The organism is Nocardioides sp. F233 (assembly GCF_057813895.1).
Genome location: NZ_JBVASH010000001.1, coordinates 747,953 through 859,465 on the forward strand (window position 1 = coordinate 747,953; position 111,513 = coordinate 859,465).

Genomic DNA, 111,513 nt, shown 5'->3' on the forward strand with positions numbered 1-111,513 from the left:
CGAAGGCCGCGACCACGAGCCGCTCCTGCGGGGTGAGCGAGATGCTGACCGTCTTGCCGGCGACGCAGTCGGGGACCGGGCCGCCGAGGTAGGTACGCAGCGCCGCGTCGCCCTGGTGGTCGGCGAGCTGTCGCAGCGCGGCGAGGTCGGGTGCCGGCAGGTACATCAGGTGCGCCCGGGCGCCGTCGGGGCCGACCAGCGCGAGGACCCGGTCCAGCAGGGCCACCGCGGCGTCGCGGTGCTCGCAGCGCAGCGCGGCGGCAGCGCCGAGGGTGAGCAGCGCGGCGCGGGACCGGGTCGTGTGGCCCGGCCGGCTCTCGAGGCGGGGGAGCGCGGCGACGGCGTCGGCCGCCTCGCCCGCGAGCAACCGGGCGAGCAGCTCGGCGGGGGCCAGCTGGCCGGCGTACCGCGTACGGGTGCGGAGCAGCGGTCCGGCCTTGGTGCGGTTGCCGGCGGCCAGCCACAGCACGGCCAGCGCCGCGCGCACGGCGGCCCCGCCCAGGCTGTCCGCGGTCCCCGGCGGTGCGGGGGTGCGGGCGAGGGCGGCCTCGACGCGGTGTGCCTCGGTGGCGGCGTGGCCGAGCCCGAGCCGGGCATGCATGAGCGTCCACGTGACGAAGGGCCAGAACTCGGAGGCGACCGCGAACGGGCAGTCGTCGTACTCCGCGACCGATGCAGCCAGGTCGAAGTCGTCGAGCAGCAGGCTCGCCTGCCCGATCCGGCCGAGCGCGTTGACGTAGTTGTGCGTCTGGCCCGGGCGCCAGGCCGCGGGATCGACGTGCTGCTGGGCGGAGCGCGCCTCGGCGCAGCGTCCGTCGAGGGCGTCGAAGCCGACCGCGTAGACCGCCGTGTGGTTGAGCGACTCGGGACGGGTGCTCATCGTGATCGCCCGGTTCACCGCGCTGCGCGCCGCGTCGACCCGGCCGTCCTGGAACAGGGAGTAGGCGAGGTGGCGCAGGGTCGTGGCGCCGAGGTCGGCGACGTGGTGCTGCTCCCCGTCAGGGATGGTGTCGAAGTGGGCCAGGGCCTGCTGTGCCGCCCGGGCCGAGTCGTCGAACCGGCCCAGCACGCGCAGGCTGGCGACCTTCGCGGTGTGCACCATGAGCACCTCGCCCGGCGTCATGTCGGGCGGCGGGGGACCGACCCACGAGGCCGGGATCCGGAAGTACTCCGCTGCCGCGCCGTGCAGCGCCGGATTGCGGTGGCAGGCAAGGCCCCGGCCGAGCGCGAGCGCCGGGTACTGCGTCAGTGCCCGCCGCGGCACCGTCGCGAGCTGCCGGTCGAAGCGACTGGTCGTGATGGTCTCGGGGTTGCTGGCGACGAGGTCCGCGTAGACCCGCCCGACGACGTCGTACTGCCGGGCGGCGACGGCGACCTCGAAGGCTGCCTCGAACAGGCCGTGGCGGCGCAGCCAGGTGGCCGTGATCCGCGCGGCGCGGGCCTGCTGGGCGGGCGACTGGCGGGCGGCGTCGGCGAGCATCGCGGTCCGCAGCGACTCGACGTACTGGAAGACCTGGCGGCCCGGCGCGAACGGGATCCAGCGCCCGAAGCCGTTCCACTCGAGCTCGGCCAGCGTGCCCTTGACGTCGGGCGAGCCGGTCAGCTCCACCGCGAGGTCGGTGTCGAAGTACGGCGGCAGGCAGGTCACCAGCACCAGCGCGTACGCCGCCCCCTCGCCGAGCTGGACGCGCAGGTCCTCGGCGACCAGCGACTGCCAGTCCGGGGTGTCGGGGTCGGTGTCCGTGCGGGCGAGGGAGAGCATGCCGGCGCGCACGGCGAGCGGGAAGCCACCGGTCGCGGCGTGCAGCTCGCTGGCCCGCTCGGCGGCCCCCGGCTCCCCGAAGGCGGTCAGCAGCTCGCGCGTCTCGTCGGCCGTGAACGCGAGGTCGGTCGCGGTCAGCAGCTCCACGTCGCCGCGCAGGGTGCGGCCGGGGTTGGCCAGACCGGTTCCGGTGCGGGTGGTGACGACCACCCGGACCTCGGGGGCCAGCCGGACCAGGCGGAGCAGGTCGGCGTCGACCGGACCGGTGTCGTCGCGCAGCCGCTCGTGGGCGTCGACGACCAGGACGAGGGGCCCGCACCCGGACAGTGCGCCGGCGATCAGGTCGGGCAGGTCCTTGGCGCGCTCGACGTCACCGACCAGCCCGGCGACCTCGTCGGCGGGCAGGATGCCCAGCCGGCCGGCGTTGGTCAGCACCAGCTGCCAGAAGCTGGCGCGGCGCACGTGGTCGGTGTCGAGGGTCGCCCAGACGACGGTGGCGGGGTCGCGCGGAGCGACCCAGCACCGCACGAGGCTGGTCTTGCCGGATCCGCTGGGCGCCGAGAGGACGACGATCCGCGGGTCCTCCTGGTCCAGCCGCTCGTGCAGCCGGGGACGCGTGAGGAGGACCGGTCCCGTCATCGGCGTCTCCCCCTTTCGGAGGAACCCTAGTGTCGGGCCGCCGCGTCAGTGGCGGTTTTGGTGAGCCCGGTTCAGGCTCGGGCGTCGCCGCCCCAGTTGGCGAGCTTCACCGCGATGTCGTGCAGCCGGCCCTCGGGCACGTCCTCGGCCTCGAAGGCGAGCTGGACGTGGTCGCCCGACGTACGCGCCAGGCCGACCTTCCCGGCCTCGGGCAGGTGCTCGATGATCCGGATCAGGCGGTTGCCGATCCGGCCGAGCTGCGAGGCGTGCTCGTCGGAGAGCTGGCCGAAGGCCTCGGGCTCCCGGTGGTGCAGGGTCAGGCCGAGCCGGTCGCCGGCGTCGTGGCGGGCGAGGATCCAGACCTCGTCCTCCCAGATCACCTGGCCGGGGGCGAAGGACGAGCTGTCGATGAGCGGCTGCGCGGACTCCGTCATGGCGACACTCTGCCATCCGCTGTTCCGGGCCGGAGCAGGACCCCCAGGTTCGCGCCAATCAAAGTCGATTGACTTTGTGAAGTATTATGACGCCCATGACCCTGGCTGCCCTCGCCGTCCCGACGTACGACGACCCGCGGGTCGTCGTACCCGCCCCGGCCGCCGGTGCCGGCAACTGGGCGGGCGCGGCGAGCGCCGTGCTCGTCGACGGCACCTTCTGGCTGACCTACCGGGTGCGCCGCCCGCTCGACGAGGGCCGCGGCGTCACCGTGGTCGTCGCCCGCTCCGACGACGGTGAGTCCTTCGCCACCGTCGCCGAGGTGCACCGCGACGCGTTCGGCTGCGAGTCCTTCGAGCGCCCCGTCCTCGTGCCCGTCCCGGGCGTCGGCTGGCGGCTCTACCTGTCCTGCGCGACCCCCGGCTCCAAGCACTGGTGGGTCGACAGCCTCACCGCCGCGACACCCGCGGAGCTGCCCGCCGGCCGGCGCCGGGTCGTGCTCCCCGGCGACGACACCGTCGCCGTCAAGGACCCGGTCGTCACGCACGGTCCCGACGGCTGGGAGATGTGGCTGTGCTGCCACCCGCTGACCGAGCCCGGCCACGAGGACCGGATGACCACCCGCCTGCTGCGCAGCCCCGACGGTCTCGCCTGGACCGACCGCGGCGAGGTCCTCGGTGGACGCCCGGGGGAGTGGGACGCCCGCGGCGCCCGGGTCACGACCGTTCTCCCGCCGGTCCCCGGCCTGCCCCTGACGGTGCTGTACGACGGCCGCCCCGACGCCGCCGCCAACTGGTTCGAGACCACCGGCATCGCCACCTGGGACGGCACCCGCCTGGTCGCCGCCGACCGCCCGCCGATCTCCTCGCCGCACGGTGACGGCGCGTGGCGCTACGCGTCCGCAGTGCCGCTGCCCGACGGGCGGACCCGGTTCTACGTCGAGGCCGCCCGTCCTGATGGGGCGCACGACCTGGTCACCGTGGTGCGCTGAGGGCTGGTCGGGCGGCGGTTCGCCACGGGATGTAGGCGAGTCACCGCTTCCCGTGCGGAACTCCGCTGCAGGAGCGGCTGTTCGCCTACATCCCGTGATGAATCGTGGCGGTTCACCAAGGGATGTAGGCGAGTCACCGCTTCCCGTGCGGAACTCCGCTGCAGGAGCGGCTGCTCACCTACATCCCGTGATGAATCGACCCCCGAGCCCCGCCCGCGGCCCGCTGGGCGAACGACCCCCGGTCACGGGTGGAGAGCCAGTCGGAGAAGTCCTCGCCGGTGATCTCGCCGAGCAGCCGGATGTCGTCGGCGAACGCCGGCAGCAGCCGGGCGCGCTGCTCGGTGGTCAACGACGGGCGGTGGGCGTCGCGGGTCTGCAGCCGGGCGACGACCGGGACGCTGGCGCGGCGCCACACCCCGGGCGGCACGAACTGCCCGGCCCAGGCGCCGCCGCGGACCACCGGGCCGAGCACGCGCGGACGCCAGCCGGGGGCGACGTACGGGCGCGAGTTGTCGCGGGGGATCGCCTCGACCTGGCCCTCGCGGATGCCGAGGAAGCGGCAGGCCCGGTCGACCGTCTCGGCGGGGTGATCGACGATGTCGCGGTAGCGGACCACGAGGATCCGCGCGGGATCGACCAGCTTGACCAGGTCGCGCAGCTGCTCGCCGTACAGACCGAGCTCGCGGTAGCGCCAGAACGGCGCGTGCCCGGCGGCGATCCGTTCCTCCTCGCGCCCGAACGCGGTCTCGAAGTCGGCCTCGGGCTCGAGGCCGTCGGACCACAGGTGCATCCAGTTGCTGTAGGCGCGGTCGATCGGGTCGCGTACGACGGCGATCAGCCGCACCTCCGGCAGCGCGTCCGCGATCCGGCGCTGGGCGCCGCGGTGCCACAGGTAGAACGGGGTCGACTCGCCGCGCACGGTGCCGGGCGGTGCGGGCCGGAACAGGTCGGCGTACGCGTCGGCGCGCCAGACCCACTCCTGCTGCGAGTGCCGGTCCCCGGGGCCGCCCCAGTGCGGCGGGGGCGCGCCCTCGCACAGCCAGAACTTCGGCTCCTTCGGCGTCGTCACGAAGACGTCGGGGTGGGCGGCGAGCGCGAGGTGCAGGGCGCTGGTGCCGGCCTTGGGGGCGCCGACGAGCAGGAAGTCGGGGCGGGGTTCCCGGGTCATGTGCACCTCCGTCATCTTAAGTCTCGTAAGTGAGTCTAGTTAGACAACAAGGCGCAGCGCAACGATCGTCCTCCTGCCGGACAGGAGAGGAGCATGGGAGAGGACGACTTCCGCCGGTTGTACGCCGCGCACTTCGACGCCGTGCTCGGCTTCGCGCTGCGCCGCACCGACCGGCCCGAGGACGCTGCCGACGTCGCCGCTGACACCTTCCTCGTGGCCTGGCGCCGGCTGGCCCACGTGCCGGAGGGCGATGCCGCCCGCCCGTGGCTGTACGGCGTCGCCCGCCGGACCCTCGCCAACCACCGCCGCGGCGAGGGCCGCCGGGCCGCGCTCGGTGACCGGCTGCGCCGCCAGCTCGCCCATGCCGTCGCCGACCTCGCCGACGAGATCGTCCACCGGGCCGACGTCACCGCCGCGATGAAGCGGCTCAGCGCTCGCGACGAGGAGGTCCTCCAGCTCCACCTGTGGGAGGGCCTCGAACCGCGGGAGATCGCCGACGTGCTCGGCGTCCCGGCGGCTGTCGTACGGCCCCGGCTGTCGCGGGCCCGCTCCCGGCTGCGGGACCTGCTGGGCCCTGATGACGGCAACGATCCGCCCGCTCCCGGACATCTCCCAGCTGAACCCGTCACGACGACCCGGAAGGAAGGTCCCCGATGAAGCGCCCGATCACCGACGCCGGTGTCGCCGGCCTGGCCATCCACGAGGGTCGTGCCGAGCTGCTGGAGGAGATCATGACCCTCGCCACCGTCGAGACCACCGAGCCCACGCCCGTACGCCGCCACCGCCGCGTGCTGCCCGTCCTCGCGGCCGCCGCCGCGGTGCTCGTCATCGCCGCCGGACTGAGCCTCCCGCGGCTGATCGGCGGCGACGACCGCGCGATCGCCCCCGCGCCCTTCGCTGCTCCCGGCCGCGGCACCCTCGCGGTGCTCGACCAGCCCGGCTGGACCCTGACGGCCGCGACCGTGCAGCCGACCTACGGCTCGCTGTCCTACGAGAACGGCGACCGCGAGCTGGAGATCATGTGGAAGGAGGCCGACCTCCACGGCGAGTACGTCGCCGACCGGGAGCGGATCGAAGCGTCCGCCGTGGACCCGGGAGCTCCGGTCACCGTCCTCGGGAGCCCCGGTCGGCTGTGGGCCTACAGCGCCGACGACCACACCGTGATCCGCGAGCCCGACGGCGACGTCTTCCTGGAGTTCCGGGGCAGCGGCATGCGCGAGCCGGCGTACCTCCGGCTGCTCGACGCGCTGACCAGCGTCGCCGCCGCCGACCTCGATGCCCACCTGCCCGACGCGTTCGTGACCGCGCCGGAACGCGACGACGCCATCGCGAGTGCCCTGGCGGGGGTGCCGCTGCCCAACGGCTTCGACCCCGCCACCATCGAGACGACCGAGGTCGACCCGTACCAGCTGGGCGCCGCGGTGACCGGCGCAGTCACCTGCGCCTGGATCGCGGACTACGTGCAGGCCCGCGACAACGGCGACACCGCGGCGATGGGGCGCGCCCGCGAGGCGCTCGCCACGAGCCGGCAGTGGCCGGTGCTGCGTGCCATGGACGAGGAGGGCGACTACCCCGAGGTGGTGTGGGAGATCGCGGCCGACATCGGCCGGGGAACGGTGCCCGAGGAGTACCAGCAGGGACTCGGCTGCGACTGATCCGGTCGCAGGTCAATAGGCTGTGCTCCGTGACGCTCGCGAACATCCCGCCCGCCCCGGAGCTCCCCGGCACCCGCCACCTGCACTCCGGCAAGGTGCGCGACCTCTACGAGCTCACCGAGGGCCCGCACACCGGCAAGCTGCTGATGGTCGCCAGCGACCGGCTCTCGATCTTCGACTTCGTGCTGGAGACGACGATCCCCGACAAGGGCGAGATCCTCACCCGGATGTCGTCGTGGTGGTTCGACCAGCTCGCCTCGCTGGTCCCCAACCACGTGATCTCGACCGACGTCCCCGACGCCGTGCGCGGCCGCGCGGTGATCTGCGAGCGGCTCGACATGTTCCCCGTCGAGTGCGTGGCCCGCGGCTACCTCACCGGGTCCGGGCTGCTCGACTACCGCGCCACCGGCGAGGTCTGCGGCATCGCGCTGCCCGCCGGTCTCGAGGACGGCAGCCGCCTGCCCGAGCCGATCTTCACCCCCGCCACGAAGGCCGAGCTCGGCGACCACGACGAGAACGTGTCGTACGACGCCGTGGTCGCCACCATCGGCGCCGACGCGGCCGCGGCGCTGCGCGAGCTGACCCTCCAGGTCTACGGCCGGGCCGAGGAGATCGCCCGTGAGCAGGGCATCATCCTGGCCGACACCAAGTTCGAGTTCGGGGTCGCGCCGGGTGGCGACGGCCGGATCATCCTTGGTGACGAGGTGCTCACCCCCGACTCCTCCCGGTACTGGCCGGCCGACGACTGGCAGCCCGGTCGCGCGCAGCCGTCGTACGACAAGCAGATCGTGCGCAACTGGGCCCTCTCCCCGGAGAGCGGCTGGGACAAGGCGTCCGGCGAGGCTCCGCCGGCGCTGCCAGCCGAGGTCGTCGAGCGCACCCGCAGCCGCTACATCGAGGCCTTCGAGCGGCTCACCGGCGAGACGTTCTGACGGCTCCCGACAGGTTGGTCCCGGGCACAAGGCCGCTCCGGGCGGATTGGTCCCGCGACCAGTGACCGCGGTCACGACCGGCAAGTAGGTTGTGCCGCATGACGAACCTCGCCGAGTTCCTCGAGAACAGCGCCCAGTCCTACCCCGACCGCACGGCCGTCGTCTTCGGGGACACCCGGCTGTCGTACCCCCAGGTCAACGGCGCGGCCAACCAGGTGGCCAACCTCCTCGTGTCGCGCGGCATCAAGCCGGGTGACAAGGTGGCGCTGAGCTGCCCGAACCTGCCCTACTTCACGATCGTCTACTACGGCATCCTCAAGGCCGGCGCGACCGTCGTACCGCTCAACGTGCTGCTCAAGGGCCGCGAGGTCGCCTACCACCTGGGCGACTCCGACGCGAAGGCCTACTTCGCCTTCCAGGGCACGTCGGACCTGCCCATCGGCCAGGAGGCGTACGACGGCTTCCAGGCCGCCGACGGCTGCGAGCACTTCTTCGTCATCACCGCGGACCCGACCGCCCCGTCGCCGATCGAGGGCACCGAGACCCTCGGCCAGGGGCTCGCCGGCCAGGCCCCGACGTTCGACTCGGTCGACGTGTCCGACGACGACACCGCCGTCATCCTCTACACCTCCGGCACCACCGGTCAGCCCAAGGGCGCCGAGCTGCGGCACCGCAACATGCGCGACAACGCGCTCGCCGGCAAGGACCTGTTCGGCGCCGACGCGGCCAAGCCCGACACCTTCCTGTGCGTGCTGCCGCTGTTCCACTCGTTCGGCCAGACCGTGATCCAGAACGGCGCCTTCGCCTTCGGCGGAACCGTCGTGATGCTGCCCCGCTTCGAGGCGGCGGCCGCGATCGGGCTGATGCTCAAGGAGAAGGTCTCCTTCTTCGCCGGCGTCCCGACGATGTACTGGGGCCTGCTCAACGCGCTCGACGACACCGTCGACGTCAAGGCCCTCGCCGAGAACCTCCGGGTGGCGGTGGCCGGCGGCGCCGCGCTGCCGGTCGAGGTGCACCACCAGTTCGAGGAGCGCTTCGGCGTCGTCATCCTCGAGGGCTACGGCCTCTCCGAGACCTCGCCCGTCGCGAGCTTCTCGCGGCTCGGCTCGCCGGTGCGGGTCGGCTCCATCGGTACGCCGATCCCCGGCGTCGAGATGAAGCTCCTCGAGGGCGAGACCTGGGACGAGGTCAAGGACCCCGACGGCATCGGCGAGATCGCCATCAAGGGCCACAACATCATGAAGGGCTACTACAAGCGGCCCGACGCCACCGCCGCGTCGATCAGCCCGGACGGCTGGTTCCGCTCCGGCGACCTCGGCCGCAAGGACGCCGACGGCTGGTACTACATCGTCGACCGCTCCAAGGACATGATCATCCGCGGCGGCTTCAACGTGTACCCGCGCGAGATCGAGGAGGTCCTCCTCACCCACCCGGCCGTCTCCCTGGCCGCCGTGATCGGCGTACCGCACGAGAGCCACGGCGAGGAGATCAAGGCGTTCGTCATCCTCAAGCCAGGCGCCAGCGCCACCCCCGAGGAGATCGTCGCCTGGGGCAAGGAGCAGATGGCGGCGTACAAGTACCCGCGCATCGTCGAGGTCGTCGAGAGCCTGCCGATGACCGCCACCGGCAAGATCCTCAAGCGCGAGCTCTCCTGACCCGAGGTCAGGCGAACGGGTTCGGCAGCGCGCCCGGGAGCTTCGCGAGGAGCTCCCGGGCCTGCGCCGCCACCTTGTGCTCGACGAGCACCTCGTAGCGGGTCGCGACCACCGAGCTGACCGACGAGAAGTCCCGCTGGCCACGGGTCATCGCGAAGCCGGCCAGGGCGAAGATGACGCCGAACGCGATGCCCATCAGCGTGGTGGACAGGATGATCGGCAGCGTGTCGCCGGTGCCGAAGAAGCTGAACAGCACGCCGACGAACAGCCCGAACCACAGCCCGCTCATCGCTCCGCCGGCGGCGACCCGGCCGCTGGTGAGCCGGCCCGTGATCCGCTCGACCTGCTTGAGGTCGGTGCCGACGATCATGCAGTTCTGCACGGGGAAGCCCTCGTCGGAGAGGAAGTCGACCGTGCGCTGGGCGGTCGCGTAGTCGTCGTACACGGCCAGCGACTGGGGGAACTCGAGCGCCAGCAGGGAGCGCGCGAACGCGCCGGGGGTGGGGTTGCTCATGACCCCAGTCTGCCCGGCGCGGTGCTCAGCTGCCCTCGACGACCTCGAAGATGTGGTCGGCGACCAGGCCGTGGGCCTCACGGTGCACGCGCGCCGCGGTCTCCGCGTCGGGTGCCTCGACCAGGCAGAAGACCTTGCCGGCCGCCTCGTCGACCCAGTAGCTCTTGTAGTCGACGCCGTACTGCCCCTGCACCCGCAGGTCCTCGGCGTGGGCCCCCGCGACGTCGGCTGCCGTGGCGCCGTCCGGGAGGGTCTCGTGCACGTCCATGAAGAGAGCCATCACTCGTTCCTTCGTTCGGTGGTTGTCTGCCACACTCAGGTTCGTGGCTCGGTTGCCCGTGGACCATGACCGCGCCCCCGAGGTACCTGACCAGAACCCCACGGACGCACTCGGGACGGCCCTGGACGGTCTGCACGTCGGCGGCGCGATCTTCCTCCGCGCCCACTACACGGAGGCCTGGGCCTTCCGGTCGGTCCCCAACACCGACCTGGGTGCGCTCCTGGCCCCGCAGGCGCGCCGGATCGTGCCCTTCCACCTGGTCGACACGGGACGCTGCTGGATCGAGGTCGGTGACGAGCGGTACTGGGCCGAGGCCGGCGACGTCATCGTGCTGCCGTACGGCGACCGCCACCGGATGGGCGGCACCCAGGACGCCGTGGTGGTCGAGGTGGGCGGGCTGGTTCCGCAGCCACCGTGGACCCGGATGCCGTTCATCGAGCACGGCGAGGGCGGCGAGCTCACGCACATCGTGTGCGGCTACATCACCTGCGAGGACCCGCTGTTCGACCCCGCGCTGCGGGCGCTGCCGCCGGTGCTCGTCGTACGCCCGGAGGGGGCGGCGGCGCAGTGGGTGCGGGCGAGCGTGGACTTCGCCCTGCAGCGCACCGGTCTGGTCGACCCGGGCCACGCGGAGACGCCGCGCGAGCTGGTCCGGCTGCTGCTGCTCGAGGTGCTCCGGCTGCACCTCGCGAGCGTGCCGGCCGCCGACCAGGGCTTCGTGCGGGCGCTGCGCGACCCGGTGGTCGCGCCGGCGATGGCGGCGATCCACCGCGCCCCGGAGGAGCACTGGACCGTCCGCGAGCTCGCGACCGCCAGCAACGTCTCCCCGTCGCTGCTCGACGACCGCTTCCGCAGCGTGCTGGGGATGCCGCCGATCCGCTACCTGACGACCTGGCGGATGCACGTCGCCCAGGACCTGCTCGCCACCACCCACCTCGGCGTCGCCGTGATCGCGCGGCGGGTCGGCTACGAGTCGGAGGAGGCGTTCAGCCGCGCCTTCAAGCGCAAGCACGGCGTCGCACCCAGCGTGTGGCGGCGCCGCTGAGCGGCGCGCGGCCACCGGCGTCCGCGGTGGCGACCACGAATCGGTCCCGGGGCCGGACGGCACTAGACTGCGGGCCGTGGCCCGAGTCGTCGTAGCTGTCATGCCGAAGCCCGAGATCCTCGACCCCCAGGGGAAGGCCGTCCAGGGCGCACTGCCCCGGCTGGGCTTCACCGGCGTGACCGACGTCCGCCAGGGCAAGCGGTTCGAGATCGAGCTCGAGGGCGACGTCACCGACGCCGTGCTCGCCGAGGTCGAGAAGATGGCGGAGACGCTGCTCTCGAACCCGGTCATCGAGAACTACACCGTGAGCGTCGAGCAGTGAAGATCGGCGTCGTCACCTTCCCGGGCTCCCTCGACGACGTCGACGCGCAGCGCGCGGTCCGGATCGGCGGCAACGAGGCCGTTGCCCTCTGGCACGGTGACGCCGACCTCAAGGGCGTCGACGCGGTCATCCTCCCGGGTGGCTTCTCGTACGGCGACTACCTGCGCTGCGGCGCGATCTCCCGGTTCGCCCCGGCGATGGGCAAGGTCGTCGAGGCCGCCAACGCCGGCATGCCCGTGCTCGGCATCTGCAACGGCTTCCAGATCCTGTGCGAGTCCCACCTGCTGCCCGGTGCGCTGATCCGCAACGACCACCGCAAGTTCGTGTGCCGTGACCAGCTGCTGCGCATCGAGAACAACCGCACCGCCTGGACCTCCGCCTACGAGCAGGGCCAGGAGATCCGGATCGTCCTCAAGAACGGCGAGGGCGGCTTCGTCGCCGACGCCGAGACCCTCGCCCGGATCGAGGGCGAGGGCCAGGTCGTGGCGCGCTACCTCGAGGTCAACCCCAACGGCTCCCTCGACGACATCGCCGGCGTCTCCAACACCCGCGGCAACGTCGTGGGCCTGATGCCGCACCCCGAGCACGCGGTCGAGGAGCTCACGGGCAGCGGCCTCGACGGGCTCGGCTTCTTCACCTCGCTCGTCGAGACCGCCTTCGCCTGACGGCATGACCTGACCCCGGACCCGCCCCAGTTGGGGCCCGGGGTCAGGAACCGGCTCAGCTCCCTGTGGGGGTGAGCCGGCGGTTGAGCCCAGCGCGCCCGACGGCGTACGAGCCGCACGCGGCCAGCACGACGCCGATGACAGGTGGCACGCCGAACTCGGTCTCCTTGGCGATCCACGCGATGCCGCTGGCGAGCGCGTAGACCGCGAGGTTGGGGACGTTCAGGGCGGGAAGCCGCTCACCCTCGGGCATCCCACCGCGGCGCCAGCGGGCGAAGTAGTCGCCGATCACGACGCCGCCCAGAGGCGGGATGAAGACGCCGAGCAGGACCAGGTAGTCGACCAGGTGGTTCTGCACGCCGACCAGGGCGAGCACGGTGCCGATCACTGAGCCGTAGACGACGAAAGGCGTCTTCTTGGGCTTCTCGAAGAGCTCGGCGCCGGCGACCCCGAAGGCGTACGCCGTGTCGGCGTTCGACTTCCACAGGTTGCCGAACAGCAGCACCAGGCCCCAGGTGACCAGGCCGAGGTCGTAGAGGACGAGCACGAAGTCGCCCTGGCCGAAGGTCATCGCGCCGGTGGCGCCGAAGAAGATCATCAGGCCGTTGCCGATCAGGAAGCCGATCACGCAGGCGACCAGGGCCTGGCTGCCGGAGCGGGCGAACCGGGTCCAGTTGGGCGCCTGGGTGCCGGCCGAGACGAAGGTGCCGACCACGGTGGTGACCGCGACCGCCATCGTCATCGAGCCGTTCGGCTGGACGTCGGCCAGCCCGGACCAGCCGCCGACCTCGTCGAGGGAGCGGAGGAGCACCCAGAAGGCGAGGACCAGGATGAGCGGGGTCGAGATCGCGGAGACCCAGTACATGCCGCGGTAGCCGTAGCAGGCGGTCAGGCACATGAGCACGCTGGTGGCGATCATGACCGCTGCCTTCGCGAGGTCGGACTCCCACGAGAACGCCTGCGCGGTGAGGTCGCCGATGGTGCCGATGACGACGCCGTACCAGCCGATCTGGGTGCCGCCGAGCAGGATCGAGCCGAGCTTGCTGCCGCGGTACCCGAGCACGTAGCGGGCCATCACGACCGTCGTCAGGCCGGTGTTCGCGCCGATCCAGCCGAGCAGGGCGACGTACGTCCCGAGCACGAGCGAGCCGAGCAGGATCACCCGGATGAGCTCGCCGAGCGCGAACGCGGAGCCGAGCTGCGCGCCCGCCAGCATGGTCGGGGTGAAGACGGTGAACCCGAGCAGCACCACCGCGAGGGAGAGGAAGGACTTGCGGGCGTGGGCCGGGACCGGGGTGACCGGGTAGTCGGGGTCGACGACGGCATGCGCGGTCTCGGCGCCGGGCTGGACGGCGGTCACGCCTCCTCCCCGATGTCCTCGGCCCACAGGTCGGGCTTCTCCCGCATCATCGTGGCCATCAGGTCCAGGCAGGTCGGGTCGTCCAGGACGTCGACGACGACGCCGCGCGAGCGCAGCCACTCCTCGGAGGCCTGGAAGCTCTGGTTCTCGCCGACCACGATCCGCGGGATGTCGTAGAGCACCGAGGTGCCCGCGCACATGAAGCAGGGGGACAGGGTCGTGTAGAGCGTGCTCGCCCGGTAGATCTTGGCGGGGAGCCGGCCGGCGTTCTCGATGCAGTCGGTCTCGCCGTGGCGGATGGCCGAGCCGAGCTGGACCCGGCGGTTGCGGCCGACGGCGAGCACCTCGCCCTCGTGGACGAGCGCGGCGCCGATCGGGATGCCGCCCTCCTCCCAGCCGATCCGGGCCTGCTCGATCGCCAGGTCGAGGAACCTGCGGTCGTCGTCGGTGATCATGGGGTGCCTCCGCGTCGGGTGGTCGGTGTGTCGGGGCTCACATCACCAGAGGCGCCCTGGGGCGACAAGGGACATACTGTCAGGCATGAAGGCTCAATCTTCGGACGGAATGTCCTGATGGGGGCAACTCTCGCCGAGGTGCTGGCCCTCCCGTCGTTCCGGGCTGCCAGTGCCGAGGTGCTGCACGGCGACGTCGACCGGATCCAGGTGCGCTGGGTCCACTCCTCGGAGGTCTTCGAGATGGGCGCGCTGCTCGCGGGCGGCGAGGTGCTGCTGACCACCGGTCTCGGCCTGCACGGGCGCACCGCCGACCACCTGACGTCGTACGTCGACCAGCTGGCCGACGCGGGCGTCGCGGCCCTCGCGCTCGAGCTGGGTCGGACCTTCTTCACGGTGCCGGAGCCGATCCTGGCGGCCGCGCGCCGGCGCGACCTCGCGCTGCTGGCGTTCCCGACGATGGTGCCGTTCGAGCGGATGGTCGAGGACTTCCATGAGCTGCTCGTACGACGGCGGGTCGCCTCGGGAGGCGACGCCGGGGACGCGGGGTGGCGGGCACTGACCCAGGTCGTGATCGAGGGCCGTGGGCTGCGGGCCCTGCTCGACGAGGTGTCCCGGCTCGCGGGCTGCGGGGTCGAGCTGCGCGACCCGGACGGCCAGACCGTCGAGCGGAGCCGGATCGCCTCGGTGTCCGAGGAGGCCGGTGTCTCGACCCCCGTCCGCGGACCGTCCGGTCCGGTCGGCACCCTGCGCCTGCTCGGCGAGGAGAGCCCCGACCGGCTGCGGCTGGCGGAGGTCGCGGCGCACGCCGTCGCGCTCGAGGTCGGCCGGGGGAGTGGTGCGGGGCACCGGCCCGGGCCCGCGCAGTCGCTGGTCTCCGACCTGGTCGCGGGCGTGGTGGTCTCCCGGGCCGACGTGCTGCACCGGCTGGCCGCGCTCGGCTGGCCGCCCCAGGAAGGACGGCACCTGGTCGTCGCCGCGGTCGAGGTGGACGCCGCGGTACCGCTCACGGACGCGGTCGCCGCCACCGAGGCGGTGTTCCACGAGGACGAGCGCGGCGATCCGGCCGTGCTGGTCGGCATCAGCGGCGGGCACGTCGTGGTGGTGCACCGCGGGGGGCGCCGACCGGTGCCGGCCCAGGTCCGCGACGAGCTGGAGGCCGCGCGCGACCGGCTCGCAACCCGACTGCCGGGGCGGGTGCTGGTCGCCGCGACCACCCCGGTCGCCGACGCCGGCGACCTCGCCGCGGCCGTCGGCCGGGCCCGGCAGGTGCTCCGGACCGCCCGGCGCTACGGCCGGCGCGACGGCGTCGTGATGGAGCGCGACGTGGCCGCGCACCGGCTGGTCACCTCGGCCGTCGATCCGGCGGTGATGCAGGCGTTCGTGCGCGAGCAGATCGGGCCGCTCGTCGACCACGACCGGGAGCACCGCAGCGAGCTGCTGCGCACCCTCGACGCCTACCTCGCCTGCTCGCTGTCGAAGGCCCGCACGGCCGAGCTGCTGGGGATCCGCCGGCAGTCGCTCTACGACCGGCTGACCCGGATCGAGCGGCTGCTCGGCGTCTCCCTCGACGAGCCGGACCACCGCACCGGCCTCGGGATCGCGCTCCTCGGCTGGCGGATGCGGACCGGGCTCGACCCGCAGGTCGGCTTCGGCGGCTGAGTGCTTGTAACTACGTGTTACGCACCGAAATCCGCTGCCACAACGCCCGGGTAGCAGCCACAACGCCCGGGTGGTCGCGTACGTAACACGTAGTTACAAGCGGAGCCGGCTCAGCCCCCGAGCAGCGACGCCCAGTTCTTCTTCGTCCAGGCGTCCTTGACCTTCTGCCCGGTCTGGCCCTGCCAGGCGTGGATGCCGGCGCGCAGGTTCTTGTTGTACTTCCCCGACATCTGCCCGGGGTACACGCCCTTCTGCTGCAGCAGGCACTTCAGGGCGCGGACCTGGCGCGGCTTGGCCTTGCGCGGGGCGACCTTCTTGTAGCTCTTCAGGCTCACCTTGACGCCGCCGCACCCGTAGCCGACGACCTCGCCGAGCTCGAGCCAGTTGCGGTCGATGTTGATCGTCACGCCGCCCCAGGTCTCGTTGTGGCCGCCCTGGTACTGCTTCACCCGGCTGCTCGGGCGCCAGCCGTCCTCGGCGATGTAGCTGGTCGAGGTGTTGGCGACGTTGTCCCAGCGGGCGATCCAGATCCGGTCGGGCAGGACGACGTCCGCGCGGCCCTGTACCCGGGCGTTCTCGAGGATCTTGATGCCGGACCCGGCGCTGGAGTAGACGCCCGACACGTAGCCGAGCTGGCGCACCCGCGTGGTCCAGGCGCTGAGGAACGCCAGGGCCGGCTCGGTGCATCCCGCGTTGGCCTTGTTCAGGCTCCAGCCCTCGAGGTCGTACCAGAGCGTGCTGCCCGGGACGATGCCGAGCGCGGTCGCCGCGGCCACGGCGCTGTCGGCCTCCGCGGAGCCCTGCGCGCGGGCGGCGGCGTACGCGTTGGTCGTGTCGTTGCTGATCGTCGGGTCGACGGCGGGGCTGTAGCGCGGGAACCGGCCGACGCAGCTCGACTGCGGGCCGAGCGTGATCGCCAGGATCTGCCAGCCCTGTGCCAGCTGGGTCGACACCCACGTGGGGGTCAGGTTCTTCTGCGTCTTGCAGAACCGCGAGGCCCCGGAGATGTAGACGCCGACCGCCCGGAACGGCGAGTGCGCCAGCCAGGCGTCCATCTTGGCCTGCGACTGGGTCTCGCACTGGTCGAAGCCGTAGCCCGTGAAGGCGCCCGGCGTCGGCGGGTTGGTCGACTTCGCGGCCAGGTCCACCGGCGCGTCGGTGCGGGCCGTCGGCGTGCCGCCCAGGGGGGCGAGGACCAGCGCGAGCAGGACGAGCAGGACGCCGGTTCCGGTGCCCAGTAGGGGGACGTGGAAGCGGCGGTGGGACAGGCGGACAGGCCGGGAAGGCATCTCGGACTCCAGGGGAAGAGGGGTCTGGTGGGTAAAGGCCGAGTCACGATAACCACAACAATCACACGAGTAACAGGCCTCGGGATGAACTACAGATCTGTAATTCCCCTACGGTGGTGGAGTGCCGCTGCAACCGGGTGATTCCTTCGGCCGGTACGACGTGACCGGGTTCCTCGGGCGAGGTGGCATGGGCGTCGTGCTGGCCGCCGTCCACCGCGACCTGGACCGGCCGGTCGCGCTCAAGGTGCTCGCGCCGCACCTGGTCGACGACGCCGGCTACCGGACCCGGTTCCTGCGGGAGGCGAAGGCGCTCGCGCGGCTGGACTCGCCGTACGTCGTGCGGGTGTTCGACGCCGGCGAGGAGGAGGGCGCGCTGTTCATCGCGACCGAGCTGGTGCGCGACGGCGACCTCAACGAGCTGCTCCGCCACCGGGGCGCGCTTCCCGCTGCGGACGCCGTCTCGATCGTCCGGGACCTTGCGATCGGGCTCGGCGCTGCCCACGACGTCGGGATCCTGCACCGCGACATCAAGCCGTCCAACGTGCTCGTCGCGCACCGCCCCGACGGCGGGCTGCGGCCGGTCCTCTGCGACTTCGGCATCGCCGCGGTCGCGGACCTCGAGCAGCTCGCCACCACCGGCGCGATCGGCACGCCCGGCTACATGGCGCCCGAGCGGCACCACGGCGCGGCGGCCAGCATCGCCTCCGACATCTACGCCCTCGGCTGCCTGCTCTGGGCGGCGCTGACCGCGCGGGCGCCCTACGAGGGAGCGACGGGGCAGGTCCTGCTCGGCCACCTCCAGGGTCCGGTCCCGCAGCTGCCGGGGACGACGCGTGAGGCTCGGGCGCTCAACGAGGTGCTCGCGAGGACGATGGCGAAGGATCCCGCCGACCGGTTCGGTACGACGGCCGAGCTGGTCGCCGCGCTCGACGCCGTCCCGCTCGGGCCGACCGAGCACACCCTGCTCGCCCCGCCCCCGCCCCCGCTCCCGCCCGAGCGCCGGTCGCGCCGTACCCCGCTCGTCGCGGGACTCCTGGCCCTCGCCCTGGCCGCGGCCGGCGCTGCCTGGCTGCTGACCCGGCCGGACCCCGCACCCCGGGCCGACCCGCCGGCAGGTGGCCCGTCCTCGGCCGCGCCGACGCCCGACGCCCTCGTCCGGGCCTTCCCCCGTGCAGCCGACTGCGAGGTGGTGCCCGATCCCAAGTCGGCCCGGGTGCAGGCGCGGTGGTGCCTCGACGCCACGTCGTCGGTCTACTACGCCCAATGGCGCGGCTGGGACGCCATGGACGCCAACTACCGGGACCGGACCGAGCAGGCCTACTCCTACCGCTCGGACGTGAAGGCGGCCTGGGTGGAGCTGGCCCAGGTCGACCGGGAGCACTGTCAGCGCAAGCTCGCCGTCTGGTACGCCGACCGCACGGCGCCGTACTCGGTCACCGTCTGCGCGGACAGCGAGCAGGCGGTGCTCGACGCGCTCGATGCCCTCGACCTGCCGCCGGGCGACGAGGTCGCCGCTCAGGCCGATCCCGCGCCCGACGCCCTCGTCACCGCCTTCCCGTCGGCCGCCGAGTGCGAGCCGGACACCGACCCGAAGCCCACCCGGGTCCGGGCCCGCTGGTGCCACGACGCGACGTCGGCCGTGCACTACACGCAGTGGAGGAGCTGGCAGGCGATGGACGCCAACTACGGCGCCCAGGTCGTCACCCGGGTCGACGACCTCGGTGCCGACGTCCACGCCGCGTGGGTCGAGCTGACCAGGGCGGAGGGCGACACCTGGGAGGCGAAGCTCGCGGTCTGGTACGCCGACGAGGATGCGCCGTACTCCGTGACGATCTACGCGGAGACCGAGGCGGTCGCCCGCCAGGTGCTGCGCAGCCTCGACCTGCGCCCCGGCGCCCAGGTCGCCGCCATCCCACGCGACTGAGCCGAAGAGGGTGATCCGGCCTCCGGCCGATATCCTTGCGGCCGTGGCCGACACCGCTTCTGTACCCACCCGTTCCACCCTCGACACCGTGGCCGTCGCAGCCGGTGACCCCGACCGCGAGCAGCCCTGGTCCGAGCTCGGCCTGAAGGCCGACGAGTACGAGCGGATCCGCGAGATCCTCGGCCGTCGCCCCACGGGTGCGGAGCTGGCGATGTACTCGGTCATGTGGAGCGAGCACTGCTCCTACAAGTCCTCCAAGGTGCACCTCAAGCAGTTCGGAGAGATCCCGCAGGAGACCCCGATCGGCCCGATGCTCGCCGGCATCGGCGAGAACGCCGGCGTCATCGACATCGGCCAGGGCTACGCGGTCAGCTTCAAGGTCGAGAGCCACAACCACCCGTCGTACGTCGAGCCCTACCAGGGTGCCGCGACCGGCGTCGGCGGCATCGTCCGCGACATCATCGCGATGGGCGCCCGCCCGGTCGCGGTCGTCGACCCGCTGCGCTTCGGCCCGCTCGACGCCGACGACACCCACCGCGTGCTGCCCGGGATCGTCGCGGGCGTCGGCGGCTACGGCAACTGCCTGGGCCTGCCGAACGTCGGCGGCGAGGCCGTCTTCGACCCGACCTACCTCGGCAACCCGCTCGTCAACGCCGGCTGCATCGGCGTGCTGCGCCACGAGGACCTCCACCTCGCCAAGGCGTCCGGCGAGGGCAACCTCGTCGTCCTGTACGGCGCCCGCACGGGCGGCGACGGCATCGGCGGCGTCTCGGTGCTGGCGTCCGAGACGTTCGACGCGGACGGTCCGGCCAAGCGCCCGAGCGTCCAGGTCGGCGACCCGTTCATGGAGAAGCTGCTCATCGAGTGCACCCTCGAACTGTTCCGGGCCGGCGTCGTCGCCGGCATCCAGGACCTCGGTGGCGCGGGCCTGTCCTGTGCGACCTCCGAGCTCGCGTCCGCCGGCGACGGCGGCATGCACGTCCACCTCGACAAGGTACCGCTGCGCGACTCGACCCTCTCGCCCGAGGAGATCCTCATGAGCGAGAGCCAGGAGCGGATGATGGCGGTCGTCGAGCCCGCCGACATCGCCGCCTTCCTCGCGATCACCACGAAGTGGGACGTCGAGGCCTCGGTCATCGGCGAGGTCACCGAGACCGGCCGCCTGGTCATCGACTGGCACGGCGAGACCGTCGTCGACGTCCCGCCGCGGACCGTCGCGCACGACGGCCCGGTCTACGAGCGCCCGTTCGCCCGCCCGCAGTGGCAGGACGCGCTCCAGGCCGACGGTGCCGAGGCCCTCGCCCGCCCGGGTACCGGCGACGAGCTCCGCGCGACCCTGCTGCAGCTGGTCGCCAGCCCGAACCTGTGCGACAAGTCGTGGATCACCGACCAGTACGACCGCTACGTCCAGGGCAACACCGTCCTCGCCCAGCCGGCCGACTCCGGCATGGTCCGCGTCGACGAGGAGACCCACCTCGGTGTGTCGATCTCCACCGACTGCAACGGCCGCTTCGCCAAGCTCGACCCGTACGCCGGCGCGCAGCTCGCGCTCGCCGAGTCCTACCGCAACGTCGCCGCCGGCGGCGCGTTGCCGCTCGCGGTCAGCGACTGCCTCAACTTCGGCTCGCCCGAGGACCCCGACGTGATGTGGCAGTTCGCCGAGGCGTGCCGCGGCCTCAAGGACGGCTGCCTCGAGCTCGGCATCCCGGTCACCGGCGGCAACGTCAGCCTCTACAACCAGACCGGTGAGACCGCGATCCTGCCGACGCCCGTCGTCGCCGTGCTCGGCGTGATCGAGGACGTGCGCCGTCGTACCCCGTCGTCCTTCCAGGCGGCCGACGAGCGGATCGTGCTCCTCGGCACCACCCGCGAGGAGCTGTCCGGCTCCGAGTGGGCGCACGTCGTGCACGGCCACCTCGGCGGCCTCCCGCCGCAGGTCGACCTGCGCGCCGAGCGCAACCTCGCCCGCCTGCTCAAGGACCTGGTCGGCATCGCCACCAGCGCCCACGACCTCTCCGACGGCGGCCTCGCCCAGGCCCTCGCCGAGGCGGCGATGGTCAGCGGCATCGGCGCCCGGGTCAGCCTCGAGGGCGACGCCTTCGTCGGCCTGTACGCCGAGTCCGCCGCCCGCGCCGTCGTCACCGTCGACGCCGGTGACCTCGAGGAGCTGCGCGCGCTGTGCGCCCGCCACGACGTCCCGATGTCCGAGCTCGGTGCCACCGGTGGTGACGTGCTGGCCGTCGAGGGGCAGTTCGAGGTGGCGCTCGGTGAGCTGCGGGAGGCGTGGACCGCCACGCTGCCCTCGGCACTGGGCTGAGCTCGGGTGGGGTGGCCTGCGCGGGACTGATGCGTCTCGCGCAGGACTCGCGGTGCCCTTTGGCGCTCGCTGCGCTCGCGCATGTCGCGCCGCCTGCCAACGCCGTTTCTTCCTCCCCCGCTCGCTCGTTCCTCGCTCGCTCCTCCGTGCAGACACGGCGGGCGGCGCGACGAAACCCGCTCGGGCGGATGTTCGTGCGGGGCGGGCGGCTACTTCAGCTTGGCCGTGGCGGTGACCGTGAGGTCGAGGGAGTCCTGGGCCTCGCCGCCGCCGTAGACGGTGGCCAGGCGCAGGGGGAAGTGCTGCTCGATCGACAGTGCCTTGGAGGGCTTGCCCTCGACGTCGAAGACGACCTGGAACTCGGTCGTGCAGCTGCCGTTGTTGGTGACGTCCGGGCACGCCGTGTTGGCGGGGTTCCGGATGACGTGGGCCGCCTCGGTGTCCCCGAGCCGGTAGCTGCCCTGGACGCTGTCGGCGTAGTAGATCGCGCCCGACTTGAGGTCGTCGGAGACCTCGGTCCAGCGACCCAGCGTGGTGCGGACGGTCACCACCCGCCAGGTGTGGCCCTCGGCGGCCCAGGCGTCGCCGGCGTACGGCAGGTCGACGGGGCGGGTCACGGTGCAGCTGAAGTCGGGCGGGCGCAGCGTGGTGCGGTCGAACGCGACATCGGGCGAGCACGGGAAGCGCTTGGCGCGGGGCTTGGTGATGTCGTAGAGCGGTGCGGCCTGGCCCTGCTCGACCTCGCCGTTGGACAGGTCGACCTTCTGGGTGACGCCGTCGAAGTCGACGTCGAGCTGCGGGTCGGCGCCGGTGCCCGACACCAGCACGTAGAACGAGCTGGAGCCCTCGCCGGTCAGCTCCGGCGCCGGGATGCGGTACGACGCCCCGTCGGCCACGAGGTCGACCACCGGGCTCGCATCGGTCGAGAGATAGCCGGCGAGCGCACCGAAGGTGGCCGCGTCGTACTGCCAGGTGATCGGCACGAACGCGCCGCCCTCGGGAGCCGTGACCTTCGTGACGTCGCGAGTGTCGGCCGCCGAGATCTCCGTGACCGGCTTGCCGGCGGTGACCTCGAGGCGACCCACGGGCAGTGCGACCACGGACTCGACGCCCTGCCCGGAGAACTGGGCGTCGTTCGCAGCAGGGACCACGTCGCCGACCTCGATCCCATCGCTGTCGCTCCCGCAGGCGGCGAGGGTGGGCGCGAGCAGGAGCAGGCCGACAACGGCCGGGGAGCTGCGACGGGGGAGCATGGGCACCATTGTGGTGGGCGCGGTCACGTCGCGTGCGCCGGACTCCGATCTGGAGTGGTGAGGGGTGCCCATTCCGTGGGGCGCGGCACCGCGCGGACCGACCGCGCCAGCGTGGGGACCAGCGCGACCGCACCTGTCAGGGCGGCCAGCGCGAGCACGGCGTCCCGGCCGCCGAGGAAGGTGAGCAGGGCGCCGGCCAGCGCGGGCGCGATCGGGATGGTCGCCATCGACACCGTCTGCATCGTCGCCTGCATCCGGCCGACCAGCTCGGGCGGCGTGATCGCCAGGCGGTAGGAGCCCAGGGCCGCGTTGCCGGCCGGGTTGAGGAACATGCCGATCGACGAGGCCAGGGCCAGCGACCACGGGTGGTTCCACAGCGCGAGGGGTACGGCGAGCGGGACGAAGCTCCACGCCACGACCACCACGAGCGCGCCCGTCGCGAACCGGTCGATGAGGAAGGGGGCGGCGAGCGCGCCCAGGATGCCGAACGCGCCGATCGCCGTCTCCGCCAGCCCGATCTGCCAGGCGGGGAAGCCGGCCTCGACCAGGCGCAGCAGCGCGACGAAGAAGAGAGCGTTGACGGCCAGGTTGGCTGCCGGCGACCAACACAGCACGATCCGCAGGAACCGGTGCGCCCACAGGAACCGCAGCCCCTCGCCGAGGTCGCGCAGGGGGCGGCCCTGGGTGCTCGGCCGCGGCTCGGGGGAGAGGTCGGTGCGGACCCGGCCGAGCAGGACCCAGCCGAGCGCGTAGCTGACGGCGTCGGCGGCGAACGGCGCCCACCGCGCCACGCCGTACAGCGCACCGCCGAGGGGCCCGCCGAGCAGGCTCGCGACGTGCTGGCGGGCCTGCTGCTGGCTCAGCGCGGTCGGCAGCTCGTCCCGGTCGACCACTGCCCGGATCGCGGAATTCTCCGCCGGGACGAACAGCCCGGCGACCAGGCCGCTCGCGACGGCGACCGCCAGCAGGTGGGGGAGGGTGAGCCGGCCGGCGAGGCCTGCTGCGACCAGCGAGGCGTGCAGCAGGACCCCGGTGCCGAGGGAGAGGCGCATCAGCCGCAGCCGGTGGCGACGATCGGCGAGCACGCCCGCCGGCAGCAGCATCGCGACCATGCCGAGCAGGTACGCCGCCTCGGCCGCCGCCGCCCACAGCGCCGACCCGCTGAGCGCGTAGGCGACGAGCGGCAGCGCGAACGTCGTGATCCGGGTGCCGAGCTCGGAGACGGTCGCCCCGATCCACAGCGCGGAGAAGTCGCGGTTGCGAGCCAGCGAGCGGTAGGACGACATTCCCGCACCATATGTTGCGCAACATGTATTGCGCAATGAGTCCTGCGGATGTCGATAGGCTGGCGCCATGGTGATGTACGACGACCCGCGGATCCTCCGCGCGATCGCGCACCCCACCCGCAACCGGGTGCTCCACGAGCTCTCCGCCGCCGGCTCGTTGCGTGCGGCCGACATCGCCCGGCTGATCGACATCCCCGCCAACCAGGCCAGCTTCCACCTGCGGCAGCTGGCGAAGTACGGCCTCGTCGAGGAGGACCCCGACGCCGCGCGGGACCGCCGCGACCGGGTCTGGCGCCTGGTCGACCCCGACGGCATCCGGTTCCGCACCGCCGACATGCTCGCCCGACCGGGCGGGCGGGCGGCGTACGCCGTCTTCCAGCGCAACGCCGTCGCCCACGGACAGCACCTCGTCGAGCGAGCCCTGACCGTCGACGGCACCGAGAACTCCGGCCGCAGCGTCTCCGAGTGGTCGGTGCTGATGAGCGCCGACGAGGCGAAGGAGCTCATGGAGGAGCTCGCCGCGGTCGTCGAGCGGCACCGCGACGCCGGCCGCGCCCACGGCCCCGGCGACGGCCGCGAGACCTGGTCCGTCTTCCAGCTGATCCAGCCCTACCCCGAGGACTAGCCATGCCCGCCCGGCTCAAGCCCGCACCCGCTGCCGACGTCGCCGCCGCCCTCGCGCGCCTCGACGCCGGCGCGGCCGAGCGCGGCGACCTGCGCCTGCTGACCAAGCACTACCTCGCACTGCTCGAGGTGCTCGCCCCGGGCCGCTCGGTCGAGGTCCGGGTGCCGCCGTACGCTGCCGTCCAGGTGATCGAGGGCGTCCGGCACACGCGCGGCACCCCGCCCGCCGTCATCGAGACCGACGCCGCCACCTGGATCGCGCTCGCGACCGGCCGGCTCGCCTGGGCCGATGCCGTCGAGGGTGTGCGGGTGCAGGCGAGCGGGGAGCGGACCGACCTGACGCCGTACCTCCCGCTCGGCTAGTTCCCGGGCGCCTCGGCCCCGAGGGCCCGAGAAGGTGCCATGCCGCGATCCGGCCCCATATCTTGAGACGCATGACCGGACCTGTCTCCACCACCGACCTGCGTACGCGCCTCGCCGAGATCCTCCCGGGTGTCCGATCGGACCTCGAGGCCCTCGTCCGCATCCAGTCCGTCAGCGCCGACCCCGCCCGCCTCGACCAGGTCGAGGTGAGCGCCCAGGCGACTGCTGACCTGTTCGCCGCGGAGGGCGTCGACGTGCAGATCGTGCGCGCGTTCGACGGAGCCCCGCCCGCCATCATCGGTGAGAAGAAGGGGCCCGAGGGTGCGCCCACGGTGCTCCTCTACGCCCACCACGACGTGCAGCCCGAGAACGACCACGCCGAGTGGGACTCCCCGCCGTGGGAGCCCACCGAGCGCGACGGCCGCCTCTACGGCCGCGGTGCCGCCGACGACAAGGCCGGCATCCTCACCCACGTCGCCGCGCTGCGCATGCTCGGCGACGACCTGCCCGTGACCGTGCGGCTGTTCATCGAGGGCGAGGAGGAGGTCGCCAGCGCGACCCTTCCGCAGCTGCTGCAGAAGTACGTCGAGGAACTGCGCTCCGACGTCATCGTGATCGCCGACTCCGGCAACTGGGACATCGGCGTGCCCGCGCTGACCACGAGCCTGCGCGGCCTGGTCCGCGTCAACGTCGAGGTCCGCACCCTGAGCCACGCCGTCCACCAGGGCATGTGGGGCGGCCTCGTCCCCGACGCCCTCATCACCTTGTCCCGCCTGATCGCGAGCCTGCACGACGACGCCGGCAACATCGCCGTCGCCGGCCTGCACTCCGGGCCCGCCGCCGACGTCGACTACCCCGAGGAGCGGCTCCGCGCCGAGTCCGGGGTCGCCGAGGGCGTCGAGTGGATCGGCTCCGGCCCCGCCGTCGAGCGCCTGTGGACCCAGCCGGCGCTGTCGGTCATCGGCCTCGACGCCCCCAAGGTCGACGGCTCGTCCAACACCTTGATCCCGTCGGCCCGCGCCCGCCTCGCCCTGCGCACCGCACCCGGCGAGACCTCCGAGAACGCGCTGGCCTGCCTGCGCGCCCACCTCGAGCAGCACGTCCCGTGGGGCGCCCAGCTCTCGATCGAGGTCGTCGACACCGGCGAGCCGATCGCGCTCGAGGTGACCGGTCCGGCGTACGACGCCGCGCGGGCCGCGTTCACCGAGGCCTGGGACGGCACCGCGCCCGTCGACATGGGCGTCGGCGGCTCGATCCCGTTCATCGCGGAGTTCCTCGAGTCCTTCCCGCAGGCTTCCGTGCTGGTGACCGGCGTCGAGGACCCCGACACCCGCGCCCACGGCCCCAACGAGGGCCTGCACCTCGCCGAGTTCGAGAAGGTGCTGCTCGCCGAGGCGCTGCTGCTGCGCAACCTCGGCGCCTGACCTCCGGTCGCGCGCGACGCCCCGGGCCCGACGGTTCGGGGCGTCGCTTTTCCCATCAAAGTCAAGTGATTCGCTAGACTCACTCGCATGACGGCGACGAGCACGACGACGGCCCCCCGAACGCGGACCCGGGTGGCGGTGATCGGCGGCGGCGCGAGCGGCGTGCTGACCGCCATCAACCTGCTCGTCCGATCCGACGACCCGGGTCTCGAGGTCGTCGTCCACGAGGCCAGCGGCATCGTCGGTCGCGGCATCGCCTACGGCACCAACGACCAGCGGCACCTGCTCAACGTCCGCGCGCGGCACATGAGCGCGTTCCCCGACGCGCCGTCCGACCTGCTCGACTGGGCGCTGCGCACCGGCCGCAGCAGCGACCCGCAGGGCTTCCTGCCGCGTGCCGACTACGCCATCTACCTCCAGGACCGGCTCGCCGACGTCGCCGACGACCGGCTCCGGATCCGGGCCGGCCGGGTGCTCGACGTCGTACCCACCGGCGCCGGCTTCGAGGTCGTCACCGAGCGGTCCGCGTCGCACGCCGACGCGGTCGTGCTGTGCCACGGGAACCAGCCGCCCCGTCCGCTCGCCACCGCGGACGGGGCGGCTCTGCCCGACGCGCCGTGGCACGTCGCCAACCCGTGGGAGCTGGCCCGGCTGCGCGCCCTCCCGGCCGACGCCCGGGTGGTCGTGGTCGGCACCGGCCTGACCGGCATCGACACCACCATCACGCTGCTCGAGGACGGCCCCGAACGGCACGTCACGCTCGTCAGCCGCAACGGCCTGCTGCCCAAGCCGCACGTCGGCCAGGCCCACACCGCCTGGGTCACCAAGGTCCCCGACGACGCCACCACCGCCGACGACATCGCCGCCGCCATCGCCGACGAGTGCCGCGCCGCCGCCGAGCGTGGGGTCGGCTGGCGCGCGGTCGTCGACGGCCTGCGCCCGCTCACCCAGGAGCTGTGGCGCCGGCTCCCGGTCGCTGAGCGCCGCCGCTTCCTCGACGTCCACGCCCGCGACTGGGAGGTGCGCCGGCACCGGATGGCGCCCGAGGTCGCGCTGCGCCTCCAGTCCTACCGGTACGACGACCGGCTGACCGTCCACGCCGGCAGCCTGCACGCCGTGGAGGACCTCGGCGAGCGCTGTCGGGTGACCACCGCACCCGGCCACGCACCGGTCGAGGTCGACGCGGTCGTCAACTGCACCGGCCCCCTGGCCGACGTACGACGCAGCGCCGACCCGCTCCTGCGCGCCCTCGTCGCCCGCGGCACCGTCGCCCCCGACCCACTCGCGCTCGGCATCGACGCCACCGTCGACGGAGCCGTGCTCGGGGCCGACGGCCGGGTCGTCGACGGGCTGTTCGTGGTCGGTCCGCCGCGCAAGGGCACGCTGTGGGAGTCGACCGCGATCCCGGAGATCCGGGGGCAGGCCGCGCAGGTCGCTCGCGCCGTGGTCGAGAGCACGTCTCGCGCGATCGTCGCGAACTGAACGATCGGCGGCGCGGCCGGTACGCTGAAGTCCGTGTGCGGAGTCTTCGGAGTATGGGCCCCGGGTGAGGACGTCGCGAAGCTGACGTACTTCGGCCTCTACTCGCTGCAGCACCGCGGGCAGGAGTCCGCGGGCATCTCGGTCAGCAACGGGCGGCAGATCCTCGTCTACAAGGACATGGGCCTCGTGTCCCAGGTCTTCGACGAGAACACCCTCGAGTCGTTCGCGGGCCACCTCGCGGTCGGTCACTGCCGCTACTCGACCACGGGCGCGAGCACGTGGCAGAACGCGCAGCCGACCTTCCGGCCCACCGAGGACGGGTCGATCGCGCTCGGTCACAACGGCAACCTGATCAACACCGCGCAGCTCGCGCAGATGGTCCAGGACCTGCCGAGCGACGACGGCGAGCTCGACATCCACGCCCACAACCTCGAGGCCGCCACCAACGACACGAGCCTGGTGACGGCGCTCCTCGCGCACCACCCCGACCAGTCGCTGGAGACCCGCGCTCTCGAGCTGCTCCCGCAGGTCCAGGGCGCCTTCTCGTTCGTGTTCATGAACGAGAACACGCTGTACGCCGCCCGCGACCCCGAGGGCATCCGCCCGCTGGTGCTCGGCCGCCTCGAGCGGGGCTGGGTCGTCGCGAGCGAGGACGCCGCCCTGGCGACCACCGGCGCGAGCGTCGTGCGCGAGGTCGAGCCCGGCGAGCTCATCGTCATCGACGAGGACGGCCTGCGCTCCCACAAGTTCGCCGAGCCGCGCCGCAAGGGCTGCGTGTTCGAGTACGTCTACCTCGCCCGCCCCGATGCCACCATCGCCAACCGCAGCGTCCACGAGGCGCGGGTCGAGATGGGCCGTCAGCTCGCCCGCGAGTTCCCCGTCGACGCCGACCTGGTCATCCCGGTCCCCGAGTCCGGCACACCGGCCGCCTCCGGCTACGCGCTCGAGAGCGGCATCCCGTTCGGCCAGGGCTTCGTCAAGAACGCCTACGTCGGCCGCACCTTCATCCAGCCGTCGCAGACCCTGCGCCAGCTCGGCATCCGGCTCAAGCTCAACGCGCTCGAGCACATGATCCGCGGCAAGCGGATCGTCGTGGTCGACGACTCGATCGTGCGCGGCAACACGCAGCGCGCCCAGGTCCGGATGCTCCGTGAGGCCGGTGCGCTCGAGGTGCACGTCCGGATCTCCTCGCCGCCGGTGAAGTGGCCGTGCTTCTACGGCATCGACTTCGCGACCCGCGCCGAGCTGATCGCCAACGGCCTCGACGTCGACGAGATCGCCGCCAGCGTCGGCGCCGACAGCCTCGGCTACATCTCGCTGGAGGGCATGGTCCAGGCGACCGGCCAGCCGCAGACCAGCCTGTGCACCGCCTGCTTCACCGGCGAGTACCCGATCGAGCTCCCCGACGAGAGCCTGCTCGGCAAGCACCTCCTCGAGGCCACGCTCAAGCCGAGCACCCACGGCGAGGCCCTCCCAGTTTTCAACAACCCCTGATCGAGGAGAACGACCGATCGTGGCTGACAACGCCTACGCCCGTGCTGGTGTCGACATCGAGGCCGCGGACCGCGCCGTCGACCTGATGAAGGAGTGGGTCGAGAAGGCCCGCCGTCCCGAGATGCTGGGCGGCCTCGGCGGCTTCGCCGGCCTCTTCGACGCGACCGCGCTGACGTCGTACAAGCGTCCCCTGCTGGCGACCTCCACCGACGGCGTCGGCACCAAGGTCGCCGTTGCGCAGATGGTCGACAAGCACGACACCATCGGCTTCGACCTGGTCGGCATGGTCGTCGACGACCTCGTCGTCTGCGGCGCCGAGCCGCTGTTCATGACCGACTACATCGCCACCGGCAAGGTCGTGCCCGAGCGGATCGCCGCGATCGTCAAGGGCATCGCCGAGGCGTGCGTCGAGGCCGGCTGTGCCCTGGTCGGCGGCGAGACCGCCGAGCACCCGGGTCTGCTGGCCCCCGACGAGTACGACGTCGCCGGCGCCACCACCGGTGTCGTCGAGGCCGACGCCCTGCTCGGCGCCTCCCTGGTCCGCGAGGGCGACGTCGTGATCGCCATGGCCGCCAGCGGCCTGCACTCCAACGGCTACTCCCTGGCCCGCCACGTCTTCTTCACGCAGGCCGGCTGGAGCGTCGAGCGTCACGTCGACGAGTTCGGCCGCACCCTCGGCGAGGAGCTCCTCGAGCCGACCCGGATCTACACCAAGCCGGCCCTCGCCATCGCCCGCGAGACCGAGACCCACGCGATGGCCCACATCACCGGCGGCGGCCTCGCCAACAACCTCGCGCGCGTCATGCCGCCCGAGCTGAAGGCGACCCTCGACCGCGGCACCTGGACCCCCGCCCCGGTCTTCGACGTCGTCCGCAAGCTCGGCGAGGTCGCCCAGCCCGACCTCGAGGCCACCTTGAACTGCGGCGTCGGCATGGTCGCCCTCGTCGCCCCCGACGCCGTCGACGCCGCCCTGGCCCGCCTCGCGGACTTCGGGATCGACAGCTGGGTCGCCGGCGGGGTGTCGGTCGATCCGGCCCAGCAGGGCACCGTCGAGCTGGTCGGTCAGCACCCCGGTTGGTGACCTGTGCCTCATCCGCGCGCGCCACGCGCGCGGAAGAGGCCTCCCGGCGTGCGGGAACAGCCACTCGCCATGTACCGTTGGACCCACGAGACTACGTATTCAGCAGTCCGGGGCCCGGAGGGCTACCGGCCAAGTGTGCGAGGGGGCTGGACCCTATGGGCCGCGGCCGTGCGAAAGCCAAGCAGACCAAGGTCGCTCGCGACCTGAAGTACCGCACTCACGAGACTGACCTCTCGGCTCTGGCGGCGGAGCTCCATGGAGAGCCCGCCTCGTCCAGCGCCGACGAGGCGGAGCCCGAAGTGCTCGACAAGTGGTCGGACTACGCCGACCGTCGCGACTGAGCTGACCTCGCTCGTCGAGTAGCCCGAGCCCCCGGGCGAGGGCGTATCGAGACGTGTCACCACGTCCCAGACCGCCACTCGTACTCGCCCGTGGCCTCGGCTGCACGTCAATGAGCGGTCAGCCCTGCCGCATGACCACCACGTCTCCGTGGGTGCCGTAGCCGGCGAGCCGGCCACCTGACCGGCGCCCGTCGAACGTCACCAGCCGCCACTCGTCGCCCGGCACGTCCGGGTCGGGCGGAACGACGGTCGGCCACGGGATGTTGGTGGGGTACGGCGCGGTCAGGGTGCCGATCTCGGTCATCGACGTGTCGAAGACCGGGTACCGGCCGCGGACCGCCCGGCGGTTGTCCCTGCCGTCGCTGGCCAGGACCCTCCAGTCCTCGCCGACGCGGAGCAGGGTGGTGCCCTCGGTCGCCCGTCGGTCGGTCGCCGCGCCCCGCAGGGCGAGGTGGTCGAGCGACGGGCCGGCGGCGAGCAGCGGGTGGAAGTCGAAGAACTTCCGTGCGCTGACGTAGCCGACCAGCCAGCCCTCGGACGTCCGCACCAGGTGGGGGTCCCACATGCCGACGCTCGGGCCGTCGGTGGGCAGCTCCAGGCGCCGGGTGGGCAGCACGTGCTGCCCACGGGCGAGGTCCTCGCTCGACTCGGCCAGGGTGACGCCGAGCGCGCCCGGGACCCGGTCGGCCCTGCGCGCGGGGAAGTCCGACCAGGTGCTGGTCGCGACCAGCCACGTGTCGCCGTCGCGGACGAGGTGGGTGGCGTGGTCGCCGTACACGCCCGGTCGGTCGGGACGCTCGAAGAACAGGTCGCTGCGCCATGCGATCGCGCCCGTCGCGGACAGCGCCCAGACCGAGGTGTGCGCGGTGTCGAAGAACCCGGGGCCGGCACTGGTGGCGGTGAACAGCACCTCCGAGCCGATCCGGTACGGCGACCCGTCGGCGTGCGACACCAGCCGGATGTCGCGCAGTCCGAGCTGCCCGAAGCTCCCGGCGCGCACGCCGGCCACCGCCCCGGAGGCGTCCGGGGCCAGCCCAGCGAGCCACCCGGGGGCGCGGGTGTCGGGGCCGCCGATCTCGCGCAGGTCGATCCGCCCGCGCGCGATCCAGGCGTCGTCCTCGAGGGTCAGCACCGCGAGGTGGCTGCCGGTGAGGGTGAGTCCCAGCCGCGTGGGCGGCTTGCCGACCTGTCCGTGTCGCCGGCTGCGTAGTGCGTGCTCGGCTCCGCCGATGCGGACGAGCAGCGACGCTCGGCCGTCCTCGAGCCGGACCGCGAGCCGGGTGCCGTCCGCGGCCTCCAGCGCCAGCTCGGCGGCACCGCCCGCGACCAGCGTGCCCTCGACCGCGCCGAAGGGCGCGAGGAGCGGGAACCCCTCGGCCGCCACCAGGGTGATCGGTCGGTGGCGGGCGGCGATCTCGAAGGACGGCAGCACGGGCGCACCCTACGCGGCATGATGCGTCCGTGCCCGTCCCCACCCTCACCCCGTTGTCCGGCGGCAACGGCCTCGCACTGACCGCCGCCCGCCCCGGCCCCGACCTCGCGGCCGCCGGCTGGTCCGAGGAGGAGTACGCCGCCTCGGGTGTCGCCGCAGCCGCCGACCCCACCCACGGGGAGGCGCGGTTCACGACCCGGGTCGTCGTACGCCGGCCGATGCAGGCGCCCGCGAGCGGGACCCTCGTCGTGGAGTGGCTCAACGTGAGCAGCGGCGCCGACGCGGCGCCCGACTGGACGTACCTGGCCGACGAGCTGGTCCGGCAGGGCCACGCCTGGGCCGGGGTGTCCGCGCAGCTCAACGGCGTCGAGAGCGGCACGGCAACGGTCGCGGTCGAGGGCGCGGCGCTGCAGGGCCTCACGGCGGTCGACCCGGCGCGCTACGGCGGGCTCGACCACCCCGGCGACGCCTACGCGTACGGCATCTTCACCGAGGTCGCCCGGGCCGTCGCTGAGCTGACGGGTGCGGAGCGGGTGCTGGCGATCGGGCAGTCACAGTCGGCGTACACGCTGACGACCTACCTGAACCACGTCCACCCGACCGAGCGCTTCTTCGACGGCTTCCTGGTCCACAGTCGCGGCGACGTCGCCGCACCGCTCGGCGAGCCCGGCCGGGGCATCGACCTGCTCGCCGCCCGCGCCGCGGGCGAGCCGACACCGGTCCGCGACGACCTCGACGTGCCCGTGATCGTGCTGGAGGCCGAGGGCGACCTGCTCGGCCGGATCAACTACCTGCCCGCACGCCAGCCGGACGGCCCGATGCTGCGCGTCTGGGAGGTCGCCGGTGCCGCCCACGCCGACCTGTTCCAGATCGGCGAGTTCGAGGCCTTCCTCGGCTGCCCGGACCCGGTCAACCGCGGCCAGCACGTGTACGTCGCCCGCGCGGCCCTGCGCCACCTCGACACCTGGGCCCGCGGCGGCCCCGCCGCCCCGGCCGCCCCGCCGCTCGAGATCGTCGACGGCGGCTTCGTCCGCGACGACCTCGGCATCGTCCGTGGCGGCATCCGCACCCCCGTCGTCGACGCTCCCGCCGACGTGGTCTCCGGCGACGCCGGCCCCGGGGCCTCGGTCATCTGCGGCCTGTTCGGCCGCACCCTCCCGCTCCCGGCGGAGGTCCTGGCTGCGCGCTGGGCCACCCCCGACGCCTACCGAGCGGCGTACGTCGCCGCCACGGACGCCGCGATCGCCGCCGGCTTCGTGTTGGCCGACGACCGCGACGCCGTCCTGGGAGAGATCAGGCCAGCCCCAGGTAGTTGAGCCAGAGCCGCGTGAGGTCGTCGGTCGCCTGGTCGACGTCGTCGCGGTGGCCGAAGACGTACCAGAGGTAGGCCAGGCGCTCGGTCATCGCGCCGAGGAGGAAGGCAGCGGTGGCCGGGTCGACCTCGGGGGCGACCTGCCCCGCGGCCTGCCATCGCGCGATGGCGCGCTCGGTGCGGCTGCGGTAGTAGCGGTTGCGCTCGGCGAGCACGCCGGGCAGGTCGGGCTGCTCCAGCGCGGCCGCTTCGACACAGGTCCAGAAGGCAGCGTTGCGCTTGAACGCGGTGAGGTAGAGCCGGTTGGTCTCGCGGATCCGCTGTGCCGGGTCGACCGCTCCCGGCTCGGCAGGCACCAGCTCGCCGTAGACCTCGTCCTCGACGGTGATGAGCAGCTGGCGGAACAGGTCGTCCTTGTTCTCGAAGTGCAGGTAGAAGGTGCCGACGGAGACCTCGGCCTCCTTGGTGATGTCGGAGATCCGGGTCTTGTGCAGGCCCTTGCGCTCCAGCACCCGTCGTCCGGCGCGCAGCAGCGCGCCGCGGGTACGGCTGCCCTGGGTGGTCTGCGGGGTTCGCTCGCTCATCGCCCTGCACCTCTCGGCGGCATCCGCAGGATGGCCGTCCAGGCGTCGGCGATCGCGGCCGTGGCCCGTTCGGCGTCGAACGCGGTGCTCTCGTCGGAGCACCACTGCTGCACCGACTGCTCGGTGAGCGCGATCAGCGCCTCGACGACGACGGCACTGCCCGCGCCGGGGTCGATCCAGCCCTGCTCGGCCCAGAACCCGATCTCGTCGGTGAGGGCCCGGGTGAGCGGGTCGTCCTGGGCGCGCAGGGCGGTGGCCACCTGGACGTTGCCCAGTGCGGCGGCGTTGATCATCCGCCAGGTCGCGGCGCCCTCGGCGAACCGGGTGACCTGGAGCCGTACGACGTCCAGCAGCCACGCGCGGGCGCTCTCGGCGTCGGAGAACCGGGCCCGCGGCACCTCGGCGGCCAGCTCCTGGCGGGCGACCTCGACGACCTCCAGGAAGAGCGCCTCCTTGGTGTCGAAGTAGGTGTAGAAGCTCCCCGCCGCGACGCCGGCGCGCTTGGTCACGTCGGTCACCCGGGTGCCGTGCAGGCCCTTCTCAGTGAAGACGTCGACGGCAGCGTCGATCAACGCCTGCCGGGTCGGAGGGAGTGTCACCGAGCGCCTCTCGTGGGCTGTGGGTCGGGTTCGGACTGCCCGAAGGCTAGCCAGTGGCTCGGGCCCAGCGCCATTTATGAACAACAATTCAGGAGATATGAATTTTCCGTCACCCGTTGTGGCATTCGGTGCCGAATCGTCGTATTCCGCTTGAATACGCGCGAATCTCCGCGGAACCGGCGGCTCGCTGTGGCCCTTGACACATGTTCGTGGGCCACGGTAGGACTAGCCACATGAACGGAAATTCAACGCGTCACGACGGGCGTCGGGTGCTCGTCACCGGCGGCGCGCGCGGGCTCGGCGCGGCGGTCGCCGCGTCCTTCGTGGACGCCGGCGCCCGGGTCGCGGTCTGGGATGCGCCCGGTGTGATGGAGCTCGGCTACCCGCTGTCGGGACCCGCCGAGCTCGACCAGGCCCGGGCGGTCGTCGGCGTGCGTGGCCACGTGGCCGCGGTCGACGTCCGCGACGTCGAGCAGGTTCGCGCCGCGCTGCCGGAGACGGTGGCCGCGCTCGGTGGCCTCGACACGGTGGTGTGCGCGGCCGGCGTGCGCACGGCCGCGACCGCGGCGACGATGAGCGACGCCGCCTGGGACGCCGTCGTCGACACCAACCTGCACGGCACGTACCACGTGCTCCGCGAGGCTCTCGTCCACCTGGAGGCCGTCGGCAACGGCCGGATCGTCGTGGTCGCCGCCGAGGAGGGACGCCGCGGCGCCTTCGGGCTGAGCCACTACGCGGCCGCCGCATGGGCGCAGATCGGGCTGGCCAAGTCACTGGCCCACGAGGCCGCCGAGCACGGCGTCGCGGTCGGCGTGGTCTGCCCGGGCGTGATGGACACCGCGATGACTGCCGACCCGTCGTACTGGTCGGTGCTGCAGGCCGGCCGCGACGGCTCGGCCGCGGTGGCCGGTCCCGATCGTGGCGCCGCCGAGCACGCGCTGCGCGTGCGCCACCCCAGCAGCACGACGTACGTCGATGTCGCCGCCGTGGTCCGGGCCGTCGACCAGTTGGTCGCCGAGCCGGGCCTCGACCGCACCGGCGCCGTCATCGACGTCTCGGCCGGCCTGGCCGCCACCAACACGGCCTGATCCGGCCGAGCAGACGAGAGAGAGACCGATGAGGAACTTCGACGGCCGCGTCGCGCTGGTGACCGGCGCCGCCAAGGGGCAGGGCCGCTCCCACGCCATCGCGCTCGCGCAGCGCGGTGCCAACGTGGTGCTGGTCGACATCGCCGAGCAGATCCCGTGCGCCTCACGGATGGCCACGCCCGCCGAGCTCGACGAGACCGCTCGCATGGTCGAGTCCCTGGGCGCTGAGAGCCTGGCGTTCAAGGCGGACACCCGCAGCGCCGAGCAGATGCGCGACGTCGTCGCCGCGACCGTCGACCGGTTCGGTCGGGTCGACGTGCTGCTGGCCAACGCCGGCATCGCCGCCTTCGGCCCGGTCCGGGAGATGGCCGACGACGTCTGGCGCGACGTGGTGGACGTCAACCTCGGGGGAGTGGCCGCGAGCATCCGTGCCGTGGCGCCGGTGATGGCCGAGCAGCGGTCGGGGCGCATCGTCGCGACCGCGTCGGCGGTCGGCCGCGAAGGTGGACCCAACAACGCCAACTACGCGGCCTCGAAATGGGGTGTCATCGGTCTCGTGAAGTCGGTCGCGATCGAGCTGGCGCCGTACGGCGTGACGGTCAACGCGATCTCGCCGATGTCGGTGTCGACCGACATGTGCCACAACGACCTCACCTACGGCCTGTTCCGCCCCGACCTGGCCGCGCCGACGACGGACGACGTCCGCGACACCTTCGCCACCCTCAACCCGATGGCGGTGCCGTGGCTGGAGGTCGGCGACGCGACCGAGGCCGTCCTCTTCCTCGCCTCCGACGAGGCCCGCTACATCACCGGCACGGCGCTCGACGTCGCCGGTGGCTGGAACGCCTTCCACAGCGCCTGACGCACTCCGCCCCCCGACGCCTGACAACCAAGGAGCCCCACGTGACGTTCGACCCGACCGACAAGCTGTCCGACCTGGCCGCCGGTGGCCCGGCCCTGTTCTTCCCCGACCCGCCGGCCCAGGTCACCTTCAACTTCGACCAGGGCATCGCGGCCGAGGAGACCTTCCCGCTGGAGGACTTCGACCGGCTGATGAGCAAGGTCCTCGAGCGGGACGGCGGCCGCGCGCTGGAGTACATCTCCTTCGGCTACGAGGAGAAGACCGACCAGATCGTCTACCTGCCGTCGTACATCGAGCTGATGCTCGGCCACACCGGCCTGCGCGAGGAAGTCGCCGCGTGGCTGTCGAAGACCCAGAAGGTCGACGGCATCGGCGCCGACAACCTGATCCTCACCTCGGGCTCGGTGCAGGCCATCGCGCTCGCGGTCAACGCGCTGGTCAACCCCGGTGACGGCGTCCTCGTCGAGAAGGCGACCTTCCCGTACGCCATGCGCTTCATGCAGATGCGCGGCGCCGACATCCGCACCGTCGAGATCGACGAGCACGGACTGGTGATCGAGTCCCTGGTCGAGCGGCTCGAGGAGATGCGCCGCGACGGCGTCACACCCAAGCTGCTCTACGTCATCCCGACCTTCCAGCTGCCGACCTGTGTCGTGATGCCGGAGGACCGCCGGCGCCGGCTGCTGGAGGTCGCCGAGGAGTACGACTTCGTCATCCTCGAGGACTCCATCTACGCCGACCTCCGCTACAGCGGCGACCCCGTGCCGTCGCTGCTCAGCATGGACACCTTGGGCCGCGTCATGCAGAGCCACGGCTTCTCGAAGGTGCTCGCGCCCGCGCTGCGGATCGGCTGGATCACCGCGCCGGAGCGGCTGATCCACGCGCTGGCCTCCGTGCGCCAGGACCTCGGCGTCAGCCAGTGGTTCTGCCGGATGCTCGAGCAGTACCTCAAGGAGGGCCTGCTCGACCCGCACATCGAGCGCGCCAACGCGGTCTATCGCCGCAAGCGCGACCTCGCCGCGGCCGCGGTGCGCGAGCACTGCGGCGGGCTGGTCACCTTCGAGGTGCCCGACGGCGGCTACTACCTGTGGCTCAAGATCGCCGACAACGTCGACTGGGAGAAGGCCCAGCACGAGGCCGCGATGAACGGCGTCTTCTGCCGCCCTGGCGAGAAGTTCCTGGGCCAGGACGCCGGCCAGGGCTACCTGCGGCTCGCCTACAGCCACGCTCCCGACCACGAGCTGGAGCGCGGCATCAAGGCGCTCGGCGAGGCGATCGTCGCGCACGCGCACTGACCCGCCGCTGACCCACCACCACCTGCTGTCCCCGGCGCCCGCGTCGGGGACGGAGCTCGGGCGCCCGAAAACACCCGACCCAACCCAACGAGAGGAATGCCCGTGCCTTCCAACAACCTCCCTCGCGCACGTCGCCGCCGCGGCGCCGCGATCGCCGCCCTGGTGGTCGCCGCCACCGTGGCGCTGGCCGGCTGCAACAGCTCGGACACGACCACGAACGACGGCCCGGCCGCCAGCGGCCCCTGGCTGGACGAGGCCAAGGCCGCCGCGCAGACCGCGGTGCAGGTGCCGACCGAGATCGCCGTCAAGGGCCTCGGCGCGGTCGAGCCGCCGGCCTCGATGACCGTCTACTTCGTCGGCTGCGACCAGTCGATCCCCGGCTGCGTGGCCCAGGTCGAGGGCGTGCGCCAGGCGACCGAGGTGCTCGGCTTCGCGCTCGAGGTCTGCGACGCCAAGAGCGACGTCGCCTCCTTCCAGAACTGCATGAGCCAGGCGGTCAACGCCAAGCCCGACGTGATCGTCAACAACGCGCGGCCGTCGGCCGACGCCTCCGAGGCGTACGCCAAGGCGCACGAGCTGAAGATCCCGGTGATCGGCCAGTTCACCGCGCAGCTCCCGGACCCGGCGAAGGGCAACACGGTCGAGGTCGGGAACGTCTGCCAGATCGAGGGCGAGCTGCTCGGCAACTACATCGTGTCGCAGTCCGGCGGCAAGGCGAACGTCGCGATCTTCGCCGACACCGTCTACCAGTGCAACGGCCAGCGCGCCGACGGCGTCAAGGCCGCGCTCGACAAGTGCCCGAGCTGCAAGGTGAGCGTCGACCGGTTCAGCGTTGCGACCGCGCAGACCGACCTGCCGCCCGCGCTGCAGGCCAAGATCCAGTCCAACCCGAGCCTCAACTGGGTGGTCAGCACCCCGGGCTTCTCGGGCGTGATGGCGGCGGACGCCGTACGCCAGGCGGGCAAGCAGGACGGCATCTCGGTCGGCACCTTCGACGGTGACGAGCCGACGCTGGCGCTGGTCCGTCAGGGCGACATCATCAAGGCCGACGTCGCGTCGGGTGTCTACGAGAACGGCTGGACCGTCGTCGATGCTGCGCTGCGCCTCAAGGCCGGCCAGACCATCCCGGACAGCATCGAGAACCCGACTCAGCTGCTGATGACCCAGGACAGCGCGCCGAAGAGCGGCACCTACGAAGGCGCCGACGGGTTCCGCGACCAGTTCAAGGCGCTCTGGGGCGTCAGCTGAGCTGACCCGGACGAGAGCGGAGACACCATGACCACGGACGACGCGGCAGCGCTGGAGCTGCAGGGGATCGTCAAGACCTTCCCCGGACAGCGGGCCCTCGACGGCGTCGACTTCACGGTCGCGCGCGGCGAGATCCACGCCCTGCTGGGCCACAACGGGTCCGGGAAGTCGACCCTGATCAAGGTGCTCTCCGGGTTCCACCACCCTGACGGCGGACGCTGCTCTGTCGCCGGAACGCGGCTGCGGTTCGGCGACGGGGTGGCGGTCAGCCGGGCGGGTGTCCGGATCATCCACCAGGACATCGGCCTGGTCGACGAGCTCTCGGTGCTGGAGAACCTCCGGCTCGGAGTCGGCACCTACCGGGCCGGCACGCTGGGCGCCATCCGCTGGCGCGGAGAGCGGGCCGCGGCCCGGGCGCGGCTCGACGACCTCGGGCTGGGCCACATCGACCCGGCTGCCGAGGTGGCCGGACTGTCGGCCGTGGAGCGGACCGAGGTCGCGATCGCCCGGGCGATCGACGACCCCGACGCGATCCGGGTGCTCGTGCTCGACGAGGCCTCGGCGGCGCTGCCGGAGGAGCAGGTGCAGCATCTGTTCCGGCTGGTCCGCACCCTCGCCGCGCGCGGCGTCGGCGTCGTCTACGTGACGCACCGGCTGGAGGAGGTCATCGACCTCGCCGACCGGGTCACCGTGCTGCGCGACGGCGCGGTCGTGCTCCAGGAGAGCGTTTCCGCGCTCACCCGCGAGGATCTCGCCCGCGTCATCGCGGGCAGCGAGGTCCAGGCGGTGCGGGCCGCCGACCGTGCCGCCGGACGTACGACGGGCGCCCCGGTGCTCGAGCTCGACGACGTCGTCGCCGGGCGTGAGCTGGCCGGCGCCAGCCTGACCCTGCGCGCGGGCGAGGTGCTCGGCGTGGCCGGCCTCGCTGGCTCCGGCGTCCACGAGGTCGTCCGGCTGCTCCAGGGGCGCGCGCCGCTGCACGCCGGCACGGTCGCGGTCGGGGGAGTGCCCGTGGCCCGCCCCGGCGTCCGGGCGCTGCGGCGGCTCGGGGTCGCGGTGCTGCCCGGCGAGCGCGACCAGAAGCGGATCACCGGCATGTCGGTGGCCGAGAACATCACGATCGCCGACCTGTCGCCGTACTGGCGGGGTGGGCGCTTCCGGCACCGCGCCGAGCGGGCCGAGGCGGTCGCGCTCGTCGAGCGCTACCGGATCCGACCGCCCGACGTGCAGCGGCCGATCGAGCTGCTCAGCGGCGGCAACGCGCAGAAGGCCTACGTGGCACGACTGCTGCGCACCTCACCGCGGGTGCTGGTGCTGGAGGAGCCGACCCACGGCGTGGACGTCGGCGGCACCGCCGAGATCCTGCGCCTCCTCGTGGAGGCGGCGCGGAACGACGGCACCGCCGTCCTCCTGTGCTCCTCCGACACCGACGACCTCGCTGCCACCTGCGACCGCGTCCTGGTGCTGCGCGACGGAGTCGTCGCCGACGAACTGACCGACAAGGAGATCACCCGTGAGCGAATCGTTGAGCTCTGCTACGCAGCCGGCTGAGGAGGTCGCGGCCCACCCCGCCGAGAAGCGGCGCGGCCGGCTCGGGCTGGACCTGCTCGACCGCTGGGCCGGACCGCTGCTGCTCGTCGCGATGATCGTGGCGTTCACGATCGCCTCGCCCGGCGTCTTCCTCACCAGCAGCAACCTGCTCGCCGTCGTCAACAACCAGACGATCACCGCGGTGGTGGCGCTGGGCCTGCTGTTTCCGCTCGCTGCCGGCGTCTTCGACATCTCCATCGGCGGCGTGCTCACGCTGTCGGTGATCACCTCGGCCTGGACCTTCCAGCAGACGGCCGGCTCGATGCCGGTGCCGGCCGCCATCCTCGTCACGCTTCTCGTCGGCTCGACGGCGGGCCTGCTCAACGCGCTGCTCGTCGTCCGGCTCAGCATCGACCCGTTCATCGTCACGCTCGGCTCGGGTTCGATCTTCCTCGGGGTCTCGCAGCTGGTCGCCAACGGCCAGGTCGTCTCGCGTGACATACCGAAGGGCTTCACCGACCTGGGCCGGGGCGAGCTGTTCGGCATCCCGAACCCGATCGTGCTGGTCGTCGTGCTCGCGCTGGTCGTCTACTACGTGCTGGAGATGACCCCGCTGGGCCGGATGATCTACGCGACCGGATTCGGCCGCGAGCAGTCCCGCCTGGCCGGTGTGCCGACCAACCGGATCCTGGTGCTGGCATTCGTCGTGTCGGGCTTCTGCGCCTCGCTCGCCGGCCTCGTCTACACCTCACGCATCGGGACCGGGCAGCCGGACGTCGGCGCGCAGTATCTGTTGCCGTCGTACGCTGCGGCCTTCCTCGGCTCGACCATGATCAAGCCCGGCCGGTTCAACGTCCCGGGTCTGCTCGTCGGCCTGGCGATCCTCGCCATCGGCATCAACGGCCTGCAGCTGCAGGGGATCCCGTTCTGGGTGATCTCCACCTTCCAGGGCGGCGCGCTGATCCTTGCCGTCGTCCTCACCAAGCTCCGCAGGCTCTCCGTCCGCGCGGACGGCTGAACCTCCCACCCGCACCAGAGAAGGAGACGACATGGGCAAGCTCGACGGCCGGACCGCGCTGATCACCGGCGCCGCTCGCGGCCAGGGGCGCTCGCATGCGCTGACGCTCGCCGCGGAGGGCGCCAACGTGATCGCGGTCGACCTCTGCGAGGACCTGGCGACCATTCCCTATCCACTCGCGACGCCCGAGGACCTCGTCGAGACCAAGGCGCAGGTCGAGGCGTTCGGCGTCGCCTGCCACACCGTGCGCTGCGACGTCCGCGACACGGATGCCGTCGAGGCCGTGGTCGCCGACGGCGTGGAGCGGTTCGGCACGCTGGACATTGCGGTCGCGAACGCCGGCGTGTGCGGCTTCGGGGCGTTCTGGGAGCTCGACGACGCGGCCTGGGACGAGATGATCGGCGTCGACCTGACCGGCGTCTTCAAGACCATGCGCGCCGCCGTCCGGCCGATGCTGCGGCAGGGACACGGCCGGATCGTCGCCACCTCGTCGATGGGCGGGCGGATGGGCACCCCGAACCTCGCCCACTACGTCGCCGCGAAGTGGGGCGTCATCGGTCTGGTGAAGACCCTCGCTCTCGAGGCGGCGTCGTCCGGCATCACCGTCAACGCGGTCTGCCCGGCCACCGTCGACACCGCGATGGTCCACAACGACGCGCTCTACGGGCTGTTCTGCCCCGACCTCGACGCGCCGACGAAGGCCCAGGTGGAGCCGGCGTACGCCGCGATGAGCCCGATGCGCGTCCCCTGGGTCGCGCCCGAGGACATCTCCCAGGCAGTGCTCTACCTCGTGTCCGACGCCGCCCGCTACGTCAGCGGTACGACGCTCGACGTCAGCACCGCTGCGTCCGCGGGCATGCCATGAGGGGCTTCAACCCGCCGCACCTGCGCTTCGACGGCATGTCGCAGGCGGTGCGCAGCGGGCACTTCGTCGTCCTCTCCGGCCAGGTGGCGCTCGACGCCTCCGCGCAGATCGCCACGGATGACCCGTACGAGCAGGCGCGGCAGTGCTTCGAGAACGTCCGGCTGGCCCTCGACGAGGCGGGTGCGACGCTCGAGCAGGTGACCAAGCTGGTCTGCTATCTCACCGACGCGGCGCACTTCCCGGCGTACAGCAAGGCGAAGGGTGAGGTCTTCCCCTTGGCGGACGCCCCGGCGAGCACCACCGTCGTCGTCTCCGCGCTGCTCGATCCCCGCATGCTGCTCGAGGTCGAGGCGTGGGCGTACGTCGGTCCGGTGGCCGAGTGAGCGCCGCGGTGCAGGGCAGCACGAGGGTCAAGCGCGGGATGGCCGAGATGCTGAAGGGTGGCGTCATCATGGACGTGGTCACCCCCGACCAGGCGAAGATCGCCGAGGACGCCGGTGCGGTGGCCGTGATGGCGCTGGAGCGGGTCCCCGCGGACATCCGTGCCCAGGGTGGCGTGTCGCGGATGAGCGACCCCGACATGATCGACGGCATCATCGCCGCGGTCTCGATCCCGGTGATGGCCAAGGCCCGGATCGGGCACTTCGCCGAGGCGCAGGTGCTGCAGTCCCTCGGTGTCGACTACATCGACGAGTCCGAGGTGCTGACCCCGGCCGACTACGCGAACCACATCGACAAGTGGGCCTTCACGGTTCCGTTCGTGTGTGGTGCGACCAACCTGGGTGAGGCGCTGCGTCGGATCACCGAGGGTGCGGCGATGATCCGCTCGAAGGGTGAGGCCGGCACCGGTGACGTGTCGAACGCGGTCACCCACATGCGCACCATCCGTGCCGAGCTGTTGCGGCTGACCGTGTTGACCGCTGATGAGCTGTACGTGGCGGCGAAGGAGCTGCAGGCGCCGTACGACCTGGTGGTCGAGGTGGCGCGCACGGGCAAGCTGCCGGTGGTGCTGTTCACCGCGGGTGGCATCGCGACCCCGGCGGATGCGGCGATGATGATGCAGCTGGGTGCTGAGGGTGTGTTCGTCGGCTCGGGGATCTTCAAGTCGGGCAGCCCGGCCGAGCGGGCCGAGGCGATCGTGAAGGCAACGACGTTCTTCGACGACCCCGACGTGGTCGCGAAGGTCTCGCGTGGTCTGGGTGAGGCGATGGTCGGCATCAACGTCGACGACCTCCCGGTCGGTCACCGGCTCGCCGAACGCGGCTGGTAGGCGCGTCGTGCCGACGACGCGTGCGGTCATCACGCTCACCGAGGCAGAGGCCGTCGCCCACCGGGTGCTCGCCGCGGCGGCGACGGCCGGCCTCGCGGTGGCGGTCGTCGTCACCGACCCCTGGGGCGAGCCGGTCGTCGCCGTCCGCATGGACGACGTGTCCGGGCTCGTCGCCCGGGCCGCGCAGGGGAAGGCCGGCACGGCAGCCGCCTTCGGCGTCCCGACCTCCGTCTGGCAGGAGCGGGCCGCGGCCGAGCCGGCGTTCCCCGCCCTGGTCGGCACGGTCCCCGGCTTCACACCGCTGTCCGGGGGCTGCCCGATCCGGGTGGGGGCCGAGGTCGTCGGCGCGGTGGGTGTCAGCGGGGGCACGTCCGAGCAGGACGACCTGATCGCCCGCGCCGCCGCTGGCTCCTAGGCCAGGACGCCGTCCCTCGCGACGACGACGCCACCCTTCAGCACGAGCGCAGGAGTCGGGCGCAGGACGACCGCCTCGGCGGCGTTGGGGACGGGGAGAACCACCAGGTCGGCTGCCGAGCCGGCGGCCACCTCCACCTCGTCGCGGCCGAGCATCCGCCGCCCGCCGGTAGTGGCGGTGGCGAGGGCGCTGAGGATCTGGTCGTCGCGACGGAAGCCGCTGCGGAAGGACAGGTGGTAGACGCGCTCGATCATCGAACCGGTGCCGTACGGCCCCCAGAGGTCGCGGATCCCGTCATTGCCGGAGGCCAGGGTCACTCCGGCCTCGGCGAGCATCGCGACCGGCATCACGGGCGTGTTGTAGACCGTCGCCGTGGCCAGCGAGATCCGGGCCGCGGCGAGCCGGTCGGCCAGGCGGCGGGCGGGCTCGGGGTCGATGTCGGCGATCGCGGGGGCGTGGGACAGGGCGACCCGCCCCTGGAGGCCGAAGTACTCGGTGAGCTCGACGGTGAGCTCCATCGCGAAGGCGCCCAGCGTGCCGCGCTCGTGCAGGTGGATGTCGATCCCGGCGCCCTTCTCGGCAGCCAGCGTGAAGACGGTCTCGAGGTGCTTGACCGGGTTCCGCTCGAGCGCCGACGGATCGATGCCGCCGACGACCGTGGCCCCGGCGTCGATCGCATCGGCCAGCAGGGCCAGGGTCCCGGGACGGGTCAGCAGCCCGCCCTGCGGGAAGGCGACCTGCTCGACCTCGACCGCGTGGGCGAGCTCGGTGGCGACCTCGGTGACCGCCTCGATGCCCTCGAGGCGGCAGCTCAGGTCGACGTCGGTGTGGGTGCGGACCAGCGTCGTGCCGGCGGTGACCATCGTGGCCAGCAGGGCGCGGATGCTGTCACGGCTGGGCAGGCCGAGCTCGGCGCGTCGCACCTCGCCGTTCCGGATCCGGTCCTCGATCGCGGCACCGCCGGCCGAGTGCGGCTGCCAGGGCGTGCCCCACAGGGTCTTGTCGAGGTGGCAGTGGGCATCGACGAGGCCGGGGATGACGACTCCGCTCCGGCCGTCGACCGCGGTCGCGTCCGTCGGTACGGCGAGGCCGGGGCCCACGGCCGCGATCCGGCCGTCCTCGATGGCGATGTCCACCGGCCCGGTTCCGTCGGGGAGGTGCACGTCCTGCAGGATCTTCTTGTCGATCATCTGGTCAGTCTCCATTCGTCTGGACTATGGTAGACCAAGAGTGTCGTCCATCACATCCACGGGAAGGACCCAGCCATGACCTCTCCGGACACGCTCGGCTCTCAGTTCCGCTCGCTGCGCGACCATGTGGTCGACAACATCCGGGACCGGATCGTCGAGGGTCGACTCCCGGGAGGACACCGCCTGGTCGAGCGCGACTTGTCCGCCGAGATGGAGGTCTCCCGGATCACCATTCGCGAGGCGCTCCAGCAGCTGACGGGGGAGGGCCTCGTCATCCAGCTGCCCCGGCGCGGATCGGTGGTGACCGAGTTCGGCGGGCCGGAGGTCCTGAACCTGCTCGAGCTGCGACAGCCGTTGGAGGTGCTTGCCGCGCGACTTGCTGCCCAGCGCCACGACAGCGCTGGCGCTGAGCGGCTGGCGGCGATCCAGGTTGCCTGCCGTGCTGCGGTCCAGGCGGGCAATCTCGAGGAAGCGGCCACGGCAAGCGTGCAATTCCATGAGGAGATCGCCCGCTGTACGGGGAATGTGCTGCTCCAGGCCCACATGGCCAGCCTCCATGGTCATCTCCGGCGCCTCTTCTGGATGACGCGCGAGCACCAGGGGCACCACGTCGACGAGCACGCCCGGATCCTCGAGGCGATCCTTGCGCGCAATGCTGATCACGCGGCCGCGCTCGCCGGGGACCACGTCCGCGAGACGACGGAGAACACCCTCCGCATGCTCGAGCTCTCGCCCCGCTCCTGACGCCCGTCCGCCCTTCGGGTCGGTGACCCTCGCCGGCCCCCTGGCCGGCGAGGTCGTCGGCCGCGGCGTGGCCTGACGCCGGCGGGCCGGTGTGCCCGCCGGGCGTCGGGTCCTCGGTGTGCTGCCCCGGCTGCTGCCTGCGCGCGTCGGTGCCGCGGCCTGTGTCGGTGGAATCGCTGCCGAGATTTCCGGGTGTGACCCTTGCCACCTTCCGTTGGTAAATGGTAGACCATAGTCCATCGACCGAATGAAGCCGAGAAGCAGGAGAAGCAGTGACTGTTGAGAGCGCACGACGCGAGGGTCTGCAGGCGAGCATCGGTGCTCGCGGTGCCCTGCTGGACAAGGTCCGGGGCGAGCGGACCACGGTGCCCACCGCGGGTCCGGTCGTCCTGGCGCCCAGCTGGGTGCTCGCCTGGCAGGACGGCCGGATGACGCTGCTGCGCGACCACGAGGTCGTCGTCGAGGGTGACCGGATCCTCGAGGTCCGTCCCCAGCGCGGCTCGGTCGACGAGCGGGTCGACATGCACGGACAGGTGCTGGTCCCCGGCTTCATCTCGATGCACGGCCACGCCGCGGGTGGCGCCGCCACCCGCGGCTACGTCGAGGGCAACCTCACGCCGATGGCCAAGGGTGTCGAGCTGCGTCAGGGGCGCCAGTTCCTGCACGCGATGGTGATGCTCGACGACCTCAGCGACGAGGACCTCGACCTGATGACCGCGCTCAACCTGGTCGAGATGGTGCGAGGCGGTTGCACGACCCAGGTCGAGATGTCGAAGAGCCTGCGCCAGATGCAGAGCTACGTGCGTGTCGCCCGGGAGCTGGGCCTGCGGGGCTACCCGTCAGGCGCCGTACCGGGAATGAAGCGGATCCTGCCGATCTGGAAGCGCGGCGAGGACGACCAGCCGCTGTTCGACTCGGTGGCCGGCACGCTTGCCGAGATCGAGGAGAACCTCGTCTACGCCCGCAGCATCGACGGCGTCGACGACGGCCGGATCCGGCCGATGATGGCGCCGGCGACCAACGCGGTGCACACCCCCGAGACCTACCTCGCGATGAAGGCCGCTGCGCAGGAGCTGCACGGGCTGCACATCCACCTGCAGTCGGGCTACGGCCGCGCGCCCCAGCCGGACACCCAGGCACTGCAGCGGCTGTGGGGTCATGACGAGGTGCCGTGGCTGGAGAGCCTGGGGATCTTCGACGGCTCGGTCCGGGTGTTCGGTGCCCACCTGCTCGGCATCGACTTCGTCCGGGACCTGCCGATCCTGGCCAACGACCACTTCACCTTCGCCAACTGCCCGTCGGGCACCGGCGCGGGCGTCACGCCCGCGCAGTGGCCGTGGCCCGAGGCGCTCGGCGCCGGAGTCAACTCGGGCATCGGCCTGGACACCCACTCCAACGACTACCTCGAGAACCTCAAGATGGCCGTGATCTACGGCCGGATCCGCGCCGACTTCCTCGGTGACAGCACGCCCGTCCCGATGGTGCGCCCGTCGATCTGGACCGGGCTGGAGGCGGCGACCGTCGGCGGCGCCCGGGGCCTGGGCCGCGACGACCTCGGGCGGATCGAGGCGGGCGCGAAGGCCGACCTGACGAGCATCGACGTCACCGGCCTGCTCGTCGGGGTCGGCACCGTGCCGCGGGAACCGCTCAACCACCTCTTCTACGCCAACGGCCTGTCGGTGCGCAACGTGATGACCGACGGCAACTGGCAGGTCCGTGACGGACGCGTCCTCGGGATCGACGAGGACCGCATCCTCGCGGAGTCCGGCCGCATCGTGCAGGCGATGTGGGACGAGATGGAGCGGGCTGACGTCTTCGTCGACCAGCCCGACCACGACCTCGTGCCCGCCTGCTGCTGAAAAGACCTCTCGGAACAACCCACCCCACCCGCTGGCCCGCTTCCGGGCAGCATCTGATGAGGAGTCACCCACATGAACGTCCGTACCCCGAACCGCCGCACGATCGTCCGCAAGAGCCTCGCCGGCGCGGCGCTCGGCGCGGTCCTGCTGTCCGCTGCCGCCTGCGGCGGCGGCGCTGACGGCAGCTCCGAGAAGCCGCGTGCCAAGGCCGACTCTGCGCTCGCCAAGCTGGTCCCCGCCGACATCGCCAAGCAGGGCACCATCGTCGTCGGCACCCAGCCCGACTTCGAGCCCGCGAACTTCACGCCGATCGGCGAGTCCCAGATCAAGGGCTTCAACATCGACCTGATGGACGCGATGGCCGCCAAGCTCGGTCTCGAGGTCGACTGGCAGAAGGTCCCGTTCGACCAGCTGCTCATCGGCATGCAGAGCGGCAAGTTCGACGCCGCGATCGCCGGCATGACCGACCGCAAGGAGCGCCAGGCGCAGGTGGACTTCATCGACTACCAGGTCGCCGGCACCGTCTTCATGGTCCAGAAGGGCAACCCGAAGGGCATCACCAGCGAGGTCGACGGCGGCTGCGGGATCAAGATCGGTGACGTCAAGGGCAGCGACGCCAAGCGCCTGGTCGACATGATGGCCGCCGCCTGCGTCAAGGCCGGCAAGCCCCCGACGGAGCTGGTCTCGTTCCCGAGCAGCAGCGACAAGAACCTGGCCCTCGTCTCGGGTCGTGTGGACGCGATGTTCTGGCCGGACATGGCCGTCTCGGTGATCAACCGCGAGACCGACGACAAGCTCGAGTCGCTGCCGGTGGACTTCGAGCCCAAGGTCTACCTGGGCATGACGTTCAGCAAGGACGACACCCAGCTGCGCGATGCCTTCTTCGCCGCTCTCAAGGCGATCCACGATGACGGCACCTACGACGAGATCCTCAAGAAGTGGGACGTCGAGGTCATCGACCTGCCGACGCCCGGCATCAACCTGGCGACGTCCTGACGATGAGTGCCGTGGACATCGAACGGATCGCGCAGCCGGTCGACGCCGGTCGCCTCTCCCTGCGGGGAGAGGACGACCGGCGGTCGGTCGCCATCAAGGCCCGTCGTCGGCCCCGCTACGGCCAGTGGCTGACGGCCGTCGTGGCGCTGGTCGCCCTCGCCTCCCTGGTCCGCACCCAGGCCCGCAACCCCAACCTCGACTGGGCCGTCACGGGTGAGTACCTGTTCCACCCGATGATCCTCGACGGGATCAAGGTCACGCTGCTGCTCTCGGTGCTGAGCATGGTCATCTCGATCGCGGTCGCGTTCGTGGTCGCGATGCTGACGCAGAGCCAGAACAAGGTCGCCGCGCTGATCGGCCGCGCATACGTGTGGTTCTTCCGGGGCGTACCGATGCTGGTGCAGGTGCTGCTCTGGTTCAACATGGCCGTGCTGTTCCCGACCATCCTCGGCAAGGACACGAACTCGCTCATCTCGGGATTCACGGCCGGCCTGTGCGCCCTCTCGCTCGCCGAGTCGGGCTACATGGCCGAGATCATCCGCGGCGGCATCCTGTCGGTGCCGCCCGGGCAGACCGACGCCGCCGTGAGCATCGGGCTCACCCGGCCCCAGGCGCTGCGCCGCATCGTGCTCCCGCAGACGATCCGGGTGATCATCCCGCCGACCGGCAACCAGTTCATCGGACTGCTCAAGGCCAGCGCGCTGGTGTCGGTCATCGGCGGCAGCGACCTGCTGACCAAGACCCAGTTGATCTACGGCCAGAACTTCAAGATCCTGCCGCTGCTGGCTGTCGCGACCATCTGGTACCTGGCCCTGGTCAGCATCGCGTCGGTCGGTCAGCACTTCCTCGAGCGTCACTTCAGCGCGTCGGCCGGACACCGTCGGGTCAGCGCCAGGACCCGGCTGCGCGGTGGTGTGCGGCGTACCGGAAAGGCCGTCGCATGAGCACCTCGACCACGACCCCGACCATGCTCAAGGTCGAGGGTGTGCACAAGTGGATGGGCAACAACCACGTGCTCCGTGGTGTCGACCTGGAGGTACGCCAGGGCGAGATCGTCTGCATCCTCGGACCGTCGGGCTCCGGCAAGAGCACGCTGCTGCGCTGCATCAACCACCTCGACCCGGTCGACGGCGGCGTGGTCGAGGTCGGCTCGGAGCGGGTCGGCTACGAGACGAAGCGGGGCGTGCTCTACGAGCAGAGCGAGCACGCGGTCGCCCGTGCGCGGCGCCGGATCGGGATGGTGTTCCAGCACTTCAACCTGTTCCAGCACATGACGGCGCTGGAGAACGTCACCTACGGACCGGTCAAGGTCCTCAGGCAGCCGAAGGCCGAATCGGTCGCACGGGCGCGCGATCTCCTCGCAACGGTCGGCCTCGCGGAGAAGGAGGGCTCCTACCCCTCGCAGCTCTCCGGCGGTCAGCAGCAGCGCGTGGCGATCGCCCGTGCGCTGGCGATGCAGCCGCAGCTGATGATGTTCGACGAGCCCACCAGCGCGCTCGACCCCGAGCTGGTCGGCGAGGTCCTGGCGGTGATGAAGCGGGTCGCCGAAGATGGGATGACCATGATCGTCGTCACCCACGAGATCGGCTTCGCCCGCGAGGTCGCCGACCGGGTCGTCTTCATGGACCAGGGCGTCGTCGTCGAGGAGGGCACCGCCGCCGAAGTGCTCGACAACCCCCGCCACGAGCGCACGGCGAGCTTCCTGCGCCGCGTGCGCTGACGCACACCAGGCATGTCCGCGTGGGCATACCTGACTCGGAAAAGGGCATTGGACGGACATAGCAGACCGTTCCTACGCTCGGTTCCGGTGGACAAGAGACGAGTTTGGGAGAGTCATGGATTCCTACCCCGCACCGACTGAGCGGGACGCGCTGGCGCTCGACGCCTCGGACACCGACGGGTCCCTGCGCGACGAGTTCCTCCTGCCGCCGTACGGCGACGGGCAGATCGCCTACTTCGCCGGCAACTCGCTCGGCCTGCAGCCGGCGGCCCTGGCCGAGCGTCTGGGCGAGGAGCTGGCCGACTGGGCCGAGCTCGGCGTCGAGGGTCACGTCGAGGCGCGGCGCCCGTGGGTGTCGTACCACGAGCTGCTCCGCGAGCCGGCGGCACGGCTGGTCGGTGCCCGACCGCACGAGGTCGTGATGATGAACTCGCTGACGGTCAACCTGCACCTGCTGATGGCGTCGTTCTACCGTCCGGAGGGCGATCGCACCCGGATCGTCATCGAGGACACGACCTTCCCGAGCGACAGCTACGCCGTCCGCAGCCAGGCGGCGTGGCACGGCCTCGACCCCGACAAGACGGTCGTCCGGCTCCGGCCCCGGCCCGGGGAGGACTGCCTGCGCAGTGAGGACGTCGTCGACTTCCTCGCCGCCGAGGGAGAGACGGTCGCGCTGGTCCTGCTCGGGGCGGTCAACTACTACTCCGGCGAGCACCTCGACCTCGAGCTGATCACCAGGGCGGGTCACGCCGCTGGCGCGATCGTCGCCTTCGACCTGGCGCACGCGGCCGGCAACGTCGAGCTCGAGCTGCACGAGTGGGGCGTGGACTGGGCGGCGTGGTGCACCTACAAGTACGTCAACAGCGCGCCCGGTGCTGTTGCCGGCGCCTACGTCCACGAGCGCCACCTGGCGGACCGCTCGATCCCGCGGCTGGAGGGCTGGTGGAGCACCGACCCGTCGGTGCGCTTCCAGATGGCGCCGGAGGTGACCCCGCAGCCGACCGCCGACGCCTGGTCGATGTCCAACCCGCCGATCCTGGCCATGGCGCCGGTCCTGCTCAGCCTCGAGATCTTCGACCGGGTGGGCATCGCGACGCTGCGTCAGCGCAGCCAGCGGCTGACCGGCTACCTCGAGTCGCTCCTCGACACCCTGGGCACCAGCCACTTCGAGGTCATCACGCCACGTGACCCGGCCCGTCGGGGCTGCCAGCTCTCGGTCCGCTCGCACGGGATCGACGTCAGCGAGCTCGCCGAGACGCTGCGCAAGGACTACGGCGTGATCGCCGACGCCCGGCGCCCGGACGTGATCCGGCTGGCGCCGGTTCCCCTGTACTCGACCTACCACGACTGCTGGCGTGCGTACGACGCGCTGCGCCGGATCCAGGAGTCCTCGTGACCACGAACAAGGACGTCACCCTCGTCGGCGCCGGTCTGGCCGGCTGCCTGCTGGCGACGCTGCTCGGACGACGCGGCTACGACGTCACGGTGCTCGAGCGGCGAGCCGACCCCCGGCAGGCCGGGGCCGAGCGTGGCCGGTCGATCAACCTCGCCCTCTCCGCCCGCGGCCTCGATGCCCTCGAGCGGGTCGGCCTGCGCGAGGAGGCGCTGGCGGCGGCACTGCCGATGCGGGGCCGGATGGTCCACCCCGTCGCGGGAAGCCCGAACTTCCAGTCCTACAGTGCTGACGGCACGCGCGCGATCAACTCGATCAGCCGGTCGGGCCTGAACGAGGCGCTGCTCGACACGGCCGAGGCGACGCCGGGCGTGACGGTGGTGTTCGAGGCCCGTGTCGAACAGGTCGACCTGGACCGCGGCATCGTGACCGTGCTCCGCCCCGACGGCGTGCACGAGATGCCCGCCTCGGTCGTCCTGGCGTGCGACGGCGCCTACAGTGCGACGCGCCGGGCCGTGCAGTTCCGTGAGGGTTCGGACTACGCGCAGGAGTTCCTGGAGCACGGTTACAAGGAGCTCACCATCCCGGCGCGCGGCGGTGACTTCGCCATCGACCCGACGGCGCTGCACATCTGGGCACGCGGCGGCTCGATGATGATCGCGCTGCCCAACCTCGACAAGTCCTTCACCTGCACGCTGTTCTGGCCGAAGGACGGTGCGGGCGGGCTCTCCTCGCTGACCACCGCCGACGAGGTGCATGCCCACTTCGCCCGGGAGTACCCCGACGTCGTGGACCTGATGCCGACCCTCACCGAGGACTACCTCGCCAACCCGGTCGGATCACTGGTCACCGTGCACGCCTGGCCGTGGACGGCGCACGGGACGGCCGCCTCGGTGGCCCTGGTCGGGGACGCGGCTCACGCGATCGTCCCGTTCTACGGGCAGGGCGCCAACTGTGCCTTCGAGGACGCCATCGAGATCGACGCGCTGCTCGACAAGTACGACGGGGACTGGTCGCGGGTGCTGCCGGCGTACGAGAAGGCCCGCAAGCCGAACACCGACGCCATCGCGGCGATGGCGCTGCAGAACTTCGTGGAGATGCGGGACCTCGTGAACTCGCGGGTGCACCGCGCCAAGAACACCGCGATGCACGCTCTCGAGCGGTGGTTCCCCTCCCTCGTGGTCTCGCGGTACGAGCTGGTCTCCTTCTCGACGGTGCCGTATGCCGACGTGCTGCGCCGTACGCGCCTTCAGGGCCGCGTGCTGACGACGATCGGGGCCCTGGGGGCGACCGCGGTCGGTGGGATCGCCGCGCGGGGTCTGCGCCGACGCTGACCGTCCCTGCCCGTCGGGACAGCACAGCCCTCCGCGCCGCCTTGTCGGTGCGGGGGGCTGCTGCGCGTGCCGGCCCGGAGGGTCAGCGAGGTCGGGGGAGCGTGGCGGCCTGGACCCGGAGGTGCTCGAGCATGGCGTTGGCCGCGGGGGAGAGCGGCCGGTGCTTGGCGCGGGTCACGCCCACGGCTCGCCGGATCGAGGCGAGGGAGGCGTCGAGCACCGTGAGCGCGGGGTCGGCGACGGCGATCAGCTCGGGCAGCACGGCGAGGGCGTCCATCGAGACGACGAGCTCGCGCAGGGTCAGGATCGTGGTGCACTCCACCCGGTTGACCGGCAGCTCGACACCCTCGTGGACGAACGCCTCCTCGAGCTCGCGTCGCAGCGTGGTCTGGCTGATGGGGAACACCCACGGGTACTGGGCGAGCTCGGCCAGCGTCGGCTCGTGCAGCCGGGCCGCCGGGTGCCCCTCCCGGGCGACCACCCGGATCGGCTCGCGGTAGAGCATGTGCTGCACGACGGTCGTCGGAGCGCCACCGGTGAGGCGGCCGACGACGAGGTCGCAGTCGCCCGCGAGCAGCGCCGCATGAAGTGCGTCGGGTGGACCTTCGCGCACGACCACGGTGAGCTGGGGGTGCTCCTGCTTGAGGGAGGCGATCGACCGGGGGAGGAGCACGTTCGAGCCGGCGAGGTGGGTGCCGACGGTCACGGTGCCGAGGTCGGCTCGCGCGAGCTGCTCGATCTGGCGGTCCGCCTGCCGCAGCTGGGCGATCACGGCCCGCGCGTGCACGAGGAGCGTCTCGCCGAACTGGGTCGGGGTCACCCCGCGACGTCCCCGGTCGAACAGGTCGACACCGAGGAGGTCCTCGACCTCGCGCAGCCCGCGGGTGACGACGGGCTGGGTGATGTGGAGCGCCTCGGCCGCGCCGGCGAGACTGCCGGCGTCCTCGATCTGGACGATCAGAACCAGGTGGCGCAGCTTGAGCCTGCCGTCCAGGAGGCGATCCGTGACCATGAGGCCAAGGTATGCCCGAGCGAGCATGGCTGGCGAGCGAAAGGGCATTGGACGGACATAGCTGACGTTCCTACGCTCGGGGTGTGGTCAACGCAACAGCTCAGCGCCTGCAGAACTTCGTCGGTGGCGCGTACGTCGAGGGCGTCGCCTCCTTCGAGAAGCACAGCCCGGTCGACGGATCGCTCGTCGCGGTCGTGGAGGAGGCCGGCGCCGAGCAGGTCGGGGCCGCGGTCGCCGCAGCCCGGCGTACGGTCGACGGCGCCTGGGGGCGCAGCACGGTTGCCGAGCGCGCGGCCCTCCTGCGGCGGATCGCGGACCGGATCGAGGCCCGGTTCGAGGAGTTCGTGGCTGCCGAGGTCGCCGACACCGGCAAGCCGCTGCGCCAGGCCCGTGAGCTCGACGTGGCCCGCGCCGTGGTCAACTTCCGCTCCTTCGCCGACACCGTCAGCGCCACCGGTCTCGACTCCTTCCTCACCGAGCTGGCCGACGGGCGCCGGGCCCTCAACTACGCGGTCCCGCGTCCGCTCGGTGTCGTCGCGATCGTCGTCCCGTGGAACCTGCCGCTGCTGCTGCTGACCTGGAAGGTCGCGCCCGCGCTGGCCTGCGGCAACGCGGTCGTGGTCAAGCCGTCGGAGGAGACCCCCTCGACCGCGACGCTCCTCGCCGAGGTGATCGCCGAGGCCGGTGCGCCTGACGGCGTCTACAACGTCGTGCACGGCTTCGGTCCCGGCTCCGCCGGCGAGCTGCTGACGACCCACCCCGACATCGATGGCGTCACCTTCACCGGGGAGTCGGCCACCGGGTCGGCGATCATGCGGGGCGTCGCGCCGTTCGTCCGTCCGGTCTCCTTCGAGCTCGGCGGCAAGAACGCCGCGGTCGTCTTCGCCGATGCCGACCTCGACAAGGCGGTGGCCGGTCTCGGCCGCTCGATCTTCACCAACACCGGCCAGGTGTGCCTGTGCACCGAGCGGGTCTACATCGAACGTCCGGTGTACGACGAGGTCGTGGCCGGCCTCGTCGAGCACGCACGGGGCCTGCGCCTGGGACGCCCCGAGGACGAGGCCACGACCACCGGGCCGCTCATCTCCGTCGAGCACCGCGCCAAGGTCGAGCGCTACTTCGCGACGGCGGTCGAGGAGGGGGCCGAGGTGCTCGTCGGCGGCGGCGTCCCGGACCTCGGTGCGGATCTCGCCGGCGGCGCCTGGATCGAGCCGACGTTGTGGGCCGGCCTGCACCAGCAGGCGCGAGCGGTCCGCGAGGAGGTCTTCGGCCCGGTCGCGGCGCTGATGCCCTTCGACACCGAGGAGGAGGCCGTGGGGCTCGCCAACGACACCCGCTACGGCCTGGCCGCCGCCGTGTGGACCCGTGACCTCGAGCGCGGCCACCGGGTCGCCCAGCAGATGCGCGTCGGCATGTCCTGGGTCAACACCTGGTACCTGCGCGACCTGCGCTCGCCGTTCGGCGGGGTCGGCCTGTCCGGCATCGGTCGGGAGGGCGGAACGCACTCCCTGCACTTCTACACCGAGCCCACGAACGTCTGCGTGCAGCTGTGAACGACGACCACATCACCGACGCCGCCTGGCGGCTGGTCGACGCCGCACGCTGGGGAGAGCCGTGCGAGCCCGTGCGCGACCTGATCGACACCGACGACCTCGCTGCGGCCTACCAGGTCCAGGCTCTGGTCAGCCGGTACCGGCAGGAGAACGGGCACCGGGTGGTCGGGCACAAGGTCGGGCTGTCCCCGACCCCGGCGCTGCACCTGGTCGGGGACGGCAGGTCCGGCTTCGGCACTCTCTTCGACGACATGGCGTACGGCGACCGCGAGCCGATCTCGCTCGACAGCCTCCTGCAGCCGCGGGTGGAGGTCGGGGTGGCGTTCGTGCTCGGACGGGACCTCGACCTGGAGCGCCCGACCGTCGCCGACGTGATCAGGGCGACCGACTTCGTGCTGCCGGCGATCGAGGTCGTCGACTCGCGGATCTTCGGCTGGGACATCACCCTGGCCGAGGCCGTCGCCGACAACGCCTCGAGCGGGGCGTTCGTCCTCGGCAGTATCCCGCGTCCGCTGGCCGGGGTCGACCTGGCAGGCGCGACCACCGTGCTCACGCAGGTCGGCCGGGACAGCGACGTTGCCGGTGCGGTCGTCGGCAACCCGATCGTCGCTGTCACCGCGCTCGCGCGTGCCCTCGCTGCGAGGGGGGTCGCGCTGCGGGCTGGTGACGTGGTCCTCTCCGGAGCGGTCGGACGAGCGGTCCCTGTCACCGCCCCGGGCGCCTTCCACGCGCGAATCGCCGGCCTCGGCGAGCTGACCGCGACCTTCGTGGAGCGGGAGGCGGCATGACGCCGTGGAGCCCGCACCGCCACCACCGCACGCACCGCATCGAGGAGAACACGTGAGCGACGTCGCCGAGCTGGCCGAGCGGCTCGACCGGGCCCGGACGGGGTGTGCGCCCATCGTCCAGCTGACAGCCGGGACGGAGGTCGACCTGGACTCCGCGTACCTGGTCCAGCGCGAGGGCATCGCGCTGCGGGTCGGCCGCGGGGAGCGGGTCGTCGGCGTCAAGCTGGGCTTCACCAGCAAGGCCAAGGCCGAGCAGATGGGCGTCTCCGACGTCATCCTCGGAGTGATGACCGCGGAGACGCAGACCGAGGACGGCGGGGAGATCGACCGGAGCCGTCTCATCCACCCCCGGGTCGAGCCGGAGGTCGCGCTGCTCCTCGGCGCCGATCTCGATCCGGCGGCGCCGCCGGACGAACAGCTCGCGGCCGTCGCGCAGGTGGCACCGGCGCTCGAGATCATCGACAGCCGCTACCGCGACTTCAAGTTCGCGCTCGCCGACGTCGTCGCCGACAACACCTCTGCTGCCGGATTCGTGGTCGGCGAGTGGCGCGACCTCGCCACGGTCCTCGCCGACCTCGACCTCGCCGATCTCGCGGTGACCCTCGAGATCGACGGCGAGGTCGCCGAGACCGGCTCCACGGGCGACATCCTCGGAGACCCGCTGCGTGCTGTCGCCGCCGTCGCTCGGCTGGCGTCGCGCCACGGCGTCCCCGTTCCGGCCGGATCGATCATCCTGGCCGGAGCCGCCACCGCCGCCGCCCCCCTGCCCGACCGGGCGGGGTCGGTGGTCGTGGCCACCGTGGCCGGGCTCGGCAGGGTGTCCTGCACGATCGGGGGCGCACGATGACCGAGGCACACCTGGTGACCGGGAAGGCAATGCCTCGCGGGCGCTTCCCGCACGTGAAGGTCGCGGGCGGCTTCGCCTACGTGTCCGGGACGAGCAGCCGTCGCCCCGACAACACCTTCGACGGCGTCGAGGTCGACGACCTCGGCGTCACCAACCTCGACATCCGGGTGCAGACCCGGGCAGTCATCGAGAACATCCGCGACATCCTCGCCGCCGTCGGAGCCGGCCTCGAGGACCTGGTCCAGGTCACGACGTACCTGGTCAACATGAACGACTTCGGCGGCTACAACGAGACCTATGCCGAGTTCTTCGACCACGACGGTCCGACCCGGACCACGGTCGCGGTCCACCAGCTCCCGCACCCCCACCTGCTCATCGAGATCCAGGCGGTCGCCTGCTTGCCCGGCACCGCCGACCGGAAGGACGACGCATGACCATCCCGCCCGTCTTCAACTTCGAGAAGTGGGTCGCCGAGCACGAGCACCTGCTCAAGCCGCCGGTGAACAACCGGCAGATGTGGGAGCCCATGGGCGACTTCATCGTGCAGGTGGTCGGCGGCCCCAACCAGCGCACCGACTTCCACCTCGACCCCTACGAGGAGTGGTTCTACCAGGTCAGGGGCAACATGCACGTCAACCTGATGACCGACGAGGGCCCGGTCCGCGTCGACATCCGCGAGGGTGACATGTGGATGCTCCCGCGCAACGTCCACCACTCCCCGCAGCGCCCCGAGGAGGGCTCGATCGGCATCGTCATCGAGCGGATCCGCGAAGAGGGCACGCTCGAGAAGTTCGTGTGGTTCTGCGAGTCCTGCCACCAGCAGGTGCACGAGGTCGAGCTCCAGGTGCGCGACATCGTCGCCGACCTGCCTCCGGTCTTCGAGCAGTTCTACGCCTCCGAGGAGGCGCGCACCTGCTCGAGCTGCGGTGCGCTCCACCCCGGAAAGGGCTGAGTCGATGGACGGCACCGTCGACGTCCACACCCACTACGTCCCACGTGGGTGGCCGGACCTCGGTCCGGGACAGCCGTGGCTGCGGATCGACTCCGAGCGCGACGCGATGATCCTCGTCGGGGAGTCCGAGTTCCGGCGCGTCCAGGACGACTGCTGGGACGCCGGGGTCCGCCTGGCCGACATGGACGCCGACGGCGTCGCCCGACAGGTGGTCTCGCCGACGCCCGTCTTCTTCTCCTACGACCTGCCCGGGGCCGAGGCCGCAGCCGTCTGCCGGATCTTCAACGACCTGGCGCTGGAGATCTGCGCGCCCGGTGGCGAGCGCCTGGTGCCGTTCTGCCAGGTCCCGCTCCAGGACCCGGACCTGGCGTGCGTCGAGCTCGACCGCGCCATCGCCGCCGGACACCGAGGTGTCGAGATCGGCAACCACGTGGGTGACCGCGACCTGGACGACGCCGGCATCATCACGTTCCTCCAGCACGCAGCCGACTCGGGAGTCCCGGTCTTCGTGCACCCCTGGGACATGCCCAACTCGCCCCGGCTGGACCGGTGGATGGCGCGTTGGCTGGCCGGGATGCCGGCCGAGACCCACCTCTCGGTGCTCGCGATGATCCTGGGCGGTGTGTTCGACAAGGTGCCGGACTCGCTGCGGATCTGCTTCGCCCACGGCGGCGGCTCGTTCCCCTTCTGGCTCGGCCGCTTCGAGAACGCCTGGCACCGCCGCGGCGACGTCATCGCCACCTCGGCGGAGCCGCCCTCGGCGTACGTCGACCGGTTCAGCGTCGACAGCGTCGTCTTCGACCCGCGGGCCCTGCGCACCCTCGTCGACACCATGGGCGTGTCCCAGGTGATGGTCGGCAGCGACTACCCCTACCCGCTCGGGGAGCGGCCGGTCGGCAAGGTGGTCGACGACGCGGACTTCCTCAGCGAGTCCGACCGTGCCGCGCTGCGCTGGGGAAACGCCTCCCGGTTCCTGGGGTTCTGACCGACTGCGCGCAGGAGAGAGGGTGACCTGCACTCCTGGCAGGCAGGCCCGTCGCGGGCCGGTCAGGCGTCGGTCGGTGCCACCTCGCCGTCCGCAATCCGGTCCGCCAGCCGTCCGGCAGCGTCCGCGGCGCTGGCGAGCCAGCGCTCGACCACGGCGACCTCGGCGTCGTCGAGATCGGACAGCGACGCGCGCAGCGCCCCGGCCAGCGGGCCGAAGAAGCCGCCGGCCACCTGGCGGGCGGTGTCGGTCAGGGCGAGCAGGTGGCGGCGACCGTCGGCGGGGTCGGGTACGCGTTCGACATGGCCGCTCGACTCGAGGCGGCGCAGGAGCGCGGACGTCGCCGGCGGGCTCAGGTCGATCGAGTCCGCGAGGCGGCTCGGGGTCATGACCTGGCCGCGCAGCGCGGCTTGGTGCAGGTGCGCGAGGGCCTCGACGTCCGTGGGGTGGAGGGCGTGGCGGCGGGCGAACAGGTGCGAGAACCGGGTGAGCTCGTAGGACAGCTGCTGGACCAGCACCGGGACCCGGGCGCCGGGCGGATGGTCTCCGGTCGGGGGCATGTGCATATCCTTCCATCATGGAACCATCTCCGGCGGGCGCTCGCCTGCTGCCGATTCTCCGTCCCCGGGTCGCCTGGGTCCTTCCCGCCCTCTACCTGCTCGTCGGGAGCGCCCTGATCGGCGTCGTCGGCACGGCGCCGGTCGACCGCTCCGCGACCGACCAGCTGCCCGACGGGTACGACGCCACCGCCGTCGTCCGGCTGCTGGAGGACTTCCCGTCCGGCGACGACCGGGTGGCCGTGGTGCTGTTCTCCGCGGACCGCCCGCTGGCTCCGGCCGACCGGCAGGTGGTGGAGCAGGTCTTCGCCCAGGTCGCCGGTGACGCGGCGGTGGCACCGCTGCAGGCCGCGGAGGACGGGACCGCTCTGGTCGGCGTGCTGCCGATGCCCAGCAGTGACGCGGCCCAGCTCGCCGACGACGTCGAGGACCTGCGTGCTGACGTCCGGGCCGGGCTGCCGGACGGCGTCCGCGCCGAGGTCACCGGTCCGGCCGCCATCCAGGGCGACCTCGCCCGTGTCTTCGAGGGTGCCGATCTCACGCTGCTGCTGGTGACTGCCTCGGTCGTGGCCCTGCTGCTGGTCATCACCTACCGCTCGCCCGTGCTGTGGCTGGTCCCGCTGCTCGTCGTCGGCGTCGCCGACCGGCTGGCCGCCGTGGGTGCCACGCACGCACTCACGGCGCTGGGCGTCGCCTTCGACCAGTCCACGACCGGCATCCTCTCCGTCCTCGTGTTCGGAGCCGGCACGGACTATGCGCTGCTGCTCATCTCCCGGTACCGCGACGAGCTCCACCGCACCCGGAACCGGGGCGAGGCCATGGCGCGGGCCTGGCGGCGCACGAGCGAGGCGGTGCTCGCCAGTGCGGCCACGGTCGTCGTCGCACTGCTGACGCTGCTGCTCTCCGCGTTCCCGACGACCCGGGGACTCGGCCTGGCGTGCGCGATCGGCGTCGTCGTGGCCGCCCTCGCCGTCCTCGTGGTGCTGCCGCTGGCGCTGGTCGTCTTCCCGCGTGGCATCTTCTGGCCGCGGCGACCGGAGGTGGGGGAGCCGACCGCATCGGAGGGGCGGACCCTGTGGCGACGGGTCGGTGACGCCGTGGCCCGCCGACCGCTGCGCTCGGCGTCGGCGGGAGTCGTGCTCCTGGCCGTGCTGGCGAGCGGCATCCTGGGCATCCGCAGTGGCCTGTCCGAGGCCGACCAGTTCATCGACACCCCGGAGTCGATCGCGGCCGCCTCCCGCTTGGCCGAGTCGTTCCCGGCCGGCAGCGCCGACCCCGCGGTGGTACTGACCCGCGACGACGTCGGGGAGGTCCTTCGCGCGGTCGAGTCCGCCGACGGCGTCGCGTCGGCGCGTCCGGCGGGTGAGCATGGCGGCCTGACGCGCATCGACGTCGTCCTCGACCACGCCCCCGGGACGTCCCGGGCACGCCAGGACGTCGTCGCGCTGCGCTCGGCCGTGGCCGACCTACCGGGCACCGTGGTCGGCGGCACGGACGCGGAGGACGTCGACTCCGACACCGCGACCCGGGACGACCGGGCGCTGGTCCTGCCGTTGATCCTGGTGGTCGTGCTCCTCGCGCTCGGGCTGCTGCTGCGTTCGATCGTCGCGCCCGTGGTGCTGGTGCTCACCGTCGTCGCCACCTACCTGGCTGCGCTGGGGGCGGGGTGGGTGCTCAGCCACGGGGTGTTCGGCTTCGAGCGGCTCGACGTCGGCGTACCGCTGCAGGCCTTCCTCTTCCTCGTCGCACTCGGTGTCGACTACAACATCTTCCTGGTGGCGCGCGCCGCGGAGGAGGCGGAGCGGTACGGCGCCCACGAGGGCATGCTCCGCGCCCTGGCCTCCACCGGTGGCGTGATCACCAGTGCGGGGGTGCTGCTCGCGGCGGTGTTCGCGGTCCTCGGCGTGCTGCCCCTCGTCGTGCTCGCGCAGCTCGGCATCGTCATCTGCGTCGGCGTCCTGCTCGACACCCTGCTCGTCCGCACCGTCCTGGTGCCGGCGATCGCCCTGCGCCTCGGCAACCGGTTCTGGTGGCCGCGGCGTCAGGCGACCAGGTCGTCCCAGCCCGCGGCGAGGTAGTCCAGGAACGCCGGCCCGACGTGCTCGGCCGCGAGCTCAGCGCGCGGGACCGGGCGGGGCCGGGTGCGGAAGCCGGTGTCGGCGAGCGCCCGGGCCGCGAAGTCGTGGTGCAGGATCGCGCCGGTGCCGACGGTGACGACGTCGGCGCCCCGGTCGAGGCACCACTGAGCGTCGGCGGTCGTCAGCACGCCGCCCGCGACGCCGAGCAGTGCGCCGTGCCGGGGCAGGTCGGTGAAGTGCTCGATCAACAGGCCGTCGTGGCCTTCGGCGCGCGGCTGCATCCGGACGTCCCACAGGGACATGTCGAGGTAGTCGAGGCGACCGGTCGCCAGCAGCGCACGGGCGGTCTCGCGGCCCTCCGGCAGCGTGGTGCCGTAGCCCTCGGGCGTGAGCCGCAGGCCGAGCTGGAAGTCGGGGCCGGTCGCGGTGCGGATCCCGTCGACGACCTCGAGCAGGGGCAGCATGCGGTCCTCGAGCGCGCCGCCGTACCCGTCCTCGCGATGGTTGGACCGGGCGTCGAGGAACTGTGCGAGCAGGTAGCCGTGCGCACCGTGCAGCTCGACCCCGTCGAAGCCGGCCTGCTCGGCGCGGACCGCGGCGGCGACGAAGTCCGCCACCATCCGTCGTACGCCGTCGGTGGTCAGCGCCACCGTGTCCTTGGCCGGATCCGCCCACGGCCCGACGTTGGGCACCCCGTTGAGCGCGGCGTCCGCGCGCCGGCCGCCGTGGTGGAGCTGGACCGCGGAGCGGGTGCCGGTCGCGCGCAGGCTCTCGGCGAGCCGGCGCAGGCCCGGCAGGTGCTCGTCGCCCGCGATACCGAGCTGGCCACGCCAGGCACGTCCCTCCGGTGCGACGTACGCCGCACAGGTCATGGTCAGCCCGAACCCGCCGCGTCCGCGCGCGACGAGCCAGTCGTGCTCGTCGTCGCTGAGCGTGCCGTCGTCGTTGCTCTGCACGTTCGTCAGCGGGGCGAGCGCGAACCGGTTGGCCCAGGCAGGGCCGTGGACGAGGGCGACGGAGTCGGCGAGCGAGGTCACCGCCACATCCTGCCAACGCGGAGGCGGTGGAATGACGAGACCCCCGCCGGTGTCCCGGCGGGGGTCTCGTTGCTTGTGGGCAGGGGCGGGGTCGAACCGCCGACCTATCACTTTTCAGGCGATCGCTCGTACCAACTGAGCTACCTGCCCAAGCAGTCGCCAACCTTACCGGAGGGTGGGCCGAGGAACGAATCTGGGGCAATGCCGCGCCGATGCGCATCTGCCGGTGCCGGGCACTATGCTGGCCGGCGCTGCGGAGGCTAGTCCTCCACGGTGGGCCCCCATCGTCTAGCGGCCTAGGACACCGCCCTTTCACGGCGGGTACGCCGGTTCGAATCCGGTTGGGGGTGCGGCTCATCAGGCCGAGGTGGCTCCCGATTGGGACTGCTGGAGGTGGATGGGCTAGAGTTCCAACCGCTTCACCACGCGAAAGCGGAGTGAACGAATGGCCCTGTAGCGCAGTTGGTTAGCGCGCCGCCCTGTCACGGCGGAGGTCGCGAGTTCGAGTCTCGTCAGGGTCGCAGACAAGCAGGAAGCCCCGGTCATCACGACCGGGGCTTCCTGCATTTGCGGGTTCGGCACAATGAGTCCTGTGCCTGTCGAGATGAGCCCCGAGGACTTCGACGCCCTCGTCGACCGTGCCCTCGACGAGATCCCCGAGGAGCTGGCCCGGCTCGTGCACAACGTGGTGGTGCTCGTCGAGGACGAGCCGCCGGCGGGCGAGCCCGACGACCTCCTCGGCCTGTACGACGGGGTGGCGCTCACCGAGCGCGGCGGCGGGTTCGAGCCGCAGCTGCCCGACCGGATCTTCCTGTTCCGCGGCCCGCTGCTCGACATGTGCGACGACGAGGAGGACCTGGCCGACGAGGTCCGGATCACCGTCGTGCACGAGGTCGCCCACCACTTCGGCATCGACGACGCCCGGCTGCACGACCTCGGCTACGCCTAGGAGCCGCCGCCGGGACGGGAGTCAGGCCTGGAGGCTGGGGCGCGAGCCGGAGCCGGTGCCGCTGCCCTGCCAGGCGACCGGCGGGGCGCCGACCGACTGGCGGCGGAACTCGCCGAGGAACCAGATCTGGAACGACCGCTGCTCGGGGGTGCGCGGCGCGGTCAGCAGGCGCTGGGCGCGGGAGAACTCGTCAGCGGCGTCGAGCAGGTCGATCAGCCCGCCGATCTGCCGGGCGGTCTCGCGCGGCATCCGCAGCCGCAGGTCGATGGTCTCGCGACCGTCGGCGTACGCCGTGTCGACCTGCTCGCGGCCCATGTTGGCGCGCAGCGGCCGCTCGAGGGCGTCGAAGTGCTCGGAGAGGACCTTCGCCAACGGGTAGTCGTCCTCGTGGGCGAGGGCGAGCAGGCGGATCTCGCGGCGCAGGTCGCGGTAGTGGCGCTGGAACCGGCCGAAGGCGCCGATCGGCACGCCGTTGATCTGGACGCCGACCTCGCCGACCCGGGTGTGGTCGGCCGCGAGCGACGGCATGCTGTGGGTCTGTTGGTACGGCGCCCCGCCCGTCTCGGACAGCTCGGGGGCCGGCTCGAACCAGACCGCCTTGCCGTCCTCGTCGATCTCGGCGCCCCAGGCGGCGGAGGCCCGGGCGACGATGTCGAGGCCGCGGCCGACCGTGGTCAGCGAGGCGAGCTGCTCCTCGTCGAGGGCGTCGAAGGCGTCGAGGTCGAAGGCGTCGATGTCGAAGCCGCCCGCCTGGGTCACCGGCTGCGGCGGGATGACCGAGGCGTCGTGCACCTCGAACCGTGGGTGGTCGGCGGTGCCCCGGACCTGGAGCCGGATCGGCGCGGTGCCGTGGAGGACCGCGTTGGTGACCAGCTCGGAGACCGCGAGCTCGGCGCAGTCGGCGAGGTCCGTGCGCCCGAGCTGACCGCAGGTCTGGACGACCCAGCGTCGTGCGTCGTGCACGATGCGTGGCCCGGGGGCCAGGTCCAGGGTCTGCCGGTGCTGCACGGAGGAACCTTCCGGTGTCGCGGCCCGAGTGTTGTGGTCGATGTCCGGTGGATGGGGGTGGCGCTCCCGGGTGCGATACCCCACCCGGTTGACGACTAAACCAACCTCCGCGACGTCGTTTGGTGACGGTCCGGGAGTCATGTGACCGACCAGACCTTGACCTCGGGTTGGGGGTCGTGCAGGGGACGCGGAATGATGAGCCGCAACCGACGTCATCGCGTCGTCAACCAAAGGTGCTCCAGGAGGAAGCCATGGCAGCAGGCGACACCCAGCCCGACCTGCCCGATCGCATCATCGTCCCGCGTTCCGACCGTCACCAGGTCGTCGTCATCGGGTCCGGCTTCGGTGGCCTGTTCGGCACCAAGCAGCTCAAGGACGCCGACGTCGACGTGACGATGATCGCGAAGACGACCCACCACCTCTTCCAGCCGCTGCTCTACCAGGTGGCGACCGGCATCCTCTCCGAGGGCGAGATCGCCCCGCCGACCCGTGAGGTCCTGGCGAACCAGAAGAACGCCCAGGTCCTGCTCGGCGAGGTCACCGACATCGACCTGGAGAACCGCCTGGTCACCTCCCACGTGCTCGGTCGCGAGCTCGTGACGCCGTACGACTCCCTGATCGTCGCCGCCGGCGCCGGTCAGTCGTACTTCGGCAACGACCACTTCGCCGAGTTCGCCCCCGGCATGAAGAGCATCGACGACGCCCTCGAGCTGCGCGGCCGGATCTTCGGCGCCTTCGAGATGGCCGAGCTCGGCGCCGCCCGCGGCGAGAACGTCGACCACCTGCTGACCTTCGTGGTCGTCGGCGCCGGACCGACCGGTGTCGAGATGGCCGGCCAGATCGCCGAGCTCGCGCACCGCACCCTGACCCGCGACTTCCGCGCGATCTCGACCCGCCACGCGCGCGTCATCCTGGTCGACGCGGCGCCCCAGGTGCTGCCGCCGTTCGGCCACAAGCTCGGCAAGTGGACCCAGGAGAAGCTCGAGAAGCTCGGCGTCGAGGTCATGCTCGGTGCGCTGGTCTCCCAGGTCGACGAGCGCGGCCTGACGGTCAAGTACAAGGACGGCTCCGAGGAGCGCGTCGACGCGATCGCCAAGGTCTGGGCCGCCGGCGTGCAGGCCAACAAGCTCGGCAAGACGCTGTCGGAGCAGACCGGTGCGCCCCTGGACCGGGCCGGCCGGATCTCGGTCAACCCGGACCTCACGCTCCCGGGCTACCCCGAGGTGTTCGTGGTCGGCGACATGATCTCCCTCGACAACCTCCCCGGTGTCGCGCAGGTCGCGATCCAGGGCGCGAAGTACGCCGCCAAGGAGATCGAGGGCCGGATCCAGGGCAAGCCCGCGCAGCCGCCCTTCAAGTACTTCGACAAGGGCTCGATGGCCATCATCAGCCGCTTCCGCGCGGTGGCGATGGTCGGCAAACTGCGGCTCACCGGCATCCTCGCCTGGCTGATGTGGCTGGTCGTCCACCTCTTCTACATCACCGGCTTCAAGAACCGCGTCACCGCGGTGATGCACTGGTTCGTCTCGTTCATCGGCAAGGGCCGCTCCGAGCGCACCTCGACCGAGCAGCAGATCTTCGCCCGCGTCGCGCTGCAGCGACTGGCCCGCGGTGCGACGGACCTGGTCTCCCAGCCCGGTGAGTTCGACGAGGCACAGCGTCGTGCGGAGCTCGAGGAGGTCGCCGCCGAGGAGGCGCGCCTGTCCGACGAGAACAAGCGCGGGGTCAAGGTCGGCGGCTGAGCCCCGGCTGCAGGAATACCCGCTTCAGCGGGTATTCCTGCGCTTCCTGACGGATGCAACGGTCAGGAAGCGCAAGTTCTCGTCAGGAAGCTCCGAGCCGTTCCCGGATGTGGCGGGGCAGGATGAACACCCCCTCGGCCTCGGCGGTGATGCCGTCGGGGCCGATCATGTGGGCCTTCGCCCACGTCTTGATGCCGTCCTCGCGGTCGATCCACGCCTCGGCCCGCAGATCGCCGAGCGGCGTGCCCTGTCGGTAGACGATCGTCAGCGTGCCGGTCATGCCCGGCCGGCCCGCCGCGCCCACGGCGTGCCCGAGGATCTGGTCGAGGATGAGCGACACGACGCCGCCGTGGACCAGCCCCGGCGGTCCCTCGTACGCCGCCCCGCAGTGGAACTCGCTCTCGGCCCGGCCGCTCGGGTCGCTGTGGACGGCCAGTGGCGGGGCGATGGGGTTGCGCATCCCGATCACGGGGTTGCCCCACGGGCGACGCCGGCCAGCGGCGAGCAGCTCCTGGCCCAGGGTCTGGGTACGACGCACCGTGCGCAGCCGCGCCACGGCCGCCTCGAGGTCGGCCTGCGCGGCGCGGACCTCGTCCTCCGCGACGTCCGACATCACGCACAGGTCGACCAGCTCCCGCGCCGTGGCCGCGAGCGGGCGCCAGGCGGTCGCCTCGGCCTCGGCCTCGGCGGTCGGGGGCTCGTCGAAGACACGGTGCCAGTTCATGCCCGCCAGAGTAGAACACGTTCTTGTTCTGGCGGCGGGGAAACCCGTTGACCGGGATGGTGGGATGGAGCCCATGACCGCCCTCGTGCCGCCCGACGTCGCCCGCTGGAAGGCCTGGGCGGCGATGATCGAGGACTTCGGCGGGACCGACGAGATGCACGGCTCCGGCCACTGGAACCTCGAGGGCGACCCGGTGCCGTCCGAGGCCGGCTGCGCGGCGTACGTCGCCATGACCGAGCTGACGTCGACGGCCGACCTCGACGGGACGCGGGTCCCGTCGACGTACTTCTGGATCACCGACGGCGACGGCGGGCCCGACGACGAGGTGGTCGGCTTCCTGCACCTGCGCCACCTGCTCAACGACTGGCTGCTCGAGCAGGGCGGACACATCGGGTACGCCGTGCGGCCCTCCGCCCGGCGCCGCGGCCACGCGTCGCGGGCGCTCGCGCTCGGGGTGGAGGCGGCGGCCGGGCTCGGGATCGAGCGGGTGCTGGTCACCTGCGACGTCGACAACGACGCGTCGCGGCGCACCATCGAGGCGGGCGGTGGCGTGCTCGAGGACGAGCGGGCGGGGAAGCTGCGGTACTGGGTCGCTACGGGGTGACCGGCTCGGCGTCGTCCGGGCGCAGGCCGGGGCGCAGCCGGTAGAGCACGGTCGTGAACCAGTGCGGGTCGACCCACGACCGGGTGACCACGACCAGCGGCAGGCCCTCGCGCTCGATCAGCACCGTCCAGCGGCGGTCGCTCGGCTCGCCGATGATCGCGATCGGCGTGTAGGGGCTGGCCAGGTCGACCAGCTCGGTCTGCCCGTTGCGCTTGATCGAGAGCTGTCCGCGTCGTACGGCGAGCTCGGTGCTCGTGCAGCCCGCGCGCACCGCCCACACGACGAGGAGCAGGAAGCCGAGGGTCGCCGCGACGCCGATGGAGCCGGTGGTGGGCTGCTTCGCGGCGGCGTACGACGCCACGGCGGTGCCGGCCAGGACGGCCAGCAGCACCCAGGAGAGCGCGCGGCGGATCCCGCCGCGCACGGGGAACTGCGCGTCGGTGCTCGCGTTGAGCGCGGTGAGATTGTCCTCCGGCTCGGTCCAGCGGCCGTGCTTGACCTCGGGCTGGCCGCGCTCCCGCGGGGGCGGCGCGGGGCGGACCGGCTGGGCGGGCGCCTCGACGTGCGCGGGAGCGGGCGGCGCGGGGGCCGGGGTCGCGCGGGGCGCGGGTTTCGGCTTCTTCGGCATGTCGGCGCGCAGCGCCTCCACGACCGAGCGGCCCAGGTCGGTGCTGTCGAGGCCGACGGCCTGCGCGATCCGCGACGGCGGCTCGGGCGGCGCCTCGACGCCGAGGGCCTCGAGCACCGAGCGACCGGCCTTCAACGAGTCGGCGCGGCCCTGGGGCGTCGTACCGGGTGCGGGGGCGGGGGGCGTCGGCGCCACCGTCGGGGCGCCACCACGGGGTGCGCCGACGACCCGCGCGTCCCGGGCATAGGTGCCCCGCTTGTCCAGCCAGGCGCGGATGCTCTCCGAGTCCGGACCGAACTCGTCCTTGCTCCCCACGAGCGAGTCCTCTCTGTTCCCTCTCCCGCGGTCAGGTTACCGGGGGTCGGTCCCGGTCGTCGCCGTACGCCGGTCCCGTCCAGATGGTCCGAACGGGCCATGCCGGCATGGTTCTCCCCGCAGGCACGGTAGATTTGAGACTGATTCCCAGTCGACTGCCCCAGGAGGCCCGGTGCCCGACACCGACGCGCGCCCGACCGCGCTCCGGCCGACCCGCCAGCGCCGCGCGATCACCGACGCCCTGGCCAACGCCGCAGACTTCCAGAGCGCTCAGGAGATCCACGACACCCTGCGGCGTACCGGCGACAAGGTGGGGCTCGCCACCGTCTACCGCACCCTGCAGGCCATGGCCGAGACCGGCGACGTCGACGTACGCCACAACCCGGCAGGCGAGGCGACCTACCGCCGCTGCAGCGACTCGCACCACCACCACCTGGTCTGCCGCTCCTGCGGCCGCACCGTCGAGATCACCGGCTCCGCGGTCGAGAAGTGGGCGCACGCCGTCGCCGACGAGCATGGGTTCAGCGAGGTGAGCCACACGGTGGAGCTGGTCGGCCTGTGCGCGGAGTGCGCGCGGCGGCGGTGACGGGTCTGGGTAGGCCGTGTCGGGCTCGAACCGACGACCCTCGGATTAAAAGTCCGGTGCTCTACCAACTGAGCTAACGGCCCGGGACGAGCCTAGCGAGCGTGTCTCGGCGCAGCCGCGGCGCCTCGCGCCCGACGCCGGAAGAGCGGGGGCAGGAAGCGCAGCATGAGCGCCGACCAGACCGCGTGGGTGATGAGCGGCGCCTGCAGGCCTCCGGAGGCGCGACGCTGGAGCCCGAACAGGGTGCCCATGGCGCCGGCGGCCAGGACCAGGGCCGGGTTGCGGGTCGTCGCGGTCGCCAGCGCGTAGACGGCGGTCGACGTCGCGACCGGGTGCCGTCGGCCCAGGGTCGCGTAGAGGGCGCCGCGGAAGAAGACCTCCTCGCCGATCCCGTTGGCGAGCGTGGTCGCGAGGACCAGACGGTCGTCGCCCTCGTCGGCGAAGCGCAGGACGCGGGCCACGGCGTCGCCGAGCACGGGCACCCGCCGCGCCGCGAGCGCTGCGCCGTAGAAGAGGCCGAAGGCGGCGACGCCCGTGGCCACCGGGGTCGCCAGCGGCCGGCGCACGGTGGAGTCGCGGTTCTCGATCCAGCCGAGGTGCAGGGGGCCCGAGGCCAGGCCGCCCACGGTCCACACCCCGGCGACCGCCGCGGTGGACAGGTAGAACTCGCGGGAGCCGGGCGGCGTCGAGAGCGAGACGCCGAGCAGGCCGGCGCCGGTCACGGCCGTGGCGGCGACGACCCGCCGTCGGCGGCGGCGTACGGACGGCGTCTCGACCAGCTCGGCCCCGACGACGTGCGACAGCGGCTTCGGCAGCAGGCGGTCCAGCCGGGAGGTGAACGTCATCGGCTCGCGGCGCGCTCCATCAGCGCCAGGCGGACCGCGTCGTCGTACGTCATCGGTTGGAACGGTACGACGTCGCGGACGCTCGTGTCGGTGACCACGACCTCGTTGACCATGGAGTCCACGAGGTTGCGTCCGGCGCGTACGTCGACGTCGGTGACCAGGGCCAGCCAGCGCGACGACAGGCCGGGGGTGAGCAGGGGCACCGGCACGATCGGCAGCCGGCGTCCCTCGACCGCGGCGACCCGTTCGAGCATCTCGGCGTACTCGAGCACGTCCGGTCCGCCGATCTCGAACACCCTGCCGACGGCGTCCGGGTGGCCGAGCACCCCGACCAGGTAGCGGACCACGTCGGCGACCGCGATCGGCTGGGTCCGGGTGCGCACCCAGCGGGGCGTGACCATCGCCGGCAGGTGCTCGACGAGCTGGCGGGTGATCTCCCAGGAGATGCCACCGTGCCCGACCACGATGCCGGCGCGCAGCACCGTGACCGGGACGCCGCCGGCGCCCAGGAGGGACTCGACCTCGCGCCGGCTGCGCAGGTGGGCCGACAGGTCGTCGCCGTCCTGGCCGAGGCCGCCGAGGTAGACCAGCTGCTCCAGCCCGGCGCGGGCGGCCCGGGTTCCGAACGACTCCGCGGCGCGGGCGTCACGGGTCTCGAAGTCCTCGTGGCCCAGCGAGTGGACGAGGTAGTACGCCGTCTCGCAGCCGTCGAGCGGCCGGTCGAGCGTGGCGGGATCGCCGACGTCGCCGTGCACGGGCGTTCCCGGGCCGCGGTGGCGGTCGGGGTGCCGGGTCATCACGCGCACGTCCCTGCCCTGCTCGACGAGCGCCGCGACGAGACGGCGGCCGACGAAGCCGGTCCCGCCCGCGACCAGGACGGGTGCCGCGGAGGCGCTCACCGGGGGCTCCGGTCCGGAGCGTCCTGCAGGGAGGGAGCCGCCAGGTGGCCGAGCACGGAGCGGGCGACCCGGTCGCCGGACACGAGCGCACCCTGCACCGAGCTGGTGTCGCGATGGTCGCCCGCGACCCACACCCCGGCCCCGGGCAGGTACGCCGGCCGGCGCAGCGGGTGGGGCGCGGTCATGGCGGGCACGGCGAACGGGAGGTCGTGCACCGCGACCAGCTCCCAGTCGTCGTGGGGTGCCCGGTGCAGTGCGGCGGCGGTGCGCCGCGCGACGTCGACGTCGACCCGCGCCCGTCCGTCCGTGTGGAGCACCGAGGTGGCCACGAGTGCGCGCCCGTCGTTCGAGTACGACGGTGCCGACGCCGTCAGCACCACCGAGTTCGTGACTCCCGACCCGTCGGCGTCCACGGTGAGCGTGCCGTCCAGGTCGCGCCACGGCCGCGCTGCGAACCAGTACGTCGTCACACCGTGGGCGTGGGGCGCCGTTCCCAGCGCCGGCACGAGCGCCGGCGCCTGCCAGGGATCGGTCGCGACGACGACCGCCCGGGCGTCGATCGGGGTTCCGTCGGCGAGCACGACCAGGTCGGGACGGACCTCGGCGACGGGGCTCTCGAGCCGAACGGCGCCGGGTGGCAGCCGGTGGGCGAGGGCTCGGGGAAGCGCCTGCATGCCGGTCGACGGCACGGCGGAGCGACCCGTGGCGAACATGCGCAGCATCAGGTCCGTGAACACGCGGCTGGTCGTCATCTCGTCCTCGAGCACGACGCCCGAGACGAAGGGGACCAGCACGTCCCGCACCGGGCCGGTGGGCAGCGTCGCCCATGCCTCGCCGGTCGTGACGTCGGGCCGTTCCTTCAGCCGCCGGGGGCGGGTGGCGAGCACCCCGCCCGCGTAGCGCGCGAGGGCCGCCTTGCCGCGGAGCCCGGTGGCAGCCGAGGTCAGGGCACGCAGGGCGGCTGTCGGAGACGCCAACGGATGGGGCAGGTCGCGGACGCGGCCCTCGCGCCGGATGCGGATGCCGCGCGGCAACGGACGCAGGTCGAGGTCCGTCAGGGACACGGCCCGTCGTAGTGCGGGGTAGGCGGTGTTGAGAACCTGGAACCCGTGGTCGACCGTGAACCCGTCCACGACGTCGCTGCGCACGCGCCCACCCACGCGGTCGCCCGCCTCGAGGACCAGCACCGGCACGCCCTCCCGGTGGAGCCGGGCGGCGCACGCGAGCCCGGCAAGGCCGCCACCCACGACGAGGACGGGGAGCATCACGCGCCGACCCGGGCGACGGCGGCCCAGGCGAGGGGTGGCATCTGGTCGGGGGAGATGCTGAGCAGCCACGCCCGCGCGCTCAGACCCGACCGGGCCTGCGCGGCGGCGTGCAGCCAGGCGCCGACGTACCTCCTCGTCGCCGCGTCCTTCGCCTGGGCGGGGTCCCCGTGGCGGCACAGCTCCAGTCGCCAGGTGACGGCGCAGGTCGCGTCGTAGAAGTCGAGGAAGGCCTCGACGTCCCCGGTCGCGGCACGCACGAGGAGGCGCCGCAGGTCGGGGTCGGACAGGTTCGCCGTGCTCATCGAGCCTCCCAGTGACCTAAACAAAATCATGAACAATCTGTTTAAGATTAGGCTATGAGCATGGACCAGGACCTCGGCGCGGCGCAACCCCCGGCAGGATCGGGAGTCGCCGACGAGGTCGGCGGGACCGGCGGGACCGGCGGGGACGATGAGCTGACCATCGGCGACCTGGCACGCCGCGCGGGTGTGAGCACCGCCGTGCTGCGGATGTGGGAGTCGCGGCACGGGTTCCCCAAGGCACGCCGGCTGGCCAGCGGCCACCGCCGCTACTCCGAGGCCGACGTCGACCTCGTCCGGCAGGTCCTGCGGCGCAAGGCGGCGGGGATCCGACTCGAGGTGGCGATCGCCGAAGCGGCGGCGAGCGCCGCGCCGACGAGCCTGTCGATCTTCGCCGAGCTGCGGCGTCGGCGCCCCACGCTCGCCGTCCACCGGCTGCGGAAGTCCACGCTCATCGCCCTGTCCTGGGCCATCGAGGACGAGTGCTGCGCGGTGGCCGACCACCCTGTCCTCTTCGGCGCCTTCCAGCGCGGGAGGTTCTACGAAGCCTCTGCCGGACGCTGGGCCGAGCTGACCCGGGTCGCACGCTCGGCAGTGGTGTTCGCCGACGAGTGGGACCCCGGGGCCCGGGCGGAGCGCGGACCGGTGCGGGTCGACCTGGCGCCCGACGCGCCGATGCGCCGCGAGTGGGCGGTCGTCTGCGACGCGCTCGACTCCACGGCGTGCCTGTCGGCATGGGAGCTGCCCGGCCAGGCGGGCGTCCCGGACCGGGAGCGGGTCTTCGAGACCGTGTGGACCGTCGACCCGGTCGCGGTGCGCGACGCCGCCCGGGTCGCGGCGCGGGTGGCGGCCGAGGCGGGTCTGGCCGACGCGACCCCGCTCCTCTACGAGCTCGCCGAGCCGCCGGCGCCGCGGGTCACCGCGCCGGTCGCGGTCACGGCTCTGTTCAACCGCGTCGTCGCGTACGTCGACCGGCTGGTCTGAGCGCCCCTGCCGGCCCTCGAGCCGTCAGTGGAACCGGGGGTGCCAGGTGCCCACGACGTCACCCGCGTCGTCGACCACCGCGATGTCCGGCCACCTGTCGAACGCCGAGCACGGGTGGGAGATGCCCAGGTCGACGACGTCGCCGACCGCGAGGCCGCTCGCCTCCTCCAGCACCAGGTGGTGGTCGTAGATCCGCACGGCGGTGCCGCGGGCGGTGGCCGGGTCGGTGAGGAGGACCGGGAGGCCGGCGTCGTGGGGCAACTCCCGCTTGCCGCCGGCGAGGACGGCGAGTCCGGGCTCGGGCGTGGAGAGGACGACGGTGCGGACCGAGAGGGCAGGGCGCAGGCCCGGGAACGGCGAGACCTCGGCGTAGGTGCCGTGGTCGTGGGTGACGTAGCAGCCGGAGCGTACGACGAGCTCGACCCCGTCGGCGCCGGCTGCGGCGAGGAGCGCGCGGTCGGGGAAGGCGGAGCCGCCCAGGGTGAGGATCGGCCGGGACGTCTCCAGCAGGGACCGGAGCCGGTCGAAGACGTCGACCGTCGTACGGCAGTGGTCGTCGACGAGCGCCACGGTGGCGGCGTCGCGGGTGTTGGGGCGCACGCCCTCGTAGCCGGAGACGCCGACCAGCGCGAGGCCGGCCGCCGCGGCGCAGGCCCGGGCGACGTCGAGCGCCTCCGCCGGGGTGCGGACGCCGGTCCGGCCGGCCGGCGTACCGACGTCGACCAGGACGGGCAGGGGCCGCGAGGCGCCGTCGAAGGCGCGCGCGGCGATCTCGGCGCCGGCCACGGAGTCGACCAGGCAGCACAGGTCGAGCGAGGCGTCGGCCTCGAGCCAGGACCGGATCCGGGCCAGCTCCGCGCGCTGGACGACCTGGTTGGCGATGAGGATCCGGTCGATGCCCCAGTCGCGGACGATCGCGGCCTGGGCCACCGTGGCGACGGTGACGCCCCACGCGCCGGCGGCCAGCTGCCGCTCGACGATCGGCCGGGTCATCGTGGTCTTCACGTGCGGGGCCAGGACGACGCTCTGCTCGCGGCACCAGTCGGCGAGCAGCGCGATGTTGTGGTCGAGCGCCGTGAGGTCCAGGCGCAGCTGGGGAAGGACGTCGGGCACGCCGCGAACCTACTCCCCGAGGGGTCAGTCGTCCTCCGGCGCCAGCACGGGCAGCGTGCCGTCGACGACCGCCTGCGCGATGCTCTCGCGCAGCCGGTCGCACACGGGCGGGAGGCCCTTGACGGCCGAGCCGGGGGACCAGGAGGTGCAGGCGGACTTCGCCTCGTCGGACCACTGGACCGACGTCTGCTGCCAGCTGGCCTTGCGGACCAGGACCTGGGCGGCGCACGAGGTGCACGCCACCGGGTGCATGGGGGCGTCGGCCAGCCGGTTGTCCGGCCGCACGCCCATCAGGCGTCCTGGGTCTGGGGGACCGCAGCGGCGGCCTCGGCCGCGGCCGCCTCGGCGCGGCGGGCGACGTTCTCCTGGACCTCGCGCTGCCAGGCCTCGACCGGCTTGGTGGTGTCGAGCTCGAACTCGAAGCGCTCGGTCATCTCGGAGGTGACCTGGTCGGCGTCGACGTAGAACTGCTCGTACCAGCGGCGCAGCTGGTAGACCGGGCCGTCCTCCTCACACAGCAGCGGGTTGTCGATCCGGGTCTTGTTCTTCCAGATCTCGACGTCCTGCTCGAAGCCGAGGCGCACGGTGGCGACCATCTTGGCGGCCAGCGCCTCGGCGGCGGCCGGGTCGTCGTCCTGGACCTCGGGGCGCTGCATGCTGATGCCGTAGAGCAGCATGAACGAGTTCTCGTCGATCGGGTAGTGGCAGTTGATCAGCACGGTGCGGGTGTCGCCGTGCTCGTAGTGGTAGATCAGGTCGTCGATCATGAACGACGGGCCGTGGTACGTCGCGACGGACGTGTTGCCGAGCCGCTTCGGGGCACCGATGGCGACCTCGGCGGGCCGCATGTCGTCGCGGTTGACGCCCTTCTGCAGCTGGGTCGCGGTGTGGCCCTCGAAGGTGTTCTTGAAGTACGTCGGGAACGCGTGGTGCACGTAGAAGAAGTGCGCCATGTCCACGACGTTGTCGATGATCTCGCGGCAGTTGGTGTTGACGACCGTGGTCGCCCACGCCCAGTCGGTCCAGGTCGGGTCGGACGGACCGCCGTCGATGAGCGGGATGGCCTGCTCGGCGATCGGGGCCTTGCCCTCGTGGTCGTGCCACACGAAGACGAGACCGTCCTGGGTCATCGCGTGCCAGGTGCGGGTGCGGGCGCGCAGCGGGACCCGGCGCGAGTAGGGGATCTGCTTGCAGCGGCCGTCGCCGCCCCAGCGCCAGTCGTGGAACGGGCAGGCGACCTCGTCGCCCTTGATCGAGCCCTGCGACAGGTCGCCGCCCATGTGGCGGCAGTACGCGTCGAGGACCTTGATCTCGCCCTGGCTGTCGGCCCACACGACGAGCTTGGTGCCGAACGCCTGGATCGAGTGCGGCTTGCCGTCGCGGAAGTCCTTCTCGAGACCGATGCAGTGCCAGCCGCGGGCGAACCGGGCCGGAGCGTCCTCGAACTCGATGTGGCGGACCTCGTCGGCACCCGTGCTGTTCTGCACCGCAGTCATCTCGATCTCCTCGTGGTGGGGCTGGTGGGGACAGGGCCCGAGAGGCCTGCCGATGCTGCGACGTTATGGACGCCACGCCGCTCTGGGCACGAAGGTCCCGCTGATCGGGATCCCCGGCCGGGCGCGCCGATGGCGGGGCTTCCCTAGCGTCATGACCTCCATCACAAGCCAGTCCGACCCCGTCTCCGGTCCCGTCTCGGGCCGCGTTGCCGACAAGGTCGTCATCGTCACCGGCGGGTCCCGCGGCATCGGTGCCGCGTGCGTGCGCCGGCTCGTCCAGGAGGGTGCGCGGGTCGTCATCGCCGACGTGCTCGAGGCCGAGGGCAAGGCGCTCGCCGACGAGCTCGGCGAGCGGGCGTCGTACGTCGCCCTCGACGTGACCAGCGAGGACGGCTGGGAGCAGGCGGTCGCCGCTGCGGAGGCCACCTTCGGGCCGGTGTCCGGCCTGGTCAACAACGCCGGCATCGTGCACGTCGACCCGATCGAGCAGCACAGCGAGGCCGACTACCGCCGCGTCATCGACGTCAACCAGGTCGGTGTCTTCCTCGGCATGAAGGCGGCGATCCCCTCGCTGCGCAGGGCGTCCGCGGCCGGCGTGGGCGGCTCGATCGTCAACATCTCCTCGACCGGCGGCCTGATCGCGTACTCGCGGATCGTCGGGTACGTCGCCTCGAAGTGGGCCGTGCGCGGCATGACCAAGACCGCGGCCCAGGAGCTCGGCCCCGACAACATCCGGGTCAACTCCGTGCACCCGGGCTTCACCCGCTCCGAGATGACGGCCACCTCCGCGCGCTCGCACGAGGGGGCGAAGCACCAGCCCCTGGCGCGCCAGGCCGAGGCGGTCGAGATCGCCAACCTCGTGCTGTTCCTGATCTCCGACGAGTCCAGCTACAGCACCGGATCCGAGTTCGTCGCTGACGGCGGCTTCACCTCGCTCTAGGCACCCGCCGCCGAGCACACCGACAAGGAGAACACCATGAAGGACTTCAACGGCAAGGTCGTCGTCATCACCGGCGCCGGGGCCGGCATCGGCCGCGAGCTCGCGGTCCAGCTCGCGCGTGAGGGCGCCCGCCTCGCGGTCTCCGGCCGCAGCATCGCGAACGTCGAGGAGACCGCCGAGCTGTGCCGCAAGGCCGGCGCCGAGGCCCGCGCGTACGAGGTCGACGTCACCGACCGCAACGCCGTCCTCAAGCACGCCGACGAGGTCGTCGCCGACTTCGGCAAGGTCAACGTCGTCGTCAACAACGCGGGCGTCTCGCTCGTCGCCAGCGTGGAGGAGGTCAGCTGGGAGGACCTCGAGTGGATCGTCAACATCAACTTCTGGGGCGTCGTCCACGGCACCAAGGCGTTCCTGCCGCACGTCATCGCCTCCGGTGACGGCCACATCGCCAACATCTCGAGCATGTTCGGCCTCGTCGCGTGCCCGACCCAGGGCGGCTACAACGCCACCAAGTTCGCCATCCGCGCCTTCACGGACTCGCTGCGCCAGGAGATGAAGATGTACGAGCACAAGGTGGGTGTCAGCAGCGTCCACCCGGGCTCGATCCGCACCGACATCGCCAAGAAGGCCCGCGCCGGCGGCGACCGCGATATCGCCCAGCTCGCCGCGAACTTCGACCGGATCGCCAAGATGACCGTCGAGGAGTGCGCCGACATCATCATCAAGGGCATCCGCAAGGACAAGGCACAGATCCTGTGCGGCAACGACGCCAAGTTCATGGCCGTGCTGCCCCGGATCATGGGCCCGAGCTACCAGAAGGTCATCACCGCGCTGTTCAAGAAGGACGTGAAGTAGCGCTCTGCTCGCCTGACCAACGACGACAGCCCCCGGGTGCCACGAGCACCCGGGGGCTCGTTCATTCCGCCGACCCGGCTCGAAGTGGCTCCGAAATGCCGCCGACCCGGCAGAAGCTGGCCCCGAAATGCCGCCGACCCGGCAGAAAGTGGCGGGTGTACGGGCCACTTTCTGCCGGGTCAGCGTGAAATCCGAGCCACTTTCTGCCGGGTCAGCGTGAAATCCGAGCCAGCTTCTGCCGGGTCAGCCCTCCAGCACCTCGACCGTGCCGGCGGCACCGTCGACGCGGACGAGCATGCCGTCGGTGAGGCTGGTGGAGGCGTGCTTGGTGTCGACGACGCACGGGATGCCGAACTCGCGGGCCACGATGGCGGCGTGGGAGGCGGCGCCACCGATGTCGGTGACGACGGCGGCGGCGTACCCGAACATCGCGGTGTGGCCGACGTCGGTGACGGAGGCGACGAGGACCTCGTCGGGCTCGATGTCGTCGTCGGGGGTGCGCAGGACGCGGACCCGGCCCTCGACGACGCCGGCACTGACGCCGATGCCGCCGATGGTGTCGCCGACCGAGACGCCGTCGTGGACGCCCTCGGGGGCCCAGGTGCCGACGACGACGTCGGGCATCCGGACGCCCTGCAGCCGGACCCGTTCCGTACGACGCCGGGCGACCCGCTCCTCGAAGCCGGCCGGGTCGACGAAGAGCTCGTCGAGGGTCAGGTAGAACGCGTCGTCCGCAGCAGCGAGCCGGCCGGCCGCGACCAGGCGGTTCCCGCGCTCGCGTACGGCGAGGCGCAGGTCGTGCGTGTAGCGGACCACGCCGTCGCGGGCGCGCTCGCGGGCCAGGATCGCGCCGGCGGCCATCTTGCCGGTGCGCGACTTCATGGCGGGCACGGCCTCGCGAGCAGCAGCGGGCCGCGCAGCCGCGGCGGCGGCCGAGCCGACCAGGTGGGCCGGGCGGTCGGAGAAGGAGGGGTTCTCCAGCTCGCACTCGCCGGGACCACGGTGGCCCATCACCGCGAGCTGGGAGTCGAGCGCGGCCGAGAACGCCGGCGAGGCCGCACGCAGCGCCTCGACGTCGCCCTCGCGGGCCAGCTTGAGCAGGTGGTCGTCGCCGCGCAGCTCGTCGGCGAGGCGCTCGACGGCGAGCATGGTGCGGGCCGACTCGAGGAGCTCGACGTCGACCGCGACGTGCTCGGGGTCCTTGCCGCGCTCGTGCATCGCGTCGGCGGCGCTGGTCATCATCACGCCGATCGAGGCGACCGACCAGGCGTGGGCGAGGCGGTCGCGCCACAGCAGGGCGCGGGTGTGCAGCTGGTCGTCGGTCAGCGCGGCCACCTGCTCGGCGGTCAGGCTCTCGGCGGCGGCGGCCGTGTGCACGGCCTCGGCCTCCTCCTTGAACTTCCGCGCCCGGGCGATCACCCGGCTGGTGGCGGTGATGGTCGCGATCCGGCTGGCGAGGCCGGTGGGCATCGGCGGGCCGCCCTGGGGCCGGAAGACGACCTCCTCGGGGATGTTGCCGTAGACGTCCTTGCGGACGGTCGCCTCGTCCCAGCCGGGCATGTTCTCGACGATGTTCACGCCGACCGAGGCGTTGATGTAGACGCAGTGGCCGAGCACGCCCAGCACCAGGCTGGTCTGCTGCTCCAGCGCCGCGCCGTCGAGCGAGAGCATCCGGCCCATGCCCTCGTTGGAGATCCGCTGCGCACCGAGCTGGAGGTCCAGCGACATCGGGGTGAGCGGACCGGGCAGCGCCTCGGAGGTGTTCGTCGCCGTGAGTACGGCGAGCCGCGGGTCGAGCAGGGTGTCGAACTCGCCCTGGAGCTCGTCCGGCCCGGCGGCCACGAGGGTGCCGCCGTCGCTCGCGGGCAGGTTGTTCGGGACGACGTACGTCGGCAGGCCGAACCGACCCGACTCGACCTCGACGCCGCGCTTGGTGATCCGGGAGCCGCGCAGGCCGCGGGCCAGGTCCTCGAGGGCCTCGCGGGCGGTCCAGCCGTAGCCGAAGCCGGCGGGGACGTCGCTCTCGGTCGCGGGAGCGGCGGGACGGGCGGAGACGCCGGGGACGGCGGGCTTCACGCCGGCGACCTGCAGCAGCTTGCGGGCCTCGGTGCCGGTGACGGTCCCGGGCGCGGCGAGCGTGAACGGCCCGGTGGCGTCGGCCGAGACGACAGCGGCCAGCGCACGGTTCACGTCGTCGTGGTGCACGACCTGCAGCGCGGCCGAGCCGCCGCCGAGCAGGTCGGCGAGGGTCTGCAGCGCGGCGCGGTCGGTACGACGTCCCGCCACCGGCGCGACCTCGACGACGACGACCTCGACACCCGCCGAGGACAGGGCAGCGGCCGCGGCGTGGGTGCCGCCGAGCGGGGTGGGGAGCACGACCCGCGTGCCGGGTGCGACGCGGAGCGGGCCCCCGGCGAGGTGCACGACGGCGTCGACGGAGCCGGCCGCGGCGACGTCGGCGACCACCGTGACGCCCGGGTCCAGGTAGCGGTGCTGCCCGACTCCGACGACCTCGTGGCCGGCGGCCAGCAGCAGGCGGGCGACGTCGCGCCCGTCCTCGGTGGCGACTCCCGTGATCAGGACGCGCATGGACTCTCCTCCTCGTGGTTCCCCGGCCCGACGTACCGGGGCCAGACGAGGAGCGTCCGGCCCGTGAGGCCGGTCACGTCGCGGAGTCCCACTCAGCGGGAGACCCCGGACGACCCGCCCAGCGGACGCGCAGGCTCCCGATCCGTGACGAGCATTCCTGAGTGGGACGAGACCTTCGACGTCGTGGTGGTGGGATCCGGCGGTGGCGGCATGACCGCCGCCTGGACGGCCGCCCGGGCAGGCGCCTCGGTGCTGCTCGTCGAGGCCGGCAGCGCGTACGGCGGCACGACCGCCTACTCGGGAGGCGGCATCTGGTTCCCGGGCAACGCCGTGCTCCGCGCGGCGGGCCACGACGACGCCGACGAGGCGCGCGACTACTTCCACGCCGTGGTCGGCGACCGGACCCCGCGGGTCCTGCAGGACACCTTCCTCGCCACCGGACCGGCCCTGGTCGACCGGATGCTGGAGGACGACGCGCTCGCCTTCGAGGCGTTCGCCTGGCCCGACTACTTCGGCGCGGTGCCCGGGGCGGCGATCGAGCGCCAGATCCGCCCGCTCCCGCTCGACCCCGCCGAGCTCGGCCCGGTCGCCAAGCAGCTCCGGCCGCCGCTCAAGGTCGACCGTGCCGGCGCCGCCCCGGCCGACACCCTCATCGGCGGCCAGGCGCTGATCGGCCGCTTCCTGCTGGCCCTGGGGCGCGTCGACACGGCCGAGCTGCGCCTCGACGCCGCCTGCACCGAGCTGGTCGTCGAGGACGACCGCGTCGTCGGCCTGGTCGCCGGTGACCGTCGCATCCGGGCCACGAGGGGCGTCGTCCTCGCCTCCGGCGGCTTCGAGCACAACGCCGCCATGCGCGAGGAGCACGGCGTCCCCGGCGCCGTCACCGGCGCGATGGGGCCCGAGTCCAACCGCGGCCTCGCGATCCAGGCCGGCATCGACATCGGCGCCGCGACCGACCTGATGGACCAGGCCTGGTGGGCGCCCGGCATCGCGCACCCCGACGGCACCACGTCCTTCTCGCTCTGGTTCACCGGCGGGATCTTCGTCGACGCCCACGGCGAGCGGTTCGTGAACGAGTCGCTGCCCTACGACCGGCTCGGCCGCGACGTGATCGACGCCCAGCGCTCCGGCCGTGCCGGCGAGACGTACTGGATGGTCCACGACGACCGCGACGGCGCGCTGCCGCCGGTCCGCTCGACGACGCTGCCGCTCGCCCCCGCGGAGGAGTACGTCGCCGCCGGGCTCTGGCACACCGCCGACACCCTCGCCGAGCTGGCGGCGGCGATCGGGGTCCCCGCCGACGCCCTCGAGGCCACCGTCGCCCGGTTCAACGAGCACGCGGCGGCCGAGCACGACCCCGACTTCGGCCGCGGCGACGAGCCCTACGACCGCTCCTTCGCCGGCGGCGGCTCGCCCCTGGTCCCGATCGAGGAGGGCCCGTTCCACGCGGTCGCCTTCGGTCTGTCCGACCTCGGCACCAAGGGCGGCCTGGTCACCGACGAGCACGCTCGGGTGCTGCGTCCCGACGGCACCGCCATCGCCGGCCTCTACGCGGCGGGCAACTCGATGGCCGCGGTGACCGGTACGACGTACCCCGGCGGCGGCAACCCGATCGCGGCCAGCATGGTCTTCGGTCACCTCGCGGTGCTCGACGCCCTCGCTTCTCGCTGAACGGGACTTCCGCCCCACCGGGGCACGCCAGTCCGTTGTCTAGGACCGCACGCCCCACGACCCGAGCAGCACGCCCCCAGGAGGACACGATGACGGACCCGACCACGACGGCCTGGCAGCACGAGGTCGACCTGCTCGTGGTCGGCGCGGGCGCCGGCGGCATGACCGCCGCGCTCACCGGCGCCCTGTCCCGGCTCGACACCCTGCTCGTCGAGAAGGCCGCGACGTACGGCGGCACCACGGCCCTGTCCGGTGGCGGCATCTGGGTCCCGAACAACCCGACCCTGGCCCGTGCGGGCATCACCGACTCCGAGGAGCGGGTGGTCGAGTACCTCGAGCACATCACGCAGGGCTCGATCGGCCGCGACCGGCTGCAGGCCTACGCCCACCACGGCCCGGCGATGTTCGAGATGTTCGGGAAGTTCGCCCAGCACCTGACCTTCAGCTGGTGCCCCGGCTACTCGGACTACCACCCCGAGGCGCCTGGGGGGCGTCCCGAGGGCCGCTCGGTCGAGTGCCCGCCGTTCGACATGCACAAGCTCGGCGAGCTCGCCTACACCCAGCGCGGCAGCGCGATGAAGGTCCCCGGCGGCCTGATCATCACCTCGGCCGACTACGTGCACCTCAACATGGTCACCCGCACCTGGCGCGGCCGCTGGCGCGCGCTCAAGCTCGGCGTGAAGTCGACGCTCAACAAGCTGCGCCGCCGCCAGATGGTCTCCCTCGGCCAGGCACTCGTCGCCCGACTGCGGATCTCGCTGCGCGACGCCGGCGTCCCGGTCTGGCTCGAGACGCCGCTGCTCGACCTGGTGCGCGACGAGGACGGCACCGTGATCGGCGCGGTCGTCGAGCGCGACGGTGCGTCGTACCGGATCCGGGCGCGACGCGGCGTGATCATCGCCAGCGGAGGCTTCGACCACAACGAGGCGATGCGCAAGGAGTACCTCCCCGAGGTCGGCCGCGCCGACGTCTCCGGCGGAGCCGAGACCAACACGGGCGACGGCATCCTGATCGGCCACGCGGCCGGCGGCGCCCTCGACCTGATGGACGACGCCTGGTGGATGCCGGCGGTCCGCAAGCCGGACGGCCGCGTGCACTCGCTCGTCTCCGAGCGGTCGATCCCCAACTCGGTGATCCTGTCGCCGAAGGGTGAGCGGTTCACGAACGAGGCGTCGCCGTACGTCACCTTCGTGCACGACCAGATCGCCCACGGCCACCCGTACCTCTGGTTCGTGATGGACCAGACCGCGCGCCGCCGCTACCCGTTCGGCGCCACTGTCCCGGGCGCCGACCTGCCGCAGAAGTGGTACGACGCCGGCACGGCCCACAAGGCCTCGACCCTCGACGACCTGGCGCGCCTGACCGGCATGGACGCCGCCACCCTCACCGCCAGCGTGCAGCGCTGGAACGAGATCGTCGCGAGCGGCGAGGACACTGACTTCGGCCGCGGCGAGAGCGCCTACGACCGCTACTACGGCGACCCGACGCTGCCGAACCCGGTGCTCGGCGCCGTCGACAACGCGCCGTACTACGCCGTGCGGATCGAGGCCGGCGACCTCGGCACCAAGGGCGGCCTCGTGACCGACCGCCTCGGCAAGGTCCTCGACGCCGACGGCAACGCCGTGGCCGGGCTCTACGCCACCGGCAACGTGGCCGCCTCGGTCATGGGCAACGACTACGCCGGCGCCGGAGCGACCATCGGCCCCGCCATGGTCTTCGGCTACCTCGCCGCGCTGCACGCCGCCGGCGCCACCAACTGAGAACCATCCGCAGGACAAGGAGATTCGGCCATGGGTTCGCTTGACGGACGCGTCATCATCATCACGGGCGGTGCCCGCGGCATGGGCGCCGCGCACGCCCGCCACCTGGTCGCCGAGGGCGCGAAGGTCGTCATCGGCGACGTGATCGACGACGCCGGCGAGATCCTCGCCAAGGAGCTCGGCGACGACGCCGTCTTCGTGCACCACGACGTGACCTCGGCGGAGGACTGGGACACGATCGTCGCGACCGCCAAGGAGACCTTCGGCGCCGTGCACGGCCTGGTCAACAACGCCGGCGTGCTCAGCTTCGGTTCGCTCGCCGACACCACGCCCGAGGCGTTCCAGCGGATCATGGACATCAACGTGACCGGCACCTTCCTCGGCCTGCGCGCGGTCGCCCCGGTGATCACCGAGACCGGTGGCGGATCGATCGTGAACATCTCCTCGATCAACGGCCTGCTCGGCACCGCCTTCACGACCGCCTACACGGCGAGCAAGTTCGCGGTCCGCGGCCTCACCAAGGCGGCAGCCCAGGAGCTCGGCCCCGCCGGCATCCGGGTCAACTCGATCCACCCCGGTGGCATCGCCACCCCGATGACCCAGCACGAGGGCGGCGACGCGGAGGGTGCGGCGTTCGCGAAGTTCCCGATCCCGCGCTGGGGCCAGCCCGAGGAGGTCTCGCCGCTTGTGGGGTTCCTGCTCTCCGACCAGTCCAGCTACTCGACCGGCGGCGAGTTCGTCGTCGACGGTGGCATCACCAGCGGCCTGTACTTCTCATGATGGCGACCATCGACCGACCGGCCATCGCTGCCGGCATCACCGCCGACGTCGTCCGCCTCGACGGCAGCTGCGACCTCGACCGCGCCGCCATCGGCGGCAAGGCCTGGAGCGTCAACGCGATGCGCGCGCTCGGGCTGCCCGTCCCGCCCGCCGTGGCCCTCACGACCGGCTGCTGCGCGGCCTTCTACGCCGCCGACGGCACCGTCCCCGACGACGTCTGGGAGCAGGTACGACGGGGCGTCACCTTCCTCGAGGAGGAGACCGGTCGCAGCTTCGGCAGCACCGAGCGTCCGCTGCTCGTCTCGGTGCGCAGCGGTGCGCCGGTCAGCATGCCCGGGATGATGGACACCGTCCTCAACCTCGGCCTCACCGACGCCACCGCGGCCGCGCTGGTCGCCGAGAGCGGCGACGAGGCGCACGTCGCCGACACCCGCGAGCGCTTCGTGCGGCAGTACCAGGAGACCGTGGCCGAGGGCCCGGTCCCCGACGACGCGTGGGCGCAGCTCCGGGCGGCCGTCGCCGCCGTCTTCGGCTCGTGGCAGTCCGCCCGCGCCCAGACCTACCGCCGCACCCGGGGCATCGCCGACGACCTCGGCACCGCCGTCACCGTGCAGGCGATGGTCTTCGGCAACCTCGACGACCACTCCGGCACCGGCGTGCTCTTCTCGCGCGACCCCAGCACCGGCGACCCCGCACCCTTCGGCGAGTGGCTCGCCCGCGGCCAGGGCGAGGACGTCGTCTCCGGCCGGGTCACCCCGCAGCCGTTGGCGACGCTCGCCGAGACGATGCCGTCCGTGCACGCAGACCTGATGAAGGCGACCGCGACCCTGGAGGAGTCCGGGCGCGACGTGCAGGACATCGAGTTCACCGTCGAGGGCGGGCGGCTGTGGCTGCTGCAGACCCGTGCTGCGAAGCGGACGGCGGCGGCCGCCGTACGGATCGCGGTCGACCTGGTCGACGAGGGCGTGCTCACGCAGGCCGAGGCCGTGGCCCGGGTCAGCGCCGATCAGCTGCAGGCGGTCGTCGAGGCCGCGTCCGGCGCCGGCGTCGGTACGCCGATCGCGACCGGCGAGTCGGCCTGCCCCGGCCTGGCGTTCGGCGTCGCCGTCGCCGACCCGGACGAGGCCGAGGAGCGCGCGGAGGCCGGCGAGGACGTCATCCTGGTCCGCTCCGCCACCTCGCCCGACGACCTGCACGGCATGCTCGCCGCCAACGGCATCGTGACGGAGTACGGCGGCGCCACCTCGCACGCCGCGGTCGTCAGCCGTGAGATCGCGCGTCCCTGCGTGGTCGGCTGCGGCGCTGGAACCGTCGAGTCGCTGGTCGGTCGCGAGATCACCGTCGACGGCGCCACCGGCCAGGTGTGGGAGGGCCGGATCGAGACCGTGGCTGCCGACGAGAACCCCTACCTCGCCCGGCTGCTCGCCTGGGCCGAGGAGAAGTGACCGCTCCCGTCGCCGTCGTGACCGGTGCCTCGCGGGGCGCCGGTCGCGGTATCGCGCGGGCGCTCGGCGACCTCGGCGCGACCGTCTACCTGACCGGCCGCTCCGCGTCGGTCGCCGACGTGGCCGACGAGGTCGACGCTCGCGGAGGCCACGGGATCGGCGTGGTCTGCGACCACGATGATGACGACGCCGTGGCGGCCCTGTTCAGCCGAGTGGGGGAGGAACAGGGGCGCCTCGACGTCCTCGTCAACAACGCGATCGCGCTGCCGTCGGGGCTCGGTGACGACCAGCCGTTCTGGGAGCGGCCGCTGGACCACCAGCGGATGTTCGACGTCGGCCTGCGCTCGACGTACGCCGCCAGCTGGTACGCCGCGCCCCTGCTGATCGCGGCTCGTGGGCTGCTCGTCAACACGTCGTCCTTCGGTGGCGGCTGCTACATGCACGGCCCGGCGTACGGCGCCGCGAAGGCGGGCGTCGACCGGCTCGCCCACGACTTCGGCGTCGACCTGGCACCGCACGGCGTCACCGCGGTCTCGCTGTGGATGGGCATCCTGCGCACCGAGCGGACGCAAGCTGTGCTCGAGGCCGAACCGGACCGGTACGGCGACCTGGCTGCCCGCACCGAGTCCGTCGAGCTCCCCGGTCGCGTGATCGCCGCGCTCTGGCAGCACCCTGACCGGGTGCGCTGGAACGGGAGGACCGTGGTGAATGCGGAGCTCGCCGTCGAGCTCGGCGTAACTGATGTCGACGGCGGACAGCCGCCCTCGCACCGGTCGATGCTGGGCGGACCGCCCGCGGTCAATCCTGCGATCGTGCGCTGAGCGCCCGAGCGCTTGCTCGGCGACCGGCGATCCGGCCGAACGCGAGTGCGTCGGCGATGTGCATGCCGCCGTCCTTGCACCAGCTGTAGGTCGAGCTGATGCTGCCGGCGGCGTACAGGCCGGTGATGGTCTCGCCGAACGGGTCGAGGACCTCGGCGTGCTCGTTGCGGCGCGGACCGCCGTTGCTCCAGGCGACCATCGGTGCCGACGTGAACGCGTAGTAGGGGCCCTCGCCGAGCGCGACCAGCGTCGACGGCTCACGGCCGAGCTGCTCGTCGAAGCCGGCAGCGCAGGCCGCGTTGTAGCGGGCGACCGACTCCACCAGCAGCGCCGGGTCGACGCCGATCAGCGGCGCGAGCTCCTCGAGGGTGTCGGCCCTGTGCAGCCAGCCCTTCTCGACCTCGACGCTGTTGTCCCAGCTCCACTCGTAGCCCTCGACCAGCACGTTCCAGCCGACCGGCAGCATCGCCGCGTTGGGCGAGATCGGACCGGCCAGGCGGGTCGCCTCGTCGAAGACGGCGTGCAGGCTGCGGACCGGGACGTGCTCGTAGGCGCCGTGGACACGGGCCTGGCCGTGCCCGGTCCGGGGCAGCTCGTCGACGCAGCGACGGCCGTCGTGGTCGACGTAGAGGAAGCCCTTGCGAAACGAGAACCGTGCGTAGAAGCCGCTGTCGAAGCCCGGGACCCGGAAGCCCTCCATGCTCGTCATGTTGTCCATGTGCCACAGGTCGGCGCCGGCCTTCTGCGCCATCCGGTGCCCGTCGCCGGTGTTGTACGGCGAGCCCCAGGTCAGCGTCTGCGGGAAGCGGAGGTAGTCGCGGACCATGCGGACGTCGCCCTCGAAGCCGCCGGTGGCCAGCACGACGCCGCCCGCCGCGGGGAGGGTGCGGCGGGCGCCGTCGGCGTCGGTGACCTGGACGCCGACGACCGTGCCCTCGGCGTCCTGGACGAGGCGCTCGGCACGGGTGCCGAGGAGGACGGTGATGTCGCGGTCCGCCACGGCCTGGGTGAGGGCGGTGAGGAGGCGTGACCGGCCCAGCGCGCCGCCGACGGCGCGCCAGCCGGTGACCGCGTCGCTGCCCTCGAGCTCGGGGAACTCCGGCGGGACCTCGACGACCGTGCCGGCGATGCCGCGGTCGAGCGTGCCCGGGACGGTGCCGACCTCGGCGCCGACCGTGTCACGCATCCACGCGGTGGTGCGGGTGCACTCCTCGGCCCAGGCTTCGATGACCGGCTCGGGGACAGGGCGTTCGCCGCACAGGCTGCGCAGGTAGACCGCGGCCCGCTCGGCACTCGACGGCTCCCACCAGGCGCCACCGGAGACGCGGGTCGTGCCGCCCTCGAGGCCCGCGGGCAGCTTGTCGACCAGGACGACGCGGGCACCCGCGTCGTGGGCCTCGATCGCCGCGGCACAGCCGGCGGCACCGTGGCCGAGGACGACGACGTCGGCCTCGAGCAAGGGGTCCATCAGCGCGCGCTCAGTGGGCGCGGCCCGCGACGGCCTCTTCGAGGCGGGTCCGGCCGCTGAGCTGGATCAGGTCCTCGTGGAGCTCGAACCACACCGTGTGGTAGCTGTCGAGGATCGGGCGGGCCACCCAGGTGGTGTCGCCCTCGGCCAGCCGGTCCTGCGCGTGCTGCAGCCGCCGGGGGTAGCGGACCAGGCGCGGCGCGATCTCCGCGAGCCGCTCCACGAGCGGGAGCACCCGGGCGTGCAGGTCGGCGAGGCGCGCGAGCACCTCGGCGTCGTACGCCGCATCGGTGTGGTCGTTCGGCGTGCCGTCGGCCCTGAGCTGCCAGGCGGTCACGATGGTCTTGAGGTCGCCGTTGACGACGCAGAAGTCGTCGTACGCCGAAGCGAGGGAGGGCTGGTCGACGGTGGCCGCGTCCGCGGCGAGCAGCTCGGCGAGGCGGGCGCGACCGGGGTCGGCCAGCCGGAAGCCGGCGCCGGCCTTCACCAGCAGGCCTGCGGCCTCGAGGTCCGTCAGCAGGGCACCGGCCGCCTCGGGCGCGATCCCCAGGGGCGTGGCCACCTCGGCCTCGCGGACCCGGCCCTTCAGCTCGACGACGCGCAGCACGCTGAGCAGGGTGGGCTCGGCAACGGACATCTCGATCTCCTCGTCTCGTTCGGTTCACCCGAGGTTCACCTGAGGACGCGGTGTGAGGGTCGTCGCTCCCGATCAGCGGGACGAGTCCGCGCCGAACCGGTCGCTCCGGGGATCGTGACACCGTCGTCACCCCCGATCGAGACGGAGACAGTTGTGGGCACGGTGAGCGAGGCCACCAGGTGGCTCGACCTGGCAGAGGTCGACAACATCCGCGACCTCGGCGGTCTCCCCGTCGAGGGCGGCGGCTTCACGCGCTCGGGCGTGGCGTTCCGGGCCAGCACCCTGCAGGAGATCTGCGCCGCGGACGTGACCGAGCTGGTCGACGTACGCCGGCTGCGGACGATCATCGACCTGCGGCTGCCCGACGAGGCCGCCCGCGAGGGCCACGGCCTGCTCGGCGAGTCCGCCGTCCGCGTGGTCAACCTGCCCGTCAAGAAGGCCGACGCAACCCTGCTCGACGTCGTCGTCCCCTCCGGCACCAGCGCCGACCTCGGCGCGCTGTACTGGCAGCTTCTCGCCGGCAGCACCGAGTCCTTCGTCGAGGCCGCGCGGATCATCGGCGACCCCGAGCAGCACGCCGTGGTCTTCCACTGTGCCGCCGGCAAGGACCGCACCGGCGTCATCGCCGCGGTGCTGCTCGACGCCGTGGGCGTCTCGTCCGAGGACATCGCCGCGGACTACGCCCTGACCTCCGAGCGCGCCGTGCAGGTGCGCGAGCGGCTGATCCGCATCCCCGCCTACAAGAACCTCCCCAACGTCGGCCAGGGCGTCTTCGCCGTCGACGGCACCGCGATCGGGTCCTTTGTGGACGCGCTGCGGGCGACGTACGGCGGCGGCGCGGAGTTCCTGCTCCGCCACGGCCTCACCGAGGCCGAGCTGGCCGCGCTGCGGACCGCCCTGGTGGGCTGACGGCTCAGCCGCCGAGCGCGCGCAGCCGGCTGATCAGCGCCCGGGCGTGGTAGCCGCCGACACGGACGTCGCGCCACAACCGCGCGACCGGGTCGCCGTTGTCGAGCGCGTGCGCGCGCAGGCTGGCGAAGACCAGGGCGGTGGCCTCGACGGCCCGGTCGACGGCGTACAGCTGGTCCTCGAAGGGATCGCGCGGCTGGTCGTCGGGGTCGTGGTGGCCGGTGGCCTGCTCGCGCAGCACCAGGGCGGCGCCGTCGACCAGCGAGGCGGCACGGGCGATCCGGGCGGGGGAGAGGTCGAGGGCGTCCTCGCCGCCGTGGGACAGCGCGAGCCGCTGCCGGGACTGGTCGAGGTGGGTGACGAGCGCGCCCGCGGCGGAGCCGACGAGCGCCATCGCGGCGATGGTGCCGATGGCGCGCAGGTCGGCGCCGCGGTGCTCCGCGTCGGCCCAGGAGCCGACCGGGATCGCGGCCCCGCGGACCCGTACGTCCTGCGCGCCGGACGCGGTCAGGCCGACGGTGTCGACCGGGTCGGAGAGCTCGCAGTCCTCGATGGGGACCAGCGCCAGGGCGGCCCGGCCGGGCTCGCCGGGGACCTCGTGGCGTCGTACGCCGAGCAACAGCCAGGATGCGTTCGCCGCCCCCGTCACCGCGGTCCACTGCCCGTTGAGAACCAGCTCGTCCTCGGGCCCCACCAGCCGGCCCGCGGGCTCGGGACTGAACCCGACCAGCGGGTCACCGGCCTCGTCCTGCAGCCGCGCCCACGCGGCCTGCGGGAACAGGTCGAGCAGCCACGGCACCGCACCACCCGCCGCGGTCACCCAGCCCGTGGAACCGCACGCCGCGGCCACGGCCCGCACCAGCTCCACCAGCTCCGCCTCGCGGTCGCCGCGCTCGGCGGCCGGCACCAGCGCGAACGCTCCGGCGTCGAGCAGCGCGGCCAGCACCTCGGTCGGGATCCGGCGCTCCGCCTCGGTGCGGGCGGCCTCCTCGCGGATGCGGGGGACCAGGTCCTCGACACGGTCGCGGAGCGCGGTGTGGGTGTGCAAGGGTCCTCCTAGTGTTCACGCCGACACTAGTCGTGATGGAGGGGGAACGGTGAGCGAGGCGACCGACGCGGTCATCGCCGGAGTACGGACCATGCTGCCCGACCTGGCCCGCGACGCCGCGGCCGTCGAGATCAACGGTGCCGTCGACAGCGCGGTGATCGAGCGGCTCACCGAGATCGGCCTGTTCCGGATGCTCCGGCCGGCGGCGTACGGCGGTCTCGAGGCCGACCCGGTCACCTTCTTCCGGGCCGTCCGGCTGCTGTCGCGCTCCTGCCCGTCGACCGGCTTCGTCGCCTCCATCCTCGGTGCCCACGAGTGGCACCTCGCGCTCTTCGACGACCGCGCCCAGACGGAGGTGTGGGGCGCCGACCCGGGCGCGCGGCTCGCGTCGTCGTACACCCCCGACGGGCAGCTCACGCCGACCGAGGGCGGCTACCGGCTCACGGGCCGGTGGCGTACGTCGACCGGCATCCACCACGCGTCGTGGGCGGTGCTGGGCGCGCTCCTGCTCGATGAGAACGGTGAGCCCGTCGACTTCGTCGGCACCCTGGTCCCGGCGGCCGACTACCGGATCGAGGAGCGCTGGGACCCGACCGGGCTGCGGGCCGTCGGCGCCGACGGCATCGCCGTCGAGGACGCCTTCGTGCCGTCGTACCGGACCTTCGGGGCGCGCGAGCGGATGCTCCAGGAGGACCCGGCCTGGGCCGGCAACCTGGCCCCGCTGTACCGGATGCCCTACAGCGTCATCCACACCCACGCGGTCGCCGTACCCGTGATCGGTGCGGCCGAGGGCGCCTACGAGGCCCTCCTCGCCGACCGCCCCGAGGCCGCCGCCTCCCCGACCGTCGCCCGCGCCGCGACCGACCTCCACGTCGCCTGGCGCCAGCTCACCGGCCACCTCGATCGCCTGCTGGAGCGCGCCGGGCGCAACGAGCCGCCGCACACCGAGAGCGTCGTCCGCGCCCGCCGCGACCAGTCGCTGGCCGCCGAGCGCGCCGTCCGTGCGATCGGCAGCTTCCTCGACGCCGCGGGCCCCGAGGCCTGGGAACGCCGCCACCCGCTGCAACGCGCCTGGCGCGACGCCCAGGTCGCCGCCACCAACGCCGCCAACTCGGTCGACCAGACGCTGTCGATCTTCGGTCGCTGGGCCTACGGGCTCGACATCACCGACCGCTGGTGGTGAGCGGCACCTCGTTCGTCGAGTAGCCCCGTCGCGAGGGACGAGCGACGGGGCGTATCGAGGCGCCTTGCCCGAACTCGATTCGCCCGCCGCGACTTCGCAGGCTCAGTCGCGCCGTGCTACTCGATCACCGACGATCGCGTCCGCTGGCGCGGCCGCGATCAGACCCAGCCGTCGGCCGGCAGCGTGCGCAGCATCCGCCCGAGCACGCCGTCCGACTGCGGCCGCACCGGCTCGGCATCCTCGTCCTGCCCGGACAGTCGCTGGGTGACGTGGGCGGCGGCACGGAGCATGAGCGGACCGAGCCGCTCCAGCTTGTCCAGGGGTACGGCGCCGCCGACCGAGATCGCGGCGAGGAGGCCGTCGGCGCGGATGGCGGCGCCGAGGGCGGAGGTGCCGAGGACCAGCTCCTGGTTCTCGTAGGCGAGGCCGCGGCGGGCGCGGATCCGGCCGAGCTCCTGGTGGAGGGTGGGCAGGTCGTCGATGGTGCGGGGACTGCGCTTGGGCAGGCCGGGGCGGAACAGGGTGTCGATCTCCTCGCCGGGCAGCTGGGCGAGGATCGCCTTGCCGAGGGCGGTGGCGTGGGCGGGGATCCGGCCGCCGACGCGGGACGCCGTACCGACGTTGCCGGTCGCGGCGCGGCCGGCGATCCGGTCGAGGACCAGCACGTCGGTGCCGATCAGCACGCCGAGGTGGACGACCAGGCCGGTGTCGAGGTGCAGCCGGTTGAGGACCGGGGCGGCGACCGAGCGCAGCTCGGGGTGCTCGGACGGCGAGTGGCGGGCGGTCGAGGCGCCGCTGGACAGCGAATAGCCGTCGGGGCGGCGCTGGATCCAGCCGGTGACGAGGAGCTGGTCGAGGATCCGGTGCACCGTCGAGCGGGGGAGGCCGGTGCGGGTGGCGATGTCGTCGAGCCGGAACCGCGCGCCGGGCTCGTCGAAGACCCGCATGATCAGGGCGATCCGCGCGACCATCGACACGGGCGGGTCGGAGCTCTCCCCGTCCGCCTTCTTCTTCGCCGCGGCGCTCGCCATGCGGCTCATGATAGGCCTGCCGTACGACGGCCCGCGGTCCCGATCAGCTCCAGAAGTCCTGCTCGCCCCAGTGCGCGAACCCCGCCCTGGGCGCGTCCAGCCCGAACCGGCCGCGGTGGAAGACCAGCGGCGGGGCGGTGTCGAGCTCGAGTCCCTGCACCCGCCCGATCGCGATGTCGTGGTCACCGGCGACGTGCACCGTCTCCAGCGTCGCGTGCACCCGGAGCACGGCGCCGGGCAGCGCCGGGGCACCGTGCGGCGCGGTCCACTCCAGCCCCTCGAACCGCAGCCCCTTGCGCGAGCCGAAGCGCTGGCACAGGTCGACCTGGTCCTCGGCGAGCACGTTGACGCAGAAGGCCCCGGCCTCCCGGATCCGCGCCCAGGCCCGGCCCTCGCGGGTCGCGCAGAACAGGACCAGCGGCGGCTCCAACGAGAGCGACGCGAACGACTGGCAGGTGAAGCCGACCGGCTCGTCGTCGTGCACCGCCGTCACAACGGTGACCCCGCTCGGGAAGGCGCCCATCGCACGCCGCATGACGTCGGGCGTCGGCTCCAGCACCTCGGCGGGCGGCGGGGTCGGGGAGAAGGCGAGGGCGCTCATGAGATTGGACGTTAAGGAATGTTCCGATTCGTAACACTCCGGTCCCGTCCAACGGGACCGGAGCCACTCCGCCGCAGACCGCTGCCTACGTTCGCAGCATGCTCGACACCGAGGTCGCCGGGTTCCTGGCGCTGCTCAACGAGAACTTCCCGCAGGTCTCCACGATGACCGGCGCCGATGCGCGCGCCGCCACGAAGGCCCGCCAGGTCCCGCCGGCCAACCTGGACGACGTCCGCTCGGCCGAGGACGTCACCATCGACGTCGACGGCGGGACCATCGGCGCCCGGGTCTACCAGCCCCACGGTCCGGCCGACGTACGACGCCCGCTGGTCGTCTTCACGCACGGCGGCGGCTTCGTCTTCTGCGACCTCGAGAGCCACGACGGCTTCTGCCGCCAGCTCGCCCGGCAGACCGACTCCGTCGTCGTGTCGGTCGACTACCGCCTCGCCCCCGAGCACCGCGCGCCGACCGCGGCCGAGGACGCGTACGTCGCCCTGCTCTGGGCCGCCGAGCGCCACGACGAGCTCGGCACCGACCCGGCCCGCGTGGTCGTCGCCGGCGACAGCGCCGGCGGTGCCCTCGCCGCCGTCGTCGCGCTGATGGCCCGCGACCGCAAGGGACCGGCCCTGGCCGGCCAGGCGCTGCTCGGCCCGGTCATCGACCCCGCCTGCGACACCCCCAGCTACGACACCTACGCCGACGGCTGGTTCAACACCCGGGCGAACATGGAGTGGTACTGGGACCAGTACCTCGGCGCCGACCGCACCCTCCCCGAGCCGCCCGAGCTGGTCGCCCCGGCCCGCGCCGCGAGCCACGCCGGCCTGCCGCCGGCGGTCGTCGTCATCACCGCCGCCGACCCGCTGGCCGACGAGGGGCAGCAGTACGCCGCGCAGCTCGCCGCGGCCGGCGTACCGGTCCTCACCCGGATCCACCCGCAGCTCTTCCACGGGCTGCTCACCTTCATGACGCTGCGCGCCGGCGCGTCCGCCCGCGAGCTGCTGTACGGCGACCTGCGCACCCTGCTCGGCGTCGCGGCTCCCGCTGCAGGACCAGCCGAGGGACCGGCATGACCGGACCCGACCTGACCGGCAAGGTCGCCCTGGTCACCGGCGCGGCCGGCGGCCTCGGCGCGGCCGTGGCGGCCGTGCTCGCGGAGGCCGGCGCCCACGTCGTCCTCGGCGACAGCGACCTCGCCGGCGCCACGCGCACGGCAGCGTCCATCGGAGCATCAGCACGGGCCGTCGAGCTCGACGTCCGCGACGCCGGCCACTGGGACCGGGTGACCGCCGACATCCTGGAGCAGCACGGCCACTGGGACGTCCTGGTCAACAACGCCGGTGTCTACCGCAAGACCCCGCTCGCCGAGATGGCCGACGACGACATCGACCTGGTCCTCGACGTCAACCTGCGCGGCACCGTGCTCGGCACCCGGGCTGCCGCGCGGTCGATGGCCGACGGGGGCGCGATCGTGAACATCTCCTCGACCGCGGGCCTCTCGGGCCACCGCCACGCCCTCGTCTACTCCGCCACCAAGTTCGGCGTCCGCGGCGTCACCCGCTCCGCGGCCCTCGAGCTGGGGGAGCGGGGCATCCGGGTCAACGCCGTGTGCCCCGGCCCGATCGAGACCCCGATGATGCGCGCCGACCAGGTCGACTGGTCCGCCGTACCCCTGTCCCGGGCGGCCGACCCCCGTGAGGTCGCCGCCCTCATCACCTTCCTCGCCAGCGACGCCGCCGCCTACTGCACGGGCGGCGAGCACACCGTCGACGGCGGCCTCAGCGCCTAGATCGAACCAGGAGAAACCCATGAACGCACCGACCGACACCACCCGTGACCTGGTCATCGTCGGCGCCGGCCTCGCCGGCATCTACGCGATGTACCGCGCCCTCGAGAAGGGCCTCGACGTCGTCGGCGTCGAGGCCGGCGACAGCGTCGGCGGCACCTGGTACTGGAACCGCTACCCGGGCGCCCGCTGTGACGTCGAGAGCGTCGACTACTCCTACTCCTTCGACCGTCAGCTGGAGAAGGACTGGAAGTGGACCGAGCGGTTCGCCACCCAGCCCGAGATCCGCTCGTACCTCGACCACGTCGCCGACCGCTACGACCTGCGCCAGCACTTCACCTTCGGCCGCCGGGTCACCGCCGCGCACTTCGACGAGCAGGCCTCGACGTGGACCGTCACCCTCGACGACGGCACCCGGCACCGCAGCCGCTTCGTGATGATGGCGACCGGCTGCCTCTCCGCGCCGAACCGCCCCGACCTGCCGGGCATCGACGAGTACGCCGGCACGCAGCTGTTCACCGCCCAGTGGCCCGACGAGCCGGTCGACCTGACCGGCAAGCGGGTCGGCCTGATCGGCACCGGCTCCTCCGGCATCCAGGCCGCGCCGCTGCTCGCTGAGCAGGCCCAGTCGCTGACCGTCTTCCAGCGCAGCGCCAACTACACGGTGCCCGCCCGCAACCGGCCGCTCACCGAGGAGGAGTGGGAGAGGGTCCAGGAGACCTACCCCGAGCGCCGCCAAGCCTCGCTCTACGCCCCGGCCGGCTCGCTGAGCACCACCCACGCGCAGAAGGCGACCGAGGTCGACGCCGCCGAGCGCGAGCGCGCGTTCGAGGCCCGCTGGCAGGAGGGTGGCGTGCTGTTCGCCAAGACCTTCCCCGACCAGGGCACCGACATCGTCGCCAACGACTACGCCCGCGAGTTCGCCGAGTCCAAGATCCGCGCGATCGTCGAGGACCCGGAGGTCGCCACCGACCTGATCCCCACCGACCACCCGATCGGCACCAAGCGGATCGTCACCGACACCGGCTACTACGAGATGTACAACCGGGACAACGTCGAGCTCGTCAACCTGCGCAAGCACCCGATCGAGCAGGTCACCTCCTGGGGCATCAAGACCGCGGACGCGTCGTACGAGCTCGACGTGATCGTCTTCGCCACCGGCTTCGACGCGCTCACCGGCGCGCTCACCTCGATCGACCTGCGCGGCGCCCGCGGCGCGGTGCTCGCCGACGACTGGGCGCACGGACCGGAGACCTACCTCGGCCTCGGCGTCGCCGGGTTCCCGAACCTGATCACCCTCAACGGCCCCGGCAGCCCGTCGGTGCTCGCGAACATGTCCACCCACACCGAGCAGCAGGTCGACTGGGGCATGGACCTCATCGAGTTCTGCCGCGCCAACGACATCGACCAGGCCGAGCCGCGCCGCGACGCCGCCGAGAAGTGGACCGCGCACCTCGGCGAGGTCGCCCAGGGCACCCTGTTCACCCGCGCCGCGTCCTGGTACATGGGCGCCAACATCGAGGGCAAGACCCGCACCTTCATGCCCTACATCGGCGGCTTCGGCAACTACCGCCGGCTGTGCGACGAGGCCCGCGACAACGGCTTCGAGGGCTACGTCCTGACCCGCGTTTCGGCGGGGGTGTCGGCATGAGCATCCCGTCGTACGACGACACCCGCCGTGAGCTCGCCACCGACGCGGGCACCCTCGTCTACCACGAGTACGGCGACGGCCCGCCCCTCCTGCTGCTCCACGGCTCCGGCCCGGGTGTGACCGGCTGGCGCAACTTCCACCAGAACCTGCCCGCCCTCGGCGCGCACTTCCGGTGCCTGGTGCTCGAGCTGCCCGGGTTCGGCGTCAGCCACGACATCGACGAGTCGCCGTTCGTGGCCGCGGGTCCCGCGGTGATCCGGTTCGTCGAGGGCCTCGGCCTCGGCCCGGTCCCGGTGATCGGCAACTCGATGGGCGGCGTCGTCGCGGCCCAGCTCGCGATCGCCCGCAGTGACCTGTTCACCCGGATCGTCACGGTCGGCGGCGTCGGCACCAACGTCTTCGGCGCCGGCCCGGGCGAGGGCATCGTGCGGCTCACCGACTTCGTCGAGAACCCGACCCGCGAGGGCCTGGTCCAGTGGCTGCAGTCGATGGTCTTCGACCAGGGCATGGTCACCGAGGAGCTCATCCAGCAGCGCTGGGACCTGGCCACCGAGCCCGAGACGCTGGCCTCCGCGCGGCGGATGTACGGCCGCGAGGCCAACGCAGCGCGGGCGAAGATGGCCGCGGCGAGCGACCGGCCGCCGTACTGGGCGATGCTCCACAAGATCACTGCGCCCGTGCTCCTCACCTGGGGCCGCGACGACCGGGTCAGCCCGGTCGACATGGCGATGCTCCCGATGCGCGCCATCCCCAATGCCGAGCTGCACGTCCTGCCGCGCTGCGGCCACTGGGCGATGATCGAGCAGCAGGCGGCCTGGGAGGCGGCCGTGCTCGCCTTCCTGAGGCCGCGCGGCTGAGCGAAGCGAAGCCGCGAGGACGGCCGAAGATTGAGGAGCGTCGGCTGGGACCGAGCCTGCGAGGGCCCAGCGACGCGTCTCGAAATCCAGTCGTCTTCCGAACGACGTCTCGGCGCGTCTCGATACGGCGCTCGCTGGCGCTCGCGGCTACTCGACGAGCTCGCGGTCCCGATGAGCGAGAACCGGCCTCCGCGAACCGGCCTCCGCTGCGAGCGTGAGGTCGTCCCCGACACCCGTCAGCTCCGGAAGGAACCCGCATGACCGACCAGACCCGCGGCACCGTGCTCGCCGCCATCGAGGAGCACTCCGACGAGCTGGCGGCGCTCGGCCCGGCCAACGAGCAGCTCGGCCAGCTCGACGACGCGGCCGCCAAGGTGCTGCGTGACTCCGGCGTGATCCGGCTGCTGCAGCCCAAGGAGTTCGGCGGCTACGAGGCCCACCCGGCCGAGTTCGCCGAGACGGTCATGCGGATCGCGCAGCTCGACGGCGCGACCGGCTGGGTCGCGGGCATCGTCGGCGTCCACCCGTGGGAGATGGCGATGGCCGACAAGCGGGTCCAGGAGGAGGTCTGGGGCACCGACCCCGACACCTGGATCGCGTCGCCGTACGCCCCGATGGGTGTGCTCACCCCCGTCGACGGCGGCTGGACCCTGCGCGGTCGCTGGCAGTTCTCGTCGGGCACCGACCACTGCGACTGGATCTTCCTCGGCGCGATGATCGGCGACGCCAAGGGCGCCCCGGTCATGCCGCCGCAGATGATGCACGTGATCCTCCCGCGCGCCGACTACACGATCGTCCCCGACAGCTGGGACGTCGTCGGCCTGCGCGGCACCGGCTCCAAGGACATCCTCGTGGAGGACGCGTTCATCCCGTCCTACCGTGCGCTGGAGTACACCAAGGTCGCCGAGGGCATCGCCGCGAAGGAGGCCGGCCTCACCGAGACCGGCTACCACGTGCCCTTCTCCTGCGTCTTCCCGCTCGGCATCACCTCGGCCGTCATCGGCATCTGCGAGGGCGCCCTCGCGCACCACGCCGCCTGGCAGGCCTCGCGTACGACGGTCTCCGGCGCCGCGAGCAAGGACGACCCGTACGCCCTCTACGCGCTGAGCGAGGCCGCGGCCGACATCGCCGCCTCCCGCGCGGCGCTGGTCGACAACGTCACCCGGATGTACGACGCGGTCTCCCGCGGCCACGTCCCGACCTTCGCCGAGCGGGCCGCCGGTCGTCGTACCCAGGTCCAGGCGGCCTGGCGCGCGGTCCGGGCCCTCGACGAGGTCGTCGCCCGCTCCGGCGGCAACGCGATGCGGATGGACAACCCGATCCAGCGCTTCTGGCGCGACGCGCACACCGGCCTGGCGCACGCGATCCACGTGCCCGGCCCGACCTTCCACGCGGCAGGTCTCGGCGACCTCGGCCTCGAGCCGCCCGCCGGCCCGCTCCGCTCGATGATCTGAGGAGACACCCCATGACCCACCTGCGCGGACTCGGCTACCTGCGGGTCCAGGCCACGGACCTCGCCCGCTGGCGCGAGCTCACCATCGACGCGCTCGGCTTCGCCGAGGGCACCGGCCCGAGCCCGGACGGCCTCTACCTGCGGATGGACGAGCGCCAGGCGCGCCTCATCGTCCTTCCGGGCGAGATCGACCGGGTCCAGGCCATCGGCTGGGAGGTCCGCGACTCCGCGGGCCTGGCCCGGGTCGCCGCCGACGTCGAGGCCTCGGGCCGCGGCGTCAAGGAGCTGACCGCCGAGGAGTGCGCCGAGCGCGGCGTCGAGAAGGCGATCTCGTTCGAGGACCCGGCCGGCACCGTGCTCGAGGTCTTCTGCGGACCGGTCCTCGACCACAGCCCCGTCGTCACCACGTGGGCGCAGAAGTTCCACACCGGTGCCGAGGGCATGGGCCACGTCGTCCTCCCGACGACCGCCCCCGAGGAGACCACGGCGTTCTACACCGAGGTGCTCGGCTTCCTGCAGCGCGGCTCGATGAAGGTCCCCGGCGACCGCCGGATCCAGTTCCTCGGCATCAACCGGCGTCACCACAGCCTGGCCATCTGCCCCGCCCCGCACGACGAGGCGCCCGGCATGGTCCACCTGATGGTCGAGGTCGACGAGCTCGACGCCGTCGGCCGCGCGCTCGACGAGGTCAACAAGCGGGAGTTCTCGATCTCCTCGACCCTGGGCCGGCACACCAACGACAAGATGATCTCCTTCTACGTCCGGGCCCCCGGCGGCTGGGACATCGAGTACGGCTGGGACGGCATGCTCGTCGACGAGGCGTCGTACACCGCCGAGGAGATCACCGCCGACAGCTACTGGGGCCACGACTGGTCCGGCTCCGAGCCGCTGGCCGCGTTCGTCCCCCGGTGACCAGCCACGAGGTCGACGTCCTCGTCGTCGGCATGGGCTGTGCCGGTGCGGCAGCCGCCCTCGAGGCGGCCCGCGCCGGCGCGTCCGTCGTCGCCCTCGACCGGGCCGCCCCGGGCGGCTCGTCGGCGGTGTCCGGCGGCGAGCTCTATCTCGGCGGCGGTACGGCGCTCCAGCAGGCCTGCGGCGTCGACGACGACCCGGACCTGATGTACGCCTACCTCCACGAGGCGCTCGGCCCGCACCCCGACGAGGAGAAGCTGCGGCTCTACTGCGACGGCAGCGTCGAGCACTTCGACTGGTTCCGCGGGCTCGGGATCACGTTCAACCCGAGCCTGTACGACGGCGTCTCGTGGCTCCCGCCGACCGCCGACGGCCTGATGTGGCTCGGCGAGAACGCCTGGCCGTTCACCGAGCTGGCCCGCCCGGTGCCGCGCGGCCACCGTCCCGCGACCGACGGGTACGGCGGCTGGCTGCTCATGGACAGGCTGACCACCGCCGCCCGCGAGGCCGGCGTCGACGTCCACCCGGACACCCGGGTCACCTCCCTGGTCCAGGACGACACCGGCCGCGTCGTCGGTGTCCGCGCCCGCCGCTTCGGCGAGGACGTCACCTACCGCGCCCGCCGCGGCGTCGTGATCGCCACCGGCGGCTTCGCCGACAACCCCGAGATGGTGGCCGACCACGCCCCGGTCCTCGTCGGACACTCCGCGGTGAGCGACGGCCTCGACGACGGCAGCGGCATCCGCCTCGGCGTCGCCGCGGGCGGCACCGTCCGCCGGATGGCCAGCACCCAGATCGCGCTGTCCGTCGTACCCGCCCTCGCGGTCCGCGGCATGCTCGTCGACGGCCTCGGCCAGCGGTTCGTCAACGAGGACGTCTACCCCGGCCGGTTCAGCCAGGCCGCTGTCCGGCACCGCCCCGGCCCCTGGTTCACCCTGGTCGACGAGAAGGGCTGGGAGGACGTCCCCGAGCGCGAGCGTTGGGGCGTGCAGCCGGCGGTCGTCGCCGAGACCCTGGCCGAGGTCGAGGCCGAGCTCGGCCTCCCGACCGGCTCGCTGGAGGACACTGTCGCCCGCTACAACCGCGACGCGGCCGCCGGCGAGGACACTCGCTTCCACAAGGACCCGCGCTGGCTGCGGCCCCTGGAGGCGCCGTACGCCGTCGTGGACGCGACCCGCGGCTTCGACCCCGAGGGCACCGGCCCGCGCGGTGGCACCGGCGTCTCCGGGTTCACCCTCGGCGGCCTGCGCACCTCCGTGGACGGCGAGGTCCTCGACGACTCCGGCGCCCCGGTCCCGGGCCTGTACGCCGCCGGCCGGGCCACCTCCGGCATCCACGGCGAGGGCTACGTCAGCGGTACCTCGCTCGGCGACGGCACCTTCTTCGGCCGCCGCGCCGGCCGCGCCGCCGCCCGCCCCTGATCCCGCGCCGCGCCTGTCCTGTCGAGCGGGACAGGAGCCACGCGGCCTGTGACCCAGGTCTCAGAGTGCTCCTGACATTCCAGCGACACAGGGGGCGCCATGAGCAGTCTCGACAACAAGATCATCATCGTCACGGGAGGCGGCTCCGGCATCGGCCTGGCAGCCGCCGACCGGATCGTCCGGTCCGGCGCGACGGTGGTCATCACCGGCAGGGACGTCGAGAAGGGCAAGGGGGCGCTGGCGCAGATCGGTGACGAGCGGGCGAGCTTCCTCCGGCACGACGTCGCCTCGCGCGCCAGCTGGGAGGACGTCGTGGCCGCTGTCCTCGACACCCACGGCCGGGTCGACGGTCTGGTCAACAACGCGGGCCTGTCCGCGACGGCAGCGCCGTTCGACCAGGAGACGACCGAGGCGTGGGACGCCATCGTGGCCACCAACCTCTCCGGCGTCTTCCACGGCATGCAGGCGGTCATCCCGTCGATGAAGGACAACGGCGGCGGCTCGATCGTCAACGTGTCCTCGACCGGCGGCCTGGTCGGCCTGCCGCTGACCTCGAGCTACGCGGCGGCCAAGTGGGGGATGCGGGGCCTGACCCGGGTCGCCGCGCTGGAGCTGGCCCACAAGCGGATCCGGGTCAACTCGGTCCACCCGGGCATGGTCTACACCCCGATGACGGTGCAGAACGCGGGCGTCGTGGAGGGGGAGGGCATGTACCCGCCGGCGCCGATGGGCCGCGTCGCGGCGGCCGCCGAGATCGCCGGGGCGATCGTCCACCTGCTGTCCGACGACGCGTCGTACACGACCGGTGCGGAGCTCGCCGTCGACGGCGGCTGGACCGCCGGGGTGTCGCCTCGCGCACTGCTCGGGGACGAGCTGGCCGGCGCCCTGCTGGGCTGATCGCCGAGGCCCGGAAGACCCCTCGCAGAGGGGTTTTCCGGGCTGTCACACGTGTGTTGCAGAACCTTCATGGACGATCCGAACTTCGTGTCGGCAGAGGGGTTCCGCTGTCGCCGCCGATTGGTAGTGTCGACTTCGCAGCGGCTGCAGTTCTCGAAGGTGAACGCCTGCGGAGTCTGTGGCCGACGGCGTATCTGGTTTGTGGTCTTGTCATCACGCATCGGAGCGACGTGTCATCGCAGCCGCTGCGGGCCGTCGAGGTGGCGGCTCTCGCCCCGATACGAGGAGTAACGAGCAACATGGCTCAGGGCACCGTGAAGTGGTTCAGCGCCGAGAAGGGCTTCGGCTTCATCGAGCAGGACGGTGGCGGCGACGACGTCTTCGTCCACTACTCGGCGATCCAGACCAACGGCTACAAGTCGCTGGAGGACAACCAGAAGGTCGAGTTCGACGTCACCCAGGGCCCCAAGGGCCCGCAGGCGGAGAACGTTCGTCCTCTCTGAGTCACCTCCGAGGAGACCTCGTCCTCCGTGGGGCCCCGCCGGTCGGCGGGGCCCCACGAATTTTTCCGGAACTTTTTGGGTTTGCCGGGGATTCTGAGGGGGATCATGGAGTCGGAAGAGTGCGTTGGTCCGGCTCGAGGGAGAGGGAAGCATGGCCGATCAGTTCGACGTGACCCTCGAGGACGGCGACCTCCTCACCGAGGTCGAGCTGACCACCAACCTCATCATCGCGGCCAGCAACTCCGACGAGCGCCTCTCGGTCGAGGAGATCGACCGGATCCTCGGCGTGGCCCACTGAGTTGGATGGCGCGAGCGCGTCGTCGCTTCGCTCCGCCGCGCTGCCGCGCGCGCAGTCGAGTTCCGTAGGGGGCTGGTTCGCTCGGCGGCCACACGGCCACACGGCCACACGGCGGCACGGCGGAAAGGTCCGGTGGCGCGAGCCCGTCGTCGCTTCGCCGCGCTGCGCCCCTGAGCTCGTCGAGTAGCCGCGAGCGCTGGCGAGCGGCGTATCAGATGCCTCGACTGCGTCTCGATACACCGCTCGCCCAGGGGCTCGGGCTACTCGACGAACTCAGGTCAGCAGGTCGCGAACAGCACCGGCCCACTGCTGAGGTCGGAGAGCACGAAGGTCCCCTCGACCGGCTTCATCGCCATGGTCAGCACCCGCCCGGACGCGACCACCTTGCCGAGCGTGAACCGCTCGGGGAAGCTGCCACCCTGGCCGGGCGCCGGTCCGGCCGCGAGCTTCGAGCGGCTGTCGGCGTCCTCCCGGGCCTGGTCGTCGGTCTCGAACGCCATCGCCACCCGTACGCCGCCACCCGGCTGCGCCGCGATCGCGAACCCGGTCAGCGGGTGCACGCCCCCGGCCTGGGCGACCAGCTCGCTGGCGCGGGTCCGGTCGGCCGGGTCGGCGTCGGTCATCGCCAGCGCCGAGCAGGCCTGGTCGCCGGTGGCCACCGAGGCGCTCAGCGCGGCGCCCTCGGCGCCGACCACGTCGCTGACGCCGTCCTCGTGGTCGCCGCGGGCCAGGTCGGTGCGCTGCCCGAGGAAGTCCGGGTCGTCGCTGCCGACGAGCAGGCCGTCCTCCTCGTCGATCTGCAGGGCGGCGAGCTCGGGGGTGACCGGGCCGTCGAGACCCTCGAGCAGGTCGACGCCACCGCGCCACACGCCGTCGGCGTCGTCCGGCTCCTCGAACCCGGCCGCGCGCAGTCGCCCGCGCAGGCCGTCCACGTCGAAGCCGTCGGGCAGCCCCATCAGGACCAGCGCGCCGTCCTTGCCCTGGCTGAACAGCTCCCAGTCGATGGTGGCGGGGGAGAAGCCGAGCTGCTCCTGGATCGTCGGGGCCGACGCGTCGAGCGCGGTCGTCGAGGCCAGGTCCCGGTCGAACGCATCCTGCAGGAAGTCGTCCACCTCGGCCCCCGAGGAGGACGCCGACAGGTCGGCGCCCAGCTCGGCGCGCACCGCCGCCCAGTCGGTCCAGCTGAACCGGGCCGCTGACCTCGGGGCCAGGGTGAGCGCGGTCGCGAACCGGGAGCGGTCCTCGGAGCGCAGCCGCCAACCGACCACGACGACGGCCGACACGACGAGTGCCGCGAGGACGAGGAGCAGGATCCAGCGGCGACGCATGGCTGAACCTTAGGCCGCCGGGCCCTACCCTTGGGCCCGTGCCCGACATCCTCGCTGCCGGCGTTGTCGTGTTCCGTCCCGGACGGGAGGTGCTGCTGGTGCACCGCCCGAAGTACGACGACTGGTCCTTCCCCAAGGGCAAGCTCGACCGTGGCGAGCACCCGACCGCCGCCGCCGTCCGCGAGGTGGCCGAGGAGACCGGCGTGCACGTGCGGCTCGGGCCCCGGCTGCCGTCGCAGCGCTATCCAGTCGCGCGCCGGATGAAGACCGTCCACTACTGGACCGGCCGCGTCGTGGGAGACGACGACGTGTCCGCGTACCGGCCCAACGACGAGATCGACGCGGTGGCCTGGGTGCCGGTCGACGAGGCGCCCGCGCGGCTGAGCTACGACTACGACCGGGAGACCCTGGCGGCGGCCCTTCGGGTACGCCGCAAGACGCACGCGGTCGTCGTGCTCCGTCACGCCCAGGCCCGCTCACGCAGCGCGTGGCACGGCGCCGACGCCGCCCGTACCCTGCTCAAGGTCGGCGAGCTGGAGGCGGACCGGCTGGTCCCCCTGCTCGCGGCGTACGACGTCGCCCGGATCACCACCTCCACCAGCACCCGCTGCGTGCAGACCGTGCGCCCGTACGCCGAGACGACCGGCTACGCGCTCGACCTGCGCCCTCGGCTCAGCGAGGAGAACGCCACCGCGAAGGCGGTCGAGAAGGTCGTCGAGGAGCTGCTGGCCGGTGAGGTCGGCAGCGTCCTGTGCACCCACCGCCCGGTCCTGTGCCACGTGTACGAAGCCCTGGGGATCGAGCTCGCTCCCGAGGAGGGACTGGCTCCCGCCGAGCTGCTCGTCCTGCACGTGCGCAAGGGCCGCGTCGTCGCCGTGGAGCGCCACCGCCCCCGCAGCTGAGACCTGGGCCACGCACGGTCCCCGCCCCGACTGCCACTGTTCACCGTTCGTTCAGATCGGCCGGGGAGTTGCGTTACCGACGCTGCCTAACTTCTCGAGAGTCCAGTACGTATCGAGGGGCAGGAACGAGAGCCCCTCACCTCCGAGAGGCAGTTCCTTGAACCTCAAGTCCATCCGCAACGCTGCGGTGCCCGGTATCGCTGCTCTGGCCCTGCTCATGAGCGCCTGCGGCGCGTCCAACGAGACCGGTGGCACCGACAACGGCGACTCCGGCAGCAGCCTGAGCGGCAACCTCAAGGGTGGCGGCGCGACGTCGCAGGAGAAGGCCCAGGAGGCGTGGAAGACCGCGTTCCAGGGTCAGAACAGCGGCCTCACGATCGACTACGCCCTGCTCGGCTCGACCGACGGCCGCAGCCAGTTCACCAGCGGCGCCCTGTCGTTCGCCGGTTCCGACTCCTACATCTCCGAGGAGGAGCTCGCGGCTGCGAAGGAGCGCTGCGGCGGCAACGTCGTCGAGGTCCCGGCCTACATCTCCTCGATCGCCGTCGCCTACAACCTCAAGGGTGTCGACGAGCTGAACCTCGACGCCGCGACCATCGCGCAGATCTTCGACGGCAAGATCACCAACTGGAACGACAAGGCGATCGCGGACCAGAACCCCGACGCCAAGCTGCCCGACCTGAAGATCGTCCCCGTCCACCGCGCGGACGACTCGGGCACCACCAAGAACTTCACCGACTACCTCGGCAAGGTCGCGTCGAGCGACTGGAAGTACGAGGCCGCTGACGCCTTCCCCGTCTCCGGTGGCGTGTCCGCCGAGGGCACCTCGGGTGTCGTCAAGACGATCGGTGACACCGAGGGCACGATCGGCTACGCCGACGCCAGCCAGACCGGCGACCTCAGCCACGTCAACGTGAAGGTCGGCGAGGACTACGTCGCCCCGTCGCCCGACGGCGCCGCCAAGACCGTCGAGGTCTCGCCGATCGTCGAGGGCCGCGACTCCACCGACATCGCCGTCGACGTGGACCGCACCACCACCGAGGCCGGTGCCTACCCGGTCATCCTGCTGTCCTACCTGATCGCCTGCGAGACCTACGAGGACAAGGCCGAGGCGGCCAACGTCAAGGGCTACCTGAGCTACATCGTCTCCGACGAGGGCCAGGCCGAGGCGGCCGACTTCGCCGGCTCCGCCAAGCTCGCGCCCGAGACCGCCAGCAAGGCCCAGGAGATCGTGGCGGGCATCTCCGCCAAGTGATCCCGAGAGGGGGTGAGGACGGCGATCCCGTCCTCACCCCCTCGACCCGTACCACCCGAGCAGCACCCGAGCAGCACCCGAGCATGAGGTGACAGCAGTGACAGCACCCGCCGCCGAGGTCGAGGACGCCTCCGCGAACTGGGCGAAGGACCGCGCCGGAGTCGGTGACCGGATCTTCGCAGGGGCCGCCCTCGCGGCCGGCCTGACGATCCTGGCCGCCCTCGCCGGCGTCTTCATCTTCCTCGCGATCAAGGGCGCGCCCGGCTTCAGCAAGCCGGCCGAGGTCTACGGCCCGCACGCCGAGAGCTTCCTGGGGTACGTCGTCCCGCTGCTCGTCGGCACGTTCACGGCGTCGGTCATCGCACTGATCATCGCGGTGCCGCTGGCCTTCGGGATCGCGCTGGTCATCAGCCACTACGCGCCCCGGTGGATCGCGACGCCGGTGGCCTACGTGATCGACCTGCTGGCCGCCGTACCGTCGGTGGTCTACGGCCTCTGGGGTGCCTTCTACCTGGCCAACAAGCTGAAGCCGATGCACGCGTGGCTGCACGACACCTTCGGCGGCTGGCCGATCCTCGGCTCGCTCTTCGGCGAGCCGAATGCGACCGGTCGCTCGATCCTGACGGCCGGCATCGTGCTCGCCATCATGATCCTGCCGATCATCACCGCGATCAGCCGCGAGGTGTTCTCGCGCACGCCGCGTCTGCACGAGGAAGCCGCCCTGGCCCTCGGCGCCACGCGGTGGGAGATGATCCGGATGACGGTCTTCCCCTATGCCCGCTCCGGCATGGTCTCGGCCGTGATGCTCGGCCTGGGCCGTGCGCTCGGCGAGACCATGGCGGTGACCATGGTGCTCTCCTTCGGCTTCGACCTGTCCTGGAACGTCATCGGATCCTCGAGCCCGACCTCGATCGCGGCCAACATCGCGCTCAAGTACAAGGAGCGCAGCGCGGACCTGCTCAACGTCCTCGTCGCGACCGGTCTGGTGCTCTTCCTGATGACCTTCCTGGTCAACTTCCTCGCCCGCTGGATCGTGGGCCGCAACGAGAGGCGGATGGCGCGATGACAACGCTGGAAGAGGTCCAGACCCGGGTCCACGTCCCGCTGGTCCAGCCGCGGCTGCCGCGGCAGGCACCGGCCATCGTCGCCGTGATCGCGGCCGCGTTCGGCGGCCTGCTCCTGGTGCTCGGCATGGGCCCGGTCGGCTCCGTCCTGCTCGGCGTCCTCGCGTTCCTGGTGGTCCTGCCGGTCTGGTCGCTGGTGATCGAGGGCCGCCGCGGTGCCACCGACCGGCTGATGACCGGGCTGATCTGGACGTCCTTCGGCGTCGCGGTCGTGCCCCTGGTCTCGCTGGTGTGGCGGGTCATCAGCAAGGGCGCGGGCCGCATCGACGGCACCTTCCTCAGCTACTCCTTCTTCAAGACCCAGATCGACCAGCCGGTCGGCGTCTACCACGCGATCATCGGCACCCTGCTGATCACGCTCGGCGCCGCGATCATCTCGGTCCCCGTCGGCGTGATGGCGGCCGTCTACCTGGTCGAGTACGGCAAGGGCAACAAGCTGGCCAAGGCGATCACCTTCCTGGTCGACGTCATGACCGGCATCCCGTCCATCGTCGCGGGCCTGTTCGCCTTTGCGCTGTTCACGCTGGTCTTCGGCCCGGCGTACGTGTCCGGCGTCGGCGGATCGGTCGCCCTGTCGCTGCTGATGATCCCGATCGTGGTCCGGGCCACGGAGGAGATGCTGATGCTCGTGCCGGACGACCTGCGCGAGGCGTCGTACGCGCTCGGCACACCGAAGTGGAAGACGATCGTGCGGATCGTGCTCCCCACCGCGATCGGCGGCATCCTCACGGGCATCACGCTCGCGATCTCCCGTGTCATCGGCGAGACCGCGCCGCTGCTCCTCATCGCCGGTGCCACCGACCGGACCAACATGAACCTGTTCGACGGCGCGATGACGACCCTCCCGGTCCTCATCTACGGACAGAACCTGCGGGGCGACGCCCCCGCCGAGGCGATCGCCTGGGGCGCCGCCTTCATCCTCATCGTCATCGTGATGGTGCTCAACCTGGCAGCACGCATCGTCGGCAAGATCTTCGCGCCCAAGAAGGGTTGAGAACCACCATGGCCAAGAGCATCGACGTCTCCGACGTCAACATCTACTACGGCGACTTCCTCGCGGTGCAGGGCGTCAACATGACGATCCGTGCCGGCGCGGTGACCGCCTTCATCGGTCCCTCGGGCTGCGGCAAGTCGACCTTCCTGCGCTCGCTCAACCGGATGCACGAGGTGATCCCGGGCGCGCGGGTCGAGGGCAAGATCGTCGTCGACGGGCAGGACCTCTACGAGGCCGGCGTCGACCCGGTCGCCGTACGCCGCCAGGTCGGCATGGTCTTCCAGCGCCCGAACCCGTTCCCGACGATGTCGATCTACGACAACGTCCTCGCGGGCCTCAAGCTCAACGCGGGCAAGATGAAGAAGTCCGCTGCCGACGACATCGTCGAGAAGTCGCTGCGCGGCGCCAACCTGTGGAACGAGGTCAAGGATCGGCTCAACAAGCCGGGCATGGGCCTGTCCGGCGGTCAGCAGCAGCGCCTGTGCATCGCCCGCGCGATCGCGGTCGAGCCGCAGGTCCTGCTCATGGACGAGCCGTGCTCCGCGCTGGACCCGATCTCCACCTCGGCGATCGAGGACCTGATCCACGAGCTCAAGAACGAGTTCACGATCGTCATCGTCACCCACAACATGCAGCAGGCGGCGCGCGTCTCCGACGACACCGGCTTCTTCAACCTCAAGGCCACCGGCGAACCGGGGCACCTGGTCGAGTTCAACCCGACCAAGAAGATGTTCGCCAACCCGGACGACCCGGCCACCGAGGCCTACATCTCCGGTCGCTTCGGCTGAGCCGGACGGTCTTCGACGAGATGGGCACACGGAACGACGGGCGCCGCGACGCCCGTCGCCAGTCCGTGCGCGCCTACCTCCACCGGTGGGTCGAGTCGTCGGGAGCCCAGCTCCTGGTGGTCGACCCCAGCGACGACGGGGGTGCGCTCGCGGAGGCGATGGCGGGCCGCGGCGTGCACGTGACCTGGGTCGGGTCGACCCTCGACGGCCTGATCGAGTTCGGGCGCACCGATCCGCACGCTGTCGTGGTGACCCCGGGAGCGCCGGGCATCCCGGCCGAGGAGTTCGTCGGCGTGATCCGGCAGCACGGGTCGCCGTACGTCATCGCGGGGACCTGTGACGGCGAGGACGCAGGAGCGGGGGGAGTGGGGCCGCTCATGCTGGCCGGTGCCTCCGCGGTCGCGGTGCGCCCGTACGCACCCCAGCACCTGTGGGACCTGCTCACCCACGCACCGCGCTCGCTGGCCGAGCACGCCCGCCTCGAGTTCGGGCGGATCACGCTCGACGCGACGGCGTACAGCGTGCGGGTCGACGGCGAGCGGATCGCCGACCTGCCCCTCAAGGAGTTCGAGCTGCTGCGGGCGCTGCTGCTGGTCGCGCCGGGCGTCGTCACCGACGACGAGCTGCGCGACGCGCTGTGGGGCACCGACGGCAAGCGGCCGGGTGGCAACACGATCGCCATGCACGTCACCCGGCTGCGGGCGCGGCTGGGTGGTGCGGCCGACGTACGCCGGATCCGCGGCCGGGGCTACAGCCTCACAGCAGAATGAGGTGCAGCACCTCGTAGCAGCCCCACGACGCGAGCGCGGCGGCCGGGAAGGTCGACACCCAGGCGACCAGGATCGTGCGGGCCATGCCCCAGCGCACGGCGGAGAACCGCTTGGTGGCACCGGCGCCCATCACCGCGGAGGTGATGGTGTGGGTGGTCGAGATCGGGGCGTGGAAGACGAACGCCGTCGTGTAGAGCACGCCCGCGCCGACCGACTCGGCGGCGAAGCCGCGCGGTGGGTCGAGGTGGATGATCTTGCGGCCCAGGGTGCGCATGATCCGCCAGCCACCGGCGTACGTGCCGGCGGAGATGGCGCCGGCGGCACCGAGGACCACCCAGATCGGCAGCGTCTCGATGTCGTACGTCGACGGGTAGGCGATCACCAGCGCGAGCAGGATGACGCCC

The 111,513-nt window shown here is 72.3% G+C and carries 108 protein-coding genes and 4 tRNA genes (2 of these 112 only partly in view); 75 read left to right on the plus strand and 37 right to left on the minus strand.

Going from position 1 to position 111,513, the window contains the following annotated elements:
• Positions 1-2,401, minus strand: the 5' portion of a protein-coding gene (locus ACZYRU_RS03535; protein WP_488955695.1) for a response regulator transcription factor. Its footprint begins 158 nt before the window's first position; the window shows 2,401 of its 2,559 coding nt (coding positions 1-2,401); the start codon lies at positions 2,399-2,401; its stop codon lies beyond the left edge, outside the window.
• A gap of 71 nt (positions 2,402-2,472) precedes the next feature.
• The gene (locus ACZYRU_RS03540; protein WP_488955696.1) at positions 2,473-2,835 is read right to left on the minus strand and encodes a hypothetical protein; all 363 of its coding nucleotides are present in this window, start codon (positions 2,833-2,835) and stop codon (positions 2,473-2,475) included.
• Positions 2,836-2,930: 95 nt separating this feature from the next.
• Between ACZYRU_RS03540 and ACZYRU_RS03545 the strand changes: the two genes are divergently transcribed.
• Positions 2,931-3,824, plus strand: coding sequence for a hypothetical protein (locus ACZYRU_RS03545; protein WP_488955697.1), 894 nt, complete (start codon positions 2,931-2,933; stop codon positions 3,822-3,824).
• A 178-nt stretch (positions 3,825-4,002) separates the two neighbouring features.
• Here the strand turns inward: ACZYRU_RS03545 and ACZYRU_RS03550 are convergent, their stop codons facing one another.
• On the minus strand, positions 4,003-4,992 hold the full coding sequence (locus ACZYRU_RS03550) for a sulfotransferase family protein (RefSeq protein WP_488955698.1): 990 nt from the start codon (positions 4,990-4,992) through the stop codon (positions 4,003-4,005).
• A 93-nt stretch (positions 4,993-5,085) separates the two neighbouring features.
• Here ACZYRU_RS03550 and ACZYRU_RS03555 point away from each other — a divergent pair, with 93 nt between their 5' ends.
• From ACZYRU_RS03555 to ACZYRU_RS03570, 4 genes are all read left to right on the plus strand, one after another.
• Positions 5,086-5,649: an RNA polymerase sigma factor gene (locus ACZYRU_RS03555; protein WP_488955699.1), complete on the plus strand. Its 564-nt coding sequence runs from the start codon at positions 5,086-5,088 to the stop codon at positions 5,647-5,649.
• Positions 5,646-6,647: a hypothetical protein gene (locus tag ACZYRU_RS03560; RefSeq protein ID WP_488955700.1), complete on the plus strand. Its 1,002-nt coding sequence runs from the start codon at positions 5,646-5,648 to the stop codon at positions 6,645-6,647. The genes ACZYRU_RS03555 and ACZYRU_RS03560 overlap by 4 nt, the downstream gene beginning before the upstream one ends.
• 29 nt (positions 6,648-6,676) lie before the next feature.
• The gene (locus ACZYRU_RS03565; RefSeq protein ID WP_488955701.1) at positions 6,677-7,579 is read left to right on the plus strand and encodes a phosphoribosylaminoimidazolesuccinocarboxamide synthase; all 903 of its coding nucleotides are present in this window, start codon (positions 6,677-6,679) and stop codon (positions 7,577-7,579) included.
• A 98-nt stretch (positions 7,580-7,677) separates the two neighbouring features.
• Complete coding sequence (locus ACZYRU_RS03570) at positions 7,678-9,234, plus strand: long-chain-fatty-acid--CoA ligase (RefSeq protein ID WP_488955702.1); 1,557 nt, start codon at positions 7,678-7,680, stop codon at positions 9,232-9,234.
• Between the two features lie 7 nt (positions 9,235-9,241).
• On the opposite strand, the gene ACZYRU_RS03575 is transcribed toward ACZYRU_RS03570, so the two are convergent.
• Both ACZYRU_RS03575 and ACZYRU_RS03580 read right to left on the minus strand, forming a co-directional pair.
• A complete protein-coding gene (locus tag ACZYRU_RS03575; protein WP_488955703.1) occupies positions 9,242-9,748 on the minus strand; it encodes a YflT domain-containing protein in 507 nt (168 codons plus the stop codon).
• 25 nt (positions 9,749-9,773) lie between these two features.
• Positions 9,774-10,028 carry a DUF4242 domain-containing protein gene (locus tag ACZYRU_RS03580; protein ID WP_488955704.1) on the minus strand — a complete coding sequence of 85 codons (255 nt, stop codon included), beginning with the start codon at positions 10,026-10,028 and terminating at the stop codon, positions 9,774-9,776.
• A 43-nt stretch (positions 10,029-10,071) separates the two neighbouring features.
• Between ACZYRU_RS03580 and ACZYRU_RS03585 the strand changes: the two genes are divergently transcribed.
• The 3 genes from ACZYRU_RS03585 (at position 10,072) to purQ (ending at position 12,060) form a co-directional block, all read left to right on the plus strand.
• Complete coding sequence (locus ACZYRU_RS03585) at positions 10,072-11,073, plus strand: AraC family transcriptional regulator (RefSeq protein ID WP_488955705.1); 1,002 nt, start codon at positions 10,072-10,074, stop codon at positions 11,071-11,073.
• Between the two features lie 76 nt (positions 11,074-11,149).
• A complete protein-coding gene (purS, locus tag ACZYRU_RS03590) occupies positions 11,150-11,395 on the plus strand; it encodes a phosphoribosylformylglycinamidine synthase subunit PurS (protein WP_179727946.1) in 246 nt (81 codons plus the stop codon).
• A complete protein-coding gene (purQ, locus tag ACZYRU_RS03595; protein WP_488955706.1) occupies positions 11,392-12,060 on the plus strand; it encodes a phosphoribosylformylglycinamidine synthase subunit PurQ in 669 nt (222 codons plus the stop codon). The genes purS and purQ overlap by 4 nt, the downstream gene beginning before the upstream one ends.
• Positions 12,061-12,115: 55 nt before the next feature.
• Here the strand turns inward: purQ and codB are convergent, their stop codons facing one another.
• Entirely contained in the window at positions 12,116-13,420 is a 1,305-nt protein-coding gene (gene codB, locus ACZYRU_RS03600) for a cytosine permease (protein ID WP_488955707.1), read from the minus strand.
• Positions 13,417-13,875, minus strand: a complete 459-nt coding sequence (locus tag ACZYRU_RS03605) for a nucleoside deaminase (protein WP_488955708.1) — start codon at positions 13,873-13,875, stop codon at positions 13,417-13,419. Before ACZYRU_RS03605 ends, codB begins: the two co-directional genes overlap by 4 nt.
• 117 nt (positions 13,876-13,992) lie before the next feature.
• On the opposite strand from ACZYRU_RS03605, the gene ACZYRU_RS03610 reads away from it, so the two are divergent.
• A complete protein-coding gene (locus tag ACZYRU_RS03610; protein WP_488955709.1) occupies positions 13,993-15,534 on the plus strand; it encodes a PucR family transcriptional regulator in 1,542 nt (513 codons plus the stop codon).
• Positions 15,535-15,644: 110 nt separating this feature from the next.
• On the opposite strand, the gene ACZYRU_RS03615 is transcribed toward ACZYRU_RS03610, so the two are convergent.
• On the minus strand, positions 15,645-16,823 hold the full coding sequence (locus ACZYRU_RS03615) for a glycoside hydrolase domain-containing protein (protein WP_488955710.1): 1,179 nt from the start codon (positions 16,821-16,823) through the stop codon (positions 15,645-15,647).
• A 121-nt stretch (positions 16,824-16,944) separates the two neighbouring features.
• Here ACZYRU_RS03615 and ACZYRU_RS03620 point away from each other — a divergent pair, with 121 nt between their 5' ends.
• Together ACZYRU_RS03620 and purL are read left to right on the plus strand one after the other, a co-directional pair.
• Complete coding sequence (locus tag ACZYRU_RS03620; RefSeq protein WP_488955711.1) at positions 16,945-18,747, plus strand: serine/threonine-protein kinase; 1,803 nt, start codon at positions 16,945-16,947, stop codon at positions 18,745-18,747.
• A 43-nt stretch (positions 18,748-18,790) separates the two neighbouring features.
• Complete coding sequence (gene purL / locus ACZYRU_RS03625) at positions 18,791-21,064, plus strand: phosphoribosylformylglycinamidine synthase subunit PurL (protein WP_488955712.1); 2,274 nt, start codon at positions 18,791-18,793, stop codon at positions 21,062-21,064.
• Between the two features lie 209 nt (positions 21,065-21,273).
• Here the strand turns inward: purL and ACZYRU_RS03630 are convergent, their stop codons facing one another.
• Together ACZYRU_RS03630 and ACZYRU_RS03635 are read right to left on the minus strand one after the other, a co-directional pair.
• A complete protein-coding gene (locus ACZYRU_RS03630; RefSeq protein WP_488955713.1) occupies positions 21,274-22,317 on the minus strand; it encodes a hypothetical protein in 1,044 nt (347 codons plus the stop codon).
• A gap of 23 nt (positions 22,318-22,340) precedes the next feature.
• The gene (locus ACZYRU_RS03635; protein ID WP_488955714.1) at positions 22,341-23,603 is read right to left on the minus strand and encodes an MFS transporter; all 1,263 of its coding nucleotides are present in this window, start codon (positions 23,601-23,603) and stop codon (positions 22,341-22,343) included.
• A 67-nt stretch (positions 23,604-23,670) separates the two neighbouring features.
• On the opposite strand from ACZYRU_RS03635, the gene ACZYRU_RS03640 reads away from it, so the two are divergent.
• The 7 genes from ACZYRU_RS03640 (at position 23,671) to ACZYRU_RS03670 (ending at position 30,412) form a co-directional block, all read left to right on the plus strand.
• The gene (locus tag ACZYRU_RS03640; protein WP_488955715.1) at positions 23,671-24,228 is read left to right on the plus strand and encodes a helix-turn-helix domain-containing protein; all 558 of its coding nucleotides are present in this window, start codon (positions 23,671-23,673) and stop codon (positions 24,226-24,228) included.
• 2 nt (positions 24,229-24,230) lie between these two features.
• Entirely contained in the window at positions 24,231-24,590 is a 360-nt protein-coding gene (locus ACZYRU_RS03645; RefSeq protein ID WP_488955716.1) for a sterol carrier family protein, read from the plus strand.
• A 71-nt stretch (positions 24,591-24,661) separates the two neighbouring features.
• Positions 24,662-26,014 carry a dipeptidase gene (locus ACZYRU_RS03650; protein ID WP_488955717.1) on the plus strand — a complete coding sequence of 451 codons (1,353 nt, stop codon included), beginning with the start codon at positions 24,662-24,664 and terminating at the stop codon, positions 26,012-26,014.
• Positions 26,015-26,101: 87 nt separating this feature from the next.
• Positions 26,102-27,496 carry an FAD/NAD(P)-binding protein gene (locus tag ACZYRU_RS03655; RefSeq protein ID WP_488955718.1) on the plus strand — a complete coding sequence of 465 codons (1,395 nt, stop codon included), beginning with the start codon at positions 26,102-26,104 and terminating at the stop codon, positions 27,494-27,496.
• Between the two features lie 24 nt (positions 27,497-27,520).
• Complete coding sequence (gene purF, locus ACZYRU_RS03660) at positions 27,521-28,990, plus strand: amidophosphoribosyltransferase (protein WP_488956243.1); 1,470 nt, start codon at positions 27,521-27,523, stop codon at positions 28,988-28,990.
• Between the two features lie 19 nt (positions 28,991-29,009).
• Positions 29,010-30,071, plus strand: a complete 1,062-nt coding sequence (gene purM / locus ACZYRU_RS03665; RefSeq protein ID WP_488955719.1) for a phosphoribosylformylglycinamidine cyclo-ligase — start codon at positions 29,010-29,012, stop codon at positions 30,069-30,071.
• 155 nt (positions 30,072-30,226) lie between these two features.
• Positions 30,227-30,412, plus strand: coding sequence for a DUF3073 domain-containing protein (locus ACZYRU_RS03670; RefSeq protein ID WP_488955720.1), 186 nt, complete (start codon positions 30,227-30,229; stop codon positions 30,410-30,412).
• A 118-nt stretch (positions 30,413-30,530) separates the two neighbouring features.
• On the opposite strand, the gene ACZYRU_RS03675 is transcribed toward ACZYRU_RS03670, so the two are convergent.
• The gene (locus tag ACZYRU_RS03675; RefSeq protein ID WP_488955721.1) at positions 30,531-31,844 is read right to left on the minus strand and encodes a hypothetical protein; all 1,314 of its coding nucleotides are present in this window, start codon (positions 31,842-31,844) and stop codon (positions 30,531-30,533) included.
• A 29-nt stretch (positions 31,845-31,873) separates the two neighbouring features.
• On the opposite strand from ACZYRU_RS03675, the gene ACZYRU_RS03680 reads away from it, so the two are divergent.
• Positions 31,874-33,160 (plus strand): alpha/beta hydrolase domain-containing protein, encoded by a 1,287-nt coding sequence (locus ACZYRU_RS03680; protein WP_488955722.1) that lies wholly within the window; start codon positions 31,874-31,876, stop codon positions 33,158-33,160.
• On the opposite strand, the gene ACZYRU_RS03685 is transcribed toward ACZYRU_RS03680, so the two are convergent.
• Together ACZYRU_RS03685 and ACZYRU_RS03690 are read right to left on the minus strand one after the other, a co-directional pair.
• Positions 33,138-33,740 (minus strand): TetR/AcrR family transcriptional regulator, encoded by a 603-nt coding sequence (locus ACZYRU_RS03685; RefSeq protein WP_488955723.1) that lies wholly within the window; start codon positions 33,738-33,740, stop codon positions 33,138-33,140. The two genes, ACZYRU_RS03680 and ACZYRU_RS03685, sit on opposite strands and share 23 nt — an antisense overlap.
• Positions 33,737-34,339 carry a TetR/AcrR family transcriptional regulator gene (locus ACZYRU_RS03690; RefSeq protein WP_488955724.1) on the minus strand — a complete coding sequence of 201 codons (603 nt, stop codon included), beginning with the start codon at positions 34,337-34,339 and terminating at the stop codon, positions 33,737-33,739. Before ACZYRU_RS03690 ends, ACZYRU_RS03685 begins: the two co-directional genes overlap by 4 nt.
• Before the next feature lie 233 nt (positions 34,340-34,572).
• Between ACZYRU_RS03690 and ACZYRU_RS03695 the strand changes: the two genes are divergently transcribed.
• From ACZYRU_RS03695 to ACZYRU_RS03740, 10 genes are all read left to right on the plus strand, one after another.
• Positions 34,573-35,427 carry an SDR family NAD(P)-dependent oxidoreductase gene (locus ACZYRU_RS03695; protein WP_488955725.1) on the plus strand — a complete coding sequence of 285 codons (855 nt, stop codon included), beginning with the start codon at positions 34,573-34,575 and terminating at the stop codon, positions 35,425-35,427.
• Between the two features lie 28 nt (positions 35,428-35,455).
• A complete protein-coding gene (locus tag ACZYRU_RS03700; protein WP_488955726.1) occupies positions 35,456-36,289 on the plus strand; it encodes a mycofactocin-coupled SDR family oxidoreductase in 834 nt (277 codons plus the stop codon).
• A 41-nt stretch (positions 36,290-36,330) separates the two neighbouring features.
• Positions 36,331-37,584 (plus strand): aminotransferase-like domain-containing protein, encoded by a 1,254-nt coding sequence (locus ACZYRU_RS03705; protein ID WP_488955727.1) that lies wholly within the window; start codon positions 36,331-36,333, stop codon positions 37,582-37,584.
• Between the two features lie 102 nt (positions 37,585-37,686).
• The gene (locus ACZYRU_RS03710) at positions 37,687-38,832 is read left to right on the plus strand and encodes a sugar ABC transporter substrate-binding protein (protein ID WP_488955728.1); all 1,146 of its coding nucleotides are present in this window, start codon (positions 37,687-37,689) and stop codon (positions 38,830-38,832) included.
• A 27-nt stretch (positions 38,833-38,859) separates the two neighbouring features.
• The gene (locus ACZYRU_RS03715) at positions 38,860-40,383 is read left to right on the plus strand and encodes a sugar ABC transporter ATP-binding protein (protein ID WP_488955729.1); all 1,524 of its coding nucleotides are present in this window, start codon (positions 38,860-38,862) and stop codon (positions 40,381-40,383) included.
• Positions 40,346-41,380 (plus strand): ABC transporter permease, encoded by a 1,035-nt coding sequence (locus ACZYRU_RS03720; protein WP_488955730.1) that lies wholly within the window; start codon positions 40,346-40,348, stop codon positions 41,378-41,380. Before ACZYRU_RS03715 ends, ACZYRU_RS03720 begins: the two co-directional genes overlap by 38 nt.
• 31 nt (positions 41,381-41,411) lie before the next feature.
• Positions 41,412-42,245, plus strand: coding sequence for a mycofactocin-coupled SDR family oxidoreductase (locus ACZYRU_RS03725; protein ID WP_488955731.1), 834 nt, complete (start codon positions 41,412-41,414; stop codon positions 42,243-42,245).
• Positions 42,242-42,628 (plus strand): RidA family protein, encoded by a 387-nt coding sequence (locus ACZYRU_RS03730; protein WP_488955732.1) that lies wholly within the window; start codon positions 42,242-42,244, stop codon positions 42,626-42,628. Before ACZYRU_RS03725 ends, ACZYRU_RS03730 begins: the two co-directional genes overlap by 4 nt.
• The gene (gene pdxS / locus ACZYRU_RS03735; RefSeq protein ID WP_488955733.1) at positions 42,625-43,515 is read left to right on the plus strand and encodes a pyridoxal 5'-phosphate synthase lyase subunit PdxS; all 891 of its coding nucleotides are present in this window, start codon (positions 42,625-42,627) and stop codon (positions 43,513-43,515) included. The genes ACZYRU_RS03730 and pdxS overlap by 4 nt, the downstream gene beginning before the upstream one ends.
• A 7-nt stretch (positions 43,516-43,522) precedes the next feature.
• Entirely contained in the window at positions 43,523-43,930 is a 408-nt protein-coding gene (locus tag ACZYRU_RS03740) for a GlcG/HbpS family heme-binding protein (RefSeq protein ID WP_488955734.1), read from the plus strand.
• Here ACZYRU_RS03740 and ACZYRU_RS03745 read toward each other — a convergent pair.
• Positions 43,927-45,135, minus strand: coding sequence for an amidohydrolase (locus ACZYRU_RS03745; RefSeq protein WP_488955735.1), 1,209 nt, complete (start codon positions 45,133-45,135; stop codon positions 43,927-43,929). The two genes, ACZYRU_RS03740 and ACZYRU_RS03745, sit on opposite strands and share 4 nt — an antisense overlap.
• Before the next feature lie 60 nt (positions 45,136-45,195).
• Here ACZYRU_RS03745 and ACZYRU_RS03750 point away from each other — a divergent pair, with 60 nt between their 5' ends.
• From ACZYRU_RS03750 to ACZYRU_RS03780, 7 genes are all read left to right on the plus strand, one after another.
• A complete protein-coding gene (locus ACZYRU_RS03750) occupies positions 45,196-45,864 on the plus strand; it encodes a GntR family transcriptional regulator (RefSeq protein ID WP_488955736.1) in 669 nt (222 codons plus the stop codon).
• A gap of 272 nt (positions 45,865-46,136) precedes the next feature.
• Positions 46,137-47,723 carry an amidohydrolase family protein gene (locus ACZYRU_RS03755; RefSeq protein WP_488955737.1) on the plus strand — a complete coding sequence of 529 codons (1,587 nt, stop codon included), beginning with the start codon at positions 46,137-46,139 and terminating at the stop codon, positions 47,721-47,723.
• Positions 47,724-47,795: 72 nt separating this feature from the next.
• The gene (locus ACZYRU_RS03760) at positions 47,796-48,719 is read left to right on the plus strand and encodes an ABC transporter substrate-binding protein (protein ID WP_488955738.1); all 924 of its coding nucleotides are present in this window, start codon (positions 47,796-47,798) and stop codon (positions 48,717-48,719) included.
• Between the two features lie 11 nt (positions 48,720-48,730).
• Positions 48,731-49,663 (plus strand): amino acid ABC transporter permease, encoded by a 933-nt coding sequence (locus tag ACZYRU_RS03765; protein ID WP_488955739.1) that lies wholly within the window; start codon positions 48,731-48,733, stop codon positions 49,661-49,663.
• Positions 49,660-50,439 carry an amino acid ABC transporter ATP-binding protein gene (locus tag ACZYRU_RS03770; RefSeq protein ID WP_488955740.1) on the plus strand — a complete coding sequence of 260 codons (780 nt, stop codon included), beginning with the start codon at positions 49,660-49,662 and terminating at the stop codon, positions 50,437-50,439. Before ACZYRU_RS03765 ends, ACZYRU_RS03770 begins: the two co-directional genes overlap by 4 nt.
• Before the next feature lie 115 nt (positions 50,440-50,554).
• A complete protein-coding gene (gene kynU / locus ACZYRU_RS03775) occupies positions 50,555-51,835 on the plus strand; it encodes a kynureninase (protein ID WP_488955741.1) in 1,281 nt (426 codons plus the stop codon).
• Positions 51,832-53,166 (plus strand): FAD-dependent oxidoreductase, encoded by a 1,335-nt coding sequence (locus tag ACZYRU_RS03780; RefSeq protein WP_488955742.1) that lies wholly within the window; start codon positions 51,832-51,834, stop codon positions 53,164-53,166. Before kynU ends, ACZYRU_RS03780 begins: the two co-directional genes overlap by 4 nt.
• An 82-nt stretch (positions 53,167-53,248) precedes the next feature.
• Here the strand turns inward: ACZYRU_RS03780 and ACZYRU_RS03785 are convergent, their stop codons facing one another.
• Positions 53,249-54,178 carry a LysR substrate-binding domain-containing protein gene (locus ACZYRU_RS03785; protein ID WP_488955743.1) on the minus strand — a complete coding sequence of 310 codons (930 nt, stop codon included), beginning with the start codon at positions 54,176-54,178 and terminating at the stop codon, positions 53,249-53,251.
• An 83-nt stretch (positions 54,179-54,261) separates the two neighbouring features.
• On the opposite strand from ACZYRU_RS03785, the gene ACZYRU_RS03790 reads away from it, so the two are divergent.
• The 6 genes from ACZYRU_RS03790 to ACZYRU_RS03815 are packed head-to-tail and all read left to right on the plus strand — an operon-like array spanning position 54,262 to position 59,303.
• Positions 54,262-55,731 carry a 2-hydroxymuconic semialdehyde dehydrogenase gene (locus ACZYRU_RS03790; protein ID WP_488955744.1) on the plus strand — a complete coding sequence of 490 codons (1,470 nt, stop codon included), beginning with the start codon at positions 54,262-54,264 and terminating at the stop codon, positions 55,729-55,731.
• Positions 55,728-56,519 carry a 2-keto-4-pentenoate hydratase gene (locus ACZYRU_RS03795; protein ID WP_488955745.1) on the plus strand — a complete coding sequence of 264 codons (792 nt, stop codon included), beginning with the start codon at positions 55,728-55,730 and terminating at the stop codon, positions 56,517-56,519. The genes ACZYRU_RS03790 and ACZYRU_RS03795 overlap by 4 nt, the downstream gene beginning before the upstream one ends.
• A 52-nt stretch (positions 56,520-56,571) precedes the next feature.
• Positions 56,572-57,366, plus strand: a complete 795-nt coding sequence (locus ACZYRU_RS03800) for a 2-keto-4-pentenoate hydratase (RefSeq protein WP_488955746.1) — start codon at positions 56,572-56,574, stop codon at positions 57,364-57,366.
• Positions 57,363-57,800, plus strand: a complete 438-nt coding sequence (locus tag ACZYRU_RS03805) for a RidA family protein (protein ID WP_488955747.1) — start codon at positions 57,363-57,365, stop codon at positions 57,798-57,800. The genes ACZYRU_RS03800 and ACZYRU_RS03805 overlap by 4 nt, the downstream gene beginning before the upstream one ends.
• Positions 57,797-58,318 (plus strand): 3-hydroxyanthranilate 3,4-dioxygenase, encoded by a 522-nt coding sequence (locus tag ACZYRU_RS03810; protein WP_488955748.1) that lies wholly within the window; start codon positions 57,797-57,799, stop codon positions 58,316-58,318. The genes ACZYRU_RS03805 and ACZYRU_RS03810 overlap by 4 nt, the downstream gene beginning before the upstream one ends.
• A 4-nt stretch (positions 58,319-58,322) precedes the next feature.
• Positions 58,323-59,303, plus strand: a complete 981-nt coding sequence (locus tag ACZYRU_RS03815) for an amidohydrolase family protein (RefSeq protein ID WP_488955749.1) — start codon at positions 58,323-58,325, stop codon at positions 59,301-59,303.
• A gap of 62 nt (positions 59,304-59,365) precedes the next feature.
• Here ACZYRU_RS03815 and ACZYRU_RS03820 read toward each other — a convergent pair whose 3' ends face one another.
• Positions 59,366-59,863, minus strand: coding sequence for a MarR family winged helix-turn-helix transcriptional regulator (locus ACZYRU_RS03820; RefSeq protein WP_488955750.1), 498 nt, complete (start codon positions 59,861-59,863; stop codon positions 59,366-59,368).
• 17 nt (positions 59,864-59,880) lie between these two features.
• Between ACZYRU_RS03820 and ACZYRU_RS03825 the strand changes: the two genes are divergently transcribed.
• Entirely contained in the window at positions 59,881-61,938 is a 2,058-nt protein-coding gene (locus ACZYRU_RS03825; RefSeq protein WP_488955751.1) for an MMPL family transporter, read from the plus strand.
• On the opposite strand, the gene ACZYRU_RS03830 is transcribed toward ACZYRU_RS03825, so the two are convergent.
• A complete protein-coding gene (locus ACZYRU_RS03830; protein WP_488955752.1) occupies positions 61,902-62,975 on the minus strand; it encodes an NADH:flavin oxidoreductase in 1,074 nt (357 codons plus the stop codon). The genes ACZYRU_RS03825 and ACZYRU_RS03830 overlap by 37 nt on opposite strands.
• A 76-nt stretch (positions 62,976-63,051) precedes the next feature.
• Positions 63,052-63,125, minus strand: a tRNA-Phe gene (locus tag ACZYRU_RS03835).
• 127 nt (positions 63,126-63,252) lie between these two features.
• Between ACZYRU_RS03835 and ACZYRU_RS03840 the strand changes: the two genes are divergently transcribed.
• From ACZYRU_RS03840 to ACZYRU_RS03850, 3 genes are all read left to right on the plus strand, one after another.
• A tRNA-Glu gene (locus ACZYRU_RS03840) sits at positions 63,253-63,325 on the plus strand.
• Positions 63,326-63,422: 97 nt separating this feature from the next.
• Positions 63,423-63,496 (plus strand) — tRNA-Asp (locus ACZYRU_RS03845).
• Positions 63,497-63,558: 62 nt separating this feature from the next.
• Complete coding sequence (locus ACZYRU_RS03850; protein WP_488955753.1) at positions 63,559-63,924, plus strand: metallopeptidase family protein; 366 nt, start codon at positions 63,559-63,561, stop codon at positions 63,922-63,924.
• Between the two features lie 21 nt (positions 63,925-63,945).
• Here ACZYRU_RS03850 and ACZYRU_RS03855 read toward each other — a convergent pair whose 3' ends face one another.
• Complete coding sequence (locus ACZYRU_RS03855; RefSeq protein ID WP_488955754.1) at positions 63,946-64,932, minus strand: ATP-binding protein; 987 nt, start codon at positions 64,930-64,932, stop codon at positions 63,946-63,948.
• 251 nt (positions 64,933-65,183) lie between these two features.
• Between ACZYRU_RS03855 and ACZYRU_RS03860 the strand changes: the two genes are divergently transcribed.
• A complete protein-coding gene (locus ACZYRU_RS03860) occupies positions 65,184-66,674 on the plus strand; it encodes an NAD(P)/FAD-dependent oxidoreductase (protein ID WP_488955755.1) in 1,491 nt (496 codons plus the stop codon).
• Positions 66,675-66,756: 82 nt separating this feature from the next.
• Here ACZYRU_RS03860 and ACZYRU_RS03865 read toward each other — a convergent pair whose 3' ends face one another.
• Entirely contained in the window at positions 66,757-67,398 is a 642-nt protein-coding gene (locus ACZYRU_RS03865; protein ID WP_488955756.1) for a PaaI family thioesterase, read from the minus strand.
• 73 nt (positions 67,399-67,471) lie between these two features.
• Between ACZYRU_RS03865 and ACZYRU_RS03870 the strand changes: the two genes are divergently transcribed.
• Positions 67,472-68,002, plus strand: a complete 531-nt coding sequence (locus tag ACZYRU_RS03870; protein WP_488955757.1) for a GNAT family N-acetyltransferase — start codon at positions 67,472-67,474, stop codon at positions 68,000-68,002.
• Here the strand turns inward: ACZYRU_RS03870 and ACZYRU_RS03875 are convergent.
• Positions 67,992-68,945 carry a hypothetical protein gene (locus tag ACZYRU_RS03875; RefSeq protein WP_488955758.1) on the minus strand — a complete coding sequence of 318 codons (954 nt, stop codon included), beginning with the start codon at positions 68,943-68,945 and terminating at the stop codon, positions 67,992-67,994. The genes ACZYRU_RS03870 and ACZYRU_RS03875 overlap by 11 nt on opposite strands.
• 172 nt (positions 68,946-69,117) lie before the next feature.
• Between ACZYRU_RS03875 and ACZYRU_RS03880 the strand changes: the two genes are divergently transcribed.
• Positions 69,118-69,531 (plus strand): Fur family transcriptional regulator, encoded by a 414-nt coding sequence (locus ACZYRU_RS03880; RefSeq protein ID WP_488955759.1) that lies wholly within the window; start codon positions 69,118-69,120, stop codon positions 69,529-69,531.
• 10 nt (positions 69,532-69,541) lie between these two features.
• On the opposite strand, the gene ACZYRU_RS03885 is transcribed toward ACZYRU_RS03880, so the two are convergent.
• The 5 genes from ACZYRU_RS03885 to ACZYRU_RS03905 form a co-directional block, all read right to left on the minus strand.
• Positions 69,542-69,614: transfer RNA gene (locus ACZYRU_RS03885), tRNA-Lys, on the minus strand.
• Positions 69,615-69,623: 9 nt separating this feature from the next.
• Positions 69,624-70,376 carry a CPBP family intramembrane glutamic endopeptidase gene (locus ACZYRU_RS03890; RefSeq protein ID WP_488955760.1) on the minus strand — a complete coding sequence of 251 codons (753 nt, stop codon included), beginning with the start codon at positions 70,374-70,376 and terminating at the stop codon, positions 69,624-69,626.
• Positions 70,373-71,275 carry an NAD(P)H-binding protein gene (locus ACZYRU_RS03895; protein ID WP_488955761.1) on the minus strand — a complete coding sequence of 301 codons (903 nt, stop codon included), beginning with the start codon at positions 71,273-71,275 and terminating at the stop codon, positions 70,373-70,375. Before ACZYRU_RS03895 ends, ACZYRU_RS03890 begins: the two co-directional genes overlap by 4 nt.
• Positions 71,272-72,540 (minus strand): NAD(P)/FAD-dependent oxidoreductase, encoded by a 1,269-nt coding sequence (locus ACZYRU_RS03900; protein ID WP_488956244.1) that lies wholly within the window; start codon positions 72,538-72,540, stop codon positions 71,272-71,274. The genes ACZYRU_RS03895 and ACZYRU_RS03900 overlap by 4 nt, the downstream gene beginning before the upstream one ends.
• A complete protein-coding gene (locus ACZYRU_RS03905; protein WP_488955762.1) occupies positions 72,540-72,845 on the minus strand; it encodes a sigma-70 family RNA polymerase sigma factor in 306 nt (101 codons plus the stop codon). Before ACZYRU_RS03905 ends, ACZYRU_RS03900 begins: the two co-directional genes overlap by 1 nt.
• Before the next feature lie 54 nt (positions 72,846-72,899).
• Here ACZYRU_RS03905 and ACZYRU_RS03910 point away from each other — a divergent pair, with 54 nt between their 5' ends.
• Positions 72,900-73,826 carry a DICT sensory domain-containing protein gene (locus ACZYRU_RS03910; protein ID WP_488955763.1) on the plus strand — a complete coding sequence of 309 codons (927 nt, stop codon included), beginning with the start codon at positions 72,900-72,902 and terminating at the stop codon, positions 73,824-73,826.
• Between the two features lie 24 nt (positions 73,827-73,850).
• Here the strand turns inward: ACZYRU_RS03910 and ACZYRU_RS03915 are convergent, their stop codons facing one another.
• Genes ACZYRU_RS03915 through ACZYRU_RS03925 form a run of 3 tightly spaced genes read right to left on the minus strand, consistent with a single transcriptional unit; the run spans position 73,851 to position 76,435 of the window.
• On the minus strand, positions 73,851-74,939 hold the full coding sequence (locus ACZYRU_RS03915) for an alanine racemase (RefSeq protein WP_488955764.1): 1,089 nt from the start codon (positions 74,937-74,939) through the stop codon (positions 73,851-73,853).
• Positions 74,940-74,963: 24 nt separating this feature from the next.
• The gene (locus ACZYRU_RS03920; RefSeq protein ID WP_488955765.1) at positions 74,964-75,230 is read right to left on the minus strand and encodes a hypothetical protein; all 267 of its coding nucleotides are present in this window, start codon (positions 75,228-75,230) and stop codon (positions 74,964-74,966) included.
• The gene (locus ACZYRU_RS03925; protein WP_488955766.1) at positions 75,230-76,435 is read right to left on the minus strand and encodes a 3-ketosteroid-9-alpha-monooxygenase, oxygenase component; all 1,206 of its coding nucleotides are present in this window, start codon (positions 76,433-76,435) and stop codon (positions 75,230-75,232) included. Before ACZYRU_RS03925 ends, ACZYRU_RS03920 begins: the two co-directional genes overlap by 1 nt.
• Before the next feature lie 151 nt (positions 76,436-76,586).
• Between ACZYRU_RS03925 and ACZYRU_RS03930 the strand changes: the two genes are divergently transcribed.
• Together ACZYRU_RS03930 and ACZYRU_RS03935 are read left to right on the plus strand one after the other, a co-directional pair.
• Positions 76,587-77,375 carry a glucose 1-dehydrogenase gene (locus ACZYRU_RS03930; RefSeq protein WP_488955767.1) on the plus strand — a complete coding sequence of 263 codons (789 nt, stop codon included), beginning with the start codon at positions 76,587-76,589 and terminating at the stop codon, positions 77,373-77,375.
• A gap of 36 nt (positions 77,376-77,411) precedes the next feature.
• Positions 77,412-78,230 (plus strand): SDR family NAD(P)-dependent oxidoreductase, encoded by an 819-nt coding sequence (locus ACZYRU_RS03935; RefSeq protein ID WP_488955768.1) that lies wholly within the window; start codon positions 77,412-77,414, stop codon positions 78,228-78,230.
• A 243-nt stretch (positions 78,231-78,473) separates the two neighbouring features.
• Here the strand turns inward: ACZYRU_RS03935 and ACZYRU_RS03940 are convergent, their stop codons facing one another.
• Positions 78,474-80,819 carry a PEP-utilizing enzyme gene (locus tag ACZYRU_RS03940; protein ID WP_488955769.1) on the minus strand — a complete coding sequence of 782 codons (2,346 nt, stop codon included), beginning with the start codon at positions 80,817-80,819 and terminating at the stop codon, positions 78,474-78,476.
• Between the two features lie 144 nt (positions 80,820-80,963).
• On the opposite strand from ACZYRU_RS03940, the gene ACZYRU_RS03945 reads away from it, so the two are divergent.
• The 5 genes from ACZYRU_RS03945 to ACZYRU_RS03965 all read left to right on the plus strand — a co-directional run bounded on the left by ACZYRU_RS03945 (position 80,964) and on the right by ACZYRU_RS03965 (position 87,296).
• Positions 80,964-82,490 (plus strand): FAD-binding protein, encoded by a 1,527-nt coding sequence (locus ACZYRU_RS03945; RefSeq protein ID WP_488955770.1) that lies wholly within the window; start codon positions 80,964-80,966, stop codon positions 82,488-82,490.
• A gap of 89 nt (positions 82,491-82,579) precedes the next feature.
• Entirely contained in the window at positions 82,580-84,250 is a 1,671-nt protein-coding gene (locus ACZYRU_RS03950) for an FAD-binding protein (RefSeq protein ID WP_488955771.1), read from the plus strand.
• Positions 84,251-84,280: 30 nt separating this feature from the next.
• Positions 84,281-85,030: a glucose 1-dehydrogenase gene (locus tag ACZYRU_RS03955; RefSeq protein WP_488955772.1), complete on the plus strand. Its 750-nt coding sequence runs from the start codon at positions 84,281-84,283 to the stop codon at positions 85,028-85,030.
• Positions 85,030-86,475 (plus strand): pyruvate, phosphate dikinase, encoded by a 1,446-nt coding sequence (locus ACZYRU_RS03960; RefSeq protein WP_488955773.1) that lies wholly within the window; start codon positions 85,030-85,032, stop codon positions 86,473-86,475. The genes ACZYRU_RS03955 and ACZYRU_RS03960 overlap by 1 nt, the downstream gene beginning before the upstream one ends.
• Positions 86,472-87,296, plus strand: a complete 825-nt coding sequence (locus ACZYRU_RS03965; protein WP_488955774.1) for an SDR family NAD(P)-dependent oxidoreductase — start codon at positions 86,472-86,474, stop codon at positions 87,294-87,296. Before ACZYRU_RS03960 ends, ACZYRU_RS03965 begins: the two co-directional genes overlap by 4 nt.
• On the opposite strand, the gene ACZYRU_RS03970 is transcribed toward ACZYRU_RS03965, so the two are convergent.
• Both ACZYRU_RS03970 and ACZYRU_RS03975 read right to left on the minus strand, forming a co-directional pair.
• Entirely contained in the window at positions 87,274-88,764 is a 1,491-nt protein-coding gene (locus ACZYRU_RS03970; protein WP_488955775.1) for an FAD-dependent oxidoreductase, read from the minus strand. The two genes, ACZYRU_RS03965 and ACZYRU_RS03970, sit on opposite strands and share 23 nt — an antisense overlap.
• Before the next feature lie 10 nt (positions 88,765-88,774).
• Complete coding sequence (locus ACZYRU_RS03975) at positions 88,775-89,401, minus strand: hypothetical protein (protein WP_488955776.1); 627 nt, start codon at positions 89,399-89,401, stop codon at positions 88,775-88,777.
• Between the two features lie 153 nt (positions 89,402-89,554).
• On the opposite strand from ACZYRU_RS03975, the gene ACZYRU_RS03980 reads away from it, so the two are divergent.
• The gene (locus tag ACZYRU_RS03980; protein ID WP_488955777.1) at positions 89,555-90,310 is read left to right on the plus strand and encodes a tyrosine-protein phosphatase; all 756 of its coding nucleotides are present in this window, start codon (positions 89,555-89,557) and stop codon (positions 90,308-90,310) included.
• Between the two features lie 4 nt (positions 90,311-90,314).
• On the opposite strand, the gene ACZYRU_RS03985 is transcribed toward ACZYRU_RS03980, so the two are convergent.
• Positions 90,315-91,358 carry an acyl-CoA dehydrogenase family protein gene (locus ACZYRU_RS03985; protein WP_488955778.1) on the minus strand — a complete coding sequence of 348 codons (1,044 nt, stop codon included), beginning with the start codon at positions 91,356-91,358 and terminating at the stop codon, positions 90,315-90,317.
• Positions 91,359-91,407: 49 nt separating this feature from the next.
• Here ACZYRU_RS03985 and ACZYRU_RS03990 point away from each other — a divergent pair, with 49 nt between their 5' ends.
• Positions 91,408-92,541: an acyl-CoA dehydrogenase family protein gene (locus tag ACZYRU_RS03990; RefSeq protein ID WP_488955779.1), complete on the plus strand. Its 1,134-nt coding sequence runs from the start codon at positions 91,408-91,410 to the stop codon at positions 92,539-92,541.
• A 158-nt stretch (positions 92,542-92,699) separates the two neighbouring features.
• On the opposite strand, the gene ACZYRU_RS03995 is transcribed toward ACZYRU_RS03990, so the two are convergent.
• Positions 92,700-93,572: an IclR family transcriptional regulator gene (locus ACZYRU_RS03995; RefSeq protein WP_488955780.1), complete on the minus strand. Its 873-nt coding sequence runs from the start codon at positions 93,570-93,572 to the stop codon at positions 92,700-92,702.
• Between the two features lie 43 nt (positions 93,573-93,615).
• Positions 93,616-94,173, minus strand: coding sequence for a flavin reductase family protein (locus ACZYRU_RS04000; protein WP_488955781.1), 558 nt, complete (start codon positions 94,171-94,173; stop codon positions 93,616-93,618).
• A 98-nt stretch (positions 94,174-94,271) separates the two neighbouring features.
• Between ACZYRU_RS04000 and ACZYRU_RS04005 the strand changes: the two genes are divergently transcribed.
• From ACZYRU_RS04005 to ACZYRU_RS04050, 10 genes are all read left to right on the plus strand, one after another.
• Complete coding sequence (locus ACZYRU_RS04005) at positions 94,272-95,243, plus strand: alpha/beta hydrolase (protein WP_488955782.1); 972 nt, start codon at positions 94,272-94,274, stop codon at positions 95,241-95,243.
• A complete protein-coding gene (locus ACZYRU_RS04010; protein ID WP_488955783.1) occupies positions 95,240-95,959 on the plus strand; it encodes an SDR family NAD(P)-dependent oxidoreductase in 720 nt (239 codons plus the stop codon). Before ACZYRU_RS04005 ends, ACZYRU_RS04010 begins: the two co-directional genes overlap by 4 nt.
• A gap of 19 nt (positions 95,960-95,978) precedes the next feature.
• A complete protein-coding gene (locus tag ACZYRU_RS04015; protein WP_488955784.1) occupies positions 95,979-97,607 on the plus strand; it encodes a flavin-containing monooxygenase in 1,629 nt (542 codons plus the stop codon).
• Entirely contained in the window at positions 97,604-98,464 is an 861-nt protein-coding gene (locus tag ACZYRU_RS04020) for an alpha/beta fold hydrolase (RefSeq protein ID WP_488955785.1), read from the plus strand. The genes ACZYRU_RS04015 and ACZYRU_RS04020 overlap by 4 nt, the downstream gene beginning before the upstream one ends.
• 257 nt (positions 98,465-98,721) lie before the next feature.
• Positions 98,722-99,918, plus strand: coding sequence for an acyl-CoA dehydrogenase family protein (locus tag ACZYRU_RS04025; RefSeq protein WP_488955786.1), 1,197 nt, complete (start codon positions 98,722-98,724; stop codon positions 99,916-99,918).
• Positions 99,919-99,929: 11 nt separating this feature from the next.
• Positions 99,930-100,829 (plus strand): VOC family protein, encoded by a 900-nt coding sequence (locus tag ACZYRU_RS04030; protein ID WP_488955787.1) that lies wholly within the window; start codon positions 99,930-99,932, stop codon positions 100,827-100,829.
• On the plus strand, positions 100,826-102,250 hold the full coding sequence (locus ACZYRU_RS04035; protein WP_488955788.1) for an FAD-dependent oxidoreductase: 1,425 nt from the start codon (positions 100,826-100,828) through the stop codon (positions 102,248-102,250). Before ACZYRU_RS04030 ends, ACZYRU_RS04035 begins: the two co-directional genes overlap by 4 nt.
• Before the next feature lie 99 nt (positions 102,251-102,349).
• Positions 102,350-103,147, plus strand: a complete 798-nt coding sequence (locus ACZYRU_RS04040) for a glucose 1-dehydrogenase (protein ID WP_488955789.1) — start codon at positions 102,350-102,352, stop codon at positions 103,145-103,147.
• A gap of 299 nt (positions 103,148-103,446) precedes the next feature.
• On the plus strand, positions 103,447-103,650 hold the full coding sequence (locus tag ACZYRU_RS04045; protein WP_488955790.1) for a cold-shock protein: 204 nt from the start codon (positions 103,447-103,449) through the stop codon (positions 103,648-103,650).
• Positions 103,651-103,801: 151 nt separating this feature from the next.
• The gene (locus tag ACZYRU_RS04050; protein WP_488955791.1) at positions 103,802-103,948 is read left to right on the plus strand and encodes a hypothetical protein; all 147 of its coding nucleotides are present in this window, start codon (positions 103,802-103,804) and stop codon (positions 103,946-103,948) included.
• A gap of 278 nt (positions 103,949-104,226) precedes the next feature.
• On the opposite strand, the gene ACZYRU_RS04055 is transcribed toward ACZYRU_RS04050, so the two are convergent.
• Positions 104,227-105,276: a hypothetical protein gene (locus tag ACZYRU_RS04055; RefSeq protein ID WP_488955792.1), complete on the minus strand. Its 1,050-nt coding sequence runs from the start codon at positions 105,274-105,276 to the stop codon at positions 104,227-104,229.
• A gap of 38 nt (positions 105,277-105,314) precedes the next feature.
• Between ACZYRU_RS04055 and ACZYRU_RS04060 the strand changes: the two genes are divergently transcribed.
• From ACZYRU_RS04060 to ACZYRU_RS04085, 6 genes are all read left to right on the plus strand, one after another.
• Positions 105,315-106,178 carry an NUDIX hydrolase gene (locus tag ACZYRU_RS04060; RefSeq protein ID WP_488955793.1) on the plus strand — a complete coding sequence of 288 codons (864 nt, stop codon included), beginning with the start codon at positions 105,315-105,317 and terminating at the stop codon, positions 106,176-106,178.
• A 157-nt stretch (positions 106,179-106,335) separates the two neighbouring features.
• The gene (gene pstS, locus ACZYRU_RS04065) at positions 106,336-107,433 is read left to right on the plus strand and encodes a phosphate ABC transporter substrate-binding protein PstS (RefSeq protein ID WP_488955794.1); all 1,098 of its coding nucleotides are present in this window, start codon (positions 106,336-106,338) and stop codon (positions 107,431-107,433) included.
• Positions 107,434-107,530: 97 nt separating this feature from the next.
• The gene (pstC, locus tag ACZYRU_RS04070) at positions 107,531-108,499 is read left to right on the plus strand and encodes a phosphate ABC transporter permease subunit PstC (protein WP_488955795.1); all 969 of its coding nucleotides are present in this window, start codon (positions 107,531-107,533) and stop codon (positions 108,497-108,499) included.
• Positions 108,496-109,551 (plus strand): phosphate ABC transporter permease PstA, encoded by a 1,056-nt coding sequence (pstA, locus tag ACZYRU_RS04075; protein WP_488955796.1) that lies wholly within the window; start codon positions 108,496-108,498, stop codon positions 109,549-109,551. Before pstC ends, pstA begins: the two co-directional genes overlap by 4 nt.
• An 8-nt stretch (positions 109,552-109,559) precedes the next feature.
• The gene (gene pstB / locus ACZYRU_RS04080) at positions 109,560-110,339 is read left to right on the plus strand and encodes a phosphate ABC transporter ATP-binding protein PstB (RefSeq protein ID WP_488955797.1); all 780 of its coding nucleotides are present in this window, start codon (positions 109,560-109,562) and stop codon (positions 110,337-110,339) included.
• A gap of 20 nt (positions 110,340-110,359) precedes the next feature.
• Positions 110,360-111,109, plus strand: coding sequence for a winged helix-turn-helix transcriptional regulator (locus ACZYRU_RS04085; RefSeq protein WP_488955798.1), 750 nt, complete (start codon positions 110,360-110,362; stop codon positions 111,107-111,109).
• On the opposite strand, the gene ACZYRU_RS04090 is transcribed toward ACZYRU_RS04085, so the two are convergent.
• Positions 111,096-111,513, minus strand: the 3' portion of a protein-coding gene (locus tag ACZYRU_RS04090; RefSeq protein ID WP_488955799.1) for an inorganic phosphate transporter. It continues 611 nt past the right edge of the window; 418 of the gene's 1,029 nt are visible here — the last part of the coding sequence; its start codon lies beyond the right edge, outside the window; the stop codon is at positions 111,096-111,098. The two genes, ACZYRU_RS04085 and ACZYRU_RS04090, sit on opposite strands and share 14 nt — an antisense overlap.

Bases quoted from the DNA above. Each gene is read 5' to 3' on its own strand.
- ACZYRU_RS03540 (WP_488955696.1), bottom strand. From the start codon at position 2,835: ATGACGGAGTCCGCGCAGCCGCTCATCGACAGCTCGTCCTTCGCCCCC.
- ACZYRU_RS03545 (WP_488955697.1), top strand. From the start codon at position 2,931: ATGACCCTGGCTGCCCTCGCCGTCCCGACGTACGACGACCCGCGGGTC.
- ACZYRU_RS03550 (WP_488955698.1), bottom strand. From the start codon at position 4,992: ATGACCCGGGAACCCCGCCCCGACTTCCTGCTCGTCGGCGCCCCCAAG.
- ACZYRU_RS03555 (WP_488955699.1), top strand. From the start codon at position 5,086: ATGGGAGAGGACGACTTCCGCCGGTTGTACGCCGCGCACTTCGACGCC.
- ACZYRU_RS03560 (WP_488955700.1), top strand. From the start codon at position 5,646: ATGAAGCGCCCGATCACCGACGCCGGTGTCGCCGGCCTGGCCATCCAC.
- ACZYRU_RS03570 (WP_488955702.1), top strand. From the start codon at position 7,678: ATGACGAACCTCGCCGAGTTCCTCGAGAACAGCGCCCAGTCCTACCCC.
- ACZYRU_RS03575 (WP_488955703.1), bottom strand. From the start codon at position 9,748: ATGAGCAACCCCACCCCCGGCGCGTTCGCGCGCTCCCTGCTGGCGCTC.
- ACZYRU_RS03580 (WP_488955704.1), bottom strand. From the start codon at position 10,028: ATGGCTCTCTTCATGGACGTGCACGAGACCCTCCCGGACGGCGCCACG.
- ACZYRU_RS03605 (WP_488955708.1), bottom strand. From the start codon at position 13,875: ATGATCACCGACGACGACCGCAGGTTCCTCGACCTGGCGATCGAGCAG.
- ACZYRU_RS03610 (WP_488955709.1), top strand. From the start codon at position 13,993: ATGGGGGCAACTCTCGCCGAGGTGCTGGCCCTCCCGTCGTTCCGGGCT.
- ACZYRU_RS03615 (WP_488955710.1), bottom strand. From the start codon at position 16,823: ATGCCTTCCCGGCCTGTCCGCCTGTCCCACCGCCGCTTCCACGTCCCC.
- ACZYRU_RS03630 (WP_488955713.1), bottom strand. From the start codon at position 22,317: ATGCTCCCCCGTCGCAGCTCCCCGGCCGTTGTCGGCCTGCTCCTGCTC.
- ACZYRU_RS03635 (WP_488955714.1), bottom strand. From the start codon at position 23,603: ATGTCGTCCTACCGCTCGCTGGCTCGCAACCGCGACTTCTCCGCGCTG.
- ACZYRU_RS03640 (WP_488955715.1), top strand. From the start codon at position 23,671: ATGGTGATGTACGACGACCCGCGGATCCTCCGCGCGATCGCGCACCCC.
- ACZYRU_RS03645 (WP_488955716.1), top strand. From the start codon at position 24,231: ATGCCCGCCCGGCTCAAGCCCGCACCCGCTGCCGACGTCGCCGCCGCC.
- ACZYRU_RS03650 (WP_488955717.1), top strand. From the start codon at position 24,662: ATGACCGGACCTGTCTCCACCACCGACCTGCGTACGCGCCTCGCCGAG.
- ACZYRU_RS03655 (WP_488955718.1), top strand. From the start codon at position 26,102: ATGACGGCGACGAGCACGACGACGGCCCCCCGAACGCGGACCCGGGTG.
- ACZYRU_RS03670 (WP_488955720.1), top strand. From the start codon at position 30,227: ATGGGCCGCGGCCGTGCGAAAGCCAAGCAGACCAAGGTCGCTCGCGAC.
- ACZYRU_RS03685 (WP_488955723.1), bottom strand. From the start codon at position 33,740: ATGAGCGAGCGAACCCCGCAGACCACCCAGGGCAGCCGTACCCGCGGC.
- ACZYRU_RS03695 (WP_488955725.1), top strand. From the start codon at position 34,573: ATGAACGGAAATTCAACGCGTCACGACGGGCGTCGGGTGCTCGTCACC.
- ACZYRU_RS03700 (WP_488955726.1), top strand. From the start codon at position 35,456: ATGAGGAACTTCGACGGCCGCGTCGCGCTGGTGACCGGCGCCGCCAAG.
- ACZYRU_RS03715 (WP_488955729.1), top strand. From the start codon at position 38,860: ATGACCACGGACGACGCGGCAGCGCTGGAGCTGCAGGGGATCGTCAAG.
- ACZYRU_RS03725 (WP_488955731.1), top strand. From the start codon at position 41,412: ATGGGCAAGCTCGACGGCCGGACCGCGCTGATCACCGGCGCCGCTCGC.
- ACZYRU_RS03730 (WP_488955732.1), top strand. From the start codon at position 42,242: ATGAGGGGCTTCAACCCGCCGCACCTGCGCTTCGACGGCATGTCGCAG.
- ACZYRU_RS03745 (WP_488955735.1), bottom strand. From the start codon at position 45,135: ATGGAGACTGACCAGATGATCGACAAGAAGATCCTGCAGGACGTGCAC.
- ACZYRU_RS03750 (WP_488955736.1), top strand. From the start codon at position 45,196: ATGACCTCTCCGGACACGCTCGGCTCTCAGTTCCGCTCGCTGCGCGAC.
- ACZYRU_RS03760 (WP_488955738.1), top strand. From the start codon at position 47,796: ATGAACGTCCGTACCCCGAACCGCCGCACGATCGTCCGCAAGAGCCTC.
- ACZYRU_RS03770 (WP_488955740.1), top strand. From the start codon at position 49,660: ATGAGCACCTCGACCACGACCCCGACCATGCTCAAGGTCGAGGGTGTG.
- kynU (WP_488955741.1), top strand. From the start codon at position 50,555: ATGGATTCCTACCCCGCACCGACTGAGCGGGACGCGCTGGCGCTCGAC.
- ACZYRU_RS03785 (WP_488955743.1), bottom strand. From the start codon at position 54,178: ATGGTCACGGATCGCCTCCTGGACGGCAGGCTCAAGCTGCGCCACCTG.
- ACZYRU_RS03805 (WP_488955747.1), top strand. From the start codon at position 57,363: ATGACCGAGGCACACCTGGTGACCGGGAAGGCAATGCCTCGCGGGCGC.
- ACZYRU_RS03810 (WP_488955748.1), top strand. From the start codon at position 57,797: ATGACCATCCCGCCCGTCTTCAACTTCGAGAAGTGGGTCGCCGAGCAC.
- ACZYRU_RS03815 (WP_488955749.1), top strand. From the start codon at position 58,323: ATGGACGGCACCGTCGACGTCCACACCCACTACGTCCCACGTGGGTGG.
- ACZYRU_RS03820 (WP_488955750.1), bottom strand. From the start codon at position 59,863: ATGCCCCCGACCGGAGACCATCCGCCCGGCGCCCGGGTCCCGGTGCTG.
- ACZYRU_RS03825 (WP_488955751.1), top strand. From the start codon at position 59,881: ATGGAACCATCTCCGGCGGGCGCTCGCCTGCTGCCGATTCTCCGTCCC.
- ACZYRU_RS03850 (WP_488955753.1), top strand. From the start codon at position 63,559: ATGAGTCCTGTGCCTGTCGAGATGAGCCCCGAGGACTTCGACGCCCTC.
- ACZYRU_RS03860 (WP_488955755.1), top strand. From the start codon at position 65,184: ATGGCAGCAGGCGACACCCAGCCCGACCTGCCCGATCGCATCATCGTC.
- ACZYRU_RS03865 (WP_488955756.1), bottom strand. From the start codon at position 67,398: ATGAACTGGCACCGTGTCTTCGACGAGCCCCCGACCGCCGAGGCCGAG.
- ACZYRU_RS03870 (WP_488955757.1), top strand. From the start codon at position 67,472: ATGACCGCCCTCGTGCCGCCCGACGTCGCCCGCTGGAAGGCCTGGGCG.
- ACZYRU_RS03890 (WP_488955760.1), bottom strand. From the start codon at position 70,376: ATGACGTTCACCTCCCGGCTGGACCGCCTGCTGCCGAAGCCGCTGTCG.
- ACZYRU_RS03900 (WP_488956244.1), bottom strand. From the start codon at position 72,540: ATGCTCCCCGTCCTCGTCGTGGGTGGCGGCCTTGCCGGGCTCGCGTGC.
- ACZYRU_RS03905 (WP_488955762.1), bottom strand. From the start codon at position 72,845: ATGAGCACGGCGAACCTGTCCGACCCCGACCTGCGGCGCCTCCTCGTG.
- ACZYRU_RS03910 (WP_488955763.1), top strand. From the start codon at position 72,900: ATGAGCATGGACCAGGACCTCGGCGCGGCGCAACCCCCGGCAGGATCG.
- ACZYRU_RS03920 (WP_488955765.1), bottom strand. From the start codon at position 75,230: ATGGGCGTGCGGCCGGACAACCGGCTGGCCGACGCCCCCATGCACCCG.
- ACZYRU_RS03925 (WP_488955766.1), bottom strand. From the start codon at position 76,435: ATGACTGCGGTGCAGAACAGCACGGGTGCCGACGAGGTCCGCCACATC.
- ACZYRU_RS03930 (WP_488955767.1), top strand. From the start codon at position 76,587: ATGACCTCCATCACAAGCCAGTCCGACCCCGTCTCCGGTCCCGTCTCG.
- ACZYRU_RS03935 (WP_488955768.1), top strand. From the start codon at position 77,412: ATGAAGGACTTCAACGGCAAGGTCGTCGTCATCACCGGCGCCGGGGCC.
- ACZYRU_RS03940 (WP_488955769.1), bottom strand. From the start codon at position 80,819: ATGCGCGTCCTGATCACGGGAGTCGCCACCGAGGACGGGCGCGACGTC.
- ACZYRU_RS03950 (WP_488955771.1), top strand. From the start codon at position 82,580: ATGACGGACCCGACCACGACGGCCTGGCAGCACGAGGTCGACCTGCTC.
- ACZYRU_RS03955 (WP_488955772.1), top strand. From the start codon at position 84,281: ATGGGTTCGCTTGACGGACGCGTCATCATCATCACGGGCGGTGCCCGC.
- ACZYRU_RS03960 (WP_488955773.1), top strand. From the start codon at position 85,030: ATGGCGACCATCGACCGACCGGCCATCGCTGCCGGCATCACCGCCGAC.
- ACZYRU_RS03970 (WP_488955775.1), bottom strand. From the start codon at position 88,764: ATGGACCCCTTGCTCGAGGCCGACGTCGTCGTCCTCGGCCACGGTGCC.
- ACZYRU_RS03975 (WP_488955776.1), bottom strand. From the start codon at position 89,401: ATGTCCGTTGCCGAGCCCACCCTGCTCAGCGTGCTGCGCGTCGTCGAG.
- ACZYRU_RS03995 (WP_488955780.1), bottom strand. From the start codon at position 93,572: ATGGCGAGCGCCGCGGCGAAGAAGAAGGCGGACGGGGAGAGCTCCGAC.
- ACZYRU_RS04000 (WP_488955781.1), bottom strand. From the start codon at position 94,173: ATGAGCGCCCTCGCCTTCTCCCCGACCCCGCCGCCCGCCGAGGTGCTG.
- ACZYRU_RS04005 (WP_488955782.1), top strand. From the start codon at position 94,272: ATGCTCGACACCGAGGTCGCCGGGTTCCTGGCGCTGCTCAACGAGAAC.
- ACZYRU_RS04010 (WP_488955783.1), top strand. From the start codon at position 95,240: ATGACCGGACCCGACCTGACCGGCAAGGTCGCCCTGGTCACCGGCGCG.
- ACZYRU_RS04015 (WP_488955784.1), top strand. From the start codon at position 95,979: ATGAACGCACCGACCGACACCACCCGTGACCTGGTCATCGTCGGCGCC.
- ACZYRU_RS04020 (WP_488955785.1), top strand. From the start codon at position 97,604: ATGAGCATCCCGTCGTACGACGACACCCGCCGTGAGCTCGCCACCGAC.
- ACZYRU_RS04025 (WP_488955786.1), top strand. From the start codon at position 98,722: ATGACCGACCAGACCCGCGGCACCGTGCTCGCCGCCATCGAGGAGCAC.
- ACZYRU_RS04030 (WP_488955787.1), top strand. From the start codon at position 99,930: ATGACCCACCTGCGCGGACTCGGCTACCTGCGGGTCCAGGCCACGGAC.
- ACZYRU_RS04040 (WP_488955789.1), top strand. From the start codon at position 102,350: ATGAGCAGTCTCGACAACAAGATCATCATCGTCACGGGAGGCGGCTCC.
- ACZYRU_RS04045 (WP_488955790.1), top strand. From the start codon at position 103,447: ATGGCTCAGGGCACCGTGAAGTGGTTCAGCGCCGAGAAGGGCTTCGGC.
- ACZYRU_RS04050 (WP_488955791.1), top strand. From the start codon at position 103,802: ATGGCCGATCAGTTCGACGTGACCCTCGAGGACGGCGACCTCCTCACC.
- ACZYRU_RS04055 (WP_488955792.1), bottom strand. From the start codon at position 105,276: ATGCGTCGCCGCTGGATCCTGCTCCTCGTCCTCGCGGCACTCGTCGTG.
- pstA (WP_488955796.1), top strand. From the start codon at position 108,496: ATGACAACGCTGGAAGAGGTCCAGACCCGGGTCCACGTCCCGCTGGTC.
- pstB (WP_488955797.1), top strand. From the start codon at position 109,560: ATGGCCAAGAGCATCGACGTCTCCGACGTCAACATCTACTACGGCGAC.
- ACZYRU_RS04085 (WP_488955798.1), top strand. From the start codon at position 110,360: ATGGGCACACGGAACGACGGGCGCCGCGACGCCCGTCGCCAGTCCGTG.